This window comes from Comamonadaceae bacterium M7527, assembly GCA_021044545.1.
In the GTDB taxonomy this organism is placed as follows: Bacteria; Pseudomonadota; Gammaproteobacteria; order Burkholderiales; family Burkholderiaceae_C; genus RS62.
Genome location: CP087990.1, coordinates 57672 through 173014 on the forward strand (window position 1 = coordinate 57672; position 115343 = coordinate 173014).

Below are 115343 nucleotides of genomic sequence, written 5' to 3' on the forward strand. Positions count from 1 at the left end.
TGCGCAGCCGTTGGCTGGTCAGCGTCTGAGTCATCATGGTGGTTGACATCAAACCCAACGACCAAGTGGGCATGGCCAGCCCGGACGTGGTGCACATGATGCGCCCCGGCTTGTTGCAACTGGCAGCCTTGCCGCCACTGGCCTTGTATGTGCATTTGCCGTGGTGTTTGCGTAAATGCCCCTACTGCGATTTCAACTCTCATGAGTGGGCTGCAGACCACACCTTGCCCGAGCGCGAGTACATAGCCGCCGTGGTGGCAGACCTTGAGGCCTCTCTTTCTTTGGTGTGGGGCCGAACAGTGCACAGCATATTCATTGGCGGAGGCACGCCCAGCTTGTTTTCGCCCGACAGCATTGCTGACTTGTTGGCACGCATTCGTGCGCGGCTGCGTTTGTCAGCCGACTGCGAAATCACCATGGAGGCCAACCCGGGTACCTTTGAGCGGGAGCGGTTTAAGGCGTTTAAAGATGCTGGCGTGACACGCTTGTCTGTAGGCGTGCAAAGTTTTTCAGATGACGCGCTACAGCGCATTGGCCGCGTGCACGACGCAGCGCAAGCCATGGCTGCGGTGGCTGAGGCAGTCCATGCCTTTGACACCTGCAACGTGGACATCATGTACGCGTTGCCTGGCCAAACAGTGGCCGACTGCACGCGTGACATCGACACGGCGCTATACCTGGGCGTGCCGCATATTTCGCTGTACCACCTCACCATTGAGCCCAACACCTACTTTGCCGCCAAGCCCCCGGTTTTGCCCGAAGACGACGATGCCTACGCCATGCTGGACCGCATCACCGAGCGCACCACTGCCAGCGGCTTTGAGCGTTACGAGGTATCGGCCTACGCCAAGGCCAACCACGGCTGCTGGCACAACACCAATTACTGGCAGTTTGGCGACTACCTTGGCATTGGTGCTGGCGCCCACAGCAAACTCAGCTTTGCCCACCGCATCACCCGCCAAGTGCGCCTGCGTGACCCGCGCCGCTATATGCAAGCCGCCATGCAGGGCAGGGCGCTGTCCAGCAGCACCGATGTGGCGCTGGCTGATTTGAGTTTTGAGTTCATGCTCAATGCGCTGCGCCTAAAAAGCGGTTTTGACCTGGGGCTGTTCACCGAACGCACCGGCTTGTCTATCAGCCGCATACAAGCGCCCCTAGAGCAAGCCATAGCCAAACAACTCATAACCCGCACCGGCAACCACCTTGCCCCAACCGCCTTGGGTTTTGACTTTTTAAGCGACTTACAAAGCTTATTCTTAGACACGTAAAAGAATGGCCTGAATTCTTGGTTAGAATATTGGCATGCCGGAGACGGCTACAGCATCGATGGAAGAGTGGCAGAGTGGTCGATTGCACCGGTCTTGAAAACCGGCGTTCCGAAAGGAACCGTGAGTTCGAATCTCACCTCTTCCGCCAGAACAAGTCCTGCCAACGCGCTCAGTCGGGTTGTCAGGCGCTCAGAGCCCCGCACCATGCGGGGCTTTTTGTTTTGGATGTGCCATGCGCGCAAGCGCCTTAATGCCCGGCCAATGCCACAGACTTAATTTGGCACCACACAGGCATACCCACTTGCAGCCCTAGATTGGCTACGGCGCGTTGTGTTACGCGTGAGAGCACGGCTTGGCATTGGTGGCGCAGGCGCACTATGGCATGGGCTGGGTGTATGTCTGGCTCTATGGCCTCTATCACGCCTTGCAGCTTGTTTTGTATGGAGCTGGCCGTGGGCTCTTGCAGCGATAGGCTGACATCGTTGGCGTGTATGTGCAGGCGAACTGGTGCGCCAATGGCAAGGTGTTGGCTGCGCACCCAGATGCGTGCACCGTCCTGTGTGCAGTTTGTATCCAGGCCAATGCTGGTGAGTTGGTATGCCTCGTCGTGCGCGCGCACCACGCCGCTTAACACGGCACCGGCTTGTGCGCCTATGGTGGCTGCTACTGATGTGTTGGCCAGCACTTCCAGCACAGGCCCTTGTGCGCTTACCTGGCCATTGTTCAGCATGACCACATGGTCTGCCAAGCGCGTGAGTTCGTCCATGGCATGGGTGACGTACAGCATAGGAGTGCGCAACTCAGTGCGCAGTTTCTCTAGCCAAGGCAGTACATCTTGCTTACGTTGACTGTCCAGTGAGGCCAGTGGTTCGTCCAGTAGCAACAGTGCTGGTTCAAGCGCCAAAGCTCTGGCAATGGCTACGCGTTGGCGTTCACCGCCAGACAAAGTGTCAGGTTTGCGGCTCAGCAAGTGGCCAATACCCAGTAGGTCAATGGCTTTGCCTAGCGTGACCTTGGCGGTGGTGCTGGCAATGCGCGACACACCGTAGTGCAAGTTGGCTTGCACGCTCAATGCTCAAACAAACTGGCTTCTTGAAACACATAGCCCAAGTCACGCTTGTGCGTGGGTACAAACCGGTGGTGCGCATCGTCTTGCCAGACGTGCGAGCCGACGGATACGCTGCCCGCTGCGCGCTCCAGGCCTGCCACACAACGCAGCAGCGTTGTTTTGCCAGAGCCAGACGGACCAAACAAAACGGTGATGCCGCTGTCAGGCAAGGCCAGCGTGGCATCCAGCACAAAGCTGGGTCGCGCCAGGGCGAGCGACAAATGTATGCCTGCGCCGCTCATGCTGTGGCCTTTTTGTCGCGCTTTTTAAGCATGAACAACACGCACAACACTGAAAATGAAAACAGTACCATGGCCCCCGACAACCAGTGTGCTTGCGTGTACTGCATGGACTCAACATAGCCAAACAGCTGGGTAGACACAACGCTGGTTTGTCCGGGGATGTTGCCGCCAATCATGAGCACCACACCAAACTCGCCTATGGTGTGCGCAAAGCTCAACACCGCTGTAAACAAACCCGGCTTGGCTAGTGGCAGAGCAACGGTACAAAACGCATTCAACGGCGTGGCGCGAAGCGTGGCCGCAACTTCCAGCGGGCGTTTGCCTATGGCCTCAAATGCGTATTGAATGGGCTGCACCGCAAAGGGCAGCGAAAAAATAACCGAGCCAATAAGCAAGCCACTAAACGAGAACGACAGCAAGCCCAGGCCCATGCTTTGCGTGAGTTGCCCCACCCAGCCGCTGGGGCCCAGCAACACCAGCAAATAAAAGCCCAACACCGTTGGTGGCAATACCAATGGCAGCGTGACCAACGCGCCAATGGGGGTGCGCCATTTAGATGTGGTTTGCGACAACCACCACGCAAGAGGTGTTGCAATCAGTAGCAATACCAATGTGGTGGTGCCTGCCAAGCGCAGCGTAAGCCCAATGGCTTGCCAAGTCTCTGGGGTTAGGGCGGGTTGCATGGTGGTGCTTGAGCTTTATTCATAACCAAAGGCACGTAGTGTGCTTTGGGCTGGCGCGCTGCGCAAGTAGCGCATCAAGGCGGTGGCCGCTTCGTTGCCCGCGGCGCGCTGTAGCAGCACAGCGTCTTGGCGAATGGGCGCGTGTAGCGCGGCAGGCACCAGCCAGGCAGAGCCGCGCTCGATCAGACCCGTCGTCATGATTTGTGACAAGGCCACAAAGCCTATGTCTGCATTGCCTGTTGCTACAAATTGAAAGGCTTGCGTCACGCTGCTGCCTTGCACCATGCGCGGCTGTACCGCGTCGCTGATACCAAGGCTTGCCAGGGTTTGGTGGGCGGCCAAGCCGTAGGGCGCCAGCGCGGGTGAGGCCATGGCCAAGCGCTTGAAGTTGCCGCTTTGAAGGGTGTGTTGGCCCAGGCTCAAGTTGGGCTGGGCACTCCACAGTGCCAAGCGGCCAGTGGCATAGGTAAATCGGGACTGTGCCGCTGCTGCGCCGCTTTGCACCAAGGCTTGCGGTGTGTGTTGGTCTGCGGCCAGCAGCACGTCAAAGGGTGCGCCATGTTGAATGTTGGCCAACAACTGACCAGTAGCACCAAATACCAGCGTGGCTGTGTGGCCTGTGTCTTGGGTGAACTGCTGCGCAATGCGTTTCATGGGGGCGGCAAAGTTGGCAGCCACTGCCACTTGCGTGTTGCCCGCCCAGGCGCTGGTTCCGCTTGCCAGGGCCAATACGCTCAACAATACCGATACCCATACTGGCTTCACGCGCATAGCGATAAAGCTGTTGCGGGCAAGGCGTTGTTCAGCTGTGAAGAGTAGGCGTGCGAGCAATGCTTAAAAGGGCTAGCGCTTAGCCCGTAGAGATTGAATGCTCAAATTGTAGCTAGGGCGCTAGCGTGTACTGGTCACACAGTGCCATAAACGCGTTCAGTTGGGGGTCAATGCCTGTTTCGCTCAGCAGCGTGTCAGCCACCGCTGGGGCCATTTGTCTGGCTGCGCGTGCATCCAAAAACAAAGCACGCCAACGTCTGGCCAGCATGTCTTCTACAGTTACCACGTATTCGCTTTGTGCGCAGTAGCGCACCATGGCCTGGGTTAAACCCATGCCTAGGTGGTCATCCGCCCCCGGCAACTGGGCAATGTGCTGCATGGCGGTGCCAAATAAATGAGGGCCAGGGGCATCAGTTATGGGTACATTGCGCGGCGCCGCAGGTGCACCGCTAAGCCGGTGAGTGGCCGTGCGACATGGGCGTTGCGTACGCACCAGGCCCTTGTCAATAGCCACTTGCAGCACTTCGTCTGCCATGACACGGTAGGTTGTCCACTTGCCGCCAGTGACGGTAATGAGGCCGTCTTTGTCGGCCGCGATGGTGTGCTCGCGTGAGATTGTTTTGGTGTTGGCGTCCCTGTCGTCATTGCCTTGGGGCTTGACCAGTGGGCGCAAGCCCACCCACACACTGGTAACGTCTGCTGCCGTGACAGGGCGGCGCAGTAATTTGCTGGACTCGCGCAATATGAAATCAACCTCGTGGTCAAACGGTTTGGGTTCTCGCGGCGCGTCGTCGCGTGGTGTGTCTGTGGTGCCCAAAATGGTAGAGCCCAGCCACGGTACAGCAAACAGCACGCGACCATCTGCGGTGTTGGGTACCAGTAGCGCTTGATCCGTAGGCAGCAAGTCGCGCGGCACGATGAGGTGCACGCCTTGGCTGGCTGCTACCATCTTGGCCTTGGGAGTGGCGCTGGCCATTTGGCGCACATCGTCTACCCACACACCTGCAGCGTTGACCACGCAGTTGGTTAGTAGCTCTGCAGTTTCACCGCTGAAGGCGTCACGCACTTGCAGCGTAAATTTATGTGAGCCAGCCGGCGTTGGTGTGAGTTGGCAAACCGATGTGTGGTTGCGCACCAAGGCGCCTGCGTCTTGCGCGGACTTGGCCAGTGCCAGCGCCAAACGCGCGTCGTCAAACTGTGCGTCCCAATACTTCACGCCAGCAGCAGCTGCCGCATCAACCATACCGGGCAGTGCTGCGTGAGTTTCTTTGCGGTTTAAAAATGTGGTGGCCCCCAGGCCTTGTTTGCCAGCCAGCAAGTCATACAACTTGAGCCCAATGCCGTAAAACGCTTGGTGCAGTAAGTTGGTGGACGGCATGACAAACGGCAAGGCCTGCGCCAAATGTGGTGCGATGTGCAAAATGGTTTTGCGCTCGGCCAGTGCCTCACGAACCAAAGCAATGTTGCCTTGCGCCAAATAACGCACGCCACCGTGCAGCAGCTTGGTAGAGCGGCTTGATGTGCCGCTGGCAAAGTCGTGTGACTCAAACAACGCCACTGACAAACCGCGCAAGCTGGCGTCAAGTGCGACGCCCAAGCCAGTGGCTCCACCGCCTATGACCACCATGTCGAAGGCGCGCTGCCCAATTTCAGCTTGAAGTGACGGTCGTTGCATGTTGTGGGTAAGGCGAGTGAACCGCCTGAAAGAGTGGTTAACTGTGTGTTTTGAGGTTGTCGCCCCGACAGGTTGTCTGTCGGGGCGAAGCTTTAAACAGCCTATGTGCCGTTTAAGCTCAGGTTTCGGTCGGGTGAGCGTTTAGCGCACACGACCCTCTTTCCACGCGTTTAGCAGCGTGTCGTAGGCAATGGTTTTGCCTTGTGGCTTCTCGTTTGCCAGCTTCTTCCAGGGAGCAGCTTTATCGCTGAGGATTCGGTCTGGGTTACCTGGCTTGTTGAGCTTTGGCGCGCAACGAGCCATACCTGCACGCTCCAGGCGAGCCATGACCTTGTCCATTTCGCCGGCCAAGTTGTCCATGGCAGCTTGTGGGGTCTTCTCACCCGTTACTGCAGTTGCCACGTTTTTCCACCACAGCTGTGCCAGCTTGGGGTAGTCAGGCACATTGGTGCCTGTTGGTGTCCATGCCACACGCGCTGGGCTGCGGTAGAACTCAACCAGGCCACCAAGCTTTGGTGCCATTTCCGTCATGGCATCTGACTGGATGTCAGATTCGCGAATAGGCGTCAAGCCAACCACGGTCTTCTTCAAAGACGTGGTTTTGGCGGTCACAAACTGGGCGTACAACCAGGCAGCAGCTGTTTTGTTGGGATCGTGGTCTTTAAAGAAAGTCCATGAGCCAACGTCTTGGTAGCCGTTTTGCATGCCTTCTTTCCAGTAGGGGCCATTAGGGCCTGGGGCCATACGCCACTTTGGAGTTCCGTCTGCGTTAACAACAGGCAAACCAGGCTTGGTCATGTCTGCCGTAAAGGCGGTGTACCAGAAAATTTGTTGTGCAATTTCACCCTGAGCAGGCACTGGGCCGGCTTCACCAAATGTCATGCCCATTGCCTCTTTAGGTGCGTAGGCTTTCATCCAGTCGATGTACTTGGTAAGGGCGTAGACGGCTGCTGGTGAGTTTGTTGCACCGCCTCGTGAGACAGATGCGCCCACGGGCGTGCACTTGTCGTCGGCTACACGGATACCCCATTCGTCAACCGGGTTGCCGTTTGGAATACCGATGTCGGCTGTTCCCGCCATGGACAACCATGCGTCTGTGAAGCGCCACCCCAGTGAAGGGTCTTTTTTGCCGTAGTCCATGTGGCCGTAAATTGGCTTGCCGTCAATCATCTTCACGTCGTTGGAGAAGAAGTTGGCAATGTCTTCGTAGGCGCTCCAGTTTTGTGGCACACCCAACTCATAACCGTATTTGGCTTTGAATTGTGCTTTGAGGTCAGGGCGGGCAAACAGGTCTGCGCGGAACCAGTACAGGTTGGCAAACTGTTGGTCAGGCAGCTGGTACATTTCGCCGTCTGGGCCAGTGGTGAAGCTGGTGCCTATGAAGTCTTTGATGTCCAGGCCGGGGTTGGTCCATTCTTTGCCGCTGTTTTTCATGTAGTCGGTTAGCGACATGATCTTGCCGTAGCGGTAGTGCGTACCAATCAGGTCGGAATCGCTGATCCAGCCGTCGTAAATCGATTTGCCAGACTGCATAGAGGTTTGCAGTTTCTCAACCACGTCACCTTCTTGAATCAGGTCGTGTTTAACGGTGATGCCTGTGATTTCAGAGAACGCCTTTGCCAGTACTTTGGACTCGTATTCGTGGGTGGTGATTGTTTCTGAGACAACAGAAATTTCATTGACACCCATTTTTTTGAGTTTGGCGGCCGCGTCGATAAACCACTTCATCTCGGCCATCTGCTGAGACTTGCTCAACGTAGATGGTTGAAACTCAGAGTCAACCCATTTTTTTGCTTCCGGTTCACCGGCTATCGCTAGCCCAGTGCACGCTGCTGCAACGGCAAATGCCGTGATGCTTAAACGCAGTTTCATGTCATCTCCAATATAGTTAAACAGCCCGCCTTACACATACCAATAGACCTTTGCGGGACAAAAAGGTCTGGGTTCCTTTGCATCAGCCTTTGCGCATCACAAGTCCTAAAAATAGGACAGACGCTATAAAGCTGATCCAAATACTGGGTTCCTGGTCAAGCGACAGCGTTGTCATGATGAAATCGCCAAGGCCAAGAAACATAAGGTTGATATAGGCTGCGGCGAGCAGGCCGATAAACAGGCGATCGCCGCGGGTGGTTGCAATGGGTAAAAAGCCTTTGCGCGTTACGGTAGGAGACTTGATCTCCCAACATGTCATGGCGACGATGATCAAGGCAATTACCGTGAAAAACACCGCAATAGGTGTGGTCCAGTACATCCAGGTAAACATTGATGTGGTTCCTTGTTTGCTGTGTGGTGCGCGCTTAAACGCGGCCCATTGCAAAACCTTTTGCAATGTAGTTGCGTACAAACCAAATAACGATGGCACCCGGGATGATGGTCAACACACCGGCCGCAGCCAGTGTGGCCCAGTCCATGCCTGAGGCGCTGACCGTGCGGGTCATGGTGGCAACAATGGGTTTGGCATTGACGCTGGTTAAGGTTCTGGCCAGCAGCAACTCAACCCAGCTGAACATGAAGCAAAAGAATGCCGCTACGCCAACACCGGCCTTGATCAGTGGCAAAAATATCTTTGTAAAAAACTTGGGGAAGCTGTAGCCATCGACATAGGCGGTTTCGTCTATCTCGCGGGGTATGCCGCTCATGAAGCCTTCCAAAATCCACACAGCCAGCGGCACGTTGAAGATCAGATGCGCCAGCGCAACGGCGATGTGTGTGTCCATCAGACCAACGGTTGTGTACAGCTGGAAGAATGGCAGCAAAAACACAGCCGGAGGCGTCATGCGGTTGGTGAGCAACCAAAAGAAAACGTGCTTATCGCCAATAAAGCGGTATCGAGAAAATGCGTATGCCGCCGGCAGCGCCACGCTGATAGAGATGACGGTGTTGATCGCTACGTAGATCAGGCTGTTGACGTAGCCCATGTACCACGATGGGTCGGTGAATATGGTGGCGTAGTTGGCCCACGTGAAGTTCGTTGGAAACAGCGTAAAGCTGGAGACGATTTCCTCGTTGGTTTTGAAGCTCATGTTGACCATCCAGTAGATGGGCAACAAGGCAAATAGCAAGTAGGTGGCCAGGCCCAAGCGCTTGAGACCTAGGTTTTGAGTTTTATGCATGTTGCTCCTCCTTGCTGGACTCATCGGTGTTTTGCATCCAGTTGTACAAAACAAAGCACAACAACAAGATAATCAGGAAGTAAACCAGTGAAAACGCGGCAGCTGGTCCTAAGTCAAATTGACCGACGGCTTTCTGGGTGAGGTACTGACTTAAGAAGGTGGTGGCATTGCCTGGACCGCCCCCTGTGAGTACAAAGGGTTCTGTGTAAATCATGAAGCTGTCCATTAACCGCAGTAGCACACCAATCACCAAAACGCCTTGCATCTTGGGCAGTTGAATGTGGCGAAACACGGCCCACTTGCTTGCGCCGTCAATTTGCGCGGCTTGGTAGTAAGCATCTGGAATTGAGCGCAGTCCCGCATATGCCAGCAGTGCAACCAGTGGCGTCCAGTGCCACACGTCCATGACCAATACGGTGAGCCAAGCGTGTGTGGGATTACTGGTGTAGCTGTAGTCGATGCCCAAGTAAGACAAGCTGGCACCCAACAGGCCTATGTCTGAGCGTCCAAAAATTTGCCAAATGGTTCCTACGACGTTCCACGGAATGAGTAGCGACAAAGCCACTATCACCAGCGTTGCAGAGGCCCTCCAGCCAGTCGCCGGCATGCACAGTGCCACCGCAATACCCAGCGGTATTTCAATAGCAAGAACCCAAAACGAGAATTTGATTTGTCGCCATAAGGCCTCGTGCAGCTCGCTGTCGCGCATGATCTCCACAAACCATTCGGTGCCCACAAATACGCGGCGTTCGGGTGAGATGATGTCTTGCACGGAGTAGTTCACCACCGTCATCAAAGGCAATATTGAGGAAAATGCGACACACACAATGACCGGTACGATCAGCCACCATGCGGCGTTGTTATAAGGTTTGTGCATCATGCGACCAGTTCCTCGTCTACGTAGTAGCACGTGTTTGAGTTGATAACGTTAAGGCTTACAGTGGCACCAACAATTGGCGGTGTTTCAGATTTGGGTTGGCGTGACTTCAGCAATGCTTCGCCAGCTTGGCAAGTGATGAGGTAGTAAGTGCCAACGTCCTGCACGCGACTAACAGTAGCTTGGAGCTCGTTGGCCTTTCCCGGGCTTGATGTTTGAAGGTGCTCAGGGCGTATGCCAACCGTGACGGTTGTTGCATTGACAACCTGAGAGGCAGGTAGTTGCAAGGTTTGCCCGGCCATCTCAACCGTATTTGCGCTGTTGATGCTGGCGCTGACAAAATTCATGCCCGGCGAACCAATAAAGTGCCCTACAAATGTGTGCGCTGGGCGCTCAAACAAGGCTTGCGGAGAGCCCACTTGAACTGCCTTGCCTTGTGACATCACTACGACCTGGTCAGCAAAAGTTAAGGCTTCAACTTGGTCATGCGTCACGTACACCAGTGTGAGTTTTAGTTCGTTGTGAATTTGCTTTAGTTTGCGGCGCAGTTGCCACTTCAGGTGTGGGTCTATGACTGTGAGCGGTTCATCAAACAAAATGGCGCTCACGTCTGGACGGACCAAGCCGCGACCCAACGATATTTTTTGTTTCACATCTGCACTAAGGCCAGAGGCGCGCTGCTTCATGAGCGTGCCAAGTTCCAGCATCTCCGCAATTTCAGCGATGCGTTTGGCGATGTATTGGGCGTCTACGCCTCGGTTGCGCAGTGGAAAGGCCAGGTTGTCTGCGACCGTCATGGTGTCGTAAATCACCGGGAACTGAAATACCTGAGCAATGTTGCGCTCTTGCGGCGTTTGATCGGAGACGTTTTTACCGTCGAACATGACCTTGCCTTCAGACGGCGCCACCAAGCCCGAAATAATGTTGAGCATGGTGCTTTTGCCACAACCAGACGGCCCCAGTAGCGCGTAAGCGCCCCCGTCTTCAAAGCGCATATCCATGCGGTGCAGCGCGTAGTCCTGTGGCCCACTTGGGTTTGCCTTGTACGAGTGCGCCAGTTGTAAGTCAATTTGTGCCATGGTGATGTCTGTGCTTATGCGTTGTTGTGCGGTGCGTGGCTTAAGTTGCCGTTGCTATCGAACACGTAGGCGAGATCTGGCTGCAAGAACACCTGCGTCTGACTGCCGAGCTGCATGTTTTGTACGCCCGGGACTTGCGCAACCAAGGGGCCGATTGCAGTGCTCAGGTGTACAAAGGTGTCAGAGCCCGAAATTTCAGACAGCTCAACGCGTGCGCCTAAAGCCACACCATTGGCACCCTGTGTCAGTGTGATTGCATTGGCTCGCAGGCCCAATTGCACCTCGCCAGATGTCAGGGGCGTTTGTGGCAGCGTCATGGCAACACCGGCGCTGATTGCAAGGTGAGCACCTGCGGATGTGGCAGGCACTATGTTCATGGGGGGGTCGCTAAAGGCCGTGGCTACCGTGACGTTGATTGGACGCTGGAATACCTCACTTGTGGGGCCGTATTGCAACAGGCGCCCCTCATGCATCACAGCGGTATTGCCACCCAGCAAAAGCGCCTCACCAGGCTCGGTGGTGGCATACACAATGGTTGAGTTGCCCGCTTCAAACAAGGAGGTTAGTTCTTCGCGCAGTTCTTCGCGCAGCTTGTAGTCGAGGTTTACCAGTGGCTCATCCAGGAGGGTAAGCGGCGCCGCTTTGATGAGTGCCCGCGCGAGCGCTACCCGTTGTTGCTGGCCACCTGATAATTCTGCTGGCAGGCGTTGCAAAAACTGGCTGATGTGCAAGCGTTCTGCGACCGCTTGCACCTGTGATTTGATGTTGTGTGCGCTTTGGCTGCCGGCCAGTTGCAGTGGGGAGGCGATGTTGTCAAATACCGTCATGGAGGGGTAGTTGATGAACTGCTGGTACACCATGGCCACATGACGTTCGCGCACTGGCTTGCCGGTGACATCTTGACCTTCAAACAGGACTTGGCCTTTGCTTGGCTTGTCAAGTCCGGCCATGACGCGCATGAGGCTGGTTTTGCCGGCCTGTGTCGCACCCAGCAGGACAGTAAGGCCCCCAGCTACCAGTTTCAGGTCCAACGTGTGTAGATGCGTAAACCCGTTTACAACGGTGCTGACTTGTTTCAGTTCCAGGCTCATGTGCGGTCTTGGTGCTGGGCGTTTGCGCCAGATGGGAGATGGTTCATGTGAATGTTCTTTTACGTTCGAAATTCATCGAATGAGTTCGTTTTTTGAATAATAATGGATTTTTCTGTTCGTTTAACTAGGGTTTTCCCTTTGAAATGTTCCTTTTTGTTCGGTTATTGTGCTGACCATGTAACCTATAAATGAAATCCCATCGGTAGCGGCGTTTACGCCCAACCCTCGTCAAGACGCCATAGTTGAGGCGGTTAAGCAGCAGGGAGCGGCGACCATCGAGGCTTTGGCGCTGCGCTTTGACGTGACCCTGCAAACGGTTCGCCGCGATGTGCAGCGTCTGGCTGAGGCGGGTTTGTTGGCCCGTTTTCATGGCGGCGTACGCATTCCGGTGTCGACCACTGAGAACGTCACCTACATGCGCCGTCAAGCCATGCAAGCGGTTGGAAAGCAGCGCATAGCCCGCGCAGTGGCCGCGCGTATTCCGCATGGTTGCTCTGTCATGCTGAACATTGGCACGACTACAGAGGCGATAGCCCAAGAGTTGCTGCACCACAAAGGTCTGCGTGTCATCACCAACAACTTGAACGTCGCTGCTACGCTAAGTGCCAACGAGGACTGCGAGGTGATTGTGGCCGGCGGTGTTGTGCGCTCGGTAGATCGCGGCATCACCGGTGAGGCGACCGTAGACTTCATGCGGCAATTCAAGGTTGATATTGGCCTTATTGGCATCAGCGGAATTGAAGAAGACGGTACGTTGCGTGACTTCGACTTTAGAGAGGTGAAGGTGGCCAAGGCCATCATTGCCAGCGCCCGTCAAGTGTGGCTTTGCGCAGATAGCACCAAGTTTTCACGCCCCGCTATGGTGGAGCTTGCGAGTTTTGAAGCCCTGGATGTGGTGTTTACCGATATGACGCCACCGCCGTTGTTTAGTGACTTGATGACCAGCGCCAATGTGGAGTGCGTGGTGGCTTGCGAGTAACGCATAAACGGTAATGTGCAATCATTTTTTGGAGTTTTAGTTATGGCGTATTTGATAGCACTAGACCAGGGAACCACCAGTTCGCGTGCCATTGTGTTTGAAGACAACGGCGATATTGCGGCAACCGCGCAGCAAGAGTTTTCGCAAATTTACCCACACCCGGGATGGGTAGAGCACGATCCAATGGCTATTTGGCAAACCCAAAAAGACGTGCTGGCTGAAGTGCTGCGTGAAGGCGGTGTGAGCGCCCACCAGGTGGCAGCTGTTGGCATTACCAACCAGCGCGAGACCACACTGGTGTGGAACAAGAAAACAGGTCAACCCATTTACAACGCCATTGTTTGGCAGGACAGGCGTACCACTGCGATTTGCGCCGGGTTGCGTGAGCAGGGTCTGCTGGAAATGGTGCGCAGCAAGACGGGCTTGTTGCTGGACCCTTATTTTTCAGGTACCAAAGTGCGTTGGATACTTGACCACGTAGACGGTGCGCAGGCTTTGGCGGAGCGGGGTGAGTTGTTGTTTGGCACGGTTGACACCTGGCTGATTTGGCAGCTTACAGGGCGCAAGCGCCACGTAACAGATGTCAGCAACGCGGCGCGCACCATGATGCTCAACATTCACACAGGTCAGTGGGATGACGAGCTGCTGGCAGCGCTCAATATTCCACGCAGCATGCTGCCCGAGGTGTTGCCGTCTGGCGCTGACTTTGGCCACACCGATGCCAGTGTAGTGGGGCATCGCTGGCCCATTGGTGGCGTGGCTGGTGACCAGCAGTCTGCGGTGTTTGGTCAAACGTGTTTTGAGGCTGGCCAAGCGAAAAATACCTACGGCACAGGCTGTTTCATGTTGATGCACACCGGCGACCAAGGCTTGGCCAGTAGCAACGGCCTGCTCACCACGCGCTTGGCGCAGTGGGGCCAGCAGCCGTCGTTTGCCCTTGAAGGCAGTGTGTTTATGGGTGGTGCGGTGGTGCAGTGGCTGCGTGATGGCTTGGGCGCCATCAACAGCAGTGCCGATGTGCAAGCCCTTGCCGCCAGTGTGCCCGATAGCGGCGGCGTGGTGATGGTGCCTGCCTTCACCGGCTTGGGTGCGCCTTATTGGCTACCAAATGCGCAAGGCAGCATTACCGGCCTTAGCCGCGGCACCACCATGGCCCATATTGCGCGCGCTGCGCTCGAGAGTATTGCGTTGCAAAGCACAGCTTTATTGCAGGCGATGAGCAAAGACGCCCAAGCCCATGGCGGGCAAGCTGTGACAGAGTTGCGTGTAGATGGTGGCGCGTGTGTGAACGACTTGCTGATGCAAATGCAAGCCGATTTGGCGGGCGTGGCGGTGGTGCGCCCCCAAGTGGTTGAGACCACTGCTTTGGGTGCGGCCTACCTGGCGGGCTTGCACGCAGGTGTTTATCAAGACCTGGCACAGCTCACAAGCCAGTGGCGGGTTGAGCGCGTTTGAGCCGCAATGGTCTAGAGACCAGGCACTTGAAAAGATGGCCCAGTGGGAGCGTGCGGTTGCGGCCTTGCCGTCTTAGATGCTCTTTACAATTGGGGTATGCAAGCCCTAAACGATGTCTATCAATTTTTATTCCAGCTATCGACCGACCCCAAGATCTGGCTGAGCCAGCTGTTTGTGGTGGTGCTGGTGACCGCGTTGTGCAATTTTGTGCTCATGCGGTTTATTGACGTGGCAGAGCGCGCGGTGAACAAAACCGCCTCGCTGTGGGACGACGCTTTGCTGGAGGCCGCGCGCCTGCCGCTGCGTTTGTTTGTGTGGACGATTGGCCTGACAGTTGCCGCCAAGCTGCTGGACAGCGCGACACAAACCTCGGTGTTTTCGTTTTGGCCACAGGCTAGAAGCATTGCCCATATTTTTATTGTGGCGATGTTCTTGACGCGTTTTATTCGCTTTGCCGAGGCCAACGTGATTGATGCGGGCCGCTCTCATGCGCCCATGGACCAAACCACTGCCAGGGCCATTGCCAAGCTGTTGCGTCTGAGTGTGATCATCACGGCTTTGTTGGTGGCGTTACAAGCGCTTGGCTATTCCATATCTGGTGTGCTGGCTTTTGGCGGCGTAGGCGGTGTGGCGATTGGTTTTGCGGCCAAGGATTTGCTGGCCAACTTCTTCGGCGGCATGATGATTTACTTGGACAAGCCCTTTGCTGTGGGTGACTGGGTGCGCTCACCAGATCGCGAAATTGAAGGTACGGTAGAGGATATCGGTTGGCGCTTAACGCGCATACGCACCTTTGACAAACGCCCGCTGTACATACCCAACTCCATGTTTGCGTCTATCGTGGTGGAAAACCCATCACGCATGCAGCACCGCCGCATTTACGAAAACATTGGCATACGCTACGAGGATGCGAGCGTGTTGCTGGCTGTGGTGGACGATGTGCGCGCCATGCTTAAAAACCACCCCGACATTGCACAAACGCAAACGCAAATCGTGCACTTCAATGCTTATGCCGCGTCTCACCTTGAGTTCATGGTGTATGCGTTTACCACCACCACAGACTGGCTGCAGTTTCACGCCGTCAAAGAAGATGTGCTCACACGCATCATGGGCATAGTGAACAAGCATGGCGCACAGTTTGCCTACCCCACCCAAACACTGCACATTGCCCACGACGCGCCTGCGGTGGCGCAGGCTCAAGACTGACCATGACCACACAAAACCCGACTACTCTTACTGATTTGGCCGCGCAGCCCAGGCTCACCTCACTGTCGCACGGCGGTGGTTGTGGCTGCAAGATTGCGCCTGGCGTGTTGGCCGAGATGCTCAAAGGCGTGGCCGCTCAAATGATTCCGCCAGAGTTGCTGGTGGGCATTGAGACGGCAGATGATGCCGCCGTTTATCAAATAAACGCCGAGCAGGCCATAGTGGCCACCACTGATTTCTTTATGCCCATAGTGGACAACCCCTTTGATTTTGGCCGCATTGCTGCAACCAACGCCATTTCAGACGTGTATGCCATGGGTGCTACGCCTATTTTTGCGCTGGCCTTGGTGGGCATGCCTATCAATGTGTTGTCTACAGATACCATTGGGCAGATTCTGGCCGGTGGCCAAGCTGCGTGCAAAGACGCGGGCATACCCATTGCTGGCGGACATACCATTGACTCGGTTGAGCCTATTTATGGCTTGGTCGCCATAGGCCTTGTGCACCCCAAGCACATCAAGCGCAACGCCAACGCGCAAGCTGGCGACAGGCTTATTTTGGGTAAGCCCGTGGGTGTGGGCGTGTTGTCCGCAGCGCTCAAAAAGAACGCTTTGAGCGAGCAGGGCTATGCAGCCATGATTGATGCCACCACACAGCTCAACAAAGTGGGGCCTGACTTGTCCAGGTTGGACGGCGTACACGCCATGACAGATGTCACAGGTTTTGGTCTGGCCGGCCATGCGCTGGAAATGGCACGTGGCTCAAACAAGGCGATTCATCTGAATTGGCGCGATGTGCCGCTGATTGATAGCGTAGCCGAGTTGGCAGGCCAAGGCATGGTGACAGGGGCCTCTGGTCGTAACTGGGCCGCCTACGGCGGTGATGTGCACATGACGCCAGCGCTGCTGAAAGACGACAGCGTTCGCATACGCGATCTCATGAGCGACCCTCAAACCAGCGGAGGCTTGCTGGTGTCCTGCGCGCCAGAGGCGGCACAAGAGGTGTTGGCGCTGTTCAAAGCCGCAGGCTTTGCGCATGCCCGTGACATAGGTTCAGTGCAGCATTTGGACCAGGGCGAGCGCGCCGGGTTACATATCGCCTAGCGTGACTTGCTGGCAGGGCTCAGGGGTTTTTGCGCGACGCGCTTGAGCTGCTTGGCAATAAAGCCTTTGTCGATTATGTTTTTCCACCACCAGTAAACGCGTGAGCAGCTGGCCCAGTTGCCCCAAGTGGCCAAAGCGCGGCCGTTACCCAAGTTCAGCAAGTTGAGTGTTCGGGCAGGTGGCTTGTAAGCCACCAGGGGCGCACTGTTGGCGCTTGCCACCAAATTAACCAGCAGTGGCGGGCCAGCGCGTACCGCGTAGACACCGCTGCGCGGGTGCGGGTAAGGCGTGCTGGCGCTGGCGTCTCCGACGGCGAATACATTGGGGTGAGAGTGCGATTGGCTGAACTCGTTCACGCGCACATAGCCGTGGTCGTTCAGTGACAAATCAGAGTGGGCCAGCATTTTGGGTGCATGCCCGCCTGTGGTGAGAATGGCCAAGTCACATTGCAAGCGCAAGCCGCCATGCAAGGTCAAAGACTCAGCGGTTAAACCCACACAGCGCTGCTCTATCACTTGCACATTGAGCTTTTTAAGCCAGTAGCTGGCCAACTGTTTGGCCTTGGGCGAGTAGTTGTGCATCAAGCCTTTGGTGCCCGATATCAACGTTAAGCCTGCTTGCGTTTTGCTGTCGCGCAGTGCCTTGGCCACAGCCAGAATGGTTTCTACGCCTGCAGCGCCTGCACCCACCACCGCTATGCTTTGTGGTTTGGTTGTCAGTTTCTGCAGCGTGGCTGGCCATAGTTCGGCAAACTTGTCTATGGGGCGTATAAACATGGCGTGCTCGGTGGCGCCTGGAATACGTTTTTCCAGCTCCTCCTTGTCCATGGCACTGCCAATGTCAATAGACAAGGTATCAAAGGGTACGGCTTCACCGTTGTCCAGCAGCACGAGCTGGCGCTTGGTGTCAATGCGGTGAGCGCGTGCCTCTATCCATCGGGCTTGGCTGTCTTTGATCATGCGCGCCACGCGCAGGGTGCACTGGGCCTGGCTGTAGGTGCCAGCCATAAGGCCTGGCAGCATGCCGCTGTAAACCTGCTCTGCTAATGGGCTTATGACAACCAGTTGTGCATTGGGCGCGGCGGCCCGTTGCCAGTGCCTTATGACATGCATGTGCGCATGGCCAGCACCAAGTAGAACGATTTTCTTTTGTGCGCTCAAAGTATCTGCTCACTAACAGTCTGTGCTGTTGTCAATTTAATTGATGTAAGTTGGGGTCTATTTTGCATGGGTTTTGCAATGAGTTCTTTAGCGCTAATGCGCGCACAGGCGCTATGAGGTTCCTAGGCTTTTCCAACTCATGTTGCGCACCCAGCCTTGGGCGTTTTCTTGTGTGTTGTCTGTGTCTGCGCCTACCGCTATGGCAGTCACAGGTGGCACCACGTGTGTCTCGTCGCCAAACAGAAACAAGAAATCCTGTGCCAGGTTGCGCTGTTGCGTTTGCCAGCTGTTGGCCTCAGTCATGCCAGAGCGCAGCACCATGTAGCGCACACGCCTGCTATAGGGGTTGGCACCTGTTGTGCCAACGGGGTAGCGGTTGTCCCAGATGTAGCACACGGTGGCGCTGGGCAGGTCTAGGCTGCTTTGACTGCGGGCAAACTTTAGCAGCAAGCGCTCACCCCAGGGCACGTTGTCGTCGCTGTGGTCAAAGCTGACGCACACTTTAAGCGCGGCGTCGTCACCAGCCTTTGTCTGCAAGTCGGCTTGTTGCAGGCCTTTGTCCAAGCGCCACTGCCAGCTCAATTGAGCTGCAGGCCAAGGACCTTTTTGTAGCAAGTGGCCGTAGCTGCTGGCGCTGCTGATGCGCACCGCCTGCATGGGTGGTGTGCCCGTGGTGGCAACCTCAATCGTGGGTGTGGCAATGCCTTTGCTGCTGGGCAATGACACGCGTGTCCAGTGGCTGTCTATCTGGCCCGCAGCGTTGAGCAGTGGCGCTGGTGGGGTGTTTTGCGCCCATGCAGCGGGACACAGCAGGGCGCTTAGCACCAAGAAGCACAGCGAGGGCGTGGTCACAACAGTCATATTTGGTGGTTCTTTGTTACAGGTCGCGTAGGCCGCTGTTGATGCGTGTGGCGCTGGTGATGAGGCACAGTGCGGTAAATACCGCTGCCAAGGTGGCAAAGTGCTGTGGCCATAGGCACATGGCAATAAAAAAACCTATGGTTTCTGTAGCCTCTGTTAGTCCACCTAAAAAATAAAACGACTTGCGCGCGACACCCCTGTTGTCCTTGTAGGCGGTCTGAGCAGGCTGGTGCTTGTGCGCGTGCTTGTTTTGTTTTTCTCGCATCACGGCATACGCCAAAAAGCTGGTGCCAGTGCCAATAAAGGCGGCCAGCAAAAACGCTGCAGGCAATGCGTTGGCCTCAGGGTCTGCCCAGGCAAAGGCCAAAGGGATGGCGGCATAAAACCAAAAATCCAGGCTGATGTCCAAAAAGCCACCCGCATCACTAGGCGTGCCCAAGCGTGCTACCGCGCCATCCAGACCGTCCAGCAAGCGCGACAGCAGCAGCAACACCAAGCCTGTGGTGTAGGCCTGCATGGCAATGGCCACGGCGCTGGCCATGCCAACAGCCCAGGCCAGCCATGTGAGCGTATTGGCACGCACGCCTGCGCGGTGTAGTCCAGTGGCCAACGCTTTGATAACAGGGCGTATGGCTATTTGTGCGTAGCGGTCTAGCATGTGTGGGCTCCAGCCAGTGTGCTGCTGGGTATCAGGCGGGACAGGGCTTGCGTGCTGGCTATATCTTGCGCGTCATGGCTGACCACCAGGGTGGGCACGCCGGCGTTGCTCAGGGTGGTGTACACCCAGTCGCGCAAGCGCTCGCGCAGCTGGGCATCAAGTTTGGCAAAGGGCTCGTCAAGTAGCAAGGCTTTAGGCTTGGCCAGCAACGCGCGCATGAGTGCGGCGCGTGTGCGCTCACCGCCAGACAATTGATGGGGCATGTTGTTGGCCTTGGCGCTCATGTCTATTTGCGCCAAGGCTTTGGCTACCGCGTTGTGTCGATCAGCGTGGGCGCGTGGCACTGCAAACAGCAAGTTATCAAACACGCTGAGGTGCGGAAACAGCAAATCGTCCTGAAACAACATGCCAATCTGGCGCAAATGCGCTGGCGTGTGGTCAAGTTGGTGGCCGTCCAGGGCAACTGCAATGTTGGCCTTCATGGGTGAAGCCAACTGGCCCGCAATGGCCAACAGCAAACTGCTTTTGCCACTGCCGCTGGGCCCCATTAGTGTGTGTATGGTGCCCGGCTGCACAGTCAGTGCGATGTTGTGCAGCAACGGTTTGTTGCCGGGCAGGCCAAGCGTATCGAGTGTGACGTTGAGAGTCATGGGGCAGATGTTGGTGTTGGTGGTGTCGGTGCGGTGGTGGCTTTTGACTTGCCAAGCCAATACGCAAGAGCGAACGCCAGCACCGGAAGCGCAATTTGCAACAAACCAAATGCTGAGGCTTGATCGCGTTGACCACCGCTGGCCAATGTGACGGCCTCGGTGGTCACGGTCACCACGCGCCCAGCACCCAGCATTTGTGTGGGTAGGTATTGGGCCACACTGACGGCAAAGCCAACAGCCCACGCATTGAGCAGGGCCGCTTTGAGCATAGGCCATTTCACCGCCGTTAAAAACCGCCAGACAGGCACTGCCAAACTGGCGCTGGCTTGCGCAAAGCGTTGGTCGTAGCTGCGGTAGGCTGGGCTAAGCATGAGCACCGTGTACGGTACAACCGCCAGGGTGTGTGCGCCAGCAACGCCTAGCCAAGTGGCATCTAGACCCACGGCAACGCTGGCCATGTGCAAACCAGACAGCCACAGCACAGGCGGCAGCACCAGCAGCGCGTACAGCAATGGTCTGCTTGCAATGTCCAGGCGCGCTGGCGCGGCCTCAAACCAGGAAATGGTCCACAGCATGGCCAGCGTGCTGCTGAACAATGCCAAGCCCAATGTGCTGCCTAGAGCTTGCGAGCTCAAGCTGGCCTGAACCCATGCGCCTGTGTGCCACTGCTGGGGCAGCAACGAGGGAAAGGGCCAATACAGGGTGACACTGGCTATGGCCAAGCTGAATACGACAGCGCCGTACGCCAAGGCAAAGCCACGCCACGTGGCGGCTGCGCCGGCTGTGCCCAGTGGTGTCGCTTGACGCGTTTTGTTGGCGTGTGTGGCCATATGGCTATGACCGGAGGTGTTGATGCGCCGCCAGCCACGCCAACGGCTGGCGCACCACACCACGGCGGCGACTACAGCGCCTGCCGCGCTGAGCAACCACGCTGCTGCCACACCAGATGCCGCAACGCCGGGCGACGGGTCTTGCAGCCATTGCCAAGCCAGCACGGCCAAAGTGGGGGGCTGGGTTGGGCCAATCACCAGGGCCATATCAACTTGGCTGATGCCGTAGGCAAACATGGCCAGCAGTGGCCAGCTTAGTTTGGGCCATAACATGGGCCACATCACACGACACCATGCCTGGTGGGGTGTGTAGCCCAGGCTGGTGGCTGTTGTCATGGCGCGCGCCAAGGTGAGTTGCAGGTCAGGTCGTTGCAGCTGTGTGGCCAAACTCCACAGCAAAAAAGGCAGCTCCTTACCCACCAGCACCACGCATAAGCCCACACCTAGTGGGTCGTTGATCAGTGGCCAATCTGGCGGCCATTGCCAGCCAGTCAGGCTAGGGCTCATTAAGCGTATCAGCCATCCGCTGGGCGCTATCAGCCACACCACGCCCATGGCAAATGCAACGTGTGGCATCGCCAGCATGGCGGGTATCCAGCGCGTCAAGTTGTGCCATGTGTTGCTGTGTTGGCCTTTGCGTACCCATAAATGAAATACCAACCACCTTGTCAACCACAGACAAATGGCAGTTGATACCGTAGCCGTTGCAACGCTTAGCGCCAATGCCGCGCCGGTACTGGGGTGTTGCAACATGGTGTGCCACGCTGGCGCAGAAGCGCCCAGCAGCAAGGCGTGGCCTAGTGCTGCGGCTGCAGGCAGGCCAACGGCTGCTGCCAGCACGCCTAACCAAAGCGTGTTGAGCTGGCGCACTGCGAAGCGGCGCAATGGGTGGTCTTCTTTACCGTATGGCTTGACTTACTGGGCGTAACGCTGCGTCCATTCTTGCTCAAGCGCAGCAACCCAGGACGCGTGCGGCTCACCCAGCGTGGGCGCTGGTGTAATCAGTGCGCCGCCCTTGTTGCTGGCGGCGGCTTTGGCAAATGCCGCCTTGCCAGCGCTGTCCAGGCGTTCTGTGTCCAGCACGGTGGGGTCGCCCCAAACGCGAATGTCAGACTTGTGCGCCTGCGCCATGGGCGATAGTAAAAAGTTGGCCACCACTTGCGCGCCTTGAGGTGCGTTGGCATTTTTGGGAATAGCGACAAAGTGGGTGTTGCCAATGGTGCCACCCGTGTGTTGGTAGGTGTAGGTGCTTGTTGGTAAGGTGCCGGCGGCCACTTCTGCGCTGGCCTCGGATGGGTTGAACGTAAGCCCCAGTAGCAGTGATCGGTCTGATACACCTTGTGCGATTTGCGCCACACGACTTGGAAACTGCTTGCCGCCACGCCACAAGTGAGGGTGTAGTGCGTCAAGGTAGGCCCACAGTGGTTTGGTGGCGGCCGCAAAGGCCGCGTCGGTTACAGGGCGGTCCAGTGCGGTGCGGTCTGGGTTGAGTTCAAGCAGCAGCTGTTTTAAAAACGTGGTGCCATGAAACTCGGGTGGGCGCGGGTAAGTGATGCGCCCTGGCTGCTGGGCGGCGAGCGCGGCCAGCTCTGCAGCGTTGCGCGGAGGTGTGGGTAGCAGCTGTTTGTCAGCGTAAAAGCTCAGCTGTGCCATGCCCCAGGGGGACTCCAAGCCGTCTGTGGTTTCGCCAAAGTCTTTGAGCGTGGTGGGCTTGCCAACTGTGTCTACCAGGGCAAAGTTGGGCAGCGATTGGGCAAAGGGGCCAAACAACAGGCCTTCACGCTTGAGCGTGGCAAAGTTTTCACCATTGATCCACAGCAAGTCGGCCGAACCGCCAGTTTGCTTGCCAGCGGCTATCTCACTGCGCACACGGCCAATGGTTTCAGAAATATCTGCCACCTTGACGTGCACCAGCTTCACGCCGTATTGCACGTCAACTTGCTGCGCCACCCAGCGCAAATAACTGTTGATGCGCTCACCACCACCCCAGGCATTGAAGTAAACCGTTTGACCATTGGCGGCCTTTTCAACCTCGGCCCAGGAGGGGGCGTCAGACGCTGCGTGTGCTTTGTAGCTGTTCAAGGCAACAAGGCAAGCGACCGCTGCGCTGATCGCCACAGTCAGTGCCCGCCTGCGTGAGGCGCTGGGTGCGCGGCTTGGTAAGGCCAGGGATTTGGCGGGTGTAGCGGTTGGCGTGCGAGGGGTCATGTGGTTTGGAGCTTTTAGTTGTCTTGTGGGTATACGTTGTGACAAAGGCGCAGGTTACAGTGCTCAGTCACGATGGAGTGACGCGTGGCGTCACTCGTCAGATTGCATTATCGAATAGGTCTGCAACGCATACTGGCAGGCCAGCCAAATACTGGGTGGTTTGCTCCCTTTTTCAGGTCAATTGCTATGAATAACGCCTACCCCAACCCTGCCCGCAACAACCGTTTGGCTACTTTGCTCAAGCTGGGCTTGGTCGCTTTGGTCTTGTTGGCCATCGTGGTGTTTGCCCGCAGCGACGCCAGCTCCTTGCTTAGCCTGAGCGCATTGAAAACCCATGTGGCGGACCTGGCCGCTTGGCAGGAGGCTCAGCCATTGGCCGCGGCGGCCTTGTTTTTTGGTGTGTACGTGCTGATAACGGCCTTGTCGTTGCCAGGTGCGGCCTTGCTGACACTGGCAGGCGGTGCCTTGTTTGGTTTGTGGCAAGGCCTGTTGGTGGTGTCTTTTGCCTCTACGACCGGTGCAACCCTGGCCATGTTGGCGGCGCGCTTTGTGTTGGGGCAAAGCGTACAGCAGCGCTTTGGTCAGCGCCTGGACGCCATGAACGCGGGCATTGCCAAAGATGGCCCGTTTTATTTGTTCAGCCTGCGCCTGGTGCCGGTGTTTCCGTTTTTTCTCATCAACCTGTTGATGGGCTTGACCCAGTTGCCAGTGCGTACGTTTTATTGGGTCAGCCAGTTGGGTATGTTGCCTGGCACGGTGGTGTACGTGTTGGCGGGTACGCAGTTGGCGCAGGTAGACAGCTTAGGCGGCATAGTCTCGCCAGGCTTGTTGGGTTCTTTTGCGCTGTTGGCTTTGTTCCCTTGGGTGGCGAAGTGGCTGGTTGCCAAATGGCAAGCCAAACGGGTGTATGCGGGGTTTACCAAGCCCAAGCAATTTGACCGCAACGTGGTGGTGATTGGAGGCGGCGCGGCCGGCCTGGTCAGCGCCTACATTGCTGCAGCCGTCAAGGCAAAGGTCACGCTGGTAGAGGCCCACAAAATGGGTGGCGATTGCCTGAATTATGGTTGCGTGCCTAGCAAGGCACTGATTAAAAGCGCCAAGGCCGCACACCAAATGCGCCATGCAGCCCACTACGGTTTAAGCCACGTGGCGTTGAGCGAGGCGCAGCTTGTCCAGTCTTTTCCCGCGGTGATGAAGCGCGTGCACCAAGTCGTAACCGACATAGAGCCGCACGACAGCATAGAGCGCTACACCGGTTTGGGCGTTGATGTGGTGCAAGGCCATGCGCGCCTGGTGACCCCTTGGACGGTTGACATTACGACACCAAACGGTGAGGTGCAAACACTCACTACCCGATCCATCATCATTGCCACCGGCGCAAGGCCTTTTGTGCCGCCCTTGCCTGGCATTGAAGAAGTGGGCGTGCTGACCAGCGACACCATGTGGGATGCATTGGCCCAGTTGCCTGCAGCACCTGAACGTGTGGTGGTGCTGGGCGGTGGTCCCATTGGCAGCGAGTTGTCGCAAGCGTTGGCCCGCTTGGGCAGTGGTGTTACCCAAATAGAAATGGGCACACGCATATTGCCGCGCGAAGATGAAGATGCCGCTGAAGTGGTCGCTGCCGCTTTGCGCCGCGACGGCGTTGACCTATTGACGCAGCACCAAGCTGTGCGCTGTGAGGTGGGTAGCAATGGCAATGCGCATGCCATCGTCGTGACGCACCACGGTGCAGAAAAGCGTATCGAGTTTGATGTACTCATTGCCGCAGTGGGGCGCAGCGCGCGGCTGGATGGCTTTGGCTTGCAGGAGCTGGGTGTTGAGGTAGGGCGGGTGATACACACCAATGAGTGCTTACAAACCAGGTTCCCCAATATCCTGGCTGCTGGCGATGTAGCGGGGCCTTACCAGTTCACCCATGTGGCAGCTCATCAAGCGTGGTTTGCTGCCGTGAATGCCTTGTTTGGTGACTTCAGGTTGTTCAAGGCCGATTACCGCGTGATTCCGTGGGCCACGTTTACCGACCCTGAAGTCGCCCGCGTGGGCTTGAGCGAGACCGAAGCCAAAGCACAGGGCATAGCCGTAGAGGTAACCCGTTATGACCTGAACGATCTTGACCGCGCGATTGCAGACTCAAGCACCACAGGCTATGTCAAAGTGCTCACCAAGCCCGGCAAAGACACCATATTGGGTGCCACCATAGTTGGCGCAGGTGCAGGCGATTTACTCACCGAGTTTGTATTGGCGATGAAGTATGGCTTGGGCCTTAACAAAATCCTGGCCACCATACACACCTACCCGACCATGGGCGAGGCCAGTAAATACGCGGCAGGTCAGTGGAAACGTGAGCACGCACCGCAAGGCTTGTTGCGGTGGGTGCAGCGCTTTCATGCTTGGCGCAGGGGCTAGGTCTGCGCGCACCGTTGGCATCCAATCGATTGTGGTGTGATGCGCCGTGCAAAAGACTTAGGCCAGCATCGCCTGCGCAAACTCTTGTGCTTTGAAGTTTTGCAGGTCAAGTACCGATTCGCCTACGCCAATAAAGTACACCGGTATAGGGCGCTCCATGGCGATGGCGGCTATCACACCGCCCTTGGCCGTGCCGTCTAGCTTGGTGACGATAAGGCCTGTGAGGCCAATGCAATCGTCAAAAGCCTTGACTTGCGACAGGGCGTTTTGCCCGGTGTTGCCGTCAATCACCAGCAACACCTCGTGTGGCGCGCTGGCGCTGGCCTTTTGAATCACACGTTTGATTTTTTGCAGCTCTTGCATCAGGTGTGTTTGCGTGGGCAGTCGTCCAGCAGTGTCAATGAGTACCACGTCTTTGCCGCGCGCAGTGGCAGCGTTGACAGCGTCAAAGCTCACCGCGGCCGGGTCTGCGCCGCTTTGGCTCACGATGTCCACGTTGTTGCGGTCTGCCCAGACGTCCAATTGCTCGCGGGCTGCCGCCCGGAAGGTGTCGCCCGCAGCCAGTAGCACGCTGGCGCCAGAGTCGCTGAGGTGGCGGGTGAGTTTGCCAATGGAAGTGGTTTTGCCCGCGCCGTTAACGCCAGCAATCATGATGACAGTGGGTTTGTGCTCGCCAATGACCAGCGGCTTCTCAAGCGGCGCGAGTAGCGCGGCAAACACCTCTACCAAGGCCGCCTTGACGTTGGCCACCTCTTTAATGTGTTCTTTTTTGACCTTGGCCTTAAGAGACGTGAGCACTTGCTGCGTGGCTTTAACGCCAGTGTCCGACATCAGCAGGGCGGCCTCAAGCTCTTCATAGAGGGCATCATCAATGCGGGCAGAGACAAAGACACTGCCAATTTGCTGACCGGTTTTTTAAGCCCGCCTTTGAGTCTGTCCAGCCAGGCGCTTCTGGGCTCAGACGCGACTGGGGCTTGTACCGATTGGCTTGCCGTTTCTTGCAATGCAACGGCCTCACTGGGCGCCACCTCAACAGGCGAGGGCGCATGTTGTGCAGCGGGCTGCGACTCGTCCACAACGGGTGTGGGGCTGGGTTTTTTCTTGAAAAAGCTGAACATGATGTGTTTTCTACAATAGAGCCATTCTATGAAACCTATTACCAAGCCTAAAAATTTCGTTGGTGCCGGCGGGCGACCTGTTGCCGCGCCCGCGCCTGCGCTTAAAAAGCCACACGCCAAGGCAGGCGAAGTACGCATTATTGGCGGTGCTTTTAAGCGCAGCAAGCTGGTCGTGCCATTGGCCAATGGCTTGCGTCCAACCGGCGACCGCGTGCGCGAGACGCTGTTCAATTGGCTGGGCCAAGACTTGACAGGGCAAAAGTGTTTGGATGCCTTTGCGGGTTGCGGCGCCCTGGGTTTTGAGGCTGCATCTCGCGGTGCGGCCACGACTTGGCTGGTAGAGCGCGATCGTGTGGCCGTGCAGGCCTTGAATGACTCGCAGGTAAAACTGGCCATGCCGGGTGTGCGCGTGGTAGCGGGGGATGCCTTGTCTTTGCTGGGCGCGCAAAAAGGTGCAGGCTGGGATGTGGTGTTTGTAGACCCGCCTTTTGAAGGCGGCAACAACGAGACTTTGTTCAGTCAAGTGCTGGGCTTTGCCAGTGAGGCCATTGCCGCCGATGGCCTGATTTATTTAGAGGCACCGCGTGCGTGGCAAGACCAGGAGCTGGTCGATATAGGCTTGTGTGTGGCCAAACACGGTAAAGCCGGCGCGGTGCATTTTCACCTTCTTAAACGCGTGGCTCATTCAACTTAAGGGGCAGATCGATGAACGCAGCAACAACCATGGTGTACCCGGGCACGTTTGACCCTATTACCCTGGGTCACGAAGACGTACTGCGCCGGGCGGCGACCTTGTTGGGCGCGTGGTGGTGGGTGTGGCCAAAGCGCATCACAAAAAGACCCTGTTCAGCCTGGAGCAGCGCATGTCTTTGGTGAGCTCGGCTTTGGCCGACATGCCCAATATCCAGGTACAGGCCTTTGATGGTTTGATCGTGGATTTTTGCAAGGTACACGGGGCGGCTGGCGTGGTGCGCGGCGTGCGCAACCACTCCGACTTTGACTTCGAGGCACAAATGGCGGCCATGAACCGCTTGCTAAGTCCCAGCTTTGACACTGTGGTGTTGTTGCCGCAGCCGCAGCTGCAATGCATTTCAAGCACCTTGGTGCGGGAAATATCCACGTTGGGTGGCGATGTATCGGGTTTGGTGTCGGCGCCTGTGGCAACTGCGCTTGCGCAGTTAAAGGGGTAGTTGCAATGGCTTTACTCATTACCGACGAGTGCATCAACTGCGATGTATGCGAGCCGGAGTGCCCCAACGAAGCCATTTACATGGGGCAAGCGATTTATGAGATAGACCCCAACAAATGCACAGAGTGCGTGGGCCACTTTGATGAGCCGCAGTGCGTGGCCTTGTGCCCGGTGGCGTGTATTCCCATACACCCGGACTTTGTGGAGTCCCGCGAGCAGCTGATGGCTAAATACCAGCGCCTGACCCAGGCGTAGGTGCCTGAGGCGGTGCAAGCGGCTTAGGCGGCTTAGGCGGCTTGGGCCTGGGTGGCTTGCTGGTGTGAATAAGGGCTGTGGCTTTGTTCATGTCACCGCTTTGCAGGTGCTGCGCTGCCTTTAATGCCCTGTCCATGGCTTGGTCTATGCCAATGCGGTCGTCTGGGGAGGGTTTTTTGAGCACCCAGCTGGCCACTTGGCTTGTGTCGCCGGGGTGTCCAATACCAATGCGCAAGCGCCAGTAGTTTGAACTGCCCAGTTGTGCGTGAATATCGCGCAGACCATTGTGGCCGGCGTGGCCACCGCCAAGTTTGAGCTTTGCCTCGCCCGGTGCAATGTCCAGTTCGTCGTGGGCCACCAAAATGTCTTCGGGTGCAATTTTAAAAAACCGCGCCAAGGTGGCCACAGACTTGCCGCTGGCGTTCATGAAGGTTTGCGGCTCAAGAAGCCACACCGTGTCGCCGTTGACTTGTCCCCTGGCCATCAGGCCAAAGTAATTGCGCTCTGTGCGCAGCTGCAACTTCCATTGATTGGCCAAGGCGTCAATCCACCAAAAGCCAGCGTTGTGGCGGGTTTGGTCGTAGTCAGAGCCAGGATTTCCCAGGCCTACAAAGAGCTTGATCATGCGCTTGAGTTTAACGCGGTGCGGTACAGCAAAATAATAAAAAACCCGCGAGAGCCAAAGCCACTCGCGGGTTTACTGCAGGCCTGGCCAGCTACTTATTCAGCAGCTTCTTCAGCAGGTGCAGCGTCGCTACCACCCTTTGGTGCAACAGCAGTTGCAACCGTCAGGTTGGTGCGGCCATGCATCACGGCCTTGGTGCCAGCTGGCAGCTTCAGGTCACGCACGTGAATGGTCTGACCCTTCACAATGCCTGACAAGTCCACTGTGACGTGCTCTGGCAGGTTGGTGACCAGACACTCAACTTCAAGCTCAGTCATCACGTGGTTGATCAGACACTTGTCTGTTTTAACAGCCGGTGAGGTTTCTTCGCCTTCAAAGTGCAATGGCACTTTCTTGTGAACGCGAGTCTTCTCGTCAACGCGTTGGAAGTCAACGTGCAACACGAGCTGCTTGAAGGGGTGGTATTGCACATCACGCAACAACACTTTTTGCTTGGTGCCGTTCAAGTCCATCTCAAGGATGGATGAGTGAAACGCTTCTTTTTGCAATGCAAACCACAGTGCGTTGTGGTCCAGCTCAATGTTGGCTGGCTCAGCTGCACCACCAAACACAATACCTGGCGTGCGGCCAGAGTTACGCAGGCGGCGGCTCGCACCCGTACCTTGCTTAGCGCGCTCAAAAGCGACAAATTCCATAGTCATACTCCAATAGTCACAACAGTGACGTAGCGAGGTGATTCGCGACCAAACTCACCTCAATTAATAAACTGCTATCAACCAAACCTAAGAATCGCGTTTGGCCTGTCGCAGCGCTTTTGTTACCGAGGCTGAAAACTGTTTAAAACAGGTTCTCTTGGTCGGCAAACAAACTGATAACCGACTCACCCGAGGCAATGCGCGAGATGGTCTCGGCCATCAGCGGTGCTACAGAGAGTTGGCGAATCTTGTTGCAAGCTTGGGCGGCTTGGCTCAGCGGAATGGTGTTGGTAACAACCACTTCGTCAAGCGCCTCGCCTTTGCTGATGCGTTCAATGGCAGGGCCAGAGAAAATAGGGTGTGTGCAGTAGGCGTAAACGTTTTTAGCGCCGCGATCTTTGAGCACTTCGGCCGCCTTTACCAGGGTGCCGGCGGTATCTATCATGTCGTCCATGATCACGCAGTTGCGCCCGTCAATGTCGCCAATAACATGCATCACTTCAGATACGTTGGCCTTGGGGCGGCGCTTGTCTATGATGGCCATGTCGCAGTTGAGCTGCTTGGCCAGTGCACGCGCGCGCACCACGCCACCAACGTCGGGTGAGACCACCAGCAAGTCAGCATAGTTTTTGCTGCGCAAGTCACCCAACAAAGCGGGTGAGGCGTAGATGTTGTCTACCGGAATATCAAAGAAGCCCTGAATCTGGTCTGCATGCAAGTCCATGGTGAGTACGTGCGACACACCAACGGCTTGCAACATGTTGGCCACCACTTTGGCCGTAATGGGTACACGGCTGGAGCGTGGACGACGGTCCTGGCGCGCATAGCCAAAGTAGGGAATGACAGCAGATATACGTGTGGCTGACGCGCGCTTCAGGGCGTCTACCATCACTATGAGTTCCATCAGGTTTTCATTGGTGGGCGCGCAAGTGGGCTGCACAATAAACGCGTGACGGGCGCGTACGTTTTGTTTGATTTCAACGGTGACTTCACCGTCTGAAAAGCGGCCAACATCCATGCCACCAAGCGGCACACCGAGGTGCTGGGCAATTTCACCCGCCAATACAGGGTTGGCGTTTCCAGTAAAAACCATGAAGTCGTGATGAGGCGCTTGCATGCGGTGCCCAGCTTTGCTTTTTGAAAATTGAAAACAGTGAGCAAGCACCCCGGCGCAGACATGGCGGTTGGCGCTGTTGCGCCAGTACCTGAAATGAGTCAAAGGTCACTTACGCACAAGGCTTGTGCAGACAGCCTTTAGCGGCGGGCTATCTGCAAAAAAGGTTTGGCAGGGGAGGAAGGACTCGAACCCTCGCATGCTGGAATCAAAATCCAGTGCCTTAACCAACTTGGCCACTCCCCTACGCATGGTTTGTACAACACACTTCAATGAAGCTGTAATTGTGTTGCTAAACCTGCTTGAATCTTGACGCTGTCAGCCTGTTGATAACAAGTGTCTGGCGTTTCGTTTCAAGCCCTCTATTATCCAACATTTTTTGGACAATTCCAATCACGCAGCGGATGTTTTTCCAAATTTTTGCATTTGTGCGACAGCCAGTCGGCGGGCAAGTCAGCGGCTGGTGTGGTTTGCAAGGCTTGAGCCTGACTGTCGTTAGGTGAAAAGTGTGCAAACACTGTACTACCCGACCCTGTCATGCGCGGGCTAAGGCCTTTGGCCTCAAGCCAGTTGCACGCGCCTTTGATGTCTGGGCACAGCTGCTCGGCCACGGCTTGCAAGTCGTTATGGCCAAAAGCCCACAAGTCAGCCGCGCCCAATGTCGTTAACGCCCGCAGATCAACTGTTTCTGTGTTGCGGCTTAGCTGGCTGGACTGGAAGATGGCGGGGGTGGACGCACCGGCCCTGGGCTTGACCAGCCACAAATTTGTTGCAGGCAGCGTGATGGGGCTGATGCGCTCGCCTATGCCTTGCACAAATGCGTTGTGCCCTTGCACAAAAAACGGCACATCTGCGCCCAGTTGCACGGCCAGTGCGCACAACTGCGCTGTGGTCAAGCCAGTCCCCCATAGTTTGTTCAGCACGATGAGGCATGTTGCCGCGTCTGACGAGCCACCACCCAGGCCAGCTTGCGTGGGCAAGTGTTTCTGTAAGCCTATGCGGGCGCCAAGCTGCAGGCCGCAGCTGCGTTGCAGCAATGTGGCAGCTTGCACGCACAAGTCATTGGCGGGCAGGGCTGGGCCATCTGTGGTGGCATCACTGGCCCTGTCTATGCGTGTGATACGCGCATCGTTTGGCGTGACTTCTATGTCCAGGTAGTCGCCCCAGTCCAGCAGCATGAATACAGACTGCAACAAGTGCATGCCGTCGTCACGCCGCCCAACCACATGCAAAAACGTGTTTATTTTTGCGGGCGCGCCTAAGTCACACCAGTGTCCAGGGCCAAGTTGCAAGGGGGCTTTCATGGTGGGCGCTTATTTGCTGTGACCTGTATCGACGCGCGCAACACAGCCTTCTTGCGCATTGGGGGCTGGCGGCTGAAACAGCACAGTGAGTGACAGGGCGGGCAAGGGCAATTCTCGCGTGGCCTTGATGCGGCCTTGGTGTGCTTGACACAAGTCAACAGCCCAGGCACTGGCGTGACTGCTGCCTGGGATGGTTATTGGCGAGGCTTGTAGCGATGTGCCTTGTAGCGATGTGCCTTGTAGCCAGCTGAACAGATTCGCCACAGGCAAGTTGGTTTCACCAAGTGAGGCGCTCAGTGCCGCCAGGTTATCGAAGTCTGTGTAGTTGCCGCCACTTATCAGTGTGGCCTTGCCAGGCTGCCAAGTGGCCCGCACCAAGGTCGTGCCTATTGGAGACAACACATCCAGCTCACCCGCTTGCTCGTTGCCGCGCAACTCAAAACTTGCGCGTTGAGATTGCGCTGGCGTGCTGTGCACCACCATGGCAAATCGCCCAGTCCATGCATGCGCGGCGGGTACTGCCGTATCCGGCTTTTGCAAGTTCGCGCAACCTGTCAGCAGCAGAGCCAAGCCCACCAGCTTGGCTCTTGCACACCAATGGCTGCAACATAGGCCGTTGGGCGGCAAACGCACACGCATGATGCTGTTGGCTTACGGTGCGATGCCAAAGCGCAACATGGTGTTGCGCAGCGTCTCATTGTCTTTATGGCGAGTCAGTGCCTCGCGCCACAAGGCAATGGCGGCCTCGCGTTGGTTGTCAGCCCACAGCACTTCGCCCAAGTGTGCGGCTATTTCGCCGTCTGCTTTGATGCCGTAGGCCTTGCGCAATACGTCTTGCGCCTTGCCAAGCTCGCCCAGTCGAAAGTAAACCCAACCCAAACTGTCAATGATGTAGGGGTCATTGGGGGCGAACCCAAGGGCTTTTTCAATCAGTGCCTTGGCCTCGGGCAAGCGCTCGCCTTTGTCGGCAAAGCTGTAGCCCAAGGCGTTGTAGGCGTGATGGTGGTCAGGCTGAACGGTCATGACCTGCCTTAGCAGCCGCTCCATGTCTGCGCTTTTTCCCAGCTTGTCGGCCATCATGGCTTGTTCGTACAGCAGGTCGGCATCATTGGGAAAACGGTTGTTCAGCTCTGTGAGTACGTTGTAGGCTTTTGCAAACTGCTCAAACTCCCTAAGCCACTGTGCTTTGGTCATGAGCTTGAGTCGAAGCGCTTGCTCCGAGTCCTGCGCCATGTTGTCCAGCAAGGCATAGCCTTGGGCAATATAGCCACGCTTGCCTTGCAACACGGCACGTTTGTAAAGCACTGTGTTGGCGTTGTCTGGGCTGTCGGCTTGGTCCAGCCAGTCGGCGGCGGCTTGCCATTCCTGTTTGGCAAGCGCAATGTCTGACAACAAGTACAAGGCTTGTGTCTGCGTTATTTGCGCGCCCGGTGGTGTTTCCTTTTTACTGAGGTTCAGCGCGCGCAGGCCAACGTCCTGGGCTTGCTGCAATGCATTGGTCTCCAGGCGCAAGCGGCCCAGCAGCAGCCAGGCGGGTGTGTAGTCGGGTTCGTCAGAAACCACGCGCTGCACTTGGGCAAGCGCTTCACTGGTGCGGTGGTCGTTGTACAAAGAGCGGGCGTAGCCAAAGCGCACGCGCGTGCTTTGCGGGTTGCGGTGCAGGTGGGCCAGTAGCAGCGGCTCACCGGCGGTGATGCCTTGCTCCACCAAGGCCAGTGCCAAGCGCGCGCCTTCTGTGTCGGCTTCGTCAGCCTCAAACGCTTGGCGAGCGCTTTGCAGGGCTTTTTGTGTGTTGTTTGCACTGAGTTGCACAAAGCCAATGGCTGCCTTGACGGCCGCGGCAGTTGTCGGCTTGTTGGCAAACGGGGCCAATGCAACTGTGAGTACGCGCTCTGCATCCACGTCGCTGTTGGGTGGCAGGCGCTGCAGGGTTGCGGGCGTGGCGCGTATCAGCTCCAGCCTGCTGGGCTCAGGCGACAGGCGCAATATGTTTGTCAGGCTGCTTGTAATGCCTTGCTCACGGCCTATGGCCAAGGCCACGCGCAATATGGCACGCTGGGCTTCAATTGAATCGGGCTGTGTCTTGCCCCAAGTCGAGGCAGCCTGCCAAGCCAAAGGCCCAGAGCCTGACTCCACGGCAACTGCGACCGCGCGCTCGTAAAGCCGCGTGTCACCGCTGTTGTTGGCGGCTTCCATCAGAAAACGGTAAGCGCTGTTGACATCGCCTTGGTAGGCCGCCATTTCGCCAACCAGCGCTTGGTACAACTGCAGCGCGTAGGCTTGGCGCTCAGGCAGGTTGTTTTGTGCGACAGCAGGCTTTGGGGCCAACAAACCCAATGCGCACAATACGACAGAGGCGCCCAACAAGCTGGTCACGCTCACGATGCGCCTGGACTTGATCGTTGTAGGCGCTGGCTGCGCAGCTAAGGCCAAAGTGGGCATGGGTATGTTTGTAGTCTGTTTGAGGCGGCACAGGCCCCCAAATGTGTAGGGGCTAAGCCGCAACGTACTGGGCATTGAACTTATAGTTTGATAATACGCCATGCCCGAGTTACCAGAAGTCGAAGTCACCAAGAATAGCCTCACCCCTGCGTTGCTTTCATCACGCATTGTGGCTGTGACCATGGGCAAGCCCCTGCGGTGGCCGCTGGGCTGTGAGGTGCAAAGCCTGCGTAGCCAAAGCATTACCGGTGTGCGCCGCCGGGGTAAATACATTTTGCTGGACTTAAGCCAAGGCCTGCTGCTGGTGCATTTGGGCATGTCTGGCAGCTTGGGCGTGAGCGCGACCTGGCCTGGCGAGCCGGGCCCGCACGATCACTTTGATATGCAAACAGACACTTGCTGGCTGCGCTTGCATGACCCCAGGCGTTTTGGCGCTGTGGTGTTTGCGCCTGGCGAGCACAGTGCGCAAGCCCAAAAACTGCTGGGCCATTTAGGGGTTGAGCCCCTGGAGGCCGGGTTTACGCCTGACTACCTTGAGAAGGCGTTGACCAAGCGCTCGGGTGCGATCAAACAGGTGTTGCTCGCCGGTGATGTGGTGGTGGGTGTGGGCAATATTTATGCCTCCGAGGCTTTGTTCATGGCGGGTATCAGGCCTACGCGCAGTGCCAAGCGCATTGGCAAAGCCCGCTTGGGCAAATTGCACAGCGCCATACGCGAGGTGCTGACGCGCGCCATTGAGTTGGGTGGCAGCAGTTTGCGCGACTTCAAGCACACCAATGGTGAGCATGGCTTGTTTCAGGCCAGCTCGCAGGTTTATGGCCGTATGGGTGAGCCCTGCTCGCATTGCCAAACACCTGTCAAGCGCATTGTGCAAGGCCAGCGCGCCACTTACTTTTGCCCAAGCTGCCAACGCTGATGGCACAGCCGGTAGATACAACGGTGGTTGATGTGGCCAGCCCTGGCCAAATAGCGGCGTTTGCCCCTGCTGTGGTGGCATGGCAAGCCAGGCATGGCCGCCACCATTTGCCGTGGCAGCGCACACGCAACCCTTATCACGTGTGGCTTTCTGAAATCATGTTGCAGCAAACGCAAGTGGCCACAGTGCTGGGTTACTTTGAGCGTTTTCTTGACCAACTCCCAACGGTGCAAGCCCTGGCTGCTGCGCCACAGGCGCAAGTCATGGCGCTGTGGGCGGGGCTGGGCTATTACAGCCGGGCGCGCAACCTGCATGCGTGCGCACAAGATGTGGTGCAGCGTTTTAACGGCGAGTTTCCAAGCACTGCAGCTGCACTAGAAAGCTTGCCCGGCATTGGCCCGTCTACGGCGGCGGCCATTGCGTCGTTTTGTTTTGGGCAGCCTATCTCGATATACGACGGTAACGTCAAGCGCGTGTTGTCCAGGTTACTGGCGTTTGACGGCGACTTGTCAGGCAGCCACGCCAACAAGCAGCTGCAGGCGCAAGCGCAAGCCCTGGTGGCAGGCTTGGGTGAGTCACCGCTGCATTTGGCGCAAAGCATGCCGCGCTACACACAAGGACTGATGGACTTGGGTGCAACCGTGTGCCACCTTAAAGCGCCTCTTTGCCAACAATGCCCAGTACATACACTGTGCGAGGCCAGCAAGGCTGGGCAGCCCACCAACTACCCTGTCAAGTCCAAAAAAATAAAGCGAAGCTCTGAGCGTTGGTACTTGTTGCTGTTGGAGCGCGGCGACGCCGTATGGCTGGAGCAACGCGGCAACACGGGCATTTGGGGCGGTTTGCAAGCGCCGTTGGTGTTTGCTGAGTTGGCACTGGCCTGTGACTGGTTGGTGGCCAACGGCTTGGGCGCACTGGGTGCTACGCCCAGCACATTGGCCAAGCTGGGCCAACCCAGCATCAAACACCAGCTCACACACAAAGAGCTGTTCTTAACGCCCGTGGTGTTGCGTGTGCCACCTGCACCCGCTACAGAATGCCTGCTCAAATACGGCAACCAACACGCTCAAGATCAGGTACTGGGCGCCTGGGTAGGCAAAGACCAAGTGCTGCAAGCGGCGCTGCCAGCACCTGTTAAAAAGTGGTTGCAGACGCAAGGCTACTGAGTTGCTTTTGTGTGGGTTGTCAGTTTGCTAGCTTGCAAGTTTGCTGAGTTCGCGGTGGCGTACCTGCGTGGCCCAGTCTTTGGCAAACGCTTGGCCAAGTGTTTGTGCCAAATACACAGAGCGGTGCTGCCCGCCCGTGCAGCCAATGGCTACAGTGACATAGGCGCGGTGGTCTGATTGCAGCATGGGCAACCATTGCCTTAAAAACTGCGTGATGTGCGCCGCCATGTCTTGCACGGCTTGCTGCGCACTTAAAAACGCAATCACGCCGGCGTCCAGGCCAGTTTGCGCCCTGAGCGCGGGCTCGTAGTGCGGGTTGGGCAGCATGCGCACGTCAAACACAAAGTCGGCGTCCATGGGCAAGCCGCGCTTAAACGCAAACGACTCAAAGGTGAGCTGCAAGCCGGCTTGCTGTGTGCTGTGTGAAATAAGCGACTTGATTTGGCTACGCAAATTGGCCGCGCTGGTTTGGCTGGTGTCCACCACATGCGCTTGTTCGCGCAGGTCGCTCAGTAGCTCGCGCTCTAGCTCGATGGCGTCTTTGAGCAAGCGGCGCTGATTGCCTGGCTCGCCCACCTGACCGGCCTCATGCGTCTTGCTGGGCATTTGCAGTGCCACGGTTGACAGGGGGTGCATGCGCCTTGTTTCAGAGAAGCGGCGCACCAGTGCATCGGTAGTGGCTTCTAAAAATATGGGCGTGAGCGACACGCCGTCGGCGCGCAGCTCTTTGAGTTGGCGAGGCAAAGAGGGCAGGCCAGATGCGCTGCGCGCGTCAATGGCAACGGCGACTTTGCGCGCGTTTTGTTGGCGCTCAAGGCGCACGAAATCACCCAGCAGTTCTGGCGGTAGGTTGTCTACACAGAAAAAGCCACTGTCTTCAAGGGCGGTAAGGGCTACAGACTTACCCGAGCCAGACACGCCTGTGACCAACACCATCTCTAGTGGTGCGGTGCTGTCTGACTGGGCGGGTACAAGGTCTTGGTTCATTTGGGTTTGGCGGCGGTTTTCAGCATTTCCTGGGCATGTGCCAATGAGGCTTGCGAGTTTGTGTCACCGCCCAGCATACGGGCAATTTCAACCACGCGAGCCTGGTCTGTGGCGACTGCCAAATGTGAAATGGTTTTGTCGGTGTCGCGTGCCTTGCTAACGACCAGGTGTTCGTTGGCGCTGGCGGCAACCTGTGCCAAGTGGGTGACTGTGAGCACCTGGCGGTCTGCACCTAAGCGCTGCATCAGCGCGCCTACGGTTTGGGCAACTTGCCCGCCAATACCAGAGTCCACTTCGTCAAAAATCAGCGTGGGCGCTTTGCCTAAACGGCTGGTACAAACCGCTATGGCCAGCGCAATACGCGACAATTCGCCGCCTGAGGCCACTTTGCCTAGCGCGCGTGTAGGCACGCCCGGGTGGCCTGCTACCAAAAACTCGATGTGGTCTTGGCCAGTGGCGCTGGGTTGATCAAGTGCTGTCAAGGCCACTTCAAACACGCCACCTTGCATGCCTAGCGATTGCATGGCCTGGGTAATTTCTTGGGCTAAAGGCTTGGCGGCTTTTTGGCGCTTGGCTGTGAGTGCCTTGCACGCCTTTGTGAGTGCGGCCTGGTGTTTGGCAACGGTTTGTTGCATGGCCTCCAGGTCACTGGCTTGCGTCAGTTGCGCCAGCTCATCGGTCCAGCTTTGTACCAGCGCAGGCAAGTCTTCTGGCAAGCAGCGCAGGCGGCGCGCATGAGACAGCCACAACGCAACGCGCTCATCCAGCTCAGCCAAGCGCTGTGGGTCAAGGTCTGCTCGGCGCAAATAGGTGTGCAGGCTGTGTGTGGCGTCTTCCACCAGCGCCTGGGCTTGGTTTAACACCTCAACAACAGACGCAAATTGCGGCTCTATGTGTACTTGTTTGCCAAGTGCAGCAATGGCGTTGCTGAGCAACGTTGCGGCGTTGGTGTTGTCGTCATCCAGCATGTTGCAGGCCAGCTGTGCCGCATCAATGAGCGCTTGTGCATGAGACAGGCGCGTATGGTCTTCGTTGAGTGTGGCCCACTCGTTGGCCTGGGGTGACAGTTTGGCCAGCTCACCAAGCTGCCACTGCAAGCGCTCTGTGTCTTGCGCAATGCTTAGTTGCCGTGTGCGTGCTGCGTCCAGGGCTTGCGCGCTGGCATGCCAAGCCTGCCAAGCGGCTGCAACCTCTGCGGTACTTGCGCCAGCGTAGGCGTCCAGCAGCTGGCGCTGTGCGGCCGTGTTGCCCAGGGTTTGCCAGGCGTGTTGTCCGTGAATGTCGACCAGTGCATCACCCACGCTACGCAGTTGCGTCATGGTGGCGGGGCTGGCGTTAATCCAGGCGCGGCTGCGCCCTTGCGTGTCAATTTGGCGGCGCAACAAAATGGGCTCGTCGTCGTGCACGTCAAAGCCGTTATCGGCCAGCCAAGCGTCTACCGCCTCGTTGCTGTCCAACTCAAGAACTATTTCGCAGCGCTGTCCACCGTGGCGAATGACGCCAGCATCCGCGCGTTGGCCCAAAGCAATCTGCACGGCATCTATCAAAATAGACTTGCCTGCACCAGTCTCACCGGTCAGGGCCGTAAAGCCGTTGGACAGCTCTATGTCCAGTGCTTCAACGATGACAAAGTCTTTGAGGGCAATGCGGCGCAGACTCATGGCTTGACAGGTGGTGTGGGTGCGTGGGGTGGTGGGTAACTGTGTAAATGTACAGTATTGGCGCCAAACACTCAGGCAACGCCCTCATTCCAGTGCAGCTTTTTACGCAAGGTGTCAAAGTAACTCCAACCTTTGGGGTGTAGCAAGCGCAACTGATGGTTGGCAGGGCGCACTTTGATGCGGTCACCCACCATCAGGCTTGTGAGGGCTTGCATGTCAAAGTTGGCGTTGGCGTCGCGCGCGCTGGCGATTTCAATCACGATTTCCGCATCGCGCGGCAACACAATAGGCCGGTTGGACAGCGTGTGCGGTGCAATGGGCGCGACCACCAAGCCCGCCACGCTGGGGTGCAAAATAGGCCCGCCCACAGACATGGAGTAGGCCGTAGAGCCAGTGGGCGACGCAATGATCAAACCATCTGCACGCTGGTTGGCCACAAAGTGGCCGTCCACTTCAATGCGCAGCTCAATCATGCCGCTGGCACCGCCGCGGTTGACCACCACATCGTTCAGCGCAGTAGCCTCAAACACACAATGGTTGTCGCGCCACACTTGCGCGTGCATGAGGCCGCGACTTTCCTCGTCATAGGCGCCATACAGCATGGGCAGCAGCACGTCTTTGTAGGCATCCAGGGGAATATCGGTAATAAAGCCCAAGCGGCCTTGGTTCACACCAATCATGGGTACGTTGTGCCTGGCCAGGCGCCTGCCCACGCCCAACAAGGTGCCGTCTCCGCCCACCACAATGGCCAGGTCACATTGCTTGCCAATGGCGTCTACGTCAATGCTGGCGTACTGACGCATGTCGGTATTGAGCGCGGTCTCTCGCTCAATGGACAAGTCCATACCGGTTTGGTCCAAAAACTGGGCCAACTCGCGCAGCGCCTCATGTGAGCCAGCTGCCTGGTACTTGCCCACAATCGCGACATGGTGAAACCGACGTGCGCCAGGCGTTGGAGAAGGGGGGCCGAGTAAGGCTGGGTCATGATGGGCAAATTACAACATAGCTTTGCAACAAGTCGTGCGGATGCTTCATACAATAGCGCCATGTTAGACGACCGCTCCAAACTGTTGCTCAAGTCGCTGGTCGAGCGATACATTGCCGACGGCCAGCCTGTGGGCTCGCGCACCCTGTCCAAAGCCAATGGCTTGGACTTGTCGCCAGCCACCATACGCAACGTCATGAGTGACCTGGAAGAACTAGGCTTGGTCGCCAGCCCGCACACCTCTGCCGGGCGTGTGCCCACCAGCAAGGGCTACCGCCTGTTTGTCGATACCATGCTCACGGTTGATAACGGCGAGTCGGTCAGCAGCTTTGCCATGCCACCGGGTGAGTTGGTCACAGACCAACCGCTCAAAGTGCTCAACAGCGCCGCCAACATGCTGTCCAGCTTGTCGCAGTTTGTAGGCGTGGTGTCTGTGCCCAAGCGCACATCGGTGTTCAGGCACATAGAGTTCTTGTCGCTGTCCGACAAGCGTGTGCTCATTATTTTGGTATCACCAGACGGTGACGTACAAAACCGCGTGATACACACGCCAGTGCCCTACACACAAAGCGAGCTGATAGAAGCGTCCAATTTTTTAAATGCCAACTACGCAGGCCTGAGCATGGTGGAGGTGCGCGCCCGCCTCAAGCGCGAAGTTGACGCGCTGCGCCAGGAAATAGGCGCACTCATGCAAGCTGCCGTTGCAGGCGATGACGAAACCGACGACAACGGAGACGTTTTTATCTCTGGTGAACGCAATTTGCTGTCTGTGTCAGAGTTTTCTGCTGACCTCAACAACCTGCGTCGCCTGTACGATTTGTTTGAGCAAAAAGCCCAACTCATGCGCTTGTTGGACGTGTCCGACCGCGCAGACGGCGTGCGCATATTTATTGGCGGCGAAAGCGAACGTGTGCCGTTTGAAGACGTATCAGTGGTCAGCGCCACCTACGAAGTAGACGGCCAAGTGCTGGGCACCCTGGGCGTCATAGGCCCACAGCGCATGCAATATGACCGCATGATTCAAGTGGTGGACGTCACCTCAAAAATGCTCAGCCACGCCTTAAGCTTGAACAAGTTGTAACGCATACGCAAAAGCACTCGCCAGGCTAGTTACAATACTGCTGCTGCAACTCGCAGCGCCAGGGACGTTAGCTCAGTTGGTTAGAGCAGAGGACTCATAATCCTTTGGTCGTAGGTTCAAGTCCTACACGTCCCACCATTTAATTCAACAACTTAGCCGCGTTATGCGGCTTTGTTGTTTTTGGCTTTGTGTCATTCTTGTGTAATCGTGCACAGAGTTTTGCATTGGTACCGGTCGGTCAATTTGTCCATTGCATTTTGTATGCGGCCGCCTCTGGCGCCAGGCGCAGGTCGCTGTGGATGCAATCGCACAGGTGCGCCGACAGTGACTTGGTGATGGATTGCTCACTGGCATGCAACATAGGCGGCACTGCGGAACGCTAGACGCCATACAAATAGCCTTCAACTCGCAGTCTCTCAACACGACAGTGCTAGATGAGGGCCTTGAAACAACTACCTACAAATCTGCCAATCACCTCTTGTTCGCTTTTTACCACGACTACTGATCAACCTCACGCATTAAGCAGGGTAAAATCGGTGGCAGAAAAATTTTTAAGATGCCAGTGTAATGAACAAAAAAATTTCGGTACTTGCTTCGACCCATGTAATTGCAGCATTTATTTTCCTATCTATTTTTTGTACCGTTTGACCAAGTGGATTTTGACTACATTTGGCGGCGTTACAAGTGACCAGTTGGTATTTCATCTTTTGGCAAAAACCGCCGGTACGCCAACTGCGATATCAAATAAATTAATTTTGGAGGTGGGTTTAAAGCCTCTCTTGGCTATCTTTATATTTTATATTGTTATCTGGATTTTTCGCAAATTTTCGAAGTTAATAAAAATTTTTAAATTCTCCACTCTTGGTGTTTGCATTGCACTACTTGTAGTTACGCTTCACAAGAATTACGACATGCTTTACAAGCTGGATGTATCGAATGAGTTTGCTGCTAATTACAGTGCAACAGATATATTTAAAGAGCACTACGTCCCGCCAGTAGTTTTAAAAGATCCAAAAGATAATTTGATTTGGATTTATTTTGAATCTTTAGAGAAAAAATACGTTGGCGCCGATGCAAATTTTCGAGTCACAGAAAAAAGCTTCGATGGTCATTTCATTTCTCTAGATGGAACTGGTTGGACTTTTTCTGGAATCATGGCTTCACAGTGCGGAGTACCATATTTGACAAATCCTGTGGCGTCGAGAGGGCCTTTTTTGCAAGGTGCTGTATGCCTTTCTGATTTGTTGAAAAAATCTGGCTATGCAATAAATTTTTTAGGGGGTGCACCTCTTCACTTTTCAAATAAGGGCGATTTTTTGAAGGCTCATGGCTTTGACAGAGCTGTCGGGCGCGATGAATTAGAGTCAATTCTTAATTTTGCTCCACCCCCGCAAGATGAGTATTGGGGTTATCGAGATGAAGACCTGTTTAAGGTGTTTGAAAATGATGTAATAAACCTTCACAAGGCAGGGCGTCCTTTCTATTATGTTGCATTAACTCTTGATACCCATGGCCCTCTTGTTCAATCACAGGATTGTGTGAAGTACCCATACGATACCTCAGAGGCAGGTGTCTTTAAATGCGGTATTGCTCGTATAAATACACTAATAGATAGTCTTGAGTCGGCAGGAGTGCTTGAAAATACAACAGTAGTAGTCAGTGGTGATCATCCGAAGATGCGAGGGTACAACTTCGCATGGACTGATTCTTTTACCTCGAAAAAGAGTGAGCGAGGTCCAGTATATTTTTATGTGCGGCCAGCTGACCGTGGTGTGATAACGTCACGTTCTGAAATAGGTGAGATACACAATCATTTCGACCTATTCCCTGCTGTGTTTAATTCAATTGGAGGAGAGCTGGAACAAGGTTCGGCGGGCTTAGGGCGTAGTAGCCCTGCTGTCACTTCATTGAGCTTGGAATTTAGTGAAAACGAGTTCAATTACCTTCTCAGAAGACCTTCGGAGGCCTACGAGGCGCTGTGGCCTAATTAGCCACTTCGTAACTCGGATTACAAGCTGTGCTGCATTGACGGCTTGTTGGCACGGGTGGTGTGGCTTATCGGGCCGCGAACGTTGGTGTGGCTTGGGCTGTTTCTAACCCATTGTTGAGCATTTGCCTGACCGGCCAACACGTTAGTTTGTGATGACGGTTGCGGCTTGTCTTGTGCTGCTGCGGTCTACCAGTTGCACTGGGCCTTGGGTGCTGGGTGTGCACAGGGGCTCGTTGGCCATGCTTCGCATCAGACTGCAGTCCTGGCCATTGGCCTGGCTGATCACGTGGTCAGTGGGCGTTTTGCCAGTGGCGCCCCACACGCCCAGGCTGGCTGCGGTGAGGGGGTAGGCTGCAATAGCGCCGCAGCCGCTTAGCAAGTTGCTTGCAAGCGCATAAATGGCCAAGCGTTGGAGGGTTGTTGTCATACCAGTGAAGACGATATCACAAATAAAAACAGGCACATACCGTTAAGTATGCACCTGTTGGGTGAGTTTGGTGGCCTGTGTCTGTTTATTTAGGCCTTGTTGCGCTCCGCGGCGTTGGCACCGGCCAGGGTCATCATGTTGACCACGCGGCGCACGGTGGATGATGGGTCCATGATGTGGGCTGGTACGGTGGCACCCATTAGCATGGGGCCTACGGTGACGCCGTCGCTAGAGGTCATCTTGAGCACATTGAACAAGATATTGGCCGAGTCCAGGTTGGGGCAGATCAAGATGTTGGCCGAGCCGCTGAGCGTGGTGCTGGGCAGGTAGGCTTGGCGCACGGGCTCGGACAAGGCTGCATCGCCGTGTAGCTCGCCGTCGCACTCTACGTCTGGGTTGGCCGCTGCAAACAGGTCACGCGCCAAACGCATTTTTTGGGCTGATCCGCGCTTGCTGGAGCCAAAGCTGGGTGCGACAAAAACGCCACTTTGGGCGGTATGCCAAAGCGCTGCACCTGAGCCACGGCCATTTCGGCAATGTCAGCCAGTTGTTGGGCGCTGGGGTCTTCGTTGACGTATGTGTCTGCGATGAACAAGGTGCGGTCTTCCAGCATCAGTGCGTTGAGTGCACCAAATGTGACTACGCCTTTGGCCATACCCAACACGTCTTTGATGCGCTCCAGGTGGGTCTCGTATGTGCCTACCAAGCCACACAACATGGCGTCTGCATCGCCTACAGACACCATGAGTGCGGCAATGATTGTGTTGGAGCGGCGCACGGCTGCCTTGGCCATGTCAGGTGTGACGCCTTGTCTGCCCATGAGTGCGTGGTAGCGCTCCCAGTAGCTTCTAAAGCGGGGGTCGTCTTCGGGGTTGACCACTTCAATGTCTGCTCCCACGCGCATGCGCAAGCCGGCTTTTTCAATGCGAGCGCTGATCACCGCTGGGCGGCCCACCAGGATAGGTGTGGCCAAGTTGTCGTCAATGGCTTGTTGGGCGGCACGCAAAGCGCGCTCGTCTTCGCCGTCGGCAATGGCCACGCGCTTGTGCGCCTTGGCACCGGCTTTGGCAGCGTTGACCACGGGCTGCATCAAGATGCCTGTTTGGTAAATAAAGCGTGACAGGCTTTGGCGGTAGGCGTCCATGTCGGCTATGGGGCGGGCTGCTACGCCGGATGCTTGTGCGGCGGCGGCAACAGCTGGTGCAATACGCAAAATCAAGCGCGAGTCGAATGGCTTGGGAATCAGGTAGTCGGGGCCAAATACCAAGTCCTGGCCTGCGTAGGCGGCGGCTACTTCGTCGCTGGTTTCGGCTTTGGCCAGGTCTGCAATCTGGCGCACGCAAGCCAGCTTCATTTCTTCGGTGATGGTGGTGGCACCGCAGTCTAGTGCGCCCCTAAAGATGTAAGGGAAGCACAACACGTTGTTGACCTGGTTGGGGTAGTCTGAGCGGCCTGTTGCAATGATGCAGTCTGGGCGTGCAGCCTTGGCCAGCTCGGGGCGAATTTCGGGCTCTGGGTTGGCCAGGGCCAAAATCACGGGCTTGTCGGCCATGGACTTGACCATGTCTACCGTCATCACGCCTGGGGCTGAGCAGCCCAAAAACACGTCTGCGCCGTTGACGACGTCTGCCAGGGTGCGCGCGTCTGTGGTTTGTGCGTAGCGCTCTTTGGATGCGTCCAAGCCACCTGGGCGGCCTTGGTAAATCACGCCTTTTGAGTCGCATACGTAGATGTTCTCGCGGGCAACGCCCAAGCCCACCATCACGTCCAGACAGGCGATGGCGGCAGCACCTGCGCCTGAGACAGCCATTTTGACTTTGCTGATGTCTTTGCCTGTGAGCTCCAGGCCGTTTAGCAGCGCGGCTGCCGAGATGATGGCAGTGCCGTGCTGGTCGTCATGGAACACGGGAATGCTCATGCGCTCGCGCAGTTTTTTCTCGATGTAGAAACACTCTGGCGCTTTGATGTCTTCCAGGTTGATGCCGCCTAGCGTGGGCTCTAGCGCGGCGATGATGTCTACCAGCTTGTCTGGGTCGCGCTCGTCTAGCTCTATGTCAAAGACATCAATGCCAGCAAACTTTTTAAACAAGCAACCTTTGCCTTCCATCACCGGTTTGCTGGCCAAGGGGCCAATGTCGCCCAAACCCAGCACGGCGGTGCCATTGGTGATGACGGCCACCAGGTTGCCGCGTGAGGTGTAGTCAGCCGCCAGGTTGGGGTCTTTTTGTATGGCCAAGCAGGGGTATGCCACGCCTGGCGAGTAGGCCAGTGACAGGTCGCGCTGGTTGGACAGGGGCTTGGTCGGAACGACAGAAATTTTGCCTCGGCCAGGTGAGCGGTGGTAGTCAAGCGCGGCATCGCGCAGGTTATCTTCTGCTGTAGACATATGGGTGTGTGTTGGGGTTGGTTGAGATGGGTGCCAGCCAGTGTAGGCTTTGCGTAAAGCTTACAGCGCCAGCGTGGTCAATGGGGTGAAGCTGTTGTGCATGAATTCATGCACAAGCTGCCATTAAAAAAATGGGGCTGCACTTGCGTGAGCCCCGGGTTGGCGTTATGCCAGCAAGTCGCGCAATGTGCGTGCCACCACTTTGGTGGCACGGCGCAAGTCTTCAAGGTCCAGGCGTTCGTCAGCCCGCTTGGCATGAGACTCTAAAACCGTGCGTGGCCCAGCGCCGTAAATAACGCCGGGTATGCCGCGCTCTACATAAAGGCGAACGTCTGTGTAGAGTGGTGTGCCCAGTGCCGGAATAGGTTCGCCAAATACCGCTTCGCCGTGGGTTTGCAAAGCGTTGACCAATGGCTTGTTGCCTTCCAGGGGCTTCATGGCGTGGCACATCAGCATGCGCTTGATGTCAATGCTGATGCCCGCATCAGTGCGATTTTTGTTGAAGGCTGCAACCGCGTCTTGCATCACTTGGTGCAGGTTGGCTTCTACCTCGGCGGGGTTTTCTTCGGGAATCATGCGGCGGTCAACTTTGAGCACCACTTTGCCTGGCACCACGTTGGTGTTGGTGCCGCCGTTGATCATGCCGACGTTGACGTAGGGGTGGTTGATGCCTTCCACGTTGGATGTCACTTGTTTGTACAAGTCGTTTTGCGCGTACAGCGCCGTCAATAGTGCGTTGGCACCTTGCAGCGCGTCTACGCCAGACTCCGGAATGGCTGCGTGTGCCATGTTGCCGTTGACTGTGACTTCCATTTGCAGGCAGCCGTTGTGTGCCGTGATGACCTGGTAGCTAAAGCCTGCCGCAATCAGCAAGTCGGGCTTGGTGAGTTTGTTGTTGAGCAAATAGTCTGGGCCCACAATGCCGCCAAACTCTTCGTCGTAGGTGAAGTGCAGTTCTACATTGCCTTTGAGCGTGGTTTTGCTGGCCAGTGCCTCAATGGCGCGCAGGGCGAAGGTAAAGGTGGCGAAGTCGCCTTTGCTGACCGCGGTGGCGCGGCCGTACATTTTGCCGTCTACCACTTCGCCGCCGTAGGGGTCGTGCGTCCAGCCTTCACCGGGTGGCACCACGTCGCCGTGGGCGTTGAGCGCAATGGTTTTACCGCCTGGGCCAAAGGGGCGGCGCACGATGAGGTTGGTCACCGACTCTAGGCCAAAGTCGCTCACCATTTGCTGGGGCGGTGCGTGTTGTTCGGCCTCATAGCCAAAGTCTTTGAGCAGCTCGGCAGTGCGCAGCGCGTGCGGTGTGTTGTTGCCTGGGGGCGAGTCTGTAGGCACAGCCACCAGTTGCTTTAGAAATGCGACTTGCTCGTCAAAGTGCTGGTCTACCCAGGCGTCAATGGCAGCAAAGTCTTGTGCGTGCTCGGTGTTGGGTGGTTGGGCCATGTGGTCTCCTGACGGATTGATTTGGTTTGAAGGTGTGGAAAAAAGCTTTGCGCTGGCTTGTGCCCTAGTGGGCCAGTTGCTCCAGCAGGTGTGTGAATGCGTCAATGCACAGTTGCATGTCGTCGCTGGTGGTGGACTCAAGTGGGTTGTGGCTGATGCCTGAGTTTTCGCCGCGAACAAACAACATGGCTTGTGGCATGGCCTGGTGCATTTTCATGGCGTCGTGGCCGGCGCCACTGGGCATGCAAAACACGGGCAGGCCTGTGGCTTGTACGGCTGCTTCCCAGCGGGTTTGCCACGCCTTGTCACTGGGTGCGGCGCTGGCTTTTACGGTGAGGTCTAGCTTGTAGTGCACGCCGCGTTGCTCGCAAATGGTCTCTAGCGCTTTCACAATGTCTTGATGCAGTGCATCGCGTTGTGTGTCGCTGGGTGCGCGCATGTCCAGGCTGAAGTTGCATTGCCCCGGCACCACGTTGATAGAGCCGCTTGGTACGTTCAGCATGCCTATGGTGGCCACAGAGTCGCCGTCTTGTGCTGCGCGCTTTTCCACGTAGGTGGACAGCTCGGCCAATGCGGCGGCGGCGTCGCGGCGGCGGTTCATGGGTGTTGTGCCGGCATGGCTGGCTGTGCCTTTGATGCTGCCCAGGTAACGCACGCTGCCGTTGATGGATGTGACCACGCCCAGCGGCAAGTTCATTTCGTTGAGCACAGGGCCTTGCTCGATGTGCACTTCCACAAAGCCCATGTATTGGCTGGTGTCTCGTGCCAGGGCATCTATGTCTGCCTCAATGGTGGCTGCGTTGTAGCCTGCGTCAATCATGGCTTGTCGCATGGTGATGCCGTCGGCGTCTTGCTGCTCCAACCAGCTTTTGTCAAACTGGCCAATCAGCGCGCCAGAGCCCAGGAAGGTGGCTTTGTAGCGTTGGCCTTCTTCTTCAGCAAAGCCCACCACTTCCAGGTTGTAGGGCAAGCGACGGCCCTGGGCGTGTAGCGCATGCACGCAGGCCATGGGTACGTAAATACCCAGACGTCCGTCGTACTTGCCGCCGTTGCGCACTGTGTCGTAGTGTGAGCCTGTGAGCAGTGTTTGGGCGTCTTCAATGTCTGCGCTTGCTTTGTAGACGCCTACGACGTTGCCTACGGCGTCTATGTTGACGTGGTCAAAACCGCAGGCGCGCATGGTGGCTGCAATGCTGGCCGCGGCTTGTTGGTGGGCGGGTGTGAGGTAGGTGACTGTGAGTTCGCCGCGCTCGGCGTAGCCCGGGTCAGAGAACTGGGCCAGGTTTTCTTGCCAGTCCCATACCAAGTTGCCTTGCGTGGGCGTGACGCCAAATTTGTCGTTGAGCCTGATTTCAGCAATGCGGTGAATGTTGCGCACGCATTCTTCGCGCTCAAAGTCTGGGTGGTTGAGCAAGCGGCGCTCAACGGTGGCAATGATGTGGGCTTTGCTCAGGCCGTTGCCACGCGGGCCACGCACAGCCACTACAAATGGAAAACCAAATTTGTCCAGGTATTGCCGGTTAAGGCTTTGAATGTGCGCCAGCTCGTCAGGCGTGCAGTTGGTTAGGCCTGCCTTGCTTTGCTCGTTGGTGGACTCAGCCGTTAGCGTGTTGCTTTGCATGGCTTTGCCTGCCAGCTCTGGGTGGGCGCGAATGAGTGCCAGTTTGGCGTCTACGCCGGCTTCGTCCAATAGCAGCGTCATGGTGTGTTTGAGCGCGGCCAAGGATGCAAACGGGCGTTGGGCCAAGGCTTGTTCGACTATCCAAGGCGTGTGCTCGTACAGGCCGTCCAGCATGGCCATGGCCTCGTTTGCTGGGGCGGTGTTGAGTTGCTCTAGTGTGTAGCTCATAGGCGTTCCTGCGGAATTAAGCGGGGCATGGGTGAGTAGCGCGCCAGTGGCGAGCGATGTCTTGGCGCGTAGCAACCCATACGTGGTCGTGGCTGGCCACGTATTCAATAAACTTTTTGATGGCCATAAAGCGCCCAGGGCGGCCTAGCAAGCGGCAGTGCATACCCACACTCATCATCTTGGGCCTGTTCAGGCCATTGGGGTCGCCCTCAGCGTACAGGCAGTCAAAGCTGTCTTTGAGGTACTGAAAAAACGGGTCGCCGTGCGAGAAGCCTTGCGGCAGCGCAAAGCGCATGTCGTTGGCGTCTAAGGTGTAGGGCACGATCAGCTGGTGGGCTGTGCCGCCGTCTGTTTTGCCTACCTTCATCCAAAATGGCAAGTCGTCGCCGTAATAGTCAGAGTCGTATTCGAAGCCGCCAAAGTCTGCCACCAGTTGGTGGGTGTTGGGGCTGTCGCGTCCGGTGTACCAGCCGACTGGGCGGGTGCCCATGAGCTGAGTCATGATGTCCATGGCGCGCTGCATGTCGTCGCGTTCCTGCTCGATGGGTGTGTGTTGGTAGTGAATCCACTTCAGGCCATGGCAGGCTATTTCGTGGCCCAGGTCCTGGAACACTTTGACCATGTCGGGGTTGCGCTGCAGCGCAGTGGCTACACCAAACACGGTAAGCGGCATGTTGTGCTGCTCAAAGGCGCGCAGCAAGCGCCACACGCCTGCTCTTGAGCCGTATTCGTAAATGCCGTCCATGCTCATGTGGCGGTCTGGGTAGCTGGCAGGGCTGAACAACTCAGACAAAAACTGCTCAGAGCCTGCATCGCCGTGCAGCACATGATTCTCGCCACCTTCTTCAAAGTTGAGCACAAACTGCACGGCAATGCGCGCCTGCTGTGGCCATTGGGCGTGGGGCACGTTTTGGCCGTAGCCCATCAGGTCGCGTGGGTAGGGTTGGGTGGCGTCGTACAAGGTCATGGTGTTTGTGTTTGTGGTGTGGTTGTTGGCTGCGCTTTAGCGAAGCGCCTCACGTATGTCTGCAGTGGGTTGACGTTTGTTAAAGGTCAGGCTTTTTTCAACGCTGTCCAGGTGCTGGGCCATCAGGCGCACGGCTTCTTCCTCGTCTTTGGCCTGTATGGCTGCAACCAAGTGGTCGTGTTCTTCGCTGGAGCATTCGGCGGCTCTGGCGGATTGGTACATCAGGGTAATGAGCGCGCAGCGGGAAATAAGGTCGCCTAGCATTTCGGCCAGCACGTCGTTGCCGGTGAGTTCAGCCATGCGCACATGGAAGTCTCCCAGCAGTTCTGTGCGGCTAGCCGCGTCATTGTTGTGCAGTGCCTCGTGCTCTTTAGCCAGATGCGCTTGCAATGCTTTGATTTTTGCCGGCGTGGCGTTGCGTGTGAATTGGCGTGTGAGCTCAAGCTCAAGCATGCGGCGCACCGCAAATACTTGTTTGGCTTCTTCTACCGATGGGGCAGCTACAAATGCGCCGCGCGAGGGCTCCATGCGAACCAAGCGGTTCTGGCTGAGTTGAAACAAGGCTTGACGCACCAGGGTGCGCGACACGCCAAAATGATCGGCCAACTTTTGCTCGGCCAGTTTGGCGCCGGGCTGCAGTCTGTGCTCGACAATCGCCTTGGACAGCGATTGCACAATCATTGCGGTAGACGATGTGTCTATGGTTGGGGTGTTCATGTGTTGATAATACCGGATTGGGTAAAAATTGTATACAAGTTATGATGTCTTCAGTACACCATGCCGCGCGTGTGGTGTGGGCTTATAGTGCTGCAAAAGTGCACTAAAGTAAATGGCGTCGGTTTTGCATCTATTGAAATTGGAGACAAAAATGGGATTGAGTACACACGTTTTAGACACTATGAATGGCTGTCCAGCCGCGGGTATGTTTGTCTCTTTGTATACAACTGAGGACGATAACGCGACCTTGCTGAAGTCGTTTCAGCTCAACGACGATGGGCGCAACGCAGACGGCTTGCTCATTGGGCACGACAGTCTGACTGTGGGTACTTACCGTTTGGTGTTTGACGTGGCAGGCTACTTTGCCGCCAAGGGGGCAGCTTTACCCGAGCCCAATTTCTTAAACCGTGTGGCATTGGACTTTGGTGTTGCCAAGCCAGCTGAGCACTACCACGTGCCTTTGTTGGTAAGCCCTTGGAGCTACTCCACTTACCGCGGCAGTTAAACGCTGCCGCTGCAGTTTGCGCGGCGCGTTGCGCAAACTGCCAAGGACTACTTGCTGCGCTGGCCTTCGGTTAGCGTGTCGAGCTGAAACAGGCCGGACTTGTCGTAAAGCCAAACGTCTGTGTAGATGACGCCTGGCATGCGTATCGGTGCAGGGTAGGGGGCGGCGGCACGCACCACGCCTTCTATGTCGGCCATGACCTCAGGCAGGTGGGTGGGGCCGCGCGCCCATCGAATGGCAGCAATATCGCCCATGGTGTCAATGTCGACTTCCAGGACTGCCACGGCCATCAGCAGTGGCGGCATTTTGCCTTTGTAAATCCGCGCCGTGTTCTGTTTGTAAATGTGATTGGCTGCGTCGCGCCTGTAAGCCTTGGGCGTCATGGCGTCAGACACGATGTCAGGCTGGCGCACTTGGACAGGCGGCGGTGGCGGTGGGGCGGGCTCAGGTTTTTTGGGTGGCGCGCAGCCACCAAGCAGCAACGCTGCTGCGCACAACCACATGATGGCCAGCACAGGGCGACATGCGGCAGGCGCTTGGGCCTTTGACTGATTCAGTCGCATTCATAGTCCTCGTATAGGCGATGCTTGCGTTGGCGCATTGGGATCGCGGGGCCAACGGGAATTGCTTGGGCACAAGGCTAAACGACAACAAGGGCAAATATGGGGCGGGTGTGTGCAAACTAGGGTTATTCCTTAACTAAAGCGTTAGTTCAACGATTTGGGGTGAGTTTTAAAGTAGTCTTTTGCTGCGATAAGTGGCGCAGCATGCAGTAGCATCTGGCCTTGCCAGTTAAAATTCCGCTTCAACTCGCACCATCTCATGCAAGCCAAAAAGCCAGCACCCAGTGCCTCGGTCATGCGCTTATGTATCGCGGGCGTAGCCAACCATTTACACACAACACTCACCAGCCCATGACCCAAGTCACCAATACCGTTCGCTTCGTTTTAGACGGTGCGATTGTTGAAGCCCAAGGCGTTCGTCGAACCACCACAGTATTGGATTATTTGCGCGAGGACATGCAGCGCACTGGCACCAAAGAGGGTTGTGCAGAGGGGGACTGCGGCGCGTGCGTGATCATGGTGGGCGAGCTCAACGCGGCTGGTACTGGCGTGGACTATGTGCCAGTGAACAGCTGCATACAGCTGTTGCCAGCGCTTGACGGCAAGTCTGTCAAAACGGTTGAAAGTCTCAAGAAAGCCGACGGCACGCTGCACCCCATACAAAAAGCCATGGTGGACTGCCATGGCTCTCAGTGTGGCTTTTGCACGCCAGGCATCGTGATGAGTCTGACCAATATGGTGCAAACCAATACAAAACCCACACGCGGCGAGGTGAACGACGCGCTAAGCGGTAACTTGTGCCGATGCACGGGCTACATCCCGATTGTTGATGCCACTTTAAAGGCGTGCGAAGCACCTGCTGCCGAGTTGAAAGTTGACGACAAAGCAGACGTGGCCTTGCTAAAAGATATTGCCCGACCTGCACACCCCACTATCAGCCTGGACGGCGACATCATCGTGCAGCCGGTGGTGCGCACGCGCAAAGGCAGTGAGTTTGTCTCGCCCGCCACACTTGAAGAAGTGGCGGCTTATCTGACTGAGTTCCCAGACACCACACTGTTGGCTGGTAGCACCGAGGTGGGCCTGCAAGTGAACAAACAGTTTGCACGCCCAAAGCACATTTGCTATTTGGGCAATGTGAAAGAGCTGCAAGCCGTTACTGAAACCGACAAGGCGTGGACCTTGGGTGCGGCAGTTTCATTGGCGCGCATTGAGGTGTTGGTGGCGCAAGCCTACCCGGACTTTGCCGAGGTGCTGCGGCGTTTTGGCTCGCCGCCGATTCGCTCTACCGCCACCCTGGCCGGCAACATCGTGAACGGCTCACCCATTGGTGACTCCATGCCTTGCCTGATGGCCATGGGCGCTGAGTTGGTGTTGCGCAAAGGCAAGACCACTCGCCTGGTGGCGCTTGATGCGTTTTACACAGGCATGAAGCAAAACGTCATGCAAGCGGGGGAGTTTGTGCAAGCCATTGTGTTGCCCAAGCCTGTTGCAGGCCAGGTCAACCGTGCCCACAAAATCAGCAAGCGTTTTGAGCAAGACATATCAGCCACTTGTTGCGCTGTGTCGTTCAACTTAACAGGCGAGGTGATGAGCAACGTGCGCGTGGCTTACAACGGTTTGGCGCCATCGCCTTGTCGTGCTCCCGCCATTGAGGCGTTGCTCGAAGGCAAAACCTGCGAGCAAGTGACGGCCGCGGCTATTGATCAAGCCATTGCCAACAGCTTTGTGGCCAGAGACGGCCTGCGTGCAACCTGGGCATACCGCTCGCTGGTGGCGCGCAACTTGGTGTTGCAGTTTGTTGAAGAAGCAGCCAATGCTGCGCAGGAGGCTTAAGTTATGAATGCACCTACACCTATCCAAGCGTTGGCAACAGCTGCCAAGGCGGCAGAGCAAGGCCAAGACGTTATTCACGAGTCCGCACACCTGCATGTGACCGGCGAGGCGGCTTATACAGACGATATTCCAGAGGCGCGCGGCACGTTGTACGCGGCCATCATCAAGTCGCCAGTGGCGCACGGCGAGCTGGTGGGCGAGGGCATAGACCGCGAGGCCATTTTGGCTATGCACGGCGTGGTGGCGGTTTATACCGCCAAAGACATTCCGGGCGAAAACAATTGCGGCCCCATCATCCATGACGACCCGTTTTTAGCCAGTGGCACGGTGCAGTTTGTTGGCCAAGCGGTGGCTGTGGTGGTGGCGCGTGACATGTTGTATGCACGAGAGGCGGCGCACAACGCCAAGGTGGCTGTCAAGGCCTTGCCAGCCATACTCACGATTGAAGAGGCCATGGCTGCGCAGCAATTTGTAATGCCCGCTAAAGGCATTACACGCGGCACACCCAAAGAGGCGATTGCCAACGCACCGCACAAACTCAGCGGTGTAACAGAATGTGGCCAGCAAGAGCAGTTTTATTTAGAGGGTCAAATCTCTTACGCCGTACCGCGTGAAGACGGCCAGCTGACGTTGTATGTGTCTACGCAACACCCAGATGGCAATCAGCGCGAAGCTGCAGCAGCGCTTAATTTGTCAACAAACGATGTGGAAGTGATTTGTCGTCGCATGGGCGGCGCGTTTGGTGGCAAAGAGGGCAATGCCAGCATCTTCTCGCAAAGCGCAGCCCTGGCTGCGCACAAGCTCAAGCGCCCAGTCAAGTTGCGCGTGAACCGCGACGACGACATGATGATCACCGGCAAGCGCCATGACTTCCGTCTGAAGTACGAAATTGGCTTTGACGACGACGGCAAAATATTGGGTGCCGACTTTGAGCTGGCCTCACGCTGCGGTTACAGCTGTGACTTCTCTGGCCCGGTGAACGACCGCGCCGTATTGCACATAGACAACTGCTATTACCTGCCCAACCTGCACATCATCAGCCACCGCTGCAAAACCAACACGCAAAGTGCAACCGCTTTCCGTGGTTTTGGTGGCCCGCAAGGCATGTTTGGTATCGAGACTGTGGTTGAGGAAATTGCCACCACGTTGGGCAAAGACCCACTTGATGTGCGTTTGGCCAATTTGTACCGCGACCCCAAAGACTCAGGTGATGCCAACAGCATGACCACGCAATACGGCCAACAAATTGAAGACTTTGTGGCCGACAAGGTCATGGCGCAGTTGGTGGACAACAGCAACTACCGGGCACGCCGCACCGAAGTGGCCGCCTTTAATGCGGCCAACCCATACCGCAAGCGCGGTTTGTCGCTGGTGCCATTGAAGTTCGGTATTTCGTTTACCGCCACCATGCTCAACCAAGGTGGTGCATTGGTCAACATTTACATGGACGGTTCGGTATCGGTTAACCATGGCGGTACCGAAATGGGCCAGGGTCTCAATACCAAAATGGCGCAGGTTGCAGCCGATTGCCTGGGGGCAGCCATTGAGCGTGTTCGTGTAACAGCTACCGATACCCAAAAAGTGCCTAACGCTTCAGCGACTGCGGCGTCTAGCGGTGCCGACATCAACGGCGCGGCCATTGCCAACGCCTGTGAGCCGCTTTACACGCGCTTGTGCGCTGTGGCCTCTCGTATGCTGGGCTGCGAAGCGTCGCAGGTGAAGCTGGCTGGTGGCGTGGCCAGCTTTGGCGATAAGGCTGTGGCCTGGAACGACGTGACCAAGCAGGCATGGCTTGACCGCGTGAGCTTGAGCGCCAATGGCTTTTACATGACACCAGACATTGCCTACGACTTCACCACGCTGCAAGGCAAGGCTTTTTACTACTACTGCTATGGCGCTGCTGTCACTGAAACCGAAATTGACACCCGCACAGGCGAGTGGTGGCTCAAGGGTGTAGACATCGTGCATGACGTGGGCCAGAGCATTAACCCAGCCATTGACAAGGGCCAGATTGAAGGCGCTTACGTGCAAGGTATGGGTTGGCTCACCATGGAACAAATCATCTGGGACAACAAAGGCAAGCTGCTAACGCATGGGCCCAGCACTTACAAAATCCCGGTGGCTGGCGACATACCCGAGCATTTCAACGTGGCCTTGTTTGCCAATAAAAACGTGAAGCCCACACCGTTTCGCTCAAAAGCGGTGGGTGAGCCACCGCTGATGTTGGCTTTGTCTGCTTACTTCTCGTTGCGTGACGCCGTGGGTGCTGTGGCACCTGGCAAGGTGGTGCACATGAATGCCCCAGCCACGCCGGAGTGTGTGCTGATGGCATGTGAGTCTTTGCGCGCCTAAACCTTGAGCAGTGACGTCCAACAACTGCGCCTGGCATTGCAGGCGCAGCCGGTGGTGCTGGTGCGCGTGCACAGCGCCAAGGGCTCTGTGCCGCGCAGCACAGGCACCTGGATGGCTGTGTGCGGTGACACCATCATCGCCACCATTGGTGGTGGCCATTTGGAGTGGCAAGCCATTGCACATGCCAAGGCGCTGGCAGCCCGAGCGCTTGCAGCCCAGGCGCCAGCTGTGCCAGTTGTTGATGAGGTGATGCATTTCAAGTTGGGCCCAAGCCTTGGCCAGTGTTGCGGCGGTGCGTTGGACTTGCGCTTTGAGTATCTGGCGCCGGGCGCACATGACGGTTTGTTAAGAAGCTTGCAGCCCAGCTACCAAACCGTGGCGTTGTTTGGCGGTGGCCATGTTGGCCACGCCATTGAGCGCGCCTTGCGCCCGCTGCCGTTTGACTTGATGTGGATAGACAGCCGCGACCAGGTGTTTCCCACGCAGGTTGGCGAGGGCGTGGTGCTGGAACACTCCAACCCTGTACAAGCCGCCGTGGCTGATGTGCCGGCCAATGCCTTGGTACTCATCATGAGCTTTAGCCACGCGGAGGACTTGGACGTGGTGGTGCAATGCCTTGGCCGCCAGCGTGTGCAGGCCGACTTGCCGTTTGTGGGCTTGATTGGCAGTAAAACCAAATGGGCCACTTTTCAGAACCGCTTGCGTGAGCGCGGTTTTGGTGAGGCAGAAATTGCACATGTCACCTGCCCCATTGGCGTGTCTGACGTTGTAGGCAAAGAGCCCGCAGTGATCGCGGCGGCCGTGGTGGCGCAATTGTTGCAGCATCGCGTTGAGTGATGTGCTGCCGCATTTTTAGCCACGTTTGAACGCCTCTTTTAAGGCGAAGCGGCGCTGCGTATTGTCGGGTGCTTTGGTGTTCTGTGGCGTTAGGTACTGCGCTGTTGTCCCAAACGGCGGTACAGAGTGGCGCGGCTGATGCCCAGTTGTTTTGCGGCCATCGCAACATTGCCTTTTGCGTCGTCTATGGCTTTGCGTATGACTGCTGACTCAATATCGCGCAGCGACGCATGTGTGCTGGCCGTTGTGGGTGTGAGTTGGTGGCTGTCGTGCCCTGTTCGGCTGCTGGATACGCTCAAGCGCAAACCGCCCCAGGTGGGCACGGTTTCTATCAGGTTGCCGGCGCTGTGGCTGGCCAAGTCAAATAGCCACTCATAAGGCGTTGCAAATACCTCGCTGGCGTGCAGTGTGCGTGTTTGTGTCTGCTGGCCCAGCATGTTGCGCGCCGCGACATTGGCGCCGGTTATCCAGCCCTCTTGATCCAGGCACACCAAGCCGTCGCTGTCCTGTCCCGTGCGCTGACCTGGCCAGTTCAGTCGCACCAACAGTTGGTGTGCGCGTTGCAAGGTGAGTGAGTTCTCGATGCGTTGCGCCGAGTGGGTTATCAAATGGCGCAATGCCATGTGCTCTGGCGTGTCTATGCCGGTGATGTCCAGCATGCCTACACAGTTGCCGTCAGGACCAACAAGAGGTGCCCCGGCGCAGCTGTACATGTGTGTGCAGTCAAAAAAATGTTCACTTTGATGCAGCCATACAGGTTGCTGCTCACGCAAAGCGCCCCCAATGGCTGTGGTGCCTACTGCACGCTCTGACAAGTCCACACCGATACGCGCTATGTCCTTGGCGCGTTTGTCGTGGCGAATGCTGGGGCCGTTGACGTCTACCACCACACCGGCAGCGTTGGTGAGTATGGCGAAGTAGCGGGTGTCAGCAACGGCGTCTAACAGTTGCTCAATAACGGGTTGCGCGGCCAATACCAGGTCGCGACTGGCTTCGCTGATGGCTTTGGCCTGCTGCGTGGCCACAGGGTTGAAGCTGACAGCGTCTTGAGGGCGCTGTCCACTGACCAGGCAGCGCTGCCAAGACTCAACCAACCAGGGCGATACGTGAGACACGGACGTCGCCTGGCCGTCCATGACTTGGCTGCGTGCTTTGGCGACCAGTTGTTCTCGACCGCTCACGGATGGCGCAGCCGTTGAACTAGAGCTTGTTTGATGTGGCACAGCAAATAAGGGTTATCACGAGCTTGGTCCAGGTGGTGTGTCTCAACTTGAGAATTTCCGCGTGGCGTTGCTTCTGAATTCGGGTTATCCCTAGCGGCCTTGTGGGCCCAGTCGTCCAATCATAGTCATTAGACGTTTTTGTGAAGTCTAACGATAACCAACTGGAGACCATTGACCATGCTAGTGCAACTCACCGTTAACGGCAAGCCCATGCAAGCCGACGTGGCCAACAACACATTGCTTGTGCAGATGCTGCGTGAAAACTTGCATCTCACAGGCACACACGTGGGCTGCGACACCTCGCAGTGCGGCGCGTGCACCGTCATCATGAACGGCGATGCCGTGAAGTCTTGTAGCGTATTGGCGGCATCTGCCAATGGCTCTGAAGTCAAGACCATTGAGGGCATGGCCCAAGCCGACGGCACCTTGCACCCCATGCAAGCTGCGTTTAAAGAGTGTCACGGCTTGCAGTGCGGCTACTGCACACCAGGCATGGTGATGAGTGCGGTGGACTTGGTGGCCAAAAACCCCAAAGCCAGCGAAGCTGAGATACGCGAGTCGCTAGAGGGCAACATGTGCCGCTGCACGGGCTATCAAAACATTGTTCGCGCGGTGCAAACCGGGCGTGACGCTATGGTGGGCTAAGCCCTTTCACATTGACAGTCAGCTATTGTGCGGGCTGCATGAACTTGTAGATTCATTGAGGAGTATCACCATGGGTGCATCTGACTTTTCTAACTTGCCACACATTGGCGAATCCGTTAAGCGCAAAGAAGACCTGCGTTTTTTGACAGGCGTGGGCAACTACACCGACGACATCAATATTGCCAACCAGACCTATGCGGTGTTTGTGCGCTCGCCACACGCGCATGCCAACGTCAAGTCGGTGTCTATTGACGCGGCTTTGGCCATGCCAGGCGTGGTGCACGTGTTTACTGGCAAAGACATTGAAGGAAAAATGGGTGGCTTGCCTTGTGGCTGGGGCATTACCAACACAGACGGCACGCCCATGGCAGAGCCGCCTCACCCCATCTTGGCAATTGACAAAGTGCGTTACGTGGGTGACCACGTGGCCATGGTGGTCGCAGAAACGGTCCAACAAGCCAAAGATGCAGCCGAGTATGTGGAGGTGGACTACGAGGTGTTGCAAGCGTCTGTGACCTGTGCGCAAGCGCGCACCAATGCGGCGCTGCATACAGAAGCCCCAGATAACCATTGCTACAAGTGGGCCATTGGCGACAAGGGCGGCGTCGATGAGGCGTTCAAGGGCGCGCACCACATCACCAAGCTTGACCTCACCAACAACCGTTTGGTGCCCAACGCCATGGAGCCACGCGCTGCCATTGGCCACTACAACCGCGCAGGTGACGACTACACCTTGTACGTGAGCAACCAGAACCCGCACGTTGAGCGCTTGCTCATGACGGCGTTTGTACTGAGCTTGCCTGAGCACAAAGTGCGTGTGATCGCGCCAGACGTGGGTGGCGGCTTTGGCTCCAAGATTTACCTTTACGCTGAAGACGTGGCGCTGACTTGGGGATCCAAGCAGATCAACCGTCCCATCAAGTGGGTTTGTGACCGTTCAGAAGCGTTCCTGAGTGATGCGCACGGGCGCGACCACGTGAGCACCGCTGAAATGGCCATGGACAAAGACGGCAAGTTTTTGGCCATGCGTGTACACACAGACGCCAACTTGGGCGCTTACTTGTCCACATTCGCCACCGCTGTGCCAACCATTTTGTACGCCACGTTGTTGGCTGGTCAGTACAGCACACCGCAGGTGTACGTAGAGGTGGACTCCTGGTTTACCAACACCGCGCCAGTAGATGCTTACCGCGGTGCGGGCAGGCCAGAGGCGACTTACTTGCTGGAGCGTTTGGTATCTCGCTGTGCATGGGAGATGAACTTGTCGCAAGACGAAATTCGCAAGCGCAACTTCATCACCAGCTTCCCCTACCAAACGCCAGTGGCTTTGCAGTACGACACAGGTGACTTCCACGCTTGTATGGACAAGGCGCAAGCCATGGCCGACACGGCAGGTTTTGCCAAGCGCAAGGCCGACTCAGCTGCCAAAGGCTTGTTGCGCGGTATTGGCTACTCCAGCTACATCGAGGCCTGCGGTATTGCGCCCAGTAATATCGCTGGCGCGTTGGGCGCACGGGCAGGTTTGTTTGAATCTGGCGAAGTGCGGGTGCACCCCACCGGCAGCGTGACGGTATTTACCGGCTCACACAGCCACGGCCAAGGTCATGAGACCACGTTTGCCCAAGTGGTTGCCGCGCGCCTGGGCCTAGAGGTTGACCAGGTTGACATCGTGCACGGCGATACAGGCCGCGTGCCGTTTGGTATGGGTACTTACGGCTCACGCTCTATCTCTGTGGGTGGCGCAGCCATCATGCGCGCGCTGGACAAAATCGAGGCCAAGGCCAAGAAGATTGCGGCGCACTTGCTGGAGGCCAGCGACACAGACATTGAGTTTGCCAATGGTGAATTTACTGTAAAGGGCACAGACAAGAAGGTGCCGTTTGCGCAAGTGGCGCTCACCGCTTACGTGCCGCACAACTACCCGCTGGACAAGCTGGAGCCTGGTTTGAACGAGACCGCGTTTTACGACCCCACCAACTTCACCTTCCCAGCTGGCACCTACATCTGTGAAGTGGAAATTGACCCAGCGACCGGTGTGACGCGTATTGACAGCTTTACGGCAGTGGACGACTTTGGCACCATCATCAACCCCATGGTGGTTGAGGGGCAGGTGCATGGTGGTTTGGCACAAGGTATTGGCCAAGCCCTTCTTGAGAACTGCGTGTATGACCAGGAGACCGGACAACTGTTGACCGGCAGCTTTATGGACTACGCCATGCCACGCGCTGATGACTTCCCCGAGTTCAAAATTGGCCATGTGTGCACACCTTGCACGCACAACCCATTGGGTACCAAGGGCTGTGGCGAGGCGGGTGCGATTGGCTCGCCGCCAGCGGTGATCAATGCGGTGTTGGACGCCTTGCATGAGGTTGGCGTGACCGACTTTGACATGCCCGCCAGCCCCAACCGTGTGTGGCAAGCCATTCAGTCGGCCAAAGCCTAAACGGGCGCGCCTGCACATTACAACTTTTGGAGTTACAACATGTACAACTTTGAATACGCAAACCCCAGTACCGTCGACGAGGCTGTCGCTGCATTGGCCGCTGGTGGTCAAGCCCTGGCGGGTGGTCAAACCTTGCTGGCGACCATGAAGCAGCGCTTGGCTGCACCAGAAACACTGATTGATCTGGGCAAAGTCAGTGGCTTGTCTGGCGTCAAAAAGGAAGGCAACACCTTGGTGGTGGGTGCCATGACGCGCCACATGGACGTGGCCAACAATGATGTTGTGAAAGCCAACATCCCCGCGTTGGCAGACTTGGCGGGTCAAATTGGTGACCGTCAAGTGCGCGCCCGCGGCACTTTGGGCGGCTCAGTGGCCAACAACGACCCAGCGGCTTGTTACCCCAGCGCGGTGCTGGCGCTCAATGCCACCGTGCACACCAACAAGCGCACTATTGCGGCTGACGACTTTTTCCAGGGCATGTACACCACTGCCCTTGACGAAGGCGAGCTGATTACGGCTATTGCATTTGAAATTCCCAAGCGTGCTGCTTATGTGAAGTTCAAACAGCCCGCCTCACGTTTTGCCATGGTGGGTGTGTTTGCCGCCGAGTTGGCCAGCGGCCCTCGCGTGGCTGTAACGGGTGCTGCACCCAGCGTATACCGCCAAGCCGATATGGAAAAGACCTTGTCTGGCAACTTCAGCGCGGCCGCCCTGGACGGCGTGAGTGTGGGTGCAGACGGGCTTAACGCCGACTTGCATGCCAGTGCTGCTTACCGTGCCCAGCTGGTCAAAGTGGTGGCGCAGCGTGCGGTTGCCGCTGCCGCATAAAGCGTTTTAATCAACGTTTTTCAAGCCGCGCCAGCACTCGTTGGTGCGGCTTGCGTTTTTATTTTGTTTGATAAATCGTTTGCTTCATGCCCCAATCCATTGACGATTTGATAGCCGCGCTAAAAGAGGTGGGCTACTTTGCCGACAGGCGTTTGGCCACCGCTGTGTTTCTCGCGTTGCAACTTGGTCGCCCCTTGCTACTTGAAGGCGAGCCGGGTGTGGGCAAAACAGAGCTGGCCAAAGCCTTGTCGCAAGTGCTGGCGCGTCCCATGATCAGGCTGCAGTGCTTTGATGGCATGGAGCAACGCGAGGCCTTGTACGAGTGGAACTACACGGCGCAGCTGTTGCACATGCGTGCTTTAGAGGGGCAACCCAACAGCAGCGCCAGTGAGATTGAGCGCGCTGTTTACGACCAGCGCTTTTTGATAGCCAGGCCCTTGTTGCAAGCCTTGCAAGCGCCGCAACCGGGCGCTGTGTTGCTGGTTGATGAAGTGGATAGGGCGGACGAGCCCTTTGAGGCATTTTTGCTGGAGTACCTGGGCGAGTACCAGGTCAGTATTCCCGAAATGGGCACTGTTAGTGCGGCGCACAAGCCCATCACCATACTCACCAGCAACCGCACGCGGGAGTTGAATGACGCCGTCAAACGCAGGTGCTTGTATCACTGGCTGGATTATCCAGACCGTGAGCGCGAGCTGGCTATTGTGCGAGCCCGCGTGCCTCAGGCCGCTGACGCATTGACGGCCCAGGTCGCGCAAGTGGTGGGGCAGTTGCGCAGCATGCCGTTTAGCAACGCGTTTCAACGCGCCCCGGGCATTGCCGAAAGCGTGGACTGGGCCAAGGCCTTGGTAGCGCTGGACACCTTGGTTGTTGACCCCGAGGTGATTCAGGACACGGCAGGTATTTTGTTTAAGCAGCGTGACGACATTGCTGCCATGTCGCAAGCGTTTGCATTGGACGTGTTGGAGGCTGCGGCGCAGCACGCGCAAGACGCACAATACACCAGCAACACGGCATGACCACTGACGGCGGCTATCACGCTTTAGGCGACGCCAGAAGCGGCAAAATGGCCGCCAACGTGGTGGGGTTTATGCGCACGCTCAGGCGCGCTGGTTTAGCCAGTGATGCCAGCCGGACAGCGCTGGCGTTTGATGCTTTGCGCACGGTTGGACTGGCCCATAAGTCTGATGTGCAAGCCTCGCTGGAGGCTGTTCTGGTGAACCAGCACAGCGACTTGGTGGTGTTTAGAGAGTTGTTTGACGCTTACTTCAGAGACCCCCAATTAGCCAATCAGCTGCTGGCGCAAATGCTGCCTACAGCGCAAGGTCAGGCCAACCCCAGCAAGCAGCGCGCTCGTACCCGCGAGGCCTTAAGCCCGCCCAAACCTAACGCGACCGCCAGCAAGCCCCAGTCTGAAACGCCTATCGAGTTGGACGCAGCCATGACGGCCAGCGAGGTAGACCGTATCAAACATGCCGACTTCAACACGCTAACAGCCAGTGAGTACCACTTGGTGATGGGGCTGGCCAAGCGCATTAAATTGGGCTTGCCCAAGTGGCGCAGCAGGCGCTACAGAGCGGCCAGTACCGGCCATCGTGTGCATTGGTCCCGTTTGCTTAAAGACAGTTCGCGCGGCCACGGCTTGAGCCCACGCTTGCCCATGCGTCGTCGTCAATTGCTGGCGCCTGCGCTGATCGTGCTGGTGGATGTGTCTGGTTCCATGGAGCGTTATACGCGCTTGCTGCTGGCTTTTTTGCATGCGGCTACCAGGCCGTCAGCGCCCAATGGTCCTGGTCGTCGCCATGTGTTTGCGTTTGGCACACACTTGACACCGCTGGACAGTGCGTTTGCCTTGGACGACACCGATGCCATGCTGGAGAGCGTCAACGCCTTGGTGAGTGACTTTGCTGGTGGAACCAAGCTGGGTGAGAGTCTGGCCACGCTCAAGCGTGATCATGCGCAGGTGTTCAGCGGCTCGCGCGCCATTGTGATGGTGATTAGTGACGGCTTGGACACGGGTGTGCCCGCGCAGTTGCAACAGCAATTGCAGTGGCTTGGTTTGCATAGCAAACGCTTGCTGTGGCTGAACCCCTTGCTGCGGTTTGACCAATACGTGCCAGCCGCTGCTGGCGCACAATTGCTGCACAAGCAATGCGACGCCATGCTGGCCGTGCACAACGTAGACAGCCTGACCATGCTGGCCAGCAGCGTTGCTCAACTCATGCGCAGCGCGCGTTAACTTATTTTTATATCAACAAAAGGATTCATCATGGACATGCAAGGCTCACGCGAACTCAGCGTCTCACAACAAATTGCCTGGGACGCGTTGAACAACCCGGATGTGCTGAAGGCTTGTATTCCTGGTTGTACCAAAGTGGAGGTCTCAGGCGAGAACGCTTTTGACATGGCCATGGCCTTGAAAATAGGGCCAGTGTCTGCCAAGTTCACCGGGGCAATTCAGCTCACCGACATTGAAGCGCCCAATACCTACAAGCTTCAGTTTGAAGGTCAGGGCGGCCCCGCTGGTTTTGGCAAGGGGTCTTCGCATGTGACCTTGACACCCAGTGGCACAGGTACTGTGCTGCGCTACACGGTGAATGCGTCTGTGGGCGGCAAGGTGGCGCAACTTGGTCAGCGTTTGATAGACGGTGTTGCCAGCAAAATGGCCGACGATTTTTTCAAGCGCTTTGAAGCCTATCTAGAAGAGCACCACGGTGCCGGCCAGAGTGACGCCGCAGCCGACCAAGACGGTACACCGGCAGCAAAGCCCGTTGCATCACACGACCACAGCGAAGAAACGGCTGGTGCCTCAAAGCGCATCAATTGGATGATTGCCGTGGCCGCAGTGGGTTTGATTGCCTACTGGTTGCTCAGCAGCTCGCAGTCGTAACCAGTGCCCTGGCACACCACCTGGAGACTTCACATGGACAACTTGGACTTGACTGTATTGCGCACCTTGCGCGACTGGCGTGCAGCGGGCCACCGTGCGTTGCTGGCTACTGTTGTTCGCACATGGGGCTCGTCGCCAAGGCCCATTGGCTCCATCATGGCCATGCGAGACGATGGCGCGGTGGTGGGGTCGGTGTCTGGCGGCTGCATTGAGGATGATCTGATCAACCGTTACACCTTGGCATACAGGGGTGAGCAAGCCGGTGGTGAGACCACCGAGATTCCATCCGGGCCGCCACAAGCGGTGAGCTATGGCGTTAGCGCCGACGAGGCACACCGCTTTGGTTTGCCCTGTGGGGGCACGTTAGAGTTGTTGCTTGAGTTTGATCCTGATGCCCAGCAATTGGTCAATTTGGTGGCCGAGCTAGACCAAGGTCGCTTGGTTCAACGCACGCTGGACTTGGCGACCAGCCAGGCTACCTGCCAAGGCTGTCACACACCCAGTGAGCTCAAGCTTGACAGCACGCAGCTGGTCAATACCTTTGGGCCGGGCTACCGCATGCTGATTATTGGCGCTGGCCAGTTGAGTGAGTACTTGGCCACCATGGCGTTGTTCAACGGCTTCTCGGTGACCGTGTGTGACCCGCGTGACGAATACCGAGGTGCCTGGCAAGTGCCAGCAGCCCATGTGGTGAGCACCATGCCAGACGACGAAGTCAAAGCATTTGCGCCAGACTCGCGCAGCTGCGTGGTGGCTCTTACGCACGACCCCAAGCTGGACGATTTGGCGTTGCTGGAGGCGCTGGATACGCCAGCGTTTTATGTGGGCGCCATAGGCTCCAGGCGCAACGACGCGTCCAGGCGCGAGCGCATGATTGAGCACTTTGACCAAACCGAGCAAAGCCTGCAACGTTTGCGCGGCCCAATTGGCATCTACATTGGCAGCAAGACGCCACCAGAGATTGCTGTGAGTGTGATGGCCGAGGTGCTTGCCGTTAAAAACAATGTGACCTTGCCACGCGACATGGAAGTGGGCTTGGCCAAAGAGCGCCTTGAGAAGCCGCACAACGAGCCAGGCCTGGTGTGCGGTGTGTAGCGAATTGGCCGAGCAGGCGTTACATCAGCAGGTGTTCGCCAGCGTTGTCGCCGCCCAGAATGACGTAGTTCACTTTGCGCACGTCCATCAGCTTGGTGCCGCCCGCGTATGAAATAGAGCTTTGTACGTCTTGCTCCATTTCAATAAGTGTATTGGCCAGCTTGCCCTTGATGGGCTCCAAAATACGCTTGCCTTCAACGTGCTTGTACTCGCCTTTGTTGAAGTCGCTGGCTGAGCCGTAGTACTCTTTGAACAGTTCGCCGTTAACTTCAACGGTGGCGCCGGGTGACTCTTCATGGCCTGCAAACAAGGAGCCAATCATCACCATGGACGCGCCAAAGCGCACGCTTTTGGCAATGTCGCCGTGGCTTCGAATGCCGCCGTCAGCAATAATGGGCTTGGTGGCTACACGTGCACACCACTTCAGCGCTGAGAGCTGCCAGCCGCCGGTGCCAAAGCCGGTTTTGAGCTTTGTGATACACACTTTGCCAGGGCCTACGCCGACTTTGGTGGCGTCTGCACCCCAGTTTTCCAGGTCAATCACGGCTTCTGGTGTGGCCACGTTGCCTGCAATCACAAACGACTGAGGCAGGTGCTTTTTGATGTACATGATCATGTCGCGCACGTTGTCCGAGTGGCCGTGTGCAATGTCAATGGTGATGTACTCGGGCACCAGACCCTGGGCCTTGAATTGGTCGACTGTGTCGTAGTCGGCTTTTTTAACGCCTAGCGAAATAGACGCGAATACGCCGGCCTTGTGCATGTCGCGCACAAACGTGACGTTGTCCAGGTCAAAGCGGTGCATCACGTAGAAGTAGCCGTTGTCAGCCATCCACTTGCAAATGGTCTCGTTGACCACGGTTTTCATGTTGGCAGGTACAACGGGCAAGCGAAAGCTGCGCTCGCCTAGCGTAACGCTGGTGTCACACTGTGCGCGGCTCTCAACGCGGCATTTGCGAGGCAACAACAAGACGTTGTCGTAGTCAAAGATTTCCATGATGCATCTGTCCCAAGTTTCCAAGGTTAATAGGATGTACGGGCGGTTGTCGCCGGTGTACAGAGCACTTGGTTTGGTACCGGTTTGTTGGCCTGTGCGTTTCAATCAGCCAAAAAAACCGGACGCCAAAAAAACTTGGGCCCGGTGTCTGATTCTACCTAAACTTCACGGCGTTTTACCGGTCGGCTTTCACGTGTCGCCCATGGGCTTGCCGGCACCAAGCAGGGCAATACGCCTGGCTTGCAGCTCGCGGTAGCGTGCCAGCGCGCCGGGATCGGTTCCCGCCTGCGCAATGGCGTCGTTTTCCAGCAGTTGCAAATGCTCAATGAGTACGCGGCGCATGAGCTCGCGCAGCTCGGCCTGGGTCTCAACGGTGTCTTCGTTGCCCAGCGTGTTGGCTTGCTCTACGGCGCGTGCTGCCTGTACCGCAAAGCTTTGCTCGCGCATGGCCAGTTGCAGCGCTGCCCATGGCTGTGGCCCGTGGTCGTGCCATTGGGCCTCTAGCCAGGTGAAGAGCGGGCCAAATGGTTCACCTTGCTCGGCCAGCAAGTGTTGTTCGTCTGTGCTCAACCAGCCCCATGCTTGTGGCGTGGTGAGCACAATGCGCGCCACGTGGTCTACACGACTGGTGACATGGCCGCGCCCTGACCGGTAGCTGGGCGTGTAGGCTGAGCCGGCGGTACGGTTGCCTTTTTGCCAGGCGCGCTTGCCTTGGGCGGGCCGCTGCGTTAGGTGGTCGTTGCCTTGCCCAAAGCCAATTGGGTTCTCCGGCTTGTGTGTTGCTGTTGGCGTGGCCTGGTTGCCAGTGCTGGCCGCGCGGCGCTGGGGGTAGCGTTTGGCGTTGGCTTGCCACAGCTCCAGCACTTCGTGTGCGCCCAAGTTGGCACCATCGGCCAGCTCGGTCAGCAGCTGGCGTTTGAGGGCGCCATCAGGCAGAGCCGTCCAAAGGGGCTGTGCCGCACTCAGCATGTGGGCACGGCCTTCAGCTGTAGCCAGGTCCAGCTCAGCGCTGGCCGCGTTCATTAAAAAACGGCTAAGCGGCGTGGCATTGGCCACCATGTCCTCAAAGGCTTGGGCGCCGTTGGCGCGAATAAAACTGTCTGGATCGTGCTGTGCAGGTAAAAACAAAAACTTGACTGAGCGTGTGTCTGTGGCGAAGGGCAAGGCGGCCTCCAGGGCTTTGCGCGCCGCGCGCCTGCCCGCTGCGTCACCGTCAAAGCTGAACACAACCGCGTCTGTAAACCTGAACAGCTTTTGTACATGGTCTGGCGTGCAGGCTGTTCCAAGCGTTGCAACCGCGTTGCCAAAGCCCATTTGGGCCAGGGCCACCACGTCCATATAACCCTCTGTCACCAGTGCATAGCCGCGCTCGCGCATGGCGGTGCGGCCTTCAAACAGGCCGTACAGCTCGCGGCCTTTCGAGAAAAGAGGCGTCTCTGGTGAGTTGAGGTACTTGGGCTCGCCCTTGTCCAGCACCCGTGCGCCGAAGCCAATGACCTCGCCTTTGACATTGCGAATGGGGAACATGATGCGGTCGCGGAAGCGATCGTAGCGCTTGGCGGTCGCGGGGTCTTGCTCGCCCTCACTGTCGTCGTCTGGCGTAATCACCAGGCCGCATTCCACCAAGGCCTTGACGCTGTAGTCCGGGAAGACGCTGGCTAAATGCCGCCAGCCTTCGGGCGCATAGCCCATGGCAAATGTTTTGGCAATTTGGCCTGTAAGACCCCTGCCTTTCAAGTACTCAATCGCGCGCGGGTTGGCCTTTAGTGCCGCTTGGTAGCTGGTGGCGGCTTTACTCATGAAGTCGCCCAGCGTGTTGTGTTGTTCGCGTCTGGCTGCGGCTTGTGCGCGTTCGGTTGGGCTGGCCTGTTCTTCGGGCACGCTCAAGCCCATTTGCTGGGCCAGGTCTTGCACAGCTTCTACAAAGCCTGCACCCGTGTGGTCCATCAAAAAACCAATGGCGTTGCCGTTTTTGCCGCAACCGAAGCAGTGATAAAACTGTTTGCTCGGGCTTACCGAGAACGAGGGCGACTTCTCGCCATGAAATGGGCACAGGCCCATGTAATTGGCGCCGCCTTTTTTAAGTTGCACGTGCTTGCCCACCACGTCGACGATATCGGCGCGGGCGAGTAAGTCTTGTATGAAACCTTGAGGAATAGCCACAGGGTATTGTGCCTAAAACCCACACCCGTTTCGGACCGCCGTCCGTGGTGCAGGTGGATATGCACCCGGGCCGGCAGGGCTGCCCAGGGAAACGACTTATTTGGGAGCCAGGCGAATAGCACCGTCCAGGCGGATGACTTCGCCGTTGAGCATGTCGTTTTCAATGATGTGCTTGGCCAGTTTGGCGTAATCGGCGGGGGTGCCCAGCCGGCTGGGGAAGGGCACGCCGGCGGCCAGTGCATCTTGCACTTCTTGCGGCATGCCAAACAGCATGGGGGTGCCAAAAATGCCGGGGGCAATGGTCATGTTGCGAATGCCGTTGCGGGCCAAGTCGCGCGCGATAGGCAATGTCATGCCCACAATGCCGCCCTTGGATGCGCTGTAAGCGGCCTGGCCAATTTGGCCATCGTAGGCCGCCACTGAGGCTGTAGAGATGAGCACGCCGCGCTCGCCAGTGGCTTGTGGCGTGTTGGCGCTCATGGCCGTGGCGGCCAGGCGGATCATGTTGAAGCTGCCTACCAGGTTCACGGTGATGGTTTTGGCGAATGTGCCCAGGTCGTGTGCGCCGGCTTTACCTACGGTTTTTTGAGCGGGCGCAATGCCTGCGCAGTTCACCAAGCCAAACAAGGGGCCCATGGCAACAGCGGCGTCGACTGCAGCCTGGGCGTCTGCCTCGCTGCTCACATCGCACTTTAAAAACTGGCCACCAATGTCTTTGGCAACGGCTTGGCCCTTATCGGCCTGCATGTCTGCAATAAGCACTTTTGCACCGTTGGCCGCGAGCATGCGTGCCGTGCCTTCGCCCAGGCCTGATGCGCCACCTGTGACGATGAATACGTTGTCTTTAATGTCCATGGTGTTGGTCTCCTGTGGTGTGAATGGGCTGTTGTCTTGTTGACGTTTACGTAAACGTCAATGGTGAATATTAAACCAGATTATGTGGCGCAGCCAATGCGTGGCTTAACATCGCCTTGTATGACATTGCCAATGCCAAGCCACACGAATCACCGGCCATTCAATCGCCTGCTGTTGCGCAGCGTGTTGTGTTTGGGCGCGCTGAGTCTGAGTGCGTGCTCACTGTTAGTTCAGGATCGCAGCGGGGCTAAAGACGGCACTGAGCCCGATACTCCCGCCGTGGTTCAAGTCGCCAGGTTGCCCACCGTAGGCTTGGCCCTGGGCGCAGGTGCTGCGCGTGGTTTTGCGCATGTGGGTGTGTTGCAAGTGCTGGACGAGGCTGGCATCAAGGCCGACGCTTTGGTGGGAACGTCAGCGGGTAGCGTGGTGGCGGTGTTGTACGCCAGCGGTTTATCTGGCAAGGCGCTTGAGCAAGCTGCGCTGGGCCTGAACGAGACTGCGCTTGCCGATTGGATGCTGCCGTGGGGCAACCGTGGCGTGGTGCGCGGTGCTGCTTTGGCCAAGTACGTCAATGAGCAAGTCAAGGGCAAAAGCCTGCAAGCCATGGCCACGCGCGTGGGTGTGCTGGCCGCACAACTGGATACGGGCTTGCCTGTGCTGTTTCAGCGTGGTGACGCGGGGGAGGCTGTGCGTGCCTCGTCAGCGGTGCCCGGTGTGTTCATGCCAGTGGCCATTGCCGGCCAAGAGTACGTGGACGGCGGTGTGGTGGCGCCTGTGCCGGTGAGCTTTGTCAAGCAAATGGGCGCACAAGTTGTGGTTGCCGTTGATATTTCCAGCCCACCATCAGCTACGCCAGCCAGTGACACGGTTGGCGTGATGTTGCAGACCTTGTCCATCATGGGGCAGCGGCTAAACGGCTTTGAGCTCAAAGGCGCAGATGTGGTGGTTAGGCCCAATTTGGATGGTATGGGTGCGGCCAATTTTGCGGTGCGCGAGCAGGCCATTGCAGCAGGGCGAGCCGCCATGCAAGCGGCGCTGCCGGCGTTGCGCCTTGCCATTCAACAAAAAACTACTTGGGTTGCAGCGCAATAGGCTACAACGCAAGTGGTTGTTGACAGCCACGCCAGCGGCGTGGCGTGGCGTGGGCTTACTTTGACTTGTCGCCAGACAGCTTGAGCATGGATGTGCCTTCGCCGTGGGTGAGCAAACCAGTCTTGCTGTAAGTGGCCAATTTGGCGCGTGTGTCCACAATGTCCAGGTTGCGCATCGTCAATTGGCCGATACGGTCCAGTGGGGTGAACATGGACTCGCCGCGTTCCATGGTGAGGCGTTCTGCCTCATAGGTCAGGTTGGGTGACTCGGTGTTCAGTATGGTGTAGTCGTTGCCACGGCGCAGTTCCAGCGTGACGTCACCGGTGATCGCGCTGGCTACCCAGCGCTGGGCAGTCTCGCGCAACATGATGGCCTGCGGGTCAAACCAGCGACCCTGGTACAGCAAGCGGCCCAGGCGCAAGCCGCTCATGCGGTATTGCTCAATGGTATCTTCGTTGTGAATGCCAGTGACCAAGCGCTCGTAGGCAATGTGCAGCAAGGCCAGGCCCGGTGCTTCGTAGATACCGCGGCTCTTGGCCTCAATGATGCGGTTTTCAATTTGGTCGCTCATGCCCAAGCCATGGCGCCCGCCAATGCGGTTGGCTTCCAGTATCAGCTCGACGGAGTTGGCAAAAGTTTTGCCGTTGAGGGCCACTGGCTGGCCTTCTTCAAAGCGCACGGTTACTGTTTCGCGCTTGACGTCTACGTCGTCTTTCCAGAACGCCACGCCCATGATGGGCTGCACGATGTGCATGCCGCTTGCCAGACTCTCGAGGTCTTTGGCCTCGTGGGTGGCGCCCAGCATGTTGGAGTCGGTTGAGTAGGCTTTTTCAGACGACATCTTGTAGTCAAAGCCAGCCGCCTGCATAAACGCAGACATCTCAGAGCGTCCGCCTAACTCGTCAATAAACTGCTGGTCTAGCCAGGGCTTGTAAATGCGCAAAGAGGGGTTTGTGAGCAAGCCGTAGCGGTAAAAGCGCTCAATGTCGTTGCCTTTGTAAGTGCTGCCGTCTCCCCAGATGTTGACGTTGTCTTCACGCATGGCGGCGACCAACATGGTGCCTGTGACTGCACGGCCAATTGGCGTGGTGTTGAAGTAGGTGATGCCACCGGTAGCAATGTGAAAGGCGCCGCTTTGCAGCGCTGCAATGCCTTCTTGCGCCAGTTGCGCACGGCAGTCAATAAGGCGTGCCGCCTCGGCGCCGTAAGCCATGGCCTTGCGCGGAATTTCGTCGTAGTCAGGCTCATCAGGCTGGCCTAGATTGGCCGTGTAGGCGTAGGGAATCGCGCCTTTCTGGCGCATCCACAGCAGGGCTGCGCTGGTGTCCAAGCCACCAGAAAAGGCAATGCCAACTTTGTCGCCAGCGGGTAAGTTTTGAAGAATAGTGGCCATGGTGTATCTGGGTTAAGTGCAACGCAGCGTCAGCAATGACGTTGCTCATGAAATGCAGCGTTTAATTGTAGGGGAGTAGGCTTTCCCATTCAGCGGCGACAAAACCCACGGTAATTTGCCCATTGGGCCAGTGCACGATGGGGCGCTTGATCACGCTTGGTGTCTGTGCCGCCAGGGCTTTGGCGCTGGCCGCGTCCACGACGCCAGCTTGTACAGCGGCATCCAGCTTGCGCCAGGTGGTGCCTTTTTTGTTGATCACCGTGTCCCAGGCATGGGCGTCGAACCATGCGTCGAGTGTGGCGTCGTCGGGCATGCCTGATTTCTTGAAATCGTGAAACTGGACCTCCAGCTGGTGCTCAGCCAGCCAGTTACGGGCTTTCTTCACAGTGTCGCAATTGGGTATGCCGTACAAGGTAACAGTTGTTTGTATGCTGCTCATGGGTCTATTGTGCCTGCTGGCGCCGCCGCCAGCCCAGGGCTGAGACAATACGGCATCGTTATTCAGCACAGACATGACCCATACACCAACGCCCACACCAAAGCCTACAAACCCAGCCAAGCCAAGCCGCACAGGGCGCAGTTTGCAGCAATGGCTAGATGCCATAGCCGCGCTACACCCCAGCACCATAGACATGGGACTGGCGCGCTTGCAAGTGGTGGCCCAGCGCATACCCGGTGCGTTGCGCATGGCCTGCCCAGTCGTGACAGTGGCAGGTACCAATGGCAAAGGCTCAACCTGTGCCATGCTGGAGGCGGTGTTGATGCAGTCGGGCTACAAAACCGGTGTGTATACCTCTCCGCATTTGGTGCACTTTGAAGAACGTTGCCGCCTGTTGGGCGAACACGTCACGCCCGCCCAGCTGTGCGAGGCGTTTGAGGTGGTTGAGGTGGCTCGCACTGAAGGCGATGTGATCAGCCTGACCTATTTTGAATTCACGACCCTGGCCATTTTGTGGCTGCTGCAGCAAGCCAGGCTAGACGTGGTGATTCTGGAGGTGGGGCTAGGCGGTCGGTTGGATGCGGTCAACCTCATTGACACCGATTGCGCCATCATCACCAGTGTAGATATTGACCATGCGGAGTTTTTGGGCAACACCCGAGAGGCCATTGGCTTTGAGAAGGCCGGCATTATGCGCGCAGGCAAGCCTGTCATTGTCAGCGATCCGGTACCCCCGCAAAGCGTCATTGATCATGCCAAAGCCATAGGCGCAGACGCTTGGCTGGTTGGCAAAGATTTCAATGTGTCTGGCGACAAGCAGCAGTGGGGCTGGGCCGGACGGGGCAGGCGCTACAGCGGTTTGGCTTATCCTGCGCTGCGCGGCGCGAACCAGCTTTTAAATGCCGCCGGCGTTTTGGCCGCCCTTGAAGCCTTGCGCCCGCAGCTGCCTGTGACGGCGCAGTCTATTCGCGCAGGCTTGTCGCTGGTGGAGTTGCCAGGACGATTCCAAATTGTGCCAGGCGAGCCTGCCTTGGTGCTGGATGTGGCGCACAACCCTCACGCGGCCGCCACGCTTACGGCCAACCTGGATGCCATGGGCTTTTACCCTGGCACGCACGCGGTGTTTGGTTGTATGGCCGACAAAGATGTGGCGCAGCTGCTGGCGACTGTTGGCCCTTTGGTGGATCACTGGTATTTCACAGATTTACCGTTGCCAAGAGCCATGAGTGCCGAGCAGCTAAGGGCCTTGGCCATGACGACAGCGCAAACGCAAAAAGCAAGCGCAGCCTGCTTTGCCAGCCCGCAAGAGGCCTTGGATGAGGCCGTGGCCAAAGCGGCCCCCACTGATAGAATCGTGGTCTTTGGGTCGTTCTTCACGGTGGGTGGTGTGTTGCACAGCGGTATTCCTCGTTTGCAGGCCAAACACCTCAAGGCGTAAGCCAGATTTAGACCCTTTGCAACCTACAGCGCGCGTTTGTTCCTTATGTTTAAGTTTCGAAAATCTGCCACCACCGGGCGTGATGCCGACAGCGTAGAAACCATCAGACGCCGTGCGCAGTACCGGCTGGTGGGCACCGCTATGCTGGTGGCTGTTGCGATTGTGGGTTTCCCCCTGCTATTCGACACAGAACCACGCCCGTTGCAAGTGGATTTGCCGATTGCCATACCGTCCAAAGATGAAGTACAGCCCTTGCCAGTGCCAAGTGTGACAAAGCCTGTAGCGGTAGCGCAAGCCGCCGCGCCGGCTGCCGTTGATGAGGCGCCAGCAACAAAACCTGTGGCCACTGCACCGGCCGCTGGCGCTGGTGAGGACGCTGCTGCTGCGCTCAAAGCCCAAGAACAAGCTGCCAAGGCGCAAAAGGCGGAGCAGGCCAGGCAGCAGGCACTGGCGGTTAAACAAGCCGAGGCGGCTAGAGCGCAAGCTATTTTGGACGGCACGCGAGCCAAGGCAGCAGCGTCGGCAACCGACTACCCCAATGACGGCAAGCGCCGCGTGATTCAGGTGGGCTCGTTCAACGACCAAGCCCGCGCGCGTGAAGTGCGCATGCGCCTGGAGCGTGCCGGCATCACCACTTACACACAAGTGGTCAATAGCGGTGGCTCGCGTTTTATCCGCGTGCGCGTTGGACCATTTGACGACGCTGAAGAGCTACAGCGTTACATAGACAAGGTGGAATCGCTCAAGCTTGAAGCGCGCGTGCTCACTTTCTAGCCATGATGCCGGGCCCCAACACCGTTCTTGGCATGTGTAGCGCAGCGCAGCGTCCATGAATTGGTCTGCCCTGGACACGGCCATGTCTGCGCTGTTGGGAGCCTCTCTGGTGTGGGGCGCCTGGCGCGGGTTGGTGTACGAACTGTTGGCGATTGCCAACTGGTTGTTTGCCGTTATGGCCACCAGTCTGGTGGCGCCGCTGCTGGCACAGTGGGTGCCGGCTTTAGAGGGCACGGGCCTGCTGGCCCTGGTGGTGCGCTATGTGGTGGTGTTTGTGGTGTTTGTATTTGTGGGCGGCTTTGTGGCGTCTACCTTGCGCCGCTGGATCAGCGCTTCAGGCCTGCGTCCGGCCGATAGATCTCTAGGCGCGTTATTTGGTTTGGTGCGCGGCGTTGTGGTGTTGTTGGTGGCCGCTTTGGTCGTCTTGGTGCTAAAGCTTGAGGCTGAGCCGTGGTGGAGCAGCTCAAGCGGTGCGCAATTGTTGCAGTCTGTGTTGGTGTTACTAAAGCCTGTGTTGCCACAGGCGATTGAAAGGTTGATTCCTTAAATGTGCGGCATTGTTGGCGTGGTCAGTCACGCCCCTGTTAACCAACTGATTTACGACGCCTTGCTGCTGCTGCAACACCGCGGGCAAGACGCCGCGGGTATTGTCACGCAGCAAGAGCGCAAGTTTTTTATGCACAAGGCCAAGGGCATGGTGCGCGACGTATTCCGCACCCGCGACATGCGTGCGCTACCCGGTAACGTGGGCTTGGGCCAGGTGCGCTACCCAACAGCGGGTAACGCCAGCAGCGAAGAAGAAGCCCAGCCGTTTTACGTCAACGCGCCATTTGGCCTGGTGATGTCGCACAACGGTAACCTCACCAATGCGCATGCCCTAAAAGCAGAGCTGTTCAGCAGTGACCACCGTCATATCAACACCGATTCAGACTCGGAAGTGTTGCTTAACGTATTGGCCCATGAGCTTGAAAATGCCACACGTGGACTGCCACTAAAGCCTTCAGATGTGTTTGCTGCGGTTGCCCGCGTGCACAAGCGCCTGAAAGGCTCTTACGCGGTCGTGGCCTTGATCGCTGGCCACGGTTTGCTGGCATTTCGCGACCCCTTTGGTATTCGCCCGCTGTGCTTGGGCCAAGGCGACGGCGCAACCATGGTTGCGAGTGAGTCTGTTGCCCTAGAGGGCACTGGCCACCATTTTGTGCGCGACATCAAGCCGGGCGAAGCCGTGTTTATAGACATGCAAGGCCACCTGCATGCGCAGCAATGCAGCGAGACATCGCAACACTTTCCGTGCCTGTTTGAGTATGTTTATCTGGCCAGGCCAGATTCGCAAATGGATGGCGTATCTGTGTACCAGGCGCGTCTGAACATGGGCGAGACCCTGGCGCAACGCGTCATATCGACGGTGTCCCCAGACTTGATTGACTCGGTGATTCCCATTCCTGAATCATCCCGCCCCAGTGCCATGCAGTTGGCGCATTTGCTGGGCAAACCTTACCGCGAGGGTTTTGTCAAAAACCGCTACGTGGGTCGTACCTTCATCATGCCCGGTCAATCTGTGCGCAAGCGCTCGGTGCGTCAAAAGCTCAACGTCATCGCCTCTGAATTCAAGGGGCGCAATGTGCTGCTGGTTGACGACTCCATTGTGCGTGGCACCACCAGTCGGGAGATTGTTCAAATGGCCAGAGACGCAGGTGCCAGGCGGGTTTACCTGGCCAGTGCTGCGCCGCCTGTGCGCTTTCCCAACGTGTACGGCATTGACATGCCAAGCCCGGACGAGCTGGTGGCCAGTGGCAAAACGGTAGACGAAGTTTGCAAACTTATTGGCTGTGATGCACTCATTTACCAGGATGTTAATGGCCTCAAGAAGGCAGTCGCTTCCCTGAACCCCAACCTAGACGGTTTTGACGCGTCCTGCTTTGACGGTGTTTATTGCACCGGCGACATCACAGACGCAGACATTGCGCGTTTGCGCGGCGAGCGTGTTGAAGACAGCAATCAAGAGGCTGACGCATGAAACCATCTGTTCCCGCCACCCCAGCCCATACTGACCAATGGCATGCCGAGACGCATGCGCAGCACACGGGCATGCCATCCAGTCAATACGGTGAAAACGCGGAGGCGTTGTTTCTGACCAGCGGCTATGTGCAGCCCAGCGCTGAAGTCGCTGCTGCGCGCTTTGCCGGCGAAGAAGAGGGCTTTACCTACTCTCGTTTGGGTAACCCAACCGTCGGTAGTTTTGAGCAACGCTTGGCCGCCATGGAAGGCTCGCAAGCTGCTATTGCCACGTCCACGGGTATGTCGGCAATTTTGCTGATGTGCATGGGCTTGCTGAAAAGTGGCGACCATGTGATTTGCTCGCACTCCATGTTTGGCTCAACCATCAAGCTCATAGGCACAGAGTTTGCCAAGTTTGGTGTGACCACCACCTTTGTGTCGCAAACCAACGTAGGCGAATGGGCCAGTGCGGTGCAGCCCAATACGCGGCTGTTGTTTGCCGAGACGCCTACCAACCCGCTGACTGACGTTTGTGACATTGCGGCCTTGGCCGACATTGCGCACAAGGCCGGCGCGTGGCTGGCGGTAGACAATTGCTTTGCCACGCCCATATTGCAGCGCCCTGTTGCGTTTGGCGCAGATATTGTGGTGCACTCGGGCACCAAGTATTTGGATGGCCAGGGTCGCGTGATGGCAGGTGCTTTGTGTGCCAGCAGCGAGTTGGTGAATCAGGTGTTCAGCCCCTTGATCCGCAGCGCTGGCATGACCTTGTCGCCGTTCAATGCCTGGGTGGTGCTAAAGGGCCTTGAAACGCTGGGCATTCGCATGCGCGCCCAGTCGGCCAATGCCCTGGCCCTGGCCCATTGGCTGCAACAGCAGCCATGCGTGGACCATGTGTTTTTTCCGGGCTTGCAAAGCCACCCACAACATGCGCTTGCCATGCGCCAGCAAAGTGACCTGGGCGGCGCGGTGTTGTCGTTCACGCTAAAAGCCGATAGTCCCGAGCAGGGTAGGGCGCGGGCGTTTGCCACGCTCAATGCCTTGCAGCTGGTCAAGCTGTGTACCAATCTGGGGGACACCAAGACCTTGGTGTCTCATCCGGCCAGTACCTCACATGGCCGTCTGACCGAGGCGCAGCGCGCCAGCGCAGGCGTTGGCCAGTCACTTATTCGGGTGGCCGTTGGCCTGGAGCATGGCCCCGATTTGCAACAAGACTTTTTACACGCGCTCTCGGTCGGTGGCGCGTAATTACCCACTGCTTGAGTTATGACTACTACAGATACTGCTGCCCGCGTGCGCACTCGCTTTGCGCCGTCGCCCACTGGTTTTATTCACCTGGGTAATATTCGCTCTGCGCTGTACCCATGGGCGTTTGCCAAGGCCACAGGCGGCGACTTTATTTTGCGCATAGAAGACACGGACCAGGCCCGCTCAACGCAAGCGTCTGTGGATGTGATCTTGCAGGGTATGCAGTGGCTAGGCATGACGCCTGACGAAGGCCCTTTCTATCAAATGCAGCGCATGGACCGCTACCGCGACGTGCTGGAGCAGCTCAAGGCAAAAGGTTTGGTCTATCCCTGCTACATGTCGGTAGAGGCGCTAGACGCATTGCGCGAAGCGCAAATGGCCGCAAAGGAAAAACCACGCTACAACGGCATGTGGCGCCCAGAGCCTGGCAAGACATTGCCCAGCGTGCCGCAAGACGTGCAGCCTGTGTGGCGCTTTAAAAACCCAACCGAGGGGGTGGTAGCTTGGATGGACAAGGTCAAAGGCCCCATAGAAATTGCCAATGCCGAGTTGGACGATCTGGTGGTGGCGCGCCCGGACGGCACGCCCACCTACAACTTCTGTGTGGTGGTCGACGACATGGACATGGCTATTACCCATGTCATACGCGGCGACGATCACGTGAACAACACGCCGCGCCAAATCAACATCGCGAAAGCGCTGGGCTACGCGCCGCCCACTTACGCGCACTTACCGACCGTGCTGAATGAGGCCGGCGAAAAGATGAGCAAGCGCAACGGTGCCAAAGCCGTTACGCAATACCGCGACGAAGGCTACTTGCCCGAAGCCATGGTGAACTACCTGGCTCGCCTGGGCTGGAGCCATGGTGACGACGAAGTGTTTAGCGTAGAGCAGTTTATTGCGTGGTTTAACTTAGACCATTTGGGCCGCAGTGCCGCGCAGTTTGACGAAGCCAAGCTGCGTTGGATCAACGCCCAGCACATCAAGGCCAGCTGATGCGGCACTGGCTGCCATGGTGGCACAGCGTTTGTCGCTGGACGGTATCAACGCCACGCCCGATGCCAGGCTCATTGGTATTTGCGCCCTGTTCAAAGACCGCTGCGACACCCTGGTGGCGCTTGCAGCTTGGGCCAAAGCCTATTTTGTTGACGCCGTAGCCAGCCATGAAGACATCGCAAAGCATGTCACCGACGCCGTTAAACCAGCCATGGCGACGCTTGCAGGCTTGCTTGAAGCCGGTGAGTGGACCCAAGAGGCGATTGCTGCAGCTATCAAGACCACGCTTGCTGAACACGGTTTGAAAATGCCCCAGCTGGCCATGCCTGTGCGCGTTCTCACCATGGGTACACCCAACACGCCGTCGGTAGATGCCATGCTGGCTTTGTTCGATAAAAAAAATGTGGTGGCGAAACTCAAAGCAGCCTGAAAAGTGTTCTATACTTGCAGGCTTGCTACAAAGCAGCAAACAATTCAAGTTGAATGCAATTTGTAACAACCCGTGGGGGTATAGCTCAGCTGGGAGAGCGCTTGCATGGCATGCAAGAGGTCAGCGGTTCGATCCCGCTTACCTCCACCAAGTTTTTTAAAAGCAGCACAAAATCATCGTATAATGTGAGGCTTGCTTCAAATAGACAGCAATGTCTGTCTAAAGCTGAAGCGGAATTTTTCTAGGTTTTGACCCTATCGTCTAGAGGCCTAGGACACCACCCTTTCACGGTGGGTACCGGGGTTCGAATCCCCGTAGGGTCGCCAAGTTTGTAGCACTTGGTGGATGCCACAAGCATCCACTCAAAAGCTGCCCACGCGGAGTGGTAGTTCAGTTGGTTAGAATACCGGCCTGTCACGCCGGGGGTCGCGGGTTCGAGTCCCGTCCACTCCGCCATTGGTTATAGGCTTCAAACGCCTGATGAATCAAAGCCTCTTGTTTACAAGAGGCTTTTTCATTTGTGTTGTGCATTTGTACCTTCATAACACATGTCGCCAAGTGGTGTTGTAGCAACACCAGCTGTAGCAACGAGCTGCGGTCGTGAAACGTGTACTGCGTCTTTTGTCTGAACGGGCCCTATTGTTTACGAACGCAGAGCCAAGGGTAAGTTCAGTAGCAAGTTCTGGGGCTTTAGCCTTAACCGGTTGTCGGTGTCACAGGCCATGGCCATGTAGACGGGCTTGCCGGCGACCTTGGCCAGCATATCTGTGGGTTTGTCAAATTCCAGCTTGAACAAGCACAGCAATTGCGCCAAGCGTGCATCGCCTACACGCTTGCCAAGGTAGAGGTCATTCAAAATGGCGCTGGACTGCATGTCCAGACCAAGATGCCAGGCCCACTTTTTGTCCTGCACCTTGTCCTGCGCTGTGATGCGTACCTTCACGTGCAGAAAATGCCGTACCCAATTGGTTATCAGGTCACACAGTGCTTTCATCGCAGGTTGCTGGCTGTTCAGGGCAATAACGGTGTCGTACTTGGTGTCGCGCGCCCAATAAACGTCTTGGTTGTCGGGGCCGATAACGTCCAAATCCACACCTATCAGAGAACCACCGCCGGTACGGAGCAAGCCCATCAAGTCAAAGCCTGCGTTGGGTGCTCGCGCATTGACCACTTCTTCGTCAGCAGCGAGCAAGGCCCCCTCGTCGGTGGACGTGATCATTTGGCTGCGGAAGAACATTTCTCCTACCCGTGCGGCCAATGCGGAGGGCGCGGCGCCCAACACGTGGCGCACCAGCACGTGGGTGAGCTGGTTGACCAGTACTGGCGGTACATCAACGCCTGTGCCCTGAAAGAGTGCCATGTAACTGGCCTCCAACGTGGGGCGGGCCAGCACTCGGTCGCGAAACCGCAGCCATACCCTGTAGTTGTCGGCTACATCTGGATTGGCGAGCTGCGCCAATTGGTCGTCAGATATGTTGGTACGAGGCTGCGCGACCAGCTGCGAAAAGAGTGCACGCTCTGCGTCGCAGGAGGTGTCCACTGGGGCCAGCTCCGGGCGGTTTAATAAAAAGCTGAGAAAGGCGTCGGTAACCACCAATTGCTGTTGCGCGTCAACATGCAATAAGGCGTAGCCGGATTGAGACCAGAAATCGTTTTTGAGCATCGTGGCTCATTTTAGGTGGTCTGGTTGCGTATTGGTGCGACGTAGTCCGTTGTTTGTTCCCTTGCAGCCCGTGGCAGCACATGGCCAAGGCTTGGTGCGTTGCCGGTTGGCAGGCCTAGTCGTCCAGGCTGGCCGTCCAGCGAGCGTCCCAGTGGCCGGCGTTGTCGCGCCCGCTTGCTTTTTGCAGGTCGCGCCTGTCTCTTTTGGTGGGGCGGCCCTGTGTGATGGCCTGCGCTGGCTCCGGCGCGAGGCGCCTGGCTGCCGCGGCTGCTTCGCGCGCGGCTTTTGATTCGGCTGTTTCTGTGTACAAGGCTTGCGCGATGGGGGCGCTGCCCCGTATGGCGCTAAGGCCCAGCACGTTTACTGTCCAGGTCATGCGCTGCACCATGATTTCAATGGTGTCCCCCAGTTTGACGTCACGCGAGGGTTTGGCCAATGCACCATTGAGTTTGATGTGGCCTTTGTTGGCTGCATCCGTAGCCAAGGCGCGCGTCTTGAAAAAGCGCGCTGCCCATAGCCACTTGTCCAAGCGGTATTTGCTGTCTGCATCGCTGCTGTTGGCGGCGTTGTTCTTGCTCATACCCAGCGGTGGTTTTACTGCTTGGCGCCCATGGCCAGCGCAGCGTGTTGCGCAGCCTGCGACGCCGTTGCGTCGTGTGCGGTGGTGGTGGGCCAGCCTTGCAGGTGTGACGCTGCAATGACGGCCAAGCCTTCAACCCATGCGGTATCGTCGTTGAGGCAGGCAATGTAGTTGAACTGCTCGCCACCGACATGCATGAAAGCCTCACGTGCCTCGTCTTGAATTTCTTCTAATGTTTCCAGGCAGTCACTGGTGAATCCGGGGCACATCACGTCCACGCGCTTGAGGCCCTTGCTGGCAAGGTCTATGAGTGTGGGTTCTGTGTAGGGCTCTAGCCACTTGGCCTTGCCAAAGCGGGACTGGAAGGTGACTTTGTATTGATCCTTGCCAAGCCCCAGCGCTTGGGCCAGCAGCCTGGCAGTTTTGTGGCACTGGCAGTGGTAGGGGTCGCCGAGGTGTAGCGTGCGCTCGGGTACGCCGTGAAAGCTCATCAGCAGCAATTCAGCTTGTCCGTTGGCCTGCCAATGTGCTTTAACCTTGCCAGCCAGCGCCGCGATGTAGGCGGGGTGGTCGTGGTACTGGTTGACAAAGCGCATCTCAGGCACCCAGCGTATGTTCAGTGCCCATTTGTAAAACGCGTCAAACACACTGGCCGTGGTTGTGCCGCTGTATTGGGGGTAGGCCGTCATCAGTAACACACGCGTCACACCCTGCAGTTTGAGCTGGTTCATCACGCTGGCCATGTTGGGCTGTCCGTAGCGCATCACCATGTGCACAGCCACATCGTGACCGCTGGCGCGCAGCTGGGACTCAAGCGCATGGGCTTGCGCTTGCGTACCCACTTTTAGCGGGGACCCGTCACTGGTCCAAATGCTGGCGTACTTGGCCGCAGACTTCCTGGGGCGAATGCGCAAAATAATGCCGTGCAATATCAGCATCCAAATGAGTCTTGGAATTTCGACCACGCGTCGGTCGGCCAAGAATTCGGCCAGGTAACGACGCAGGGCAGGGGCGGTAGGCGCGTCTGGTGTGCCTAGATTGCACCACAGTACAGCTGTTTTGGCGGGCTGGCCGTGGGTGTAGGGGGCTTCTGGTTGAAATGACATGGCTATATTGTCTCTTATGCGCTAAAGCCCTGTTGATCGCTGGTCAGCGAGTTTGGCGCATTGTTCAAATGGCTTGTTTATTTTAAAAAGTAGTTATATATAGTTAAAAATTTACTTTGTTATATGAAATAAAGCAGCTAAAAGCGAAGAATTAGATATTCTGATATATTTAGTCTTGTAAGTTCAACCCAACACCCTGTTGGTTGAGCGGCTGGTTTGTCGTTCGTTTTTATCCTTCAGGTCGTCGGGTCGCTTTCGCTCCGAGTGCACCTGTGTATGCAGATCCTCGGGACACCGTTTAACTGTTAGGAGAAGAAATTTGACATCCAACCAACGCAAACTGGCGTTAGCTCTAACCGTGGTAGCCGCCACTTTGGCTGCCTGTGGACAAAAAGAAGAAGAAAAAGTAGCTGATGCTGCCCCTGTTGCAGACGCCACATGTGGCGCTGTCACCATCGCCAGCATGAACTGGCAGTCTGCCGAAGTTCTGGCTGCTATCGACCAGTTCATTTTGGCCAACGGCTACGGCTGTGATGCAGAGTTGGTGCCAGGCGACACCATGCCTACCCTGACAGCCATGATTGAAAAAGGCCAGCCCGACGTAGCCCCAGAAGCTTGGGTTAACTCCATTCGTGAGCCGCTGGAAGCTGCCGTTTCCGAAGGCCGCTTGCACTTTGGCGCCGAGTCATTGTCAGACGGCGGTGTTGAAGGCTGGTGGATTCCAAAGTACCTGGCTGATGCCAACCCAGACATCAAGACCATTGACGACGCGTTGATGCGCCCAGAGCTGTTCCCAGCACCTGAAGATGACGCCAAGGGTGCTGTGCACAACTGTCCTGCAGGCTGGAGCTGCCAAATCACCACCGGTAATGCTTTCAAGGCATGGGATGCCGAAGAAAAAGGTTTCACCTTGGTTGACACCGGCTCTTCTGCTGGCTTGGACGGCTCTATTGCCAAAGCATACGAGCGCAAGCAAGGCTGGCTGGGTTACTACTGGGCACCCACATCCATCTTGGGCAAGTACGAAATGGTTCGCTTGGATCCAGGTGTGCCGCTTGACCAGGCAGCCTGGGACAACTGTAACGCCAAGCTCGATTGCGCTGACCCACAAAAAAATGCATGGCCTAAAGCCGACGTGTTTACTGTTGTAACAGACCGCTTCAAGCAAGAAGGTGGCGATGCCTACAACTACCTGGCTAATCGCCAGTGGGATAACAACACCGTGAACGTTTTGTTGGCTTGGATGTCTGACAACCAGGCAACTGGTGAAGACGGTGCTGCGCACTTCTTGAAGACCAACGAAGCGATGTGGACCACATGGGTGAGCCCAGCTGCTGCTGAGAAGATCAAGGCAGCCTTGTAAGTTGCTTCTGACGCTGCCCCAGTGTTGGGGCAGCCGCTACGCCTGCATGTTGTTATGCAGGCGTTTTTTGTTTCAGGAGAAAAATAATGGATTGGTTTTATACATTCCCGGAAATGGGCGCCGAAGCCCTGCGAGCCTTGAAAAAAGGCATTGACTCCAGCTTTCGCGATTTCACGCGTGAGCATGGCGAGCTGTTGGAACGCCTGTTCGACCCGCTCAAGGAGTTTTTGATTTTTTCCGAGCGCTTGCTCACCGACTCACCATGGCCACTGGTCATATTGGGTATCGCCGTCATAGCTTGGCTGGCTTCACGTTCGACCAAGATTGTCGTTGGCACAATTGCGACCTTGCTGCTGATTGGCTACTTTGGTATGTGGGACGACACCATGAAGACGGTGTCCATGATTTTTGTGTGCACGATTGTGGCGCTGGTGCTGGGCCTGCCCATTGGCATCTTGATGAGCCGCTTTGACCGCATGCAAAAAGTTGTGAACCCCACGCTGGACATCATGCAGACTATGCCCAGCTTTGTGTACCTCATTCCCGTCGTCATGCTGCTGGGTATTGGCAAAGTGCCGGGTTTGCTGGCCGTAGTCATTTACGCCATCCCACCCGTTATTCGATTTACCAACTTGGGTATTCGACTGGTACCAGCCGATGTGCTTGAAGCCTCAGAGGCGTTTGGTACGTCTGCTTGGCAAAAAATGACCAAGGTACAGCTGCCACTGGCCTTGCCCACCATCATGGCGGGTGTGAACCAGACCATCATGCTGAGCTTGGCCATGGTTGTGGTGGCTTCGATGATTGGTGTCCAGGGCCTGGGCCAGCCAGTGCTTAAAGCCATTGCCAACCAGTACTTCACATTAGGCATATTCAACGGCTTGGCCATTGTGGGCATTGCCATTATTTTTGACCGCGCATCGCAGGCCTACGGCAAGCGTTTGCAGCGCCATTTGGAGGTTGTCCATGGTTGATCAAGTGACAAACAGCAACGATTCGGCAGATACGCCGTCTGTGGGTATTGACATCAAAGGTTTGTACAAAATCTTTGGTCCAACACCTGAGAAATTTCTGGAAGACGTCAAGGGCGGCATGACCAAGCAAGAGCTGCGCGATGACCACGGCCACGTGTTGGGCTTGAAGGACATCAACATCAGCATGAAGCCAGGCGCCATTCAGGTGGTGATGGGTTTATCTGGCTCTGGCAAGAGCACGCTTATTCGCCACATCAACCGTCTCATTGACCCTACAGCGGGCGAGATGTGGGTGGGTAACCAAGATGTGGCGGCCATGAATGATGCGCAATTGCGCGAGTTTCGCCGCGCACAAACGGCTATGGTCTTTCAAAAATTCGCCCTGATGCCGCATTACACGGTGCTGGAAAATACCGAGTTTGGTTTGGAGATCAAGGGTGAGTCCAAGAAGGTCCGTCGCAAAGAGGCGCTGCGCTGGATTGAGCGTGTGGGCTTGGCTGGCTACGAAGACAGCTACCCCAACCAACTTTCTGGTGGCATGCAGCAGCGCGTTGGCTTGGCCCGTGCGCTAACCAACGATGCGCCTGTGTTGCTAATGGACGAGGCCTTCTCGGCGCTGGACCCGCTGATTCGCACCGACATGCAGTCTGTGCTGTTGGACTTGCAGCAAGAACTGGGCAAAACCATTGTGTTTATTACCCATGACTTGGACGAAGCATTGCGCCTGGGTGACCAAGTGGCGATTTTGCGTGATGGTGAAGTGGTACAGCAGGGTACCGCACAAAACATCGTGCTCAGGCCTGCAGATGACTACATCAGCAGCTTTGTGCGTGATGTGAACCGCGGCCGTGTGATACGTTGCAAAACGCTTATGCAGCCAGGCCCAGCGGTGGATGGCCCGCAAGTGGACTCCAGTCTGGTCATTGAAGAAGCTGCGCGCATCTTGAGTGCTGAAAACAAAGAGGCGGCCAACGTGGTGAGCGCCAAGGGCAAGTTGCTAGGCACTATCACCATGAACGACATCATCGGCGCCATGGTGCCTCCGCAAGAGGATGCCATCTCGGTGACATAAGCCCTTGGGTTGGACGCCTGCTCGTTGGGCGGTATGCACCCTATTTGAAAGCCTGCTCTCGCGCAACGCGACGGTGGGCTTTTTAACGTCTGAGCACTAAGCCATGCTTTGCTACGAGTTGGCAGCTGCTATGGCGTCCACCACGGCTTGGCCGCTGCGGACTGCGCCTTCGAGTGTAGAGGGGTATGGGCCGGCAACGTAGTCTGCGCAAGCCCACAGCTGTGGTGCGATGCTCATGACGGGTCTTGCCGCTTTCGGTGTACAGGCAAAGCAGGCGCGCTTTTCAACCACGGTTTGTGTCCATTGCCAGTGGGCGTTGGGCCATTCCTCATGCAGTTGCTGCATCACAGCCTGGGTGATGTCGTCGCGGCTGCTGTCGTTTTGTGATGCATTGAGGCCATTGCCGCTGTCGCTTACTACGGCGGCTATGTGCGTGGCTGCGGCGCCGCCCCCTAATAGAGCTGTTCGATTAAAGGCAAACTGTGCCAGGCCGCCTTGTAGACCCACCATGGGCGCGCGCCAATGCACGGTGGTGTCGCTGCGGGCATAAACGGTGGCAATGGCGGTGTGACCTAGCGCTGCCGCTGCATGAGCCCAGTGTGTGTTGTGTGCCCAGCTTAAGTTGGCAGCCTGGGCAGCGGGCGTCGCCACTATCACATGGTCATAGCGCGTGGTTGTATCTGCGCCGTCTTTGGTGGTCTGCGTTTGCACCTGCCATTGGCCAGCCGTTCGCAGCAAGCCAGTCACGCGTGTGCCAGTGAGTACCTGGGCATGATGCTGGTGCAGCCAGCGCAAGCAGGGCTCAACCAACAGCGTGCTGAGGTCACATTGGGGCAGCAACATGTCGCTGCTGCCACGGCCACCAAGTAAAGCGTCTTTTAAAACGCGCAGCAGCAATGCGCCACTGGCCTGGCTGGTCGATAAATTCAAAGCACTGACGCAAAGGGGCTCAATAAACCCTTGCATCACACTGGGGTGCAGTCCCAGGCAGAGGTCAGCCACTGTTGCATTGCTATGGCACTTAAAGCCACGCAAGCGCCAGCCCAGTAAGCGCCACAACAATTGCAGCCGTGCATGAACTGGCCAGCTGCTGCTACTGGCAACACCCCAGCCAGCGGCTGCTGCCATGCGTAGTTCATGTGTCCAGGCGTGTAAGCCTGATAGCGCAGTCTCTTTGACGTGTGCACTGTAAGTGGTGCTGGCCCAGCGGGGCAGGGCAAAACCATGGCCTTTGTTGTCGCGCAAATCAAGTGGGCAGCGCAGCAGCTTTGCATGGGTGTCCACGCCAATCGTATGCATGAGGCTGAGGCATGCACTGTAGGCGCCTAGCAATATATGCTGACCGTTGTCCAGAGCAGGCGTGTCGGCCTTGTCCGCGTGGCTGGGTGTGTGTGCGCCTGCCAAGGCTTTGGCGCGGCCACCAGCATGAGGCGCGGCTTCATACAAATGGACTTGCCAGCCTTGCTGCACGGCCGCCACGGCTGCGGCGCAGCCTGCCCAGCCTGCGCCAATCACCGCCACGCGTTGCTGCACTAGCCTACCCAACCAAAGGCTTGGGTTTTCCAGGCCAGCCACAGCTTGCGAATGGGCGTGAGACTGGTGCGTTGGTGTAGCACTTGAAAGCCGTCGCGCTCAATTTCGCGCAGCAACGCACGGTAAATGTTGGCCATCATCAGGCCCGGCTTTTGCGCGCGCTTGTCCTGGGCCGGTAGCAGGTCCAAGGCTTGGTCATACAGCTGGTGTGCACGTGCCGCCTGAAACTGCATCAAGGCGGTGAAGCGCTCAGAGTACTCGCGCTTGAGCAGGTCGTTGGCTTTCACGTCAAACTGCTGCAATTCATTCACTGGCAAGTAAATGCGCCCACGCATGGCGTCCTCGCCTACATCGCGAATGATGTTGGTGAGTTGAAATGCCTGGCCCATGGCGTGCGCATAGGCGGTGGTTTTCTCTTGGGTTTGGCCGAATATGCGTGCGGCTACCTCACCCACCACGCCTGCCACCAAGTGGCAATAGCGCTGCAGCCCGGGGTAGTCCAGATAGCGGTTTTGCTGCAAGTCCATCTCGCAGCCCTCGATCACGGCGTTGAGTTGCGCGGCTGTAATTTGGTAGGTTTGCAAGTGCGGCTGAAGGGCCAGCATCACGGGGTGGGTGGCTTGGCCAGCGAACAGCTTGCCCACTTCCGTGCGCCACCAAGCCAGTTTGGTCGCGGCCACCCCCGCATCGCTGACCTCATCCACGACATCATCAATTTCGCGGCAAAAGGCGTAAAAGGCGGTGATGGCCGCTCGTTGTGGTGCTGGTAGAAATAAAAAAGCGTAGTAAAAGCTACTGCCTGAGGCAGCGGCTTTTTCTTGCACATAAGCTTGCGGCGTGGTGGTCATATGCGAGGTGTTCTGTGCTGACTGTTGCGCATTATTGCGCCTTAATGCACGCGCTTGCGCTGCAGCAGTCCGATGACACGCTGGAACAGGCTGGCGCGCTTATGGGGTTGCGTGTTGCGCATGAATGCCATGTACAACAAGGGCACAGCAAACAGGGTGAGGAATGTTGAAAACGCCAAGCCCCACACAATACTGGCGGCCACTGGTCCCCACAGCAAGCTGTTGCCGCCCAAGCCGAACGCCAGCGAAAACAAACCGCCAATGGTGGTCGTGGTGGTGATGAGAATAGGTACTACCCGTCTGCGCGATGCCTGCACGATGGCGTGCGAGGTTTTGCGCCCCATGCGCAAACGGTCGTTGGCCGCGTCTATCAACACAATGGCGGAGTTCACTGCAATGCCCGTTAGTGCGATCACACCGTACAAGGTGTACAAAGACAGCGGGTTGCGAGATATGGCCAAGCCAAATGCCACGCCTGTGAAGGCAAGCGGCACTGTGACCAAGATGAGCAGCGGCTGAAAGTAGCTGGCAAACTGCGCAGCCAATATTAAAAACACCAGGCCAGTGCCTAACAGGAACAGCACCTTCATGGCGTCCAGGCTCTCTTCAATATCCTCCAGTTCGCCAGAAAAATCCAGGTTGATATTGGGGTGCTCAGACTGAATGGTTTGCCATTTGGCCTTCAGTATGTCGTTGGCCGAAGCGGTGTCCGTAACAGCTTTGTCCAGGTTGGCTTCAACAGTGACGGTGCGGCGCAAGTTGTAATGCTTGATGAAGCCGCGCGTGGGATTGGTTTGGGGCTCTACCAATGCACCCAAGCGCGAGATTTGACCATTGGGTAGTGCCAGTGGCGTGTCCAGCAGCGCCGCCACACTGGATGGGTTGGTGTAGTCGGACTGGTTGGCAATCACGCGCAGCTCAATTTTGTCGCCAGCCTCACGGGTAAAGGCAACGACCTCACCGTCAACACTCAGGCGCACTAAGCGTGCCAGCAATGCCGCATTGACATGGTTGTCGCGCAGCGCGTTGGCGTCCATGCGCAGGGTGAGTTGCGGACGTCCAGGCAAGTTGTCGTCTTGCACGTCAGTGGCACCTGGTATGTCACGCACCATGGCTTTGATGGCGTCTGCTGCAGCCTGGATTTCGTCAAAGTCATCACCGCGCACTTTGACGGCAATGGGCTTGCCTGACGGCGGCCCGCCGGACAATACCGTAAAGCTTTTTTGGCCCGCGCCTGGCAGGTTTTCAATGGTGCTGCGCATGCCATCTATCACCGCGCTGACCTCACGCGAGTTGGCTCCCAATGGGTTTAAAGACACAAATACCTGGCCGTATGTTTCACCGTAAATAGGCGCAGTCTCTGTAAATTTGACGCCAGCCAGGGTTGTGACCGAACGTGCTTCCAATCCTGTGCCTACGCCGTTGAGTTGTGCACGCACCGCCAACTCGACTTGGTTGGTCGCGGCCAGTGTGTCCTCAAGTGCGGCGTTGGATGGCATGTCAACATTGACGTAAAACGCACGTATGGGGTCAAAGGCGAAGAACTGTACGCGTATCACGCCTGTGGCCAGCAGCGCGCCGGCGCTAACCACTGACAGCACGCCCACCATGGCAAAGCGCTTGGGCCTGCGAATGACATAGGCCAGTGCTTGGCCGTAGCGCAAACGAATAAGCCGGTTAAAGCGGGTGCGCCAGTCGGCGCCGTCGGCCTGTGACTTGCTCACGCCTATGGCGCTCATGTGCACGGGCATCATCCAAAAAGCCTCTATGAGTGAGATGGCCAGCGCCACACTCACCACAAACGGAATGACAAACATGAACTTACCCATGATGCCTGGCAGCAGCATCAGCGGCAAAAACGCGGCCATGGTGGTGGCCACTGAAGCCAGCACGGGGCCAAACACTTCGCGCACGCCGTCTACACAGGCGTCCATCAAGTCCTGGCCGCGTTGTACCCGGTAGTAAATAGCCTCTGCGATCACCACGGCGTCGTCTACCAGCATGCCCAGTGCGATCACCACGCCCAGCAACACCGACACGTTGACTGTGTTGTCCAAGCCGTTTAGCAGCGCAAACGTTGCCAACAGCGAAAACGGAATGCCCAGCGCAATCAGCGCGCCGACTTTCCAGCCCAAAAACAGCCAGCTCACGGCCAAGACCATCACGGCGCCGTACAAGGCGTTGGTTTGCATCACGTCAATGGCTTTTTGAGTGGGAATGGTCTGGTCGTCGCTGAGCACCATGCTCAGCCCGTTGAGCGCAATGCCCTGGTTTTGCTGGGCGATGTAGTCTTTGAGGCGTTGCACCAATTCCAGTGTGTTGGTGCCAGACTTTTTGGTGACAGACATGTAAACGGCAGGTAAGCCCTCGGTTGCCGCGTATTGCGACGCTTTGGCTCTGGCCTGCTCAATACGCGCCACGTCTTGCAAGCGTGCGGATACCCCCGCGCGGGTGCTCGACAACACTGGCCAATTGGCCAAAGCATTGGGGTCTGTGGTCACACCTTGCACGCTGATTGCCCATGCCCCGTCGCTTGTGCGCAAGGTGCCAGCGGATGTGTCGCGCCACCATGCTTTCAAGCTGTCAGCCACATCAGCAGCGGTAAGGCCGCGCATAGCCAGGGCTTGCGCGTCTGGCACCACGCGCAGCTCTGGGTTGCGCAACCCTGATGCAAATACCTGGTCTACGCCGGGCAAGCGTTCTAAGTCAGCCTTAATGCGTCTGGCCGCGCTGCGCAGCGTTTCATCGTCTGCTTGGCCTTTGAGTACGACGGCAGCAGTGGGAAAGCCGTTAGACGTGGTGATTTCCATCACGCGCGGGTCTTCCGCCTCTTTGGGCATTTCGCTGGTGGCCTTGTTTTGAATCTCGCGGCGCAAGTCGTTCATGCGCTTGTCAAAGTCGCGGTCTGACAGCTCTCTAAAACGCACCAACAAGCTCGATACGTTGGCGCGCGAGTTGCTGTTCACAAACTTGATGTCGGCCACACCCTGTATGGCGTCTTCAAGTGGGTTGGTCACCAAGCGCTCAACCTCTTCGGCAGTGGCACCCGGCAAGACGGTGGTGATGTTGACCCAGTTGAAGTTGATCTCAGGGTCTTGCTCACGTGGCATGGTGGCATAGCTGATGGCACCCAGCAGCATCACCACCACAAAGGCGATGTTGGCAAGTGGGTGGTTGGCAATGAGGGCGCGGTAAAACTTCATGGTATTGGGTAAGCTTTGCGTGCGCTGTTATTGGCTGAGTTGAACCGTTTGGCCGTTTTGCAGCAAGGCTTGGCCGGTGGTTACGATGGGCGCGTTGGGCGGCAAGTCAATAGCCGCAGGCCGCCCCTCCTGGGCGCGATCAATGGCGACAAACTGGGCCTTGTTGTTGGCTACCGTGAAGTAGCCCACCTGGCCATTTCTGCGCACCAGTACATGCGTGGGCAAGTGTGCCTGCGGGTCTTTCCACATCAGCTCGCCAGCGCTGCCTGGCAGTGGCACATCCTGGCCGCTAAAGCTCAAGCGGGCAGGCTGCGCCCGCGTTCGCTGATCAAGGCTGGCACCAATGCGCAACACCTTCACCGCATAGTCTTGTGATGTGTCTTTGGCCCGCCATGTGGCGGTAGCTGCGCGCTTCAAGCTGATGGCCTGCGTGGCCGACACGCTTAAAGCCACTTCGGGCTTGGCGTTGTCTACCAGCTGAAACAGCGGTGTGCCCGCTGCCACCATATCGCCCACTTGCGCCATGCGCTGCAACACCACGCCGTTGAATGGGGCGGTGATAGCGGTTTTGCTCAGCGCGCGCCTGGCGGTTTGTAACGCGGCTGCAGCACCGGCGACCTGAGCCTTGGTGACTGATTGTTCGGTTTCGCGTTGCTGTAACGCTTGTGGCGACAAAAAGCCCTGCGCCACCAAATCTTGCGCGCGCTTGAGCTGCTGCGCGCTAAGGGCCGCTTGTGCTGTGGCTGATGCATATGCGGCTTGGGCTTGCGCCAGGGCCAGGCGCAAGTCTTGCGGGTCAAGCTGGGCCAGCACCTCGCCGCGCTTGACCGTGGCGCCGGCATCTGCATGCCAGCTTTGCACCACACCACCTACTTGGGCCGCCAGTTGTGCGGTGTTGCGCGCTTGCACTTGTGCGGCGGCCGCCAGGCTTGGGTGCACCAACACCTCTTCAAATGTGCTGATTGCAACTGTGGGCGGCAGCGCTTGCGCACTGTTTGCCGCTTCCTGGCTTTGCACTGGGGTGGTACTGAGGTATACCGCGCCGCCCAAGACCAATAGACAAGCCAGTCCCACACTGGCGCGTTGTCGCCTGCTGGACGCATAGGCCCTGGCAGCAGCGTTAGAAAGGCGGGCAGTAACTAAGGGCTTTTGCATGGCTGGTCGCTAATGAAAGAGGGGTGAAACTGAATACCTAAATATTATCGTGTATGGCTGAGGTGTGCGTCGTCCCCGCGCCGAGTGCCCGCGGCTGTGGCCGGGGAATAGCCGCTACAGACCGTCTACATCATGGTGTTGCGTTTAGGGCGCCGTGTTAGCGGTTTGAGTCAGACCTGGGCCAGGTTCAAGGCCGGCGTAACTTGATGCGCAAGGCCTCGTAAGCCACTGCCAGCCAATCAAAGGCTGTGAGCTTGGGCCTGATCTGAGCGCTTTTAAAGCCGGTGGCCTTTATACGCTGCAATATGCGCAGGCCACCAGCCACTACCAGAGCCAGCTCCCAGCTGGCGCGACCAGGTATTGCATGCACGACACCTAGGCCACTGTGCATGGTTTGTGTGGCATGCGCCACCAGCTGCGCCACGACGGCTTGCGCTGTTGTTGGTTCTACCTCGCGCAGGTCACAAGTGGGTGGCAACTGGTGCTGCGCCAAAACCGTTACAGGTATGTAAAACCGCTGCCTGGCCAAGTCTTGACTGAGGTCTTGCCAAAAATTAATCAGTTGCAGCTGTGCACACCGCATCGCTTTGTGCCATCACCTCTGGGTCATTCACCTTGTAAAGCTGCAGCATCAGCCGCCCAACTGGGTTGGCGGAATAGCTGCAGTAGTTCAATAACGCTGGCCAGTCTTGGTACCGGTCTCCAAGCGGTGCGCTGGCCGTACGGCTAACGTCTGACTCAAAGGCTTGCAGCAAATCAAACAAGGGCTTTGGCTTTAAGCCGTTGCGTACCAGCTGGGCCAGTGGTGCTACCAGCTGGGCCCATGGCTGTGTGGTTGCGTCGTGGGCTTGCTCGGCAATGGCTTGCTGCAAGGCGTTGCGCATGCTGGCCAACTGATTGAGCCGCTGCGAGGGGGTGTCTGTGCCTTCGTCTGCAATATCGTCGCCGGTGCGGGCCCAGCGGTAGATCGCTTGAACGGCAGGGCGCAAGTGCTTGGGACAAAGCCAGCTTGCAACCGGAAAATTTTCGTAATGATCAACACCAACAGACATAGGCCTTATTGTGGCGCAGCCGCACAACCAGGCGATAAGGGCACAAATAAAACCTGCTCCGCACAGGCCTGTCTTGCTTGGGCAGAGCAAGTCTTGTTGAGCAAGTGTTTTGCGTTTCATTTGAGTCAAGGCAAAAAAATGCTGCAGCTCGGTCTACAATAGCGGGTTATTCGCTGCACAAGCGCCACAATTCGTCTGTGCAGAGTGTTGGGTGTTGACGCACGCAATGCAGTGAATAGACCCGCTGGCTTTGCAATATGTACAGCTGGCTGGTTATCAGCACCGAATTAGCGCGGGTGGCGAAATTGGTAGACGCACCAGGTTTAGGTCCTGACGCTGGAGACAGTGTGGGGGTTCGAGTCCCCCCCGCGCACCACTTATTTATATGCTTCGTTGTAGCCAAACAATGCGTTTGTGCCAGCGGGGCTGACACATGCAGGAGTTGAGTGATGGCCGTAAACGTGGAAATCTTGGAAAAGCTAGAGCGCAAAGTAACGCTAACGTTGCCTGTAGCCGCTATCACCGGTGAGGTTGAAACCCGCCTTAAGCGTTTGGCCAAGCAAGTCAAGATTGATGGTTTCCGCCCAGGCAAAGTACCGGCAACAGTGGTTGCCAAAATGTACGGTGCCTCAGTGCAGTACGAAGTGATGAATGACAAAGTCGGCGAGGCGTTTAGCCAGGCTGCTGTAGAGGCAAACTTGCGTGTGGCAGGTGCTCCACAAATCACTGAAAAAGAAGGCGCACCTGAAGGTGAGTTGGCTTTTGACGCGGTATTCGAGGTCTACCCCGAAGTCAAGTTGGGTGATGTCGCTGGCGTGGAAGTGGAAAAACTGACTGCCGAGGTCACAGAAGAAGCCATCGATAAAACCGTAGAGATTTTGCGCAAGCAGCGTCGCACATTTGCTCAGCGCCCAGCTGCAGAAGCTGCCGTCGACGGCGACCGCGTCAGCATTGACTTTTTGGGCACCATCGATGGCGTGCCATTTGAAGGCGGCAAAGCCGAAGGTTTCCATTTTTGGTGGGCGACGGCCAAATGCTGAAAGAGTTTGAAGACGCTGTGCGCGGTATGAAAACCGGCGAGAGCAAGACCTTTCCCTTGGCGTTCCCAGAGGACTACCACGGTAAAGATGTTGCAGGCAAAACGGCTGACTTCATGGTGACCTTGCACAAGGTTGAAGCTGCATCTATGCCCGCCATTGACGAAGAGTTTGTAAAGTCTTTGGGCGTGGCTGAGCACACGGTTGATGCTTTGCGTGCTGACATTCGTACCAATTTGCAGCGTGAGGTGAAGGCCCGCTTGCAAGCCCGCAACAAACAGGCTGCCATGGATGGCCTGGTTGCCAAGGCCGAGCTGGACTTGCCCAAGGCTGTGGTGCAAACCGAGCTAGAGCGCATGGTTGAACGCGCACGTGCTGACCTCAAGCAGCGCGGCGTTAAAGATGCTGACAAAGCACCTATCCCCGACGACGTATTCCGCCCACAAGCTGAGCGCCGCGTGCGTTTGGGCCTGGTGGTTGCTGAGTTGGTGCGTGTAGAAAACCTGCAAGCCACGCCTGAGCAAATCAAGGCACACATCTCTGAAATGGCGGCCTCTTACGAGCGCCCAGAGGACGTTGTGAAGTGGTACACCGGTGACCAAAGCCGCATGGCTGAGGTAGAGGCCGTTGTGATTGAAAACAACGTGACCGAGTTTGTCATGGGCAAAGCCAAGGTCACTGAAAAGGCGGTTGACTTTGACGAGTTGATGGCCCAGCAGCAGTAATGCGGTGACGCGGCCACTTGTCTGGCTTGTTGAATAACAAAAGGGCGGCGACGCCCTTTTGTTGTTTTTGTTTGGTGCCAGCTTTGCGCTTGTTGTAATTGTGGGCAACGTCCCCACCTACACACACTGGTTGGCCTTTGGTTACAGTAGTGGCTAGTGCCATGCACCAACCCCCTCTTATTTTGGAGATTACAGCGATGAACGCATTGGATACACAGGCTTTGGGCATGGTCCCCATGGTGGTAGAGCAGTCTGGGCGCGGTGAGCGCAGCTATGACATTTACTCTCGTTTGCTCAAGGAGCGCGTGGTGTTTTTGGTGGGCCCGGTTAATGACCAGTCTGCCAATTTAGTGGTGGCGCAGTTGCTGTTTTTAGAGTCTGAAAACCCAGACAAAGATATTCACTTCTACATCAACTCACCAGGCGGTTCGGTCAGTGCTGGCATGGCTATCTTTGACACCATGAACTTCATCAAGCCAGACGTGTCAACGCTTTGCACGGGCATGGCTGCCAGCATGGGTGCGTTTTTGTTGGCTGCCGGCGCCAAGGGCAAACGCTTCTCGTTGCCCAACTCTCGCGTGATGATTCACCAGCCACTGGGCGGCGCACAGGGCCAGGCCACAGACATTGAGATTCACGCCCGTGAAATCCTGCGCTTACGCGCCTTGTTGAACGACATATTGGCCAAGCAGTCTGGCCAGCCCTTAGAGCGCATTGAGCGCGATACCGAGCGTGACTACTTCATGACCGCTCAGGAAGCGGCTGACTACGGTTTGGTAGACAAGGTGATTGACAAGCGCGAAGACGCAGCCAAGCCAGCGGCTTGATAGCCTCTGAGTTGCAGCTGAAGTGGCGCTTGACCCACATCCCGGGCTGTTTGTAGCGATTGGCGCTAGCAAGCACCGTTATGGTGCGTGTTGAGCGCCATTTCCGCCTCTTACACGTGGCAAGGCGTTATCATGGAACGCTATTCTTACTGATTGATACCAAAGCACACGATATGGCTGATAAAAAGGGCGCTAGCTCCGAGAAGAACCTGTACTGCTCGTTTTGCGGTAAAAGCCAGCACGAGGTTAAAAAGCTCATTGCGGGCCCCTCTGTATTCATTTGCGATGAGTGCATTGATTTGTGCAACGACATAGTTCGTGATGAGCTGCCCCAACTGGAGTTGGGCGACAAGCCCAAAGATGCACTGCCCACTCCAGCCAAGCTGAAAGAAAACCTGGACAACTACGTCATTGGCCAAGACAAAGCCAAGCGCGCGTTGTCGGTGGCGGTTTACAACCACTACAAGCGTTTAAACCACAAGGAAACCGCCAAAAAGGACGACGTAGAGCTGGTGAAAAGCAATATTTTGCTGATCGGCCCTACAGGCTCTGGCAAGACACTATTGGCTCAAACCTTGGCGCGTATGCTTGATGTGCCGTTTGTCATGGCCGATGCCACCACACTGACCGAAGCCGGTTACGTGGGTGAGGACGTGGAAAACATTGTGGCCAAGCTGCTGCAGACCTGCGACTACGACGTGGCCAAAGCCCAGCGTGGCATTGTCTACATTGACGAGATCGACAAAATTTCCCGCAAGTCTGACAACCCATCCATCACACGAGATGTATCGGGTGAGGGCGTGCAGCAGGCCTTGCTCAAGCTGATCGAGGGCACTTTGGCGTCCATCCCGCCTCAGGGCGGGCGCAAGCACCCCAACCAAGACTTTTTGCAAGTCGACACCACCAACATTTTGTTTATTTGTGGCGGCGCGTTTGCGGGTCTGGAAAAAGTCATTGAAAGCCGTACCGAGGCTTCTGGCATTGGCTTTGGTGCTGTTGTCAAGAACAAGCAAGGTCGCAGCGTATCCGAGTCGTTCAGCGAGGTGGAGCCTGAGGACATGGTGAAGTTCGGCATCATCCCTGAGCTGGTGGGTCGCTTGCCTGTGGTCGCCACGCTTGAGGAGCTGGAGGAAGACCAACTCATAGACATTTTGACCACGCCCAAGAATGCCGTGGTCAAGCAGTTTGCCAAGCTGTTCGCGCTGGAAGACGCCGAACTAGACGTTCGCCCCAGTGCACTGCGTGCCATTGCGCGCAAAGCACTCAAGCGTAAAACGGGTGCACGCGGCCTGCGCTCCATTCTGGAGCAAGCGCTTATAGACACTATGTTTGAGTTGCCCAGCCTGGAAAACGTGAAGCAAGTGGTGGTGGACGAGACCACCATCGACGATGCCAAACCCCCTTTGCTGGTCTATCACGAAAAGCTAAAAAGGCCTAAGCTATGTCTGGACAAGAAGTTTTGCCATCTACTCCCATTGACTTGCCACTGTTGCCCTTGCGCGATGTGGTGGTGTTTCCGCATATGGTCATCCCCCTGTTTGTGGGGCGAGCCAAAAGCATCAAAGCGCTTGAGTCGGCTATGGCCGACGACAGGCGCATTATGTTGGTAGCCCAAAAAGCTGCGGCCAAAGACGAGCCCACTGCTGACGACATGTTCGCTATGGGCTGCGTGGCCAGCATTTTGCAAATGCTCAAGCTGCCTGACGGCACGGTCAAAGTGTTGGTGGAAGGTGTGCAGCGCGCCACCGTGAACCTCATCACCGACGGTGAAGTGCACTTTAGTGCCAACGTGGAGCCCATGGCCCCAGCCGTTGAGCGCCAGGCCAACGACGACACAGAGATAGAAGCCCTGCGCCGCGCCGTGATGCAGCAGTTTGACCAGTACGTCAAACTCAATAAAAAAATACCATCAGAAATTCTCACATCCATTTCAAGCATCGATGAGCCTGGCCGCTTGGCAGACACCATTGCCGCGCACCTGCCGCTCAAGTTGGAGTCCAAGCAGGAAGTGCTGGATTTGTGCCCCATCAAGGCGCGCCTGGAAAAGCTTTACAACCAAATTGAAGCCGAAGTGGACGTGCTCAATGTGGACAAGCGCATCCGCGGGCGCGTGAAGCGTCAGATGGAGAAAAACCAGCGCGACTTCTACCTCAACGAGCAAGTCAAAGCCATTCAAAAAGAATTGGGTGAGGGTGAAGAGGGCGCAGACATTGAAGAGATTGAGAAAAAAATCAAGCTCGCCCGCATGCCTAAAGAGGCGCGTAAAAAAGCCGACGGCGAGCTGAAAAAACTCAAACTCATGTCGCCTATGTCCGCAGAAGCCTCTGTGGTGCGCAACTACCTAGAGGTGTTGCTGGGCTTGCCATGGGCCAAAAAGTCAAAAGTTATTCATGACTTGGCTTTGGCCGAAGAAACGCTTAACGCAGACCACTTTGGCCTGGACAAAGTTAAAGAACGCATTCTTGAATACCTCGCGGTGCAACAACGCGTAGACAAAGTGAAAGCGCCCATTTTGTGCTTGGTAGGCCCACCTGGCGTGGGTAAAACCTCACTGGGACAGTCCATTGCAAAGGCCACAGGACGCAAGTATGTGCGCATGGCCCTGGGCGGCGTGCGAGACGAAGCTGAAATTCGTGGCCACCGCCGCACTTACATTGGAGCCTTGCCGGGCAAAGTGTTGCAAAACCTGTCTAAAACAGGCACGCGCAACCCCTTGTTCCTGCTTGACGAGATTGACAAGCTGGGCACCGACTTTAGGGGTGACCCTTCTAGCGCCTTGCTGGAGGTGTTAGACCCAGAGCAAAACCACACCTTTGGTGACCACTACGTTGAGGTTGACTTTGACTTAAGCGACGTGATGTTTGTGGCCACTTCAAACTCTATGAATATTCCAGCGGCCTTGCTAGACCGCATGGAAGTCATTCGTTTGAGCGGCTACACCGAAGACGAAAAAACCCACATTGCGATGCAGTACTTGCTGCCAAAGCAAATCACCAACAACGGCGTCAAAGAAGGCGAGCTGCAAGTCACTGAAGATGCGTTGCGTGACATCGTGCGCTACTACACACGCGAAGCGGGTGTGCGCTCGTTAGAGCGTGAAATCTCCAAGGTTTGCCGCAAAGTTATCAAGAGCTTGCTGCTGGGACAAGCCAAGCCAACCGTGGTGGTGAGTGCACAAAACCTTGATGAGTTTCTGGGCGTTCGCAAGTTCACATACGGCCGTGCCGAGCAAAAAAACCAGGTAGGTCAAGTGGTGGGTTTGGCCTGGACAGAAGTGGGCGGCGACTTGCTCACCATCGAAGCCGCGCTGATGCCAGGCAAAGGCGTTATCACACGCACAGGTTCGCTGGGCGATGTGATGAAAGAGTCGGTAGAAGCTGCACGCACAGTGGTGCGTAGCCGGGCCAACAACTTGGGCATTAAAGAGTTGTTTGACAAGCGCGACATGCACATACACGTTCCAGACGGCGCCACGCCCAAAGACGGCCCCAGCGCTGGCGCTGCCATGGTGACAGCATTGGTGTCAGCTCTCACGCAGATACCCATCAAGTGCACAGTGGCCATGACAGGTGAAATCACGTTGCGCGGCGAAGTCACAGCCATTGGCGGTCTTAAAGAAAAGCTGTTGGCAGCGTTGCGCGGTGGCATTGAAACCGTGCTTATTCCTGAAGAGAACGTTAAAGACTTGGCCGACATTCCAGACAACGTTAAAAGCGGTCTTGAAATCGTGCCAGTGAAGTGGATAGACCAGGTGTTAGAGAAAGCATTGGAGCGCTTGCCCGAGCCACTGAGCGAGGCAGAAATTGCTGCCGCAGCAGCAGCGCGCGCAGCGCCTTCGCAGGTACCAGCAACGGATGCAGTGAAGCACTAACTTTTTGTAAAAATTTTTAGGGTGACTTGCAAAGCACCCCAAAAATTGGTTATACTTCTAGCTTCAGCAGCAAACGATAGTTAAGCAGTTGAAAATGCGGGAATAGCTCAGCTGGTAGAGCGCAACCTTGCCAAGGTTGAGGTCGCGAGTTCGAATCTCGTTTCCCGCTCCAAATTATAAAAGGGAAGCTCACGCTTCCCTTTTTTGTCATAAGGCACAACCGCTCAACCGCAGGTTGTACGCCGACACATTTGGCGCGATAGCAAAGCGGTTATGCAACGGATTGCAAATCCGTCTAGCCCAGTTCGACTCTGGGTCGCGCCTCCACATTTCCCCAGTGCAATCAAGAATTGGACGTGCAGCCTGTCTGGCACGCCAATTGGCAGGTCCATGCAGCCCTTGTCATGGGTGTACTGTTTCGTGACCAAACCCTCAAGCCACAAGATCCGAGTGCAAACGTCATTTGCATGCAGTACTTCACATCGCCTGCCAAGGCATCCTGCGTGCGGCATGGGCTGGCATCCGGGCATGCGCAGACTGTTTTGAGACCAAGCGCACTGGCGTAGCAACCATGTGAATTGGCTGGGGCCTTAGCAGGCGCATGACCGAGGTTGTTGGTAGTGCGTTTTTTTTCGTCTTGAAATGCCTAAAGCGTGCTGTTAACGCCGTACTTGCGCAGACTTTGAGAAGTCAATATACTGTATAAAAAAACAGTATTTACAGCCGCAAAAAGCTGTATTCCCCCTCATCGTTTTGCAGCGCTTGGCGCTTGCTGGTTTGTCATTTCATGTCTGCTATTGCTCAGTTACTAGCACGCGGTCAAAGCGCAGCTTTGCACAAGGCGGCTGTGTTCGCGTGCGCGCCCCCGCGCGATGTCTTGCCAACGGGCAACGCGTCCGTTGATGCATTGCTGCCAGGTGGTGGTTGGCCCCAGGGTGCCTTGGTAGAGCTGATACAAAGCGGCACTGATAGGCTGGCCCCTACGCAGGCCGTATGCAGCTTGCTGTTGCCAGCGCTTATTCAATTGCAGCAAGAGCGGGTTGGTGTCGCAGCCCATGCTGCGCATGTGGCTTGGGTGGGCACGGTAGGGCACTCAGCGCTGGCGCAGTCGTTGAGTTTGTTTGGCCCGTCCTTGGTTGCCAAGGGCCTGGATGTGAGTCGGCTGGTGTGGGTGCAGCATGCGTCAGACAAAGCCAAGGCTTGGGCTGCGCAAGAGTTGCTGCGATGTGCTGATGTGGCGGGTGTGGTGGTGTGTTTGGCGCAGGCTGATGCACATTTATTGCGCCGTTTGCACTACAGCGCCGCACAGCATGGCAAGTATTTGTGGGCTATTAGGCCCGCGCAAGCGATGGCACATGCCTCACCGGCTGTGCTGCGCATGCAGTGGCGCGCAGGCGGGTGGTCTATGCTTGCGCAGCCTTTGGGCAGTGCTTTACAGGTGCGTAAACGTGTAGGACCCAGCACTCAAGCGGTGGTGTATTGCATGCAGGCAAGCACTGCTTTGCAGCAAGCTGTGCGCAGCACCAAAGCCATGCGCGGCTTGCGTCGCGCCAGCGCCAGCCCAGCGGTAAAGCCCAGTGTTATTTCTAGCCATAAAGCCCATCAAGTGGCTGCGTGAGCAGCCGCAGCACTGGAGTCCACGTCACCCGCTTTGGCAAGACGTGGCGTCGCTGTGCGCGTGCATCAGTCCGGCGGTTTACGTGCAAGGCGACTACTGGGTGATAGACACCCAGTCGGTGCAGCGCATGCACGGCGGCTACAACGCTGTGGTGCAACAGCTATTGGTTGCAGGCACGCAGTTGGTGCAATGCCCAGCTGGTATAGGCTGCGGGCCTACGGCTGCACAAGCTATAGCAAGGTTGCAGCTATGGGCGACACAACAGCCTGCAAGGCAAGTTGACCAGGGGCTTGCGCCAGCTGAGTTGCTTGCCGTTGACACACCTGAACCCGAGGCCTTGCCCATTGGGTTGCTGCAGCCTTGGCAGGCACACTTGAAAACAGTGCATGCGTTGGGTTGGTACACGTGGGGCGACTTGCGCCGTGTGCCACCAGCACAGGCCGCTAGACGCTTCGGACAGGCTGCAGTGCACGCGCTGGCGCAAGCGTTTGGTGATGCAGCGCATGGCCTGGCACCGTTGCCCAATGGCTTGCGATTTGACCAAAAGACAGCGCTAAAAGCGTTGGCCAGTGACGTGGCGCAACTACATGAAGCCGCGCAGCAGTTGCTATGTGATTTGTGCGCCTACTTGGCACAACACCATATGGCCGCTACGGTGGTGCAGTGGACATGGCACTTTGAGCCCAGTTTGCAAGCCAGCTCAGCCGGCTTAGCCCGTGAGCAACACATGCGCTTGCAAGCCAGTGAGGCCAGTGCAGACGTACAGGTGTGGCAGCGTTTAACCCATGCGCACTGGGAGCACCAGTGTTTAGACAGACCCGTTGAGGCCTTGTCACTGATGCTGTTGGCGCATCAAGTGCAGCACTATGCTGAGCCTGATTTGCTGGTGCAGCCATACACCAAAGCCGCCACTTATGCCGGCAGTAATTGGGCTGTTTGTTTAGATCACATACAGGCCAAGCTGGGCAATGACGCTGTGCGCGTGATGCAGTTGCACAACGAGCTAACGCCAGAGCAGCAATGCAGCTGGGTGGCTTATACGCCGCAGCATGGCCTGCAGCTTGCCGCTATGCGTGCAGGTGTCAAGCCTAAGCGCAAGAAAAAATCCAGCCATAAAGCGGGGTCTGGTACGGGTAGCACCCAGGTGGCTGAGCAGCAACCGGTGCAGTACCAGGACCAGCTGCTACACGCTGCACAAGTGCACAGCTGGCAAGGCTTGCGCCCCACATGGCTTCTTACGCCGGCATTGCGTTTGGTCGTGAAAAACCACATGCCGCACTACGGCTCAGAGCTGCGCTTGCTCATGGGGCCCGAGCGTTTGGAGTTGGTAGCGTGGTATTGCTTGGAGCGTGAACAGGCGGTGGTGCGCGACTACTATGTGGCCTGGGGCGAGCAGTGTGGGTTGGTGTGGGTGTTTAAAACCAAATCTGTGTTGGCGCAGCCGGCTACTGCGCCTGTAGCCTCGGTTGATTGGGTGTGGTACTTGCACGGTTTTTATGGATAGGCTGCAGCCCTATGCCGAGCTCATGGCCATGAGCCACTTTAGTTTTCAAATGGCTGCATCGTCACCACAAGACATGGTGCAACGCGCCCACGACTTGGGCTACAGCGCTATTGCGCTTGCCGATTGGTGTTCGGTAGCGGGCGTGGTACGTGCACATGTGCGCGCCAAAGAGCTGGGCATGGCGTTTATACCAGCCAGCAGTTTTGCCTGGCCAGATGGCTGGCGCCTGGTGGTTTTGCCACAAGACAAGCGGGGCTGGGGGCAGTTGTGTGAGTTCATTACATTGGCCAGAGGCGGTGGTCATTTCGGTGCGCCGTCAGAAGGCTTGCCGCGTGTAGACAAGGCCCATGTGCGCATGCCCAGCTGGCAGCATGCGGCTGGCCATTTGCAGCACTGTGTGCATTTGCTCATACCGCCGCGCCTGGCTTTAGACGAGACGTGTGCAGCAGACTCGCATCATTTGTCACCTGCAATGACGGCTATAGCGCAGCGCATCACGCAGTGGTGCGAGCTTGCAGGTGCTGCCTGCGTGCGTATTGGCGCAGTGTTACACCAGGCGGTAGACGACGACTGGTGGCAGCACTGCTTGTGGCAGCTTGAGCGTGCCACGCAACAAGCGGTGGTGTTGGTGGGGGACGCGCGTATACATGTGCGCTCTAGCAAGCCCTTGCTGGATGTGGTCAATGCCATTGGCCTAGGGCGCACCGTGCAGCAGTGTGGTGATGCTTTGCATGCCAATGCGCAAATGCATTTACGCAGCCGCTTGCATTTGTCGCGCCTGGTGCCAGAGCATTGGCTGGCTAGGTCTGTAGAGGTGGCGCAGTTGTGCCAGTTTTCGCTAGACCACATACGCTACCAATACCCGCGTGAAGTGGTGCAAGACGCACCCGCACATGAAAACCCAGCCCAAACCTTGACGCGCTTAGTGCAAGAGGGCCTGTGCCAGCGTTATGTCCATACGCCAGACAAGGTGCAAGCCCAGGTGAGCCATGAGCTAGCGCTCATTACCGAGCTGGGTTATGAGATGTATTTTTTAACGGTTTATGACTTGGTTCGATTTGCGCGCAGTCGCGGTATTTTGTGTCAAGGGCGCGGCTCTGCCGCCAATTCTGTGGTTTGTTATGCGCTGGGTATAACAGAGGTAGACCCAGCGCGCAGCGTGGTGCTGTTTGAGCGCTTCATCAGTCGGGCCCGTAAAGAGCCGCCAGATATTGATGTGGACTTTGAGCACCAACGCCGTGAAGAGGTGATTCAGTACATGTACAGCAAGTACGGGCGCCACCGCTGTGCCATTGCCGCCACCGTGATGACTTACCGCCCGCGCAGCGCCTTGCGCGACGTGGGTAAAGCGCTGGGCATAGAGGAGGCGTTGATAGCCGCCATGAGCAAGGCCCATCCCGGCATGTATGCCCGCGCTGTGCAAGACGAGTGGCTAGACACCGTACTGGCTAAGTTGGGCATGGCACATGCCAGCGCGCAGCAGCGTGCGCACTGGCAGCTGTGGCTTGACTTGTCACGAAACTTGTTGGGTGCGCCACGCCAACTGGGCCAGCACACAGGTGGCTTTGTACTCACCGATGGGCTGCTGACGCAATTGGTACCCATTGAAAACGCCCGCATGCCCAACCGCAGCTTGATTCAGTGGGACAAAGACGACCTTGATGCAGTGGGCTTGCTCAAAGTCGATGTGCTGGCTTTGGGCATGCTCAGTGCCATTAAGCGGTGTTTGGCGCTGATGTCGCAGCGTCATGGCCGTACGTGGCGCATGCAAGACATACCCAGTGAAGACAAAGCCACCTACGCCATGCTGTCGCGTGCGCAAAGCATTGGTGTGTTTCAAGTAGAAAGCCGCGCACAAATGAGTATGCTGCCGCGTCTTAAGCCCAAGTGCTTTTACGACCTCGTGGTGCAAGTGGCCATAGTGCGGCCAGGCCCCATACAGGGCGGCATGGTGCACCCCTACTTGCAACGCCGCCAAGGCTTGGAGCCGGTGAGTTACCCAAGCGCTGCGCTAAAAGAAGCACTGGGCCGCACGTTGGGCGTGCCTATTTTTCAAGAGCAGGTCATGCAAATAGCCATGCTGGCGGCCGGCTTTAGCGCTGATGAGGCAGACCAGTTACGCCGATCAATGGCGGCCTGGAAGCGCAAGGGCGGTGTGCACAAGTTTTATGAGCGCATCGTCAGCGGTATGGTGGCGCACGGTCACACGGTAGCGTTTGCTGAGCAAATATTCAAACAAATTGAGGGCTTTGGCGAGTATGGGTTTCCGGAGAGTCATGCTGCCAGTTTTGCATTGCTGGTGTACGTGAGCGCCTGGATGAAGTGCCATGAGCCGGCTTGTTTTTTGGCCGCCTTGCTCAACAGTTTGCCTATGGGTTTTTATGGCCCGTCTCAATTGGTGCAAGACGCACAGCGCCAAGGCGTGGTGGTCTACCCTGTAGACGTCTTACTCAGCGACTGGGGCTGCAGCTTGTGCAACGCACCTGTTGGTGCGCTGCCGGCTGTGCGTTTGGGGTTGCGCTTGGTCAGTGGTTTGTCGGCAAGTGCAGGCCTGCGTATTGCGCAAGCCAGAGACCAGCGTGCATTTGACAGCATAGAAGACTTGGTTGCGCGTGCGCAACTTGACGCAGGCGATATCAAAGCCTTGGCCAATGCGGATGCTTTGCAAACGCTGGCGGGCCACAGGCGTATGCAGTTGTGGCAGGCCAGTGTGGCCCATCTACACACGCCACTTTTAAATGGCCAAGCCAGTGACGATGATGCCCACGCGCCTTGGCAGGCGCACATTCATATTGCACCGCCGCTGTTGGGGGAGCAAATCGCACAAGACTACAACAGTACAGGCCTGAGTTTGAAGGGTCATCCAGTGGCGTTGGTGCGCGCTGAGCTAAGCCGCCTGCGTATTCAAACAGCAGACACACTGCAAAGCTACAGCAGCGGCAAACTCGCCAAAGCCTGCGGTCTTGTGACCGTACGGCAAAAACCCGGTACGGCCAAAGGCGTGTTGTTTATCACCATAGAAGACGAGACTGGTGTGGTGAATGTGGTGGTGTGGCAGTCGGTGCAAATGCGCCAGCGTGCAGTGGTGATGCATGCCAAGTTGATGGCTGTATATGGTGTGTGGCAACGCGACACAGACCCTGCCACAGGTCAGCCCGGACGGGTGTGCCACTTGGTGGCGCAGCATGTTGTAGACATGACGGCGCTGCTACAAACAGCAACGGCGCAAGATGTGCACCTTGCGCCGCATGAGTTTCATTGAACTAGGTTGATCTATACGCGCTTGCGGTATTCGCCTGTGCGGGTATCAATTTCAATGCGGTCACCTTGGTCAACAAACAAAGGTACAGACACTTCAAAACCAGTTGCGATTTTGGCGGGCTTGAGTACTTTGCCAGATGTGTCGCCTTTGACGGCGGGCTCTGTCCAGGTGATTTCACGCTCAACAGAGGTGGGCACTTCAATAGAAATCGCCTTGCCTTCGTAGAACACCACTTCAGCAGTCAGGCCGTCTTCGAGGTAGTTCAGGGCGTCGCCCATGTTGTCTGATTCGACTTCGTACTGGTTGTACTCGTCGTCCATGAAGATGTACATGGGGTCAGCAAAGTAGGAGTAGCTGCACTCTTTTTTGTCCAGTATGACGTTGTCGATTTTGTCGTCGGCTTTGAATACCACTTCAGTGGCCATTTGGCCCAACAGTGACTTGAGCTTCATGCGAACGGTTGCAGAGTTGCGTCCGCCACGGCTGTATTCTGTTTTGAGAACGACCATGGGGTCTTTGCCGTGCATGATGACGTTGCCGGCGCGAATTTCTTGAGCGATTTTCATAGAGCTATCAGACTACTGAGTTGGTACGCCTAGCCTAGACGCTGGCGCTGCACAATGCGGCGCTGGGCTAAGTGACGATTTGGAAAACCTTGGATTTTAACGGCTAAATCCCAAGACCTATTTAGGCCAGCACTTTGTGGGCATGTACCAGCAAGCGGGTAACCAAGTCGTTTTGCTCCAGTAGTTTGTTACGCGCCTTGCGCACACACGCCACCCATTCGTGCCAGTGGCCTATGTCTGCGGGAAGCATCAGCGCGTCATCACGCAGTTTTCGCGTGCCGTTCAGGGTTTTGAAGGCGTGTTGCATGTCTACAGGTGCCTCAAGCCAATCCAAAAACGCATTGAGCTTGATGCGGTGTGCGCCGTCTTCTTGTGGGTAGATGTGCCACAAAAAAGGCTTGCCAGACAAAATGGCGCGCGTTAGCGAGTCTTCGCCGCGCACTACCAAGAAGTCTTGGTTGTTGAGCCAAGCGTCAAATTGCTGCTGCGTACAGTGCGGCACCTGCTCTATGTTGCCCACGTCTATGACGCCTTGGTCGGCCAATTGCTGCACGTGCGCAGTGGTACGCCCAGCGGCCACTTGAATGGTCATACCCATTTGGGTGGCTTGGTGGATCAACAAGTCCAGGGTGGGCGAGTCGTAGGAGAACAAGGCCATACGCTTGGGTGGCCAAGCCAAATCTGGCGCTTCAGTGGCCATTGCGGTGGCTGCCTTGTCGCGCAGTATGCCGCCGGTGCCGCGCACAAACCCAGGGTAGAAAAATTGTTTGGACATACCCGCCGCTGGTCCTTCGGCCACAGGCGAATCCAGTCCATGATTGGCTTTTGACGAAGCTTCTGCGCTCAAGTACTCTAAGTTGAGCCAGCACACCTTGCGCTGCGTGTCCTTGGCGCCGCCCAGGGCTTTTAGTGCTTGCTCGGGCAATTGGGCGCCAAACGCTTCAATCACCACGTCGCCACACTGGTCGACTTGCTGGTCCCAGGTTTTGATGTGCAGCTTGTCATTGCGTTTGTCGGCGCTAGACGCCATCCAAGCCAGCGCAGACGCATCATCCATGAACAAGCGCACGGTTTGGCCGCGCTCAACCAGGTTGCGGGCCAAGCGCCAGCAAACGCCAACGTCGCCATAGTTGTCTACAACGTGGCAGTAAATGTCCCACGTTAAAGCGGTTTCAGCATTGTTGGGGGTGTCTAAGCTGTGGGTTGTCATAAGGCCATATTGTCATCATTTTTAAGGCCTGCGCGCATGTCGCATCAGCGTGAATAATACAAGCGTGAAAAAGACACCTACCACCAACACACCAGCTGAGCCGCTTGATGCTGCGCAGGCATCTCCACAAGCCTCTTCGCAAGACGCAGTCGCGCTCAGCGCGCACAGCCCTGAGTTGCTGGCGCAAGTGGCGGCCTTGCCAGCTTTGCCTGGTGTGTACCGCTACTTTGATGTCAACGACCAGTTGCTCTATGTGGGTAAGGCCAAAAACCTCAAAAAGCGGGTGAGCAACTACTTTCAAAAGCAGCACGGCGGCACCCGCATTGGCCATATGGTGGGGCGCATTGTGCGTTTGCAAACCACAGTGGTGCGCTCAGAGGCTGAGGCCTTATTGCTAGAGAACAATCTCATCAAAACGCAGCACCCCAAGTACAACATCTTATTCAGAGACGATAAGAGTTACCCGTACTTGAAGTTCTCCAAGCAGCCATTTGCGCGCATGGCTTATTACAGGGGGGCGGTAGACAAGCGCCATGAGTACTTTGGCCCTTATCCCAGCGCCTGGGCTGTGAAAGAGACGATTCAGCTGATGCAAAAGGTGTTTCGCCTGCGTACTTGCGAAGACACGGTGTTTAACAACCGATCACGCCCGTGCTTGTTGTACCAAATCAAGCGTTGCACGGCGCCTTGTGTGGGGCACATTTCAAAAGAAGCTTATGACAACGATGTGGCGCAGGCCGCGTCGTTTTTGCGTGGAGAGACGCAAACGCTGCTAAAGACCATGGAAGCGCGCATGCTGGCGCATTCGCACGCATTGGCTTTTGAGCAGGCCGCCGAAGTGCGCAACCAGATGACGGCGTTGTCGCGTGTGCTGCACCAGCAGTCGGTTGAGTCCAGCGACGAGACCGATGTCGACGTGTTGGCGGTCAAGGTGCAAGGCGGCAGGGCTTGCGTGAATTTGGCCATGATCCGCGGCGGACGGCACTTGGGCGACAGGGCTTATTTCCCTGCGCATGTTGAAGACGCGGTGAGCTGGGAGCAAGCCCAACAAGACGACGCAGAGGGCAGCAGCACCACTGGCGTTGAGTTGTCCGTAGAAGACCGTGCCGAGCAAGTGGGTGAGCGTGTGTTGGCGGCGTTTGTGGCACAGCACTACATTGACGTGGCTTTGCCCGCCGTGGTGGTGACCAGCCACGCCTTGGCACCAGAGTTGACCAAGGTCGTGGCTGAGCAGTCAAGTGCGCGTGTGCACTGGGTCAGCCAGCCGCGCGCGCAGCGCAAGGTGTGGCTGGACATGGCGCAACGCAACGCCGACATCGCGTTGGCCAGGTTGTTGGCCGAAGAGGGTTCGCAGCAAGCACGTACGCGCGCCTTGGTTGAGGCCTTGGACTTAACGCCAGATGACTTGTCGACGTTTCGCATGGAGTGTTTTGATATTTCGCATACTGCAGGCGAGGCTACGCAGGCGTCTTGCGTGGTGTTTCAGCAGCACAAAATGCAAAGCAGCGAATACCGGCGCTACAACATTGAAGGCATTGTGGGTGGTGACGACTACGCCGCTATGCGCCAAGTGCTGACCCGGCGCTACGGCAAGTTGGCCCAAGCCTCTGACGAGTCCGGAGCCAGTAGCAAAAACAACGGACTGCCAGACGTGGTGCTGATTGACGGTGGCAAAGGCCAGATATCAACTGCCAAAGCTGTGTTTGAGTCCCTGGGCTTGGACATTAGCCGCCTGGTAGGTGTTGAAAAAGGCGAGGGTCGCAAGGTTGGCCTGGAAGAGCTGGTGTTTGCAGATGGGCGACCCAAGGCCTCGCTAGGCCACGACTCGGCCGCCCTGATGTTGGTGGCGCAAGTGCGCGACGAGGCTCACCGCTTTGCCATTACGGGTATGCGTGCGGCGCGCGCCAAAGTGCGCACTGGCGGCAGTAAGCTTGAGGACATTGCGGGCATTGGCGCCAAAAGGCGTGCGGCCTTGTTACAGCGTTTTGGCGGCGTGCGCGGCGTAGCTGCGGCCAGTATTGAAGACTTGGCCAGCGTGGACGGTGTGTCTAAAGCGCTGGCCACCACCATTTACAACGCTTTGCGTTGACTGACTGCTGGCGTGCAGACATATGTGCGTCATAAGCTGGCTTGCGCCTAGGTAATAATCAGGCCATGTACACCACCACACCAATGCTGATGACCTGGGCCCGTATTGTGGCCATTCCTTTGTTGGTGGGCATATTTTTTGTGCCTGGCATGTCGCTGGAGCTACAAAACACGGTGGCCACCGTGATGTTTGTGGTGTTTGCGCTGACGGACTGGGCCGATGGCTATCTGGCTCGCAAGCTCAACCAAACCTCGGCATTTGGCGCTTTTTTAGACCCCGTGGCCGATAAATTCCTGGTGTGCCCAGCTTGCTGATACTGGTGCACCTGGACCGCGCGCACGTGGTGGTGGCACTCATCATCATTGGACGTGAAATTGCGATCTCGGCGCTGCGCGAGTGGATGGCCATTATCGGGGCCAACAAAAGCGTCGCTGTGCACCGGCTGGGCAAGCTAAAAACCTCGGTGCAAATGGTCGCCATACCGTTTTTGCTGTTTAACGACCAACTGTTTGGGCTGATAGACACCCATTTATGGGGGCAGTGGCTGATTTGGATTTCAGCGCTTCTTACTGTCTGGTCCATGGTTTATTACCTGCAAAAAGCACTGCCAGCTATTCGCGCGGGCAGCGAGTAAGCGCCAGGTGCCTGACCAAGACAACCGCTGGATAGCGGCCATGCCCATTGTGTTCGTACTGATTTGGAGTACGGGCTTTGTGGTGGCGAGGTTGGGCATGCCGCACGCCGCACCCATGACATTTTTAAGTTGGCGCTACGCCTTGTCAGCCATTTGCTTTGTGATGTGGGCATGGTTGTCTGGCGTACGCTTGCCCCGCGACCGCCAGCAGTGGATGCACTTGGCCGTCACGGGCGTGTTGATGCACGCAGGCTATCTGGGCGGGGTGTGGGCAGCCGTGAAGGCCGGCATGGGTGCAGGCCTGTCTGCGCTCATCGTGGGGTTGCAGCCTGTGCTCACAGGCATATGGCTGTCCTACCGCGGCAGCGCCGTGACGCGCAAACAGTGGCTGGGTTTGGGGCTGGGCTTGTTGGGTTTGTTGCTGGTGGTGTCCAACAAGTTGCTGGTGGTGGGTGAAGTCACCTGGTTCAATTTGTGTTTTGCGGCGTTGGCATTGCTCAGCATCACCACGGGCACCTTGTATCAAAAGCATTTTGTTCAGCCTTGCGATGTGCGCGCTGCCAGCACCATTCAGCTACTGGCGGCATTTGCAGTGACCGCACCATTGGCTTGGCTGGAGCAAGTACCTATGGTGTGGGTGGATGAGGTCGTGATTGCCATGGCATGGTCTGTCTTGGCGCTCACATTGGGCGCAAGTTCATTGTTGTATATGCTGATTCAGCGCGGCGCGGCAACATCAGTGACCTCACTCATGTATTTGGTGCCACCTTGCACCGCAGTGCTGGCTTTGTTGTTGTTTGATGAGGCGCTGACCCCCTTGACTGTGTTGGGTATGGTCATCACAGTGGTTGGCGTGGCCATGGTGCGTCCGCGCAACGCGACAGTTGAAAAAAAATAGCCTTGTTTGTCCGGTTGTTTAAAAGTGACGCATAAATGGCGTTAGACTACATGCCATTCACAAGCAAGCTGCATAGCACAAAGTGTTGTATGCAGCTTGAAATCGAGGGTTTGCACGGTACTGATCTTATTGACATGTACTGCCGCAATTGGTTCTAATGCGTATCGCTTTTGAAATGAGAACAGATTTTTTTGTTTGAACCGAGAAGCGAGCAAGAATATAGATACAATCCTGCCTCCAGCAGGGAATCATTCATTTGAGGAGTTACCGTGAATAAAACTGAATTGATCGAACATATCGCCAAGAGCACAGACACATCCAAGGCTTCAGCGGCTCGTTCACTGGAAGCCATGATTGATGCAGTGCGCAAGACCTTGAAAAAGGGTGGCACTGTTTCATTGGTAGGTTTTGGTACTTTTGCGGTTGGCAAGCGTGCTGCTCGCACAGGTCGCAACCCACGCACTGGCGATACAATCAAGATCAAGGCAGCTAAAGTGCCTAAGTTCCGTCCCGGTAAAGGTTTGAAGGACGCATTGAACGGCGGTAAATAAGCCCTCAATGCATCCCAGGTGGGGTGATTAGCTCAGTTGGTAGAGCGGCGCCCTTACAAGGCGTAGGTCGGCGGTTCGAGCCCGTCATCACCCACCACCCCACTTAAAAGGCGAACATTCATCTGTTCGCCTTTTTCGTTTCTGCGACGCGTACGGCCATGATGCCGATAACCACATAGGAAGTTTGAACATGTTTGAAGCCATTCGGCAAACCAAGAGCGTGATGATTGTGCTGTTGGGCCTGTTGGTCGTAGCATTTGTGTTTGTAGGGGTCAGTGGCTACGACAGCTTCAGTCAACGCAGCGCAACAGTGGCCGAGCTTGATGGTGTGAGCATTACGCAAGAGCAATGGGACCGCGCGCACGCCAATGAAATAGACCGCTTGCGCCAGGCCATGCCCCAGCTTGATGTCAAGTTGCTAGATTCGCCCGCCGCACGTTACGCCACGCTTGAGCGTTTGCTGCAAGAGGCACTGATAGACAAGGCGGTTCAAGACAAGCACGTGATGGCTGGTGAGGCTGCTGTTGCTACCGCCTTGCGTCAAGACGAATGGCTGAATGCCAGGCGCGATGCCAGCGGACAGCTCAACGTGGCTGCGGTTGAAGAAGAGCTGGCAGCGCGTGGCATGAGTTCAGACCAGTACGCAGCCCAAGTGGCATACGCATTGGCCCAAGAGCAATTGACACGTGGGGTGCAAGCCACAGGCGTGGTCTCAAAAGCGGCCGCCCAAGCCACACTTGACGCTTACTTTGAGCGCCGTGATGTGCAAGTTGCGACTTTCAATGCGTCGGACTACACCCGCAAAGTGCAAGTTTCTGACGCCGATGTGCAAGCCTATTACGACGCCAATCCAGCGCAATTTCAGGCCGACGAGGCCGTTGACGTTGAGTACTTGGTGTTGGATCAAGCCAAGTTGGCCGAAAAAATCACAGTCAACGAAGCTGAGTTGCGCGCCTACTATGAGCAAAATAAAGACCGCTTGGCAGGCCCCCAAGAGCGCCGTGCCAGTCACATTTTGTTGCCTCTAGAGGCCAATGCCGATGATGCAGCGGTGGCTGCTGCCATGGCGCAAGCCCAAAGCCTGTTGGCCCAGGCCCGCGCCAATCCTGATGCCTTTGCGCAACTGGCCAAAGACAATTCCAAAGACCCTGGCTCTGCTGCCAACGGTGGCGACCTTGGTTACTTTGGTCGTGGTGCCATGGTGAAGCCTTTTGAAGATGCGACTTTCGCGCTCAGCGAAAACGCCATTTCTGATGTGGTGCGCTCCGACTTTGGTTTGCACATCATCAAGCTCACAGGCATCAAAGCGCCGCCAGCCAAGAGTTTTGCCGATATGCGCGCTGAGCTGGCAGCCAACTTGCGTGCCGATGCCGCGCGCAAGCAGTTTGCAGAAGCTGCCGAGCGCTTCAGCAATGTGGTCTACGAGCAGGCCGACAGCTTGGCGCCTGCCGCGCAAGCACTGGGCTTGCAGGTGCAAAGCGCCTCAAACGTGACGCGCACCAACCAGGCTGCCAACACGGTGCTGGCCAATACCGCACTCACAGCGTCCTTGTTCTCTAAAGAAGCCATTGAGAAAAAACTCAACACTGCAGCCATTGACGTAGGACAGCAACGTCTGGTCTCTGCGCGTGTGGTGAAGCACATGCCAGCGCACACCAAGGAGTTTGAGCTTGTCAGCGCCGACGTGCGTCAGATGCTGGTGGCTACACGCAGTGCAGAGCTGGCCCGTCAAGCGGGTGAGGCCGCATTGGCTGCTTGGCAAGATGGCGGGCAAACCAGTGCCAGCTTTGGCGACAAGCTTACTGTGTCCCGTGACCAGGGTGGCGTAATGGCGCCTAACCTGGTGGCGGCCGTACTGCGTACGCCAGCTGATGCATTACCTGCCTATACTGGCGTTGACTTAGGCCAGCAGGGTTTTGTGGTGCTGAAGGTGTTGGCCGTGAATGCACGCACTGCCGTGGCGTCTGCGCAGTCTGCGGCTGAGGCCAACCAGTACACGCAGGCATGGAGTGCCGCCGAAATGAGTGCCTATCTGCAAAGCCTAAAGGCCAAGTACAAGGCACAGATCCTGGTGCCCAAGCCAGGCGCCTTGTTACCGGCGGCGTAAGCGATGCGCTTGCGTTGACAGCGTTGGTATTTAGTTGCATGCCAGCGCGTCTGGTATGCAAGAACGCAGCGGCGCAATGCTATAATTTATTTTTCTACGGTGGCTGTAGCTCAGT

At 56.8% G+C, this 115343-nt stretch carries 88 protein-coding genes, 11 tRNA genes and 9 pseudogenes (2 of these 108 cut by a window edge); 57 read left to right on the forward strand and 51 right to left on the reverse strand.

Annotated features, from left to right (window positions below):
* The 3 genes from LN050_00315 to LN050_00325 all read left to right on the forward strand — a co-directional run.
* Nucleotides 1-29, forward strand: the final stretch of a protein-coding gene (locus tag LN050_00315) for a non-canonical purine NTP pyrophosphatase (GenBank protein ID UFS56385.1). The gene continues 580 nt to the left of window position 1, outside the view; 29 of the gene's 609 nt are visible here — the last part of the coding sequence; its start codon lies beyond the left edge, outside the window; it ends in the stop codon at nucleotides 27-29.
* A 6-nt stretch (nucleotides 30-35) separates the two neighbouring features.
* Nucleotides 36-1268, forward strand: coding sequence for a radical SAM family heme chaperone HemW (hemW, locus tag LN050_00320; GenBank protein UFS56386.1), 1233 nt, complete (start codon nucleotides 36-38; stop codon nucleotides 1266-1268).
* Nucleotides 1269-1328: 60 nt separating this feature from the next.
* Nucleotides 1329-1416 (forward strand) — tRNA-Ser (locus LN050_00325).
* Between the two features lie 99 nt (nucleotides 1417-1515).
* On the opposite strand, the pseudogene modC reads toward LN050_00325, so the two are convergent.
* The 10 genes and pseudogenes from modC to LN050_00375 all read right to left on the reverse strand — a co-directional run bounded on the left by modC (nucleotide 1516) and on the right by LN050_00375 (nucleotide 11907).
* Nucleotides 1516-2618: pseudogene (modC, locus tag LN050_00330) on the reverse strand (molybdenum ABC transporter ATP-binding protein).
* Complete coding sequence (gene modB, locus LN050_00335) at nucleotides 2615-3301, reverse strand: molybdate ABC transporter permease subunit (protein ID UFS56387.1); 687 nt, start codon at nucleotides 3299-3301, stop codon at nucleotides 2615-2617. Before modB ends, modC begins: the two are co-directional and overlap by 4 nt.
* A 15-nt stretch (nucleotides 3302-3316) precedes the next feature.
* Nucleotides 3317-4072, reverse strand: coding sequence for a molybdate ABC transporter substrate-binding protein (gene modA, locus LN050_00340; protein ID UFS56388.1), 756 nt, complete (start codon nucleotides 4070-4072; stop codon nucleotides 3317-3319).
* 112 nt (nucleotides 4073-4184) lie between these two features.
* The gene (locus LN050_00345; GenBank protein UFS56389.1) at nucleotides 4185-5747 is read right to left on the reverse strand and encodes a glycerol-3-phosphate dehydrogenase/oxidase; all 1563 of its coding nucleotides are present in this window, start codon (nucleotides 5745-5747) and stop codon (nucleotides 4185-4187) included.
* A gap of 141 nt (nucleotides 5748-5888) precedes the next feature.
* Nucleotides 5889-7619 (reverse strand): ABC transporter substrate-binding protein, encoded by a 1731-nt coding sequence (locus LN050_00350; protein UFS56390.1) that lies wholly within the window; start codon nucleotides 7617-7619, stop codon nucleotides 5889-5891.
* Between the two features lie 82 nt (nucleotides 7620-7701).
* Nucleotides 7702-8010: a DUF2160 domain-containing protein gene (locus tag LN050_00355; protein UFS56391.1), complete on the reverse strand. Its 309-nt coding sequence runs from the start codon at nucleotides 8008-8010 to the stop codon at nucleotides 7702-7704.
* A 34-nt stretch (nucleotides 8011-8044) separates the two neighbouring features.
* A complete protein-coding gene (locus LN050_00360) occupies nucleotides 8045-8860 on the reverse strand; it encodes a carbohydrate ABC transporter permease (GenBank protein UFS56392.1) in 816 nt (271 codons plus the stop codon).
* Nucleotides 8853-9740, reverse strand: coding sequence for a sugar ABC transporter permease (locus tag LN050_00365; GenBank protein UFS56393.1), 888 nt, complete (start codon nucleotides 9738-9740; stop codon nucleotides 8853-8855). The genes LN050_00360 and LN050_00365 overlap by 8 nt, the downstream gene beginning before the upstream one ends.
* Complete coding sequence (locus LN050_00370; GenBank protein UFS56394.1) at nucleotides 9737-10816, reverse strand: ABC transporter ATP-binding protein; 1080 nt, start codon at nucleotides 10814-10816, stop codon at nucleotides 9737-9739. Before LN050_00370 ends, LN050_00365 begins: the two co-directional genes overlap by 4 nt.
* A 14-nt stretch (nucleotides 10817-10830) precedes the next feature.
* The gene (locus LN050_00375) at nucleotides 10831-11907 is read right to left on the reverse strand and encodes an ABC transporter ATP-binding protein (GenBank protein ID UFS56395.1); all 1077 of its coding nucleotides are present in this window, start codon (nucleotides 11905-11907) and stop codon (nucleotides 10831-10833) included.
* Nucleotides 11908-12100: 193 nt separating this feature from the next.
* On the opposite strand from LN050_00375, the gene LN050_00380 reads away from it, so the two are divergent.
* The 4 genes and pseudogenes from LN050_00380 (at nucleotide 12101) to selD (ending at nucleotide 16650) form a co-directional block, all read left to right on the forward strand.
* A complete protein-coding gene (locus LN050_00380; protein UFS57409.1) occupies nucleotides 12101-12886 on the forward strand; it encodes a DeoR family transcriptional regulator in 786 nt (261 codons plus the stop codon).
* 42 nt (nucleotides 12887-12928) lie between these two features.
* A pseudogene (glpK, locus tag LN050_00385) lies at nucleotides 12929-14417 on the forward strand (glycerol kinase GlpK).
* Nucleotides 14418-14437: 20 nt separating this feature from the next.
* Nucleotides 14438-15547: a mechanosensitive ion channel family protein gene (locus LN050_00390; GenBank protein UFS56396.1), complete on the forward strand. Its 1110-nt coding sequence runs from the start codon at nucleotides 14438-14440 to the stop codon at nucleotides 15545-15547.
* Between the two features lie 2 nt (nucleotides 15548-15549).
* Nucleotides 15550-16650, forward strand: coding sequence for a selenide, water dikinase SelD (gene selD, locus LN050_00395; GenBank protein UFS56397.1), 1101 nt, complete (start codon nucleotides 15550-15552; stop codon nucleotides 16648-16650).
* Here the strand turns inward: selD and LN050_00400 are convergent.
* The 6 genes from LN050_00400 to LN050_00425 all read right to left on the reverse strand — a co-directional run bounded on the left by LN050_00400 (nucleotide 16647) and on the right by LN050_00425 (nucleotide 23017).
* The gene (locus tag LN050_00400; GenBank protein ID UFS56398.1) at nucleotides 16647-17762 is read right to left on the reverse strand and encodes an FAD-dependent oxidoreductase; all 1116 of its coding nucleotides are present in this window, start codon (nucleotides 17760-17762) and stop codon (nucleotides 16647-16649) included. The two genes, selD and LN050_00400, sit on opposite strands and share 4 nt — an antisense overlap.
* A gap of 159 nt (nucleotides 17763-17921) precedes the next feature.
* Nucleotides 17922-18671: a DUF3047 domain-containing protein gene (locus LN050_00405; GenBank protein ID UFS56399.1), complete on the reverse strand. Its 750-nt coding sequence runs from the start codon at nucleotides 18669-18671 to the stop codon at nucleotides 17922-17924.
* Between the two features lie 16 nt (nucleotides 18672-18687).
* Nucleotides 18688-19329: a CDP-alcohol phosphatidyltransferase family protein gene (locus LN050_00410; GenBank protein ID UFS56400.1), complete on the reverse strand. Its 642-nt coding sequence runs from the start codon at nucleotides 19327-19329 to the stop codon at nucleotides 18688-18690.
* Entirely contained in the window at nucleotides 19323-19979 is a 657-nt protein-coding gene (locus LN050_00415; protein ID UFS56401.1) for an ATP-binding cassette domain-containing protein, read from the reverse strand. The genes LN050_00410 and LN050_00415 overlap by 7 nt, the downstream gene beginning before the upstream one ends.
* Complete coding sequence (locus LN050_00420) at nucleotides 19976-21694, reverse strand: ABC transporter permease (protein ID UFS56402.1); 1719 nt, start codon at nucleotides 21692-21694, stop codon at nucleotides 19976-19978. Before LN050_00420 ends, LN050_00415 begins: the two co-directional genes overlap by 4 nt.
* A 30-nt stretch (nucleotides 21695-21724) precedes the next feature.
* Nucleotides 21725-23017, reverse strand: a complete 1293-nt coding sequence (locus tag LN050_00425; GenBank protein ID UFS56403.1) for an ABC transporter substrate-binding protein — start codon at nucleotides 23015-23017, stop codon at nucleotides 21725-21727.
* Nucleotides 23018-23203: 186 nt separating this feature from the next.
* On the opposite strand from LN050_00425, the gene LN050_00430 reads away from it, so the two are divergent.
* Entirely contained in the window at nucleotides 23204-25423 is a 2220-nt protein-coding gene (locus LN050_00430) for an FAD-dependent oxidoreductase (protein UFS56404.1), read from the forward strand.
* A 57-nt stretch (nucleotides 25424-25480) separates the two neighbouring features.
* Here LN050_00430 and ftsY read toward each other — a convergent pair.
* Nucleotides 25481-26541 (reverse strand): annotated as a pseudogene (gene ftsY / locus LN050_00435) (signal recognition particle-docking protein FtsY).
* Nucleotides 26542-26569: 28 nt separating this feature from the next.
* Here ftsY and rsmD point away from each other — a divergent pair.
* The 3 genes and pseudogenes from rsmD to LN050_00450 all read left to right on the forward strand — a co-directional run bounded on the left by rsmD (nucleotide 26570) and on the right by LN050_00450 (nucleotide 27985).
* Nucleotides 26570-27235, forward strand: coding sequence for a 16S rRNA (guanine(966)-N(2))-methyltransferase RsmD (gene rsmD / locus LN050_00440; GenBank protein UFS56405.1), 666 nt, complete (start codon nucleotides 26570-26572; stop codon nucleotides 27233-27235).
* A gap of 29 nt (nucleotides 27236-27264) precedes the next feature.
* Nucleotides 27265-27731: pseudogene (gene coaD, locus LN050_00445) on the forward strand (pantetheine-phosphate adenylyltransferase).
* A 5-nt stretch (nucleotides 27732-27736) separates the two neighbouring features.
* Nucleotides 27737-27985 carry a YfhL family 4Fe-4S dicluster ferredoxin gene (locus tag LN050_00450; GenBank protein UFS56406.1) on the forward strand — a complete coding sequence of 83 codons (249 nt, stop codon included), beginning with the start codon at nucleotides 27737-27739 and terminating at the stop codon, nucleotides 27983-27985.
* Here the strand turns inward: LN050_00450 and pth are convergent.
* The 7 genes from pth to LN050_00485 form a co-directional block, all read right to left on the reverse strand.
* Nucleotides 27957-28610, reverse strand: a complete 654-nt coding sequence (gene pth, locus LN050_00455; GenBank protein ID UFS56407.1) for an aminoacyl-tRNA hydrolase — start codon at nucleotides 28608-28610, stop codon at nucleotides 27957-27959. The genes LN050_00450 and pth overlap by 29 nt on opposite strands.
* A gap of 95 nt (nucleotides 28611-28705) precedes the next feature.
* The gene (locus LN050_00460; protein UFS56408.1) at nucleotides 28706-29305 is read right to left on the reverse strand and encodes a 50S ribosomal protein L25/general stress protein Ctc; all 600 of its coding nucleotides are present in this window, start codon (nucleotides 29303-29305) and stop codon (nucleotides 28706-28708) included.
* 142 nt (nucleotides 29306-29447) lie between these two features.
* Nucleotides 29448-30422: a ribose-phosphate pyrophosphokinase gene (locus LN050_00465; protein ID UFS56409.1), complete on the reverse strand. Its 975-nt coding sequence runs from the start codon at nucleotides 30420-30422 to the stop codon at nucleotides 29448-29450.
* A gap of 166 nt (nucleotides 30423-30588) precedes the next feature.
* Nucleotides 30589-30665: transfer RNA gene (locus LN050_00470), tRNA-Gln, on the reverse strand.
* Nucleotides 30666-30784: 119 nt separating this feature from the next.
* A complete protein-coding gene (gene ispE / locus LN050_00475; protein ID UFS56410.1) occupies nucleotides 30785-31723 on the reverse strand; it encodes a 4-(cytidine 5'-diphospho)-2-C-methyl-D-erythritol kinase in 939 nt (312 codons plus the stop codon).
* Nucleotides 31724-31732: 9 nt separating this feature from the next.
* Nucleotides 31733-32362 carry an outer membrane lipoprotein LolB gene (locus LN050_00480; GenBank protein UFS56411.1) on the reverse strand — a complete coding sequence of 210 codons (630 nt, stop codon included), beginning with the start codon at nucleotides 32360-32362 and terminating at the stop codon, nucleotides 31733-31735.
* 12 nt (nucleotides 32363-32374) lie between these two features.
* Complete coding sequence (locus tag LN050_00485; GenBank protein UFS56412.1) at nucleotides 32375-34165, reverse strand: tetratricopeptide repeat protein; 1791 nt, start codon at nucleotides 34163-34165, stop codon at nucleotides 32375-32377.
* Nucleotides 34166-34265: 100 nt separating this feature from the next.
* On the opposite strand from LN050_00485, the gene mutM reads away from it, so the two are divergent.
* Together mutM and mutY are read left to right on the forward strand one after the other, a co-directional pair.
* The gene (gene mutM, locus LN050_00490; GenBank protein UFS56413.1) at nucleotides 34266-35081 is read left to right on the forward strand and encodes a bifunctional DNA-formamidopyrimidine glycosylase/DNA-(apurinic or apyrimidinic site) lyase; all 816 of its coding nucleotides are present in this window, start codon (nucleotides 34266-34268) and stop codon (nucleotides 35079-35081) included.
* Nucleotides 35060-36247, forward strand: coding sequence for an A/G-specific adenine glycosylase (gene mutY / locus LN050_00495; protein ID UFS56414.1), 1188 nt, complete (start codon nucleotides 35060-35062; stop codon nucleotides 36245-36247). The genes mutM and mutY overlap by 22 nt, the downstream gene beginning before the upstream one ends.
* A 27-nt stretch (nucleotides 36248-36274) precedes the next feature.
* On the opposite strand, the gene rapZ is transcribed toward mutY, so the two are convergent.
* The 3 genes from rapZ to LN050_00510 form a co-directional block, all read right to left on the reverse strand.
* Nucleotides 36275-37234, reverse strand: a complete 960-nt coding sequence (rapZ, locus tag LN050_00500) for an RNase adapter RapZ (protein ID UFS56415.1) — start codon at nucleotides 37232-37234, stop codon at nucleotides 36275-36277.
* Entirely contained in the window at nucleotides 37231-38895 is a 1665-nt protein-coding gene (gene recN, locus LN050_00505; GenBank protein UFS56416.1) for a DNA repair protein RecN, read from the reverse strand. Before recN ends, rapZ begins: the two co-directional genes overlap by 4 nt.
* Nucleotides 38896-38966: 71 nt before the next feature.
* Nucleotides 38967-39812 (reverse strand): NAD kinase, encoded by an 846-nt coding sequence (locus tag LN050_00510; protein UFS56417.1) that lies wholly within the window; start codon nucleotides 39810-39812, stop codon nucleotides 38967-38969.
* Nucleotides 39813-39941: 129 nt separating this feature from the next.
* On the opposite strand from LN050_00510, the gene hrcA reads away from it, so the two are divergent.
* From hrcA to LN050_00525, 3 genes are all read left to right on the forward strand, one after another.
* Nucleotides 39942-40961: a heat-inducible transcriptional repressor HrcA gene (hrcA, locus tag LN050_00515; protein ID UFS56418.1), complete on the forward strand. Its 1020-nt coding sequence runs from the start codon at nucleotides 39942-39944 to the stop codon at nucleotides 40959-40961.
* Nucleotides 40962-41022: 61 nt separating this feature from the next.
* Nucleotides 41023-41099 (forward strand) — tRNA-Ile (locus tag LN050_00520).
* Between the two features lie 305 nt (nucleotides 41100-41404).
* Nucleotides 41405-42952, forward strand: coding sequence for a sulfatase-like hydrolase/transferase (locus LN050_00525; protein ID UFS56419.1), 1548 nt, complete (start codon nucleotides 41405-41407; stop codon nucleotides 42950-42952).
* A 141-nt stretch (nucleotides 42953-43093) separates the two neighbouring features.
* Here LN050_00525 and LN050_00530 read toward each other — a convergent pair whose 3' ends face one another.
* From LN050_00530 to LN050_00555, 6 genes and pseudogenes are all read right to left on the reverse strand, one after another.
* On the reverse strand, nucleotides 43094-43378 hold the full coding sequence (locus tag LN050_00530; protein UFS56420.1) for a hypothetical protein: 285 nt from the start codon (nucleotides 43376-43378) through the stop codon (nucleotides 43094-43096).
* Nucleotides 43379-43467: 89 nt separating this feature from the next.
* A pseudogene (locus LN050_00535) lies at nucleotides 43468-45764 on the reverse strand (NADP-dependent malic enzyme).
* Nucleotides 45765-45929: 165 nt separating this feature from the next.
* A complete protein-coding gene (locus tag LN050_00540; GenBank protein ID UFS56421.1) occupies nucleotides 45930-47207 on the reverse strand; it encodes a M20/M25/M40 family metallo-hydrolase in 1278 nt (425 codons plus the stop codon).
* Between the two features lie 64 nt (nucleotides 47208-47271).
* Nucleotides 47272-49056, reverse strand: a complete 1785-nt coding sequence (uraD, locus tag LN050_00545) for a 2-oxo-4-hydroxy-4-carboxy-5-ureidoimidazoline decarboxylase (protein ID UFS56422.1) — start codon at nucleotides 49054-49056, stop codon at nucleotides 47272-47274.
* Between the two features lie 16 nt (nucleotides 49057-49072).
* On the reverse strand, nucleotides 49073-50023 hold the full coding sequence (gene puuE, locus LN050_00550) for an allantoinase PuuE (protein ID UFS56423.1): 951 nt from the start codon (nucleotides 50021-50023) through the stop codon (nucleotides 49073-49075).
* A gap of 36 nt (nucleotides 50024-50059) precedes the next feature.
* Entirely contained in the window at nucleotides 50060-50740 is a 681-nt protein-coding gene (locus LN050_00555) for a GntR family transcriptional regulator (protein UFS56424.1), read from the reverse strand.
* A 151-nt stretch (nucleotides 50741-50891) separates the two neighbouring features.
* On the opposite strand from LN050_00555, the gene uraH reads away from it, so the two are divergent.
* A complete protein-coding gene (uraH, locus tag LN050_00560) occupies nucleotides 50892-51245 on the forward strand; it encodes a hydroxyisourate hydrolase (protein UFS56425.1) in 354 nt (117 codons plus the stop codon).
* A gap of 47 nt (nucleotides 51246-51292) precedes the next feature.
* Here the strand turns inward: uraH and LN050_00565 are convergent, their stop codons facing one another.
* Nucleotides 51293-51808: a hypothetical protein gene (locus LN050_00565; protein ID UFS56426.1), complete on the reverse strand. Its 516-nt coding sequence runs from the start codon at nucleotides 51806-51808 to the stop codon at nucleotides 51293-51295.
* A 351-nt stretch (nucleotides 51809-52159) separates the two neighbouring features.
* Between LN050_00565 and xdhA the strand changes: the two genes are divergently transcribed.
* From xdhA to xdhC, 3 genes are read left to right on the forward strand one after another with little or no spacing between them, the layout of a single operon-like run.
* Nucleotides 52160-53644, forward strand: a complete 1485-nt coding sequence (xdhA, locus tag LN050_00570; protein UFS56427.1) for a xanthine dehydrogenase small subunit — start codon at nucleotides 52160-52162, stop codon at nucleotides 53642-53644.
* Nucleotides 53645-53647: 3 nt separating this feature from the next.
* A complete protein-coding gene (xdhB, locus tag LN050_00575) occupies nucleotides 53648-55996 on the forward strand; it encodes a xanthine dehydrogenase molybdopterin binding subunit (GenBank protein UFS56428.1) in 2349 nt (782 codons plus the stop codon).
* Nucleotides 55997-55999: 3 nt separating this feature from the next.
* Nucleotides 56000-56833 carry a xanthine dehydrogenase accessory protein XdhC gene (gene xdhC / locus LN050_00580; GenBank protein ID UFS56429.1) on the forward strand — a complete coding sequence of 278 codons (834 nt, stop codon included), beginning with the start codon at nucleotides 56000-56002 and terminating at the stop codon, nucleotides 56831-56833.
* Between the two features lie 89 nt (nucleotides 56834-56922).
* Here xdhC and LN050_00585 read toward each other — a convergent pair whose 3' ends face one another.
* Complete coding sequence (locus LN050_00585) at nucleotides 56923-58014, reverse strand: histidine kinase (protein UFS56430.1); 1092 nt, start codon at nucleotides 58012-58014, stop codon at nucleotides 56923-56925.
* Between the two features lie 219 nt (nucleotides 58015-58233).
* On the opposite strand from LN050_00585, the gene LN050_00590 reads away from it, so the two are divergent.
* The 7 genes from LN050_00590 (at nucleotide 58234) to LN050_00620 (ending at nucleotide 65957) form a co-directional block, all read left to right on the forward strand.
* A complete protein-coding gene (locus LN050_00590; protein ID UFS56431.1) occupies nucleotides 58234-58701 on the forward strand; it encodes a (2Fe-2S)-binding protein in 468 nt (155 codons plus the stop codon).
* A gap of 70 nt (nucleotides 58702-58771) precedes the next feature.
* Entirely contained in the window at nucleotides 58772-61144 is a 2373-nt protein-coding gene (locus tag LN050_00595) for a xanthine dehydrogenase family protein molybdopterin-binding subunit (protein ID UFS56432.1), read from the forward strand.
* Between the two features lie 39 nt (nucleotides 61145-61183).
* Complete coding sequence (locus tag LN050_00600; GenBank protein UFS56433.1) at nucleotides 61184-61972, forward strand: FAD binding domain-containing protein; 789 nt, start codon at nucleotides 61184-61186, stop codon at nucleotides 61970-61972.
* Nucleotides 61973-62058: 86 nt separating this feature from the next.
* Entirely contained in the window at nucleotides 62059-62991 is a 933-nt protein-coding gene (locus tag LN050_00605; GenBank protein ID UFS56434.1) for a MoxR family ATPase, read from the forward strand.
* On the forward strand, nucleotides 62988-64211 hold the full coding sequence (locus LN050_00610; protein ID UFS56435.1) for a VWA domain-containing protein: 1224 nt from the start codon (nucleotides 62988-62990) through the stop codon (nucleotides 64209-64211). Before LN050_00605 ends, LN050_00610 begins: the two co-directional genes overlap by 4 nt.
* A gap of 30 nt (nucleotides 64212-64241) precedes the next feature.
* On the forward strand, nucleotides 64242-64862 hold the full coding sequence (locus LN050_00615) for a carbon monoxide dehydrogenase subunit G (GenBank protein UFS56436.1): 621 nt from the start codon (nucleotides 64242-64244) through the stop codon (nucleotides 64860-64862).
* Between the two features lie 33 nt (nucleotides 64863-64895).
* Nucleotides 64896-65957 (forward strand): XdhC family protein, encoded by a 1062-nt coding sequence (locus tag LN050_00620; GenBank protein ID UFS56437.1) that lies wholly within the window; start codon nucleotides 64896-64898, stop codon nucleotides 65955-65957.
* A 19-nt stretch (nucleotides 65958-65976) separates the two neighbouring features.
* On the opposite strand, the gene LN050_00625 is transcribed toward LN050_00620, so the two are convergent.
* From LN050_00625 to LN050_00635, 3 genes are all read right to left on the reverse strand, one after another.
* A complete protein-coding gene (locus LN050_00625; GenBank protein ID UFS56438.1) occupies nucleotides 65977-66954 on the reverse strand; it encodes a GMP reductase in 978 nt (325 codons plus the stop codon).
* Between the two features lie 189 nt (nucleotides 66955-67143).
* A complete protein-coding gene (gene dnaG, locus LN050_00630; GenBank protein UFS56439.1) occupies nucleotides 67144-69117 on the reverse strand; it encodes a DNA primase in 1974 nt (657 codons plus the stop codon).
* 96 nt (nucleotides 69118-69213) lie between these two features.
* Entirely contained in the window at nucleotides 69214-69972 is a 759-nt protein-coding gene (locus tag LN050_00635; GenBank protein ID UFS56440.1) for a 3-hydroxyacyl-CoA dehydrogenase, read from the reverse strand.
* A 132-nt stretch (nucleotides 69973-70104) separates the two neighbouring features.
* Between LN050_00635 and LN050_00640 the strand changes: the two genes are divergently transcribed.
* Nucleotides 70105-71064 carry a patatin-like phospholipase family protein gene (locus tag LN050_00640; GenBank protein ID UFS56441.1) on the forward strand — a complete coding sequence of 320 codons (960 nt, stop codon included), beginning with the start codon at nucleotides 70105-70107 and terminating at the stop codon, nucleotides 71062-71064.
* Between the two features lie 55 nt (nucleotides 71065-71119).
* On the opposite strand, the gene argG is transcribed toward LN050_00640, so the two are convergent.
* Both argG and LN050_00650 read right to left on the reverse strand, forming a co-directional pair.
* Nucleotides 71120-72457 carry an argininosuccinate synthase gene (gene argG, locus LN050_00645; protein UFS56442.1) on the reverse strand — a complete coding sequence of 446 codons (1338 nt, stop codon included), beginning with the start codon at nucleotides 72455-72457 and terminating at the stop codon, nucleotides 71120-71122.
* 61 nt (nucleotides 72458-72518) lie between these two features.
* Nucleotides 72519-72896 (reverse strand): Spx/MgsR family RNA polymerase-binding regulatory protein, encoded by a 378-nt coding sequence (locus tag LN050_00650; GenBank protein ID UFS56443.1) that lies wholly within the window; start codon nucleotides 72894-72896, stop codon nucleotides 72519-72521.
* 73 nt (nucleotides 72897-72969) lie between these two features.
* Between LN050_00650 and folC the strand changes: the two genes are divergently transcribed.
* From folC to LN050_00695, 9 genes and pseudogenes are all read left to right on the forward strand, one after another.
* Nucleotides 72970-74334: a bifunctional tetrahydrofolate synthase/dihydrofolate synthase gene (gene folC / locus LN050_00655; GenBank protein UFS56444.1), complete on the forward strand. Its 1365-nt coding sequence runs from the start codon at nucleotides 72970-72972 to the stop codon at nucleotides 74332-74334.
* Nucleotides 74335-74379: 45 nt separating this feature from the next.
* Nucleotides 74380-75108 (forward strand): SPOR domain-containing protein, encoded by a 729-nt coding sequence (locus LN050_00660; GenBank protein ID UFS56445.1) that lies wholly within the window; start codon nucleotides 74380-74382, stop codon nucleotides 75106-75108.
* A gap of 55 nt (nucleotides 75109-75163) precedes the next feature.
* On the forward strand, nucleotides 75164-75655 hold the full coding sequence (locus tag LN050_00665) for a CvpA family protein (GenBank protein UFS56446.1): 492 nt from the start codon (nucleotides 75164-75166) through the stop codon (nucleotides 75653-75655).
* Entirely contained in the window at nucleotides 75656-77125 is a 1470-nt protein-coding gene (purF, locus tag LN050_00670; protein UFS56447.1) for an amidophosphoribosyltransferase, read from the forward strand. It begins immediately after the preceding gene.
* 71 nt (nucleotides 77126-77196) lie between these two features.
* Complete coding sequence (locus LN050_00675) at nucleotides 77197-78354, forward strand: O-succinylhomoserine sulfhydrylase (GenBank protein ID UFS57410.1); 1158 nt, start codon at nucleotides 77197-77199, stop codon at nucleotides 78352-78354.
* Nucleotides 78355-78372: 18 nt separating this feature from the next.
* Nucleotides 78373-79780: pseudogene (gene gltX, locus LN050_00680) on the forward strand (glutamate--tRNA ligase).
* 74 nt (nucleotides 79781-79854) lie between these two features.
* Nucleotides 79855-79930 (forward strand) — tRNA-Ala (locus LN050_00685).
* Between the two features lie 100 nt (nucleotides 79931-80030).
* Nucleotides 80031-80106 (forward strand) — tRNA-Glu (locus LN050_00690).
* A gap of 53 nt (nucleotides 80107-80159) precedes the next feature.
* A tRNA-Asp gene (locus tag LN050_00695) sits at nucleotides 80160-80236 on the forward strand.
* 187 nt (nucleotides 80237-80423) lie between these two features.
* Here LN050_00695 and LN050_00700 read toward each other — a convergent pair.
* The 3 genes from LN050_00700 to hemH form a co-directional block, all read right to left on the reverse strand.
* Entirely contained in the window at nucleotides 80424-81443 is a 1020-nt protein-coding gene (locus LN050_00700) for a DUF6352 family protein (GenBank protein UFS56448.1), read from the reverse strand.
* A gap of 115 nt (nucleotides 81444-81558) precedes the next feature.
* Nucleotides 81559-82023, reverse strand: coding sequence for an RNA-binding S4 domain-containing protein (locus LN050_00705; GenBank protein ID UFS56449.1), 465 nt, complete (start codon nucleotides 82021-82023; stop codon nucleotides 81559-81561).
* Between the two features lie 14 nt (nucleotides 82024-82037).
* Nucleotides 82038-83129 (reverse strand): ferrochelatase, encoded by a 1092-nt coding sequence (gene hemH / locus LN050_00710; GenBank protein UFS56450.1) that lies wholly within the window; start codon nucleotides 83127-83129, stop codon nucleotides 82038-82040.
* A gap of 319 nt (nucleotides 83130-83448) precedes the next feature.
* Here hemH and LN050_00715 point away from each other — a divergent pair, with 319 nt between their 5' ends.
* From LN050_00715 to LN050_00725, 3 genes are all read left to right on the forward strand, one after another.
* Nucleotides 83449-84492, forward strand: coding sequence for an ABC transporter substrate-binding protein (locus tag LN050_00715; GenBank protein UFS56451.1), 1044 nt, complete (start codon nucleotides 83449-83451; stop codon nucleotides 84490-84492).
* 86 nt (nucleotides 84493-84578) lie between these two features.
* Nucleotides 84579-85466: a proline/glycine betaine ABC transporter permease gene (locus tag LN050_00720; GenBank protein ID UFS56452.1), complete on the forward strand. Its 888-nt coding sequence runs from the start codon at nucleotides 84579-84581 to the stop codon at nucleotides 85464-85466.
* Nucleotides 85459-86538, forward strand: a complete 1080-nt coding sequence (locus LN050_00725) for a glycine betaine/L-proline ABC transporter ATP-binding protein (protein ID UFS56453.1) — start codon at nucleotides 85459-85461, stop codon at nucleotides 86536-86538. Before LN050_00720 ends, LN050_00725 begins: the two co-directional genes overlap by 8 nt.
* Before the next feature lie 111 nt (nucleotides 86539-86649).
* On the opposite strand, the gene LN050_00730 is transcribed toward LN050_00725, so the two are convergent.
* From LN050_00730 to LN050_00755, 6 genes are all read right to left on the reverse strand, one after another.
* The gene (locus LN050_00730; protein UFS56454.1) at nucleotides 86650-88071 is read right to left on the reverse strand and encodes an FAD-dependent oxidoreductase; all 1422 of its coding nucleotides are present in this window, start codon (nucleotides 88069-88071) and stop codon (nucleotides 86650-86652) included.
* A complete protein-coding gene (gene hpnD / locus LN050_00735) occupies nucleotides 88071-88919 on the reverse strand; it encodes a presqualene diphosphate synthase HpnD (GenBank protein UFS56455.1) in 849 nt (282 codons plus the stop codon). The genes LN050_00730 and hpnD overlap by 1 nt, the downstream gene beginning before the upstream one ends.
* 41 nt (nucleotides 88920-88960) lie before the next feature.
* A complete protein-coding gene (locus LN050_00740) occupies nucleotides 88961-92122 on the reverse strand; it encodes an efflux RND transporter permease subunit (GenBank protein UFS56456.1) in 3162 nt (1053 codons plus the stop codon).
* Nucleotides 92123-92149: 27 nt separating this feature from the next.
* Nucleotides 92150-93277 carry an efflux RND transporter periplasmic adaptor subunit gene (locus LN050_00745; protein UFS56457.1) on the reverse strand — a complete coding sequence of 376 codons (1128 nt, stop codon included), beginning with the start codon at nucleotides 93275-93277 and terminating at the stop codon, nucleotides 92150-92152.
* Nucleotides 93278-93464: 187 nt separating this feature from the next.
* The gene (locus LN050_00750; GenBank protein ID UFS56458.1) at nucleotides 93465-93860 is read right to left on the reverse strand and encodes a squalene/phytoene synthase family protein; all 396 of its coding nucleotides are present in this window, start codon (nucleotides 93858-93860) and stop codon (nucleotides 93465-93467) included.
* Nucleotides 93832-94329, reverse strand: a complete 498-nt coding sequence (locus LN050_00755; protein ID UFS56459.1) for a squalene/phytoene synthase family protein — start codon at nucleotides 94327-94329, stop codon at nucleotides 93832-93834. The genes LN050_00750 and LN050_00755 overlap by 29 nt, the downstream gene beginning before the upstream one ends.
* A 290-nt stretch (nucleotides 94330-94619) precedes the next feature.
* On the opposite strand from LN050_00755, the gene LN050_00760 reads away from it, so the two are divergent.
* The 10 genes and pseudogenes from LN050_00760 to LN050_00805 all read left to right on the forward strand — a co-directional run bounded on the left by LN050_00760 (nucleotide 94620) and on the right by LN050_00805 (nucleotide 107173).
* A tRNA-Leu gene (locus LN050_00760) sits at nucleotides 94620-94705 on the forward strand.
* Nucleotides 94706-94778: 73 nt separating this feature from the next.
* Nucleotides 94779-96091, forward strand: a pseudogene (gene tig, locus LN050_00765) (trigger factor).
* A 227-nt stretch (nucleotides 96092-96318) separates the two neighbouring features.
* Nucleotides 96319-96918, forward strand: coding sequence for an ATP-dependent Clp endopeptidase proteolytic subunit ClpP (gene clpP / locus LN050_00770; GenBank protein ID UFS57411.1), 600 nt, complete (start codon nucleotides 96319-96321; stop codon nucleotides 96916-96918).
* A gap of 173 nt (nucleotides 96919-97091) precedes the next feature.
* Nucleotides 97092-98333 (forward strand): annotated as a pseudogene (gene clpX, locus LN050_00775) (ATP-dependent Clp protease ATP-binding subunit ClpX).
* Between the two features lie 26 nt (nucleotides 98334-98359).
* Complete coding sequence (gene lon, locus LN050_00780) at nucleotides 98360-100789, forward strand: endopeptidase La (protein UFS56460.1); 2430 nt, start codon at nucleotides 98360-98362, stop codon at nucleotides 100787-100789.
* Nucleotides 100790-100885: 96 nt separating this feature from the next.
* Nucleotides 100886-100961 (forward strand) — tRNA-Gly (locus LN050_00785).
* An 81-nt stretch (nucleotides 100962-101042) separates the two neighbouring features.
* Nucleotides 101043-101116, forward strand: a tRNA-Cys gene (locus LN050_00790).
* A 460-nt stretch (nucleotides 101117-101576) separates the two neighbouring features.
* Entirely contained in the window at nucleotides 101577-102407 is an 831-nt protein-coding gene (locus LN050_00795) for a hypothetical protein (protein UFS56461.1), read from the forward strand.
* Entirely contained in the window at nucleotides 102367-103911 is a 1545-nt protein-coding gene (locus LN050_00800) for a hypothetical protein (GenBank protein UFS56462.1), read from the forward strand. Before LN050_00795 ends, LN050_00800 begins: the two co-directional genes overlap by 41 nt.
* Nucleotides 103904-107173, forward strand: coding sequence for an error-prone DNA polymerase (locus LN050_00805; GenBank protein ID UFS56463.1), 3270 nt, complete (start codon nucleotides 103904-103906; stop codon nucleotides 107171-107173). Before LN050_00800 ends, LN050_00805 begins: the two co-directional genes overlap by 8 nt.
* A gap of 11 nt (nucleotides 107174-107184) precedes the next feature.
* On the opposite strand, the gene efp is transcribed toward LN050_00805, so the two are convergent.
* Complete coding sequence (efp, locus tag LN050_00810) at nucleotides 107185-107739, reverse strand: elongation factor P (GenBank protein ID UFS56464.1); 555 nt, start codon at nucleotides 107737-107739, stop codon at nucleotides 107185-107187.
* A 121-nt stretch (nucleotides 107740-107860) separates the two neighbouring features.
* A complete protein-coding gene (locus LN050_00815) occupies nucleotides 107861-108949 on the reverse strand; it encodes an elongation factor P maturation arginine rhamnosyltransferase EarP (GenBank protein UFS56465.1) in 1089 nt (362 codons plus the stop codon).
* A 175-nt stretch (nucleotides 108950-109124) separates the two neighbouring features.
* Here LN050_00815 and uvrC point away from each other — a divergent pair, with 175 nt between their 5' ends.
* The 7 genes and pseudogenes from uvrC to LN050_00850 all read left to right on the forward strand — a co-directional run.
* Nucleotides 109125-111038, forward strand: coding sequence for an excinuclease ABC subunit UvrC (gene uvrC / locus LN050_00820; GenBank protein ID UFS57412.1), 1914 nt, complete (start codon nucleotides 109125-109127; stop codon nucleotides 111036-111038).
* Between the two features lie 65 nt (nucleotides 111039-111103).
* Nucleotides 111104-111672 (forward strand): annotated as a pseudogene (gene pgsA / locus LN050_00825) (CDP-diacylglycerol--glycerol-3-phosphate 3-phosphatidyltransferase).
* A 40-nt stretch (nucleotides 111673-111712) separates the two neighbouring features.
* Nucleotides 111713-112570: a DMT family transporter gene (locus tag LN050_00830; GenBank protein ID UFS56466.1), complete on the forward strand. Its 858-nt coding sequence runs from the start codon at nucleotides 111713-111715 to the stop codon at nucleotides 112568-112570.
* Nucleotides 112571-112839: 269 nt separating this feature from the next.
* A complete protein-coding gene (locus LN050_00835) occupies nucleotides 112840-113121 on the forward strand; it encodes an HU family DNA-binding protein (GenBank protein UFS56467.1) in 282 nt (93 codons plus the stop codon).
* Between the two features lie 21 nt (nucleotides 113122-113142).
* Nucleotides 113143-113218 (forward strand) — tRNA-Val (locus tag LN050_00840).
* A 93-nt stretch (nucleotides 113219-113311) separates the two neighbouring features.
* Nucleotides 113312-115228, forward strand: a complete 1917-nt coding sequence (locus LN050_00845; protein ID UFS56468.1) for a peptidylprolyl isomerase — start codon at nucleotides 113312-113314, stop codon at nucleotides 115226-115228.
* Between the two features lie 99 nt (nucleotides 115229-115327).
* Nucleotides 115328-115343: transfer RNA gene (locus LN050_00850), tRNA-His, on the forward strand (it continues 60 nt past the right edge of the window).

Coding starts and splice junctions, on each gene's coding strand:
- LN050_00350 (UFS56390.1), bottom strand. CDS start 7,619: ATGAAACTGCGTTTAAGCATCACGGCATTTGCCGTTGCAGCAGCGTGC.
- LN050_00425 (UFS56403.1), bottom strand. CDS start 23,017: ATGACCCCTCGCACGCCAACCGCTACACCCGCCAAATCCCTGGCCTTA.
- LN050_00540 (UFS56421.1), bottom strand. CDS start 47,207: ATGGCCCAACCACCCAACACCGAGCACGCACAAGACTTTGCTGCCATT.
- LN050_00830 (UFS56466.1), top strand. CDS start 111,713: ATGCCCATTGTGTTCGTACTGATTTGGAGTACGGGCTTTGTGGTGGCG.
- ispE (UFS56410.1), bottom strand. CDS start 31,723: ATGAAAGCCCCCTTGCAACTTGGCCCTGGACACTGGTGTGACTTAGGC.
- LN050_00430 (UFS56404.1), top strand. CDS start 23,204: ATGAATAACGCCTACCCCAACCCTGCCCGCAACAACCGTTTGGCTACT.
- LN050_00400 (UFS56398.1), bottom strand. CDS start 17,762: ATGCATGTCATAAGGCACTGGCAACGGGCCGCCGCGCCCAATGCACAA.
- xdhA (UFS56427.1), top strand. CDS start 52,160: ATGACCCAAGTCACCAATACCGTTCGCTTCGTTTTAGACGGTGCGATT.
- LN050_00720 (UFS56452.1), top strand. CDS start 84,579: ATGGATTGGTTTTATACATTCCCGGAAATGGGCGCCGAAGCCCTGCGA.
- LN050_00665 (UFS56446.1), top strand. CDS start 75,164: ATGAATTGGTCTGCCCTGGACACGGCCATGTCTGCGCTGTTGGGAGCC.
- mutM (UFS56413.1), top strand. CDS start 34,266: ATGCCCGAGTTACCAGAAGTCGAAGTCACCAAGAATAGCCTCACCCCT.
- LN050_00740 (UFS56456.1), bottom strand. CDS start 92,122: ATGAAGTTTTACCGCGCCCTCATTGCCAACCACCCACTTGCCAACATC.
- LN050_00595 (UFS56432.1), top strand. CDS start 58,772: ATGGGTGCATCTGACTTTTCTAACTTGCCACACATTGGCGAATCCGTT.
- LN050_00360 (UFS56392.1), bottom strand. CDS start 8,860: ATGCATAAAACTCAAAACCTAGGTCTCAAGCGCTTGGGCCTGGCCACC.
- LN050_00460 (UFS56408.1), bottom strand. CDS start 29,305: ATGGAATTTGTCGCTTTTGAGCGCGCTAAGCAAGGTACGGGTGCGAGC.
- LN050_00405 (UFS56399.1), bottom strand. CDS start 18,671: ATGACTGTTGTGACCACGCCCTCGCTGTGCTTCTTGGTGCTAAGCGCC.
- clpP (UFS57411.1), top strand. CDS start 96,319: ATGGTCCCCATGGTGGTAGAGCAGTCTGGGCGCGGTGAGCGCAGCTAT.
- xdhB (UFS56428.1), top strand. CDS start 53,648: ATGAATGCACCTACACCTATCCAAGCGTTGGCAACAGCTGCCAAGGCG.
- LN050_00480 (UFS56411.1), bottom strand. CDS start 32,362: ATGCGTGTGCGTTTGCCGCCCAACGGCCTATGTTGCAGCCATTGGTGT.
- LN050_00590 (UFS56431.1), top strand. CDS start 58,234: ATGCTAGTGCAACTCACCGTTAACGGCAAGCCCATGCAAGCCGACGTG.
- LN050_00465 (UFS56409.1), bottom strand. CDS start 30,422: ATGCAAGCGCCTCATCACGACTTCATGGTTTTTACTGGAAACGCCAAC.
- LN050_00750 (UFS56458.1), bottom strand. CDS start 93,860: ATGCGGTGTGCACAGCTGCAACTGATTAATTTTTGGCAAGACCTCAGT.
- LN050_00815 (UFS56465.1), bottom strand. CDS start 108,949: ATGACAACCCACAGCTTAGACACCCCCAACAATGCTGAAACCGCTTTA.
- hpnD (UFS56455.1), bottom strand. CDS start 88,919: ATGACCACCACGCCGCAAGCTTATGTGCAAGAAAAAGCCGCTGCCTCA.
- hemW (UFS56386.1), top strand. CDS start 36: ATGGTGGTTGACATCAAACCCAACGACCAAGTGGGCATGGCCAGCCCG.
- LN050_00390 (UFS56396.1), top strand. CDS start 14,438: ATGCAAGCCCTAAACGATGTCTATCAATTTTTATTCCAGCTATCGACC.
- LN050_00635 (UFS56440.1), bottom strand. CDS start 69,972: ATGGACATTAAAGACAACGTATTCATCGTCACAGGTGGCGCATCAGGC.
- LN050_00705 (UFS56449.1), bottom strand. CDS start 82,023: ATGAGCAAGAACAACGCCGCCAACAGCAGCGATGCAGACAGCAAATAC.
- LN050_00660 (UFS56445.1), top strand. CDS start 74,380: ATGTTTAAGTTTCGAAAATCTGCCACCACCGGGCGTGATGCCGACAGC.
- LN050_00700 (UFS56448.1), bottom strand. CDS start 81,443: ATGCTCAAAAACGATTTCTGGTCTCAATCCGGCTACGCCTTATTGCAT.
- LN050_00640 (UFS56441.1), top strand. CDS start 70,105: ATGCCAAGCCACACGAATCACCGGCCATTCAATCGCCTGCTGTTGCGC.
- LN050_00615 (UFS56436.1), top strand. CDS start 64,242: ATGGACATGCAAGGCTCACGCGAACTCAGCGTCTCACAACAAATTGCC.
- modA (UFS56388.1), bottom strand. CDS start 4,072: ATGCGCGTGAAGCCAGTATGGGTATCGGTATTGTTGAGCGTATTGGCC.
- pth (UFS56407.1), bottom strand. CDS start 28,610: ATGATCAAGCTCTTTGTAGGCCTGGGAAATCCTGGCTCTGACTACGAC.
- folC (UFS56444.1), top strand. CDS start 72,970: ATGACCCATACACCAACGCCCACACCAAAGCCTACAAACCCAGCCAAG.
- LN050_00625 (UFS56438.1), bottom strand. CDS start 66,954: ATGGAAATCTTTGACTACGACAACGTCTTGTTGTTGCCTCGCAAATGC.
- LN050_00415 (UFS56401.1), bottom strand. CDS start 19,979: ATGACTCTCAACGTCACACTCGATACGCTTGGCCTGCCCGGCAACAAA.
- argG (UFS56442.1), bottom strand. CDS start 72,457: ATGGCCACTATTCTTCAAAACTTACCCGCTGGCGACAAAGTTGGCATT.
- LN050_00650 (UFS56443.1), bottom strand. CDS start 72,896: ATGAGCAGCATACAAACAACTGTTACCTTGTACGGCATACCCAATTGC.
- LN050_00600 (UFS56433.1), top strand. CDS start 61,184: ATGTACAACTTTGAATACGCAAACCCCAGTACCGTCGACGAGGCTGTC.
- modB (UFS56387.1), bottom strand. CDS start 3,301: ATGCAACCCGCCCTAACCCCAGAGACTTGGCAAGCCATTGGGCTTACG.
- LN050_00530 (UFS56420.1), bottom strand. CDS start 43,378: ATGACAACAACCCTCCAACGCTTGGCCATTTATGCGCTTGCAAGCAAC.
- puuE (UFS56423.1), bottom strand. CDS start 50,023: ATGACCTTGTACGACGCCACCCAACCCTACCCACGCGACCTGATGGGC.
- LN050_00745 (UFS56457.1), bottom strand. CDS start 93,277: ATGCAAAAGCCCTTAGTTACTGCCCGCCTTTCTAACGCTGCTGCCAGG.
- uraD (UFS56422.1), bottom strand. CDS start 49,056: ATGAGCTACACACTAGAGCAACTCAACACCGCCCCAGCAAACGAGGCC.
- LN050_00370 (UFS56394.1), bottom strand. CDS start 10,816: ATGGCACAAATTGACTTACAACTGGCGCACTCGTACAAGGCAAACCCA.
- efp (UFS56464.1), bottom strand. CDS start 107,739: ATGAAAATCGCTCAAGAAATTCGCGCCGGCAACGTCATCATGCACGGC.
- hrcA (UFS56418.1), top strand. CDS start 39,942: ATGTTAGACGACCGCTCCAAACTGTTGCTCAAGTCGCTGGTCGAGCGA.
- purF (UFS56447.1), top strand. CDS start 75,656: ATGTGCGGCATTGTTGGCGTGGTCAGTCACGCCCCTGTTAACCAACTG.
- rsmD (UFS56405.1), top strand. CDS start 26,570: ATGAAACCTATTACCAAGCCTAAAAATTTCGTTGGTGCCGGCGGGCGA.
- LN050_00605 (UFS56434.1), top strand. CDS start 62,059: ATGCCCCAATCCATTGACGATTTGATAGCCGCGCTAAAAGAGGTGGGC.
- LN050_00795 (UFS56461.1), top strand. CDS start 101,577: ATGTCTGCTATTGCTCAGTTACTAGCACGCGGTCAAAGCGCAGCTTTG.
- LN050_00365 (UFS56393.1), bottom strand. CDS start 9,740: ATGATGCACAAACCTTATAACAACGCCGCATGGTGGCTGATCGTACCG.
- LN050_00845 (UFS56468.1), top strand. CDS start 113,312: ATGTTTGAAGCCATTCGGCAAACCAAGAGCGTGATGATTGTGCTGTTG.
- LN050_00485 (UFS56412.1), bottom strand. CDS start 34,165: ATGCCCACTTTGGCCTTAGCTGCGCAGCCAGCGCCTACAACGATCAAG.
- LN050_00565 (UFS56426.1), bottom strand. CDS start 51,808: ATGCGACTGAATCAGTCAAAGGCCCAAGCGCCTGCCGCATGTCGCCCT.
- LN050_00725 (UFS56453.1), top strand. CDS start 85,459: ATGGTTGATCAAGTGACAAACAGCAACGATTCGGCAGATACGCCGTCT.
- rapZ (UFS56415.1), bottom strand. CDS start 37,234: ATGAACCAAGACCTTGTACCCGCCCAGTCAGACAGCACCGCACCACTA.
- LN050_00610 (UFS56435.1), top strand. CDS start 62,988: ATGACCACTGACGGCGGCTATCACGCTTTAGGCGACGCCAGAAGCGGC.
- recN (UFS56416.1), bottom strand. CDS start 38,895: ATGAGTCTGCGCCGCATTGCCCTCAAAGACTTTGTCATCGTTGAAGCA.
- hemH (UFS56450.1), bottom strand. CDS start 83,129: ATGTCATTTCAACCAGAAGCCCCCTACACCCACGGCCAGCCCGCCAAA.
- LN050_00450 (UFS56406.1), top strand. CDS start 27,737: ATGGCTTTACTCATTACCGACGAGTGCATCAACTGCGATGTATGCGAG.
- uraH (UFS56425.1), top strand. CDS start 50,892: ATGGGATTGAGTACACACGTTTTAGACACTATGAATGGCTGTCCAGCC.
- LN050_00675 (UFS57410.1), top strand. CDS start 77,197: ATGCCATCCAGTCAATACGGTGAAAACGCGGAGGCGTTGTTTCTGACC.
- selD (UFS56397.1), top strand. CDS start 15,550: ATGACCACACAAAACCCGACTACTCTTACTGATTTGGCCGCGCAGCCC.
- LN050_00755 (UFS56459.1), bottom strand. CDS start 94,329: ATGTCTGTTGGTGTTGATCATTACGAAAATTTTCCGGTTGCAAGCTGG.
- LN050_00355 (UFS56391.1), bottom strand. CDS start 8,010: ATGTTTACCTGGATGTACTGGACCACACCTATTGCGGTGTTTTTCACG.
- LN050_00345 (UFS56389.1), bottom strand. CDS start 5,747: ATGCAACGACCGTCACTTCAAGCTGAAATTGGGCAGCGCGCCTTCGAC.
- LN050_00620 (UFS56437.1), top strand. CDS start 64,896: ATGGACAACTTGGACTTGACTGTATTGCGCACCTTGCGCGACTGGCGT.
- LN050_00805 (UFS56463.1), top strand. CDS start 103,904: ATGGATAGGCTGCAGCCCTATGCCGAGCTCATGGCCATGAGCCACTTT.
- LN050_00375 (UFS56395.1), bottom strand. CDS start 11,907: ATGAGCCTGGAACTGAAACAAGTCAGCACCGTTGTAAACGGGTTTACG.
- lon (UFS56460.1), top strand. CDS start 98,360: ATGTCTGGACAAGAAGTTTTGCCATCTACTCCCATTGACTTGCCACTG.
- LN050_00410 (UFS56400.1), bottom strand. CDS start 19,329: ATGCTAGACCGCTACGCACAAATAGCCATACGCCCTGTTATCAAAGCG.
- LN050_00555 (UFS56424.1), bottom strand. CDS start 50,740: ATGAACACCCCAACCATAGACACATCGTCTACCGCAATGATTGTGCAA.